Origin of the sequence: Brevibacillus brevis NBRC 100599 (assembly GCF_000010165.1) — a bacterium.
Taxonomy (GTDB): Bacteria; Bacillota; Bacilli; order Brevibacillales; family Brevibacillaceae; genus Brevibacillus; species Brevibacillus brevis_D.
The window spans coordinates 3330013-3445355 of the sequence record NC_012491.1; the positions used below are offsets into that span (position 1 = coordinate 3330013).

The window sequence follows — 115343 nt, forward strand, 5'->3', positions numbered from 1 at the left end:
AGCCATTGACCAGGCAACAAGCGGCATAAGTGCATGAAGAATCAACAAGTTGACAATTAAAGGGAGTGGTCTGGTCAGTACCTTTGCAAATTCTTTAAATCCTGAACCCAGACTGCCAGTAAATGTCATGAAGGCAAACACCCAAGGAGACAAAAAAGCAAACGGTTGCAAATGTGTCCCGGCTATTACGCCAATAGCAACACTACTCGGCGTTAGTATGGGCATGATTTTCTCAAGAAATCGATTCAGTTTGGCTAACCCATTCATTTAATACACCTCAAGTCTTGTCCTTTGATGCTAGTGATGTGAGGTATGTTATCATGAACGGATTATTGTTACAAGACCAAAGTTCATTATTAGATTGTATACACATCATTTTATTCGCATCTTCACCTTGCATACTTTCGCGCATGGGAGTAAAGCCTATGACGGAAAGGAGGTATTTTATGAACGGAATGGATTGGGTAGAATTTATCCGAAAAACCGAAGATAAGATGTATCACCTCCATCGAGCGATAGATGGAATCTGTAATGATCCCGACTATAAGGAATCCATTACGACCTTGACGGAAGTGGTAAGAGATTATCAAGTCCTTGTGGAAAAAGCCAAGGGTGAATTACGCGGCATTGATCTCCATCGAGATCGAGAGCGCGCTCATCATTACGATCGTGATCACTACTAGCTGATATAGACTCCCAGTCAGGGAGTCCTTCTTTGTTCATTGATCACAGAACCTTCCTTTTCTATTCATCATTCTGTCAAATCAAATGACAAAAACCTCACTCTACCCATGCAGTGTGTGAGGTTTGGGAAATGGACTAGCCCTTCATCTTCTTTTCAATTTCTTTTAAGGATTTCTTCTTCTGGCATGCCTCTTTTACATCGGTTGGCCACCGTTCGTCACTCAACCTTTGCAAATCTTTTAACAATCGCTTGTCAGCTGTCACATGAATATTGGCATCTGGGAAGGCCTCTTTTAATTTCTTTCCGACTTCTTTTTGAATCGATTCCAGCTTGAGCCGATTAAAATTCGTTACTTGAATAGCCACATCGAGCTCTTTATCGATTTGCACAACCACGATTTTGTCTATGCCCTTCACGCTAGCCGTAATCGATCTCGCTCGCTCTTCCCATTGATAATGTCTCACGGGAACAGGCATGCACAACGGCTCCGCTTCCGCTTTTTGCTTCGTTTCTGTACCAGATTTCTTCGTTTCCGTACCAGATTGCTTTGTACATCCCGTTACGGTTAAAGCAAAAGCAAGTGTCAGCACCACGAAAGTTGCGCGCACACAAAACACCTCCTGACCAAAATCACCTGTTACTAGCTTGACCTTGAACGGAGGAAGTATGTAAAAAAAAAGCGGTGACTCCTCTGCATAATTTGAGTCACCGCGGACCCCAAGAACATTTCAAGTCCTATGTACAAGGATATTAAAAATCGCATCGAAACGCGATAGGAGATAACTGGATATGAATCGGAACAAAAAAAATCCCAACCAACAAAAAGTGGTTGGGGCGTACGGGGTAGTACGCGTATGTCATACGTGAATGATATAATCATATAGGACTTGTTTTCTGTTGACAACGAACAATAATAGGTACATTTACCTATAGATGGAACAAAAAAATGGCGCCGACTTAGACTGCCTCAATTAGTCGGACGCGTAAAAAGAATCCCCAAGGTTGGATTATACTAGCTAGCTTGGATTACTTTTCTATTATCATGAAAATTCAGCGTTCACGCTATGCGAAAATAATGGTAACAGGTGAAAATCTTACCTATAAAGCTTGATCGACCATACAATCCCTCCGCTGAAGTGTGTTAATTGTTACAAAAAAGCCAGCCAGAAGTTGCTAATCGTGTTATGATATCCCTGTAAATTCTTGAGGAGTTGAGATCATGAATAGAGAGCAATGGACAGCGGTCGATCACTATTTTACGGATAAACTACTGGAAGCCGATTCCGTTCTAGACACAGTTCTTCAAGAGAACGCAGCTGCAGGTCTTCCAGCTATTGATGTAGCACCCAATCAAGGTAAATTCCTTCATCTGTTAGCACGGATTCAAGGCGCTCGTTCGATTTTGGAAATTGGCACTCTCGGTGGATACAGTACCATCTGGCTAGCCCGCGCACTTCCTGCGGACGGTCGTCTCATTACTCTTGAATATGATCCAAAGCATGCAGAAGTTGCACAATCGAACATTACCCGCGCAGGACTGGATCAGATCGTAGAAGTGAAGGTCGGACTTGCCCTTGATTCTCTCATCCAACTGCACAAAGAAAATCAGGGACCTTTTGATCTTATTTTTATCGATGCAGATAAAAAAGGAAACCCCGACTATTTCCAATGGGCATTAAAGCTCTCTCGCAAAGGTACTGTGATTATCACGGATAACGTTGTACGAAGTGGTCAAGTCGTGGACGAAACAAGCACGGATCCCAATATTGTCGGCGTACGTCAATTCACCGATTTGGTAGCTGAAGAAAAGCGTGTTAGTGGAACCGTTGTACAGACAGTTGGCAGCAAGGGCTATGATGGCTTTGCGATCATGCTTGTCACTGAGGAGAACTAGTTTTTTCACTTTCAAAGGTTGTAACGAGTAGGAGTGTGTACATCTTGTTTAGGCTTGATTTACCTAGCATTATGCTCATCGCTAATGTCATTTTGGTTCTCACGGTACTGTCGTTGATTATCAAAGTGTTGGTGAAGAGAGAGTAGCTGATGTAATTGGAGGTGCTTTTCCTTGGAGCCATTATGTGATCAGTCCCTTACTTTGCGAGAAGTAACAGAGGCAGATCTCCCTATATTTTTCACCCAGCAATTGGACAAATCCGCACATGAGATGGCTGCTTTTACTGTCAAGGACCCAGAAGATAGGGACGGTTTCATCGCTCATTGGACGAGGATTTTGAACAATGATTCGATTGTGAAAAGAGCTATTCTCTTGAATGGGCAGATTGTTGGTAATGTTTCGTGCTTTGAGCTGTTTGGCTTACCTACGATTGGATACTGGATAGACAAAAGCTTTTGGGGCAAAGGAATCGCGACAAATGCACTTACTCTCTTTTTAGAGGACCTCGGACTACGTCCTGTATATGCGCGTGTCGCCCATGACAACATCGGATCCATTCGTGTGTTAGAAAAAAACGGTTTTCAGCCTTTCGGTATCGATCGGGCATATTCGGAAGCACGAAGCGAAGAAGTGGAAGAACTCATTCTGATCAAACACACATGAGGTTCGAAGCGCTTACCGTGAGCGCTTCCCTTCTTTATATCCAGCGATCATTTCATAATCGAAAGGGACATCCTACCCTTTTGACCAGCCTTTTAAATATTCTGTGGCCATACGCGAAAAGGCTACTGGCAGATTCATTGGCTGGTGTGGTGTTGGCGTTCTCGATTTTCTTGCTCCGGAAAAAGAACTCTATTATTTAATCGGACGGGATCGATTGTACGTAAAAGCACACCCAGACAATAAAGCATCGTTGCGCATCATCGAGAGGCTCGGCTTCTCGTTTGAACGCGTCTTAGAAGGCTTGACTGGGGACGATGAAGAGTGCAATGGTGAGTGGTTGTATGTTTTGACGAAATAAACAAGAAAAATGGGGTTTGTTCCGTCTATGACTTCCCCGAACTTGGATGACCGATGATGGACCCGTCCGGAGCATCGTACAGTTCGAAACCAACTCGACTGTTTCGAAAAGCATTCGTCAAAATCTTCCTACATGTGCTATAATAGAAGTACAGTTTTTTTCTTACCGAATTTTTGAATCATCCACACAATTGAATGCGATAGTTCCTAAGATGATCTCCTGAATGAATGAGGATCATCTTTTTTGTTTTTTCTAGCAAACATCACATGACGAAAGGTTGTAGATGATATGAATACTTTGCCTTGCCAAGGCTGTAAAGGATTGTGCTGTGGGCCTGTTCCCCTAACAGAAAAGGAATTTAAAATGATACACAAGAAATTGAAAACGCTTCCAAATAAACTCCGTGACGATCTAAAAAATCAACCGAGAATGTTTGGGACTTGTATCTTCTACGACATGCAAAAAGATCAGTGTGGTATTCATAGCGTTCGACCGGAAGTGTGTCGCGCTTTTGGATATCACAAAGACCTTGTCTGTTTTCGCAAACCGGAATTGGCGACGAAAGAAGCACTGATCTTCAAGGAGAAACCGATTGGGTACTTGAGTATTGATTTTACTTGGAAGCATTTTTAAAGATATGGAGCAAATCATGGATCTCAACTGAATAATAATGTTATAGACTGCCTCATTGAACTTTATTCCTCTTTACCCTTTACACTTGATGCGCGATAAAAAATGCCGAGGAAGGCAGCATCCCTTCATCCGCCAAAGGTAGTGTATGAGAAGGAGGCTAATTATGTTGAGGAAGAGAACAAATGCAGGTAGAAGGTCTGCAATAATGACTGGGGTGTTATTACTAGCCGGATTGATTACAGGTATATGTAGTGTTGTACCTGTAATAGATGGAGCAGACTACCTTGTCATGGCTTCTCCAAATGAGAACCAGGTACTACTAGGAGCGTTTTTCCAATTGTTCATGATTGTTGCCTATGTTGGTATTCCTGTTTTGATGTATCCGTTGTTAAGTAAGCACCATAAAGGGTTAGCTCTAGGATCTGTTGCTTTTGGCATCATTGCGGGTGTGTTTATTATTCTAGGTGTAATCATTCTTCTATTACTTTTGACAGTAAGCCACGAGTTTGCAAAAATCGGAACTTTGCATGTATCGTATTTTCAGACCCTGGGTGGATTGTTGCGGGAAGGACGTGATTTGGTGAACCATGTGGCAACGACACTGGCATTCGCGTTGGCGATGCTCTTGTTCACCTGTGTATTTTATCAAACACAATTAGTTCCACGTTGGTTGTCAGTCTGGGGTATTATCGGAGCTACATTGTCTATATTGGCAAGCTTATTATTTATGATTCGCTTCATCGGTCTAGATGCAACCTATATGATGTTGAACATTCCAATAGCCTTTCAACAATTGGTTTTGGCTATATGGCTAATCATAAAAGGATTCACCCCATCGGTACGGGATTCTGTATCCTAATAAAAATGAAATCAATTTCCCAAAAAACAGCCGCGGTGTAGAACACGTTGATATGTTCTACACCGCGGCTGCCGTATCTATTTTTGTCAGTTGAACTTTTGCTCTACTATCCGTTCCAACTGATTAAGCTTGAAATGCTTTTTTCAATGCTTCCAGACCATCTGAATAGATTCCGTGGAACAGCTTGATAGCCTCATCGTCGCTAACCCCTACCGGTGTAAATTCGCCAGACCATTCCACCAGCGTTCCTTTGTCACCATTCTCGCGAACGTGGATCGTCGATTCATAATTGGTAACTGGAAAGGGTGCTTGCATAATGGAGTAGGTGTAATGGCGCTCTTTTTCATTGAAGCCCACCAGGCGCTCTATAATCACATCACCATCCGGATTTTCCAACCGACGCACCCGTCCCCCTTCGCTCATTTCGCTGCTTGGGATATATGGAAGCCAGTCTGGTAGTGAGTTAAATCCACCGATCAATTTCCATACTTGATCAGGAGAAGCAGAGATTTCGATGGTTGCCATTGTGTTTGCCATGTTGATTACCCCTTTTGTCGTTAGATTGGTAGTGGAGCGTCTTGCGCCACCAGTTTCTGTTCACGCATTTCTTGCCAGAAGGCTGCAGGAATCACTTCGTTCATCGCAGCTACATCCTCCGTGATTCGATCCGGGCGACTCGCACCTGGGATGACGGCAGCAACTGCTGGGTTTGCAAGCACAAATTGCAGCGCAGCAGCCTTGACGCTAATGTTGTGACGATTGGCTATCGCTTTGATGCGATCGACTTTTGCCATGATTTCAGGCGATGCTTTCTGATACTCGAAGTGGGTACCTCCAGCCAATACACCTGAGCTGTACGGCCCTCCAGCAATAATCTTGGCATTCATTTTTGCGGCATTTGGCATCACGCGTTGCAAAGCTCGGTCATGATCCAGCAGGGAGTAGCGACCAGCCATCAAGAAGGCATCCGGTTGTGCTTCATCCAATGCCATCGCGATCTCGATTGGCTCTACACGGTTTACCCCGAGGCCCCACGACGTAATGACACCTTCCTCACGTAAACGAGTCAGGGCACGAAAGGCACCTTTTCGTGCACTTTCAAAGTGGGAAAGCCACTCGTCGCCATAGAAGTCCTGTGCGATATCATGCACGTAGACGATGTCCAGTCGATCGGTCTGCAACCGTTTCAGGCTGTCCTCAATCGAGCGAAGCGTACCGTCTTCACTGTAGTCCACGTGGAGCTTATTTTTGCGACCATATTCGAACAGTCCGCCTTTTTCACCCAAGTCACGCAAGGTTGGATCTTCCAGTTCATCCAGGATGATACGCCCAACTTTTGTGCTCAAGACATACTCGTCACGCGGACGTTTCGCGAGGGCTTCCCCCAGGCGAAGCTCAGCCAAGCCGGCACCATAAAATGGGGCAGAATCAAAGTAACGGACACCATTCTCCCAAGCTGCATCGACGGTAGCCAGTGCTTCTTCTTCCGGGATGTTGCGGAACATATTACCCAGAGGAGCCGTACCAAAACCAAGTTGTTTCTTCTGCAGAATGTTCTTCATCTATGAATTCCTCCTAAAGAAGTGAGTATATTTCGTATCGACGACATCCTTTGAACGATACAATCGTCTTCTTCAAAGGTGATGATCATCTTGAGACTCATTATGTGGTATAGTCTCATTAAATAAAAGAACGCACTTTTTAGTACAGTAGGAACCTGGAAGTAACCATTTTCTACGGTGGTTGAGGTTCGAATGAGACGAAATCTCTGATGATAACCATGTTTTAGTCTGATCCAATAAAAGAAAAAGCGTCAGTGTAAGACCTAATAAAGTCTTACACTGACGCTGATTGCATTACCTATTGTCGTTCCCCTTTACTCCACACTTACCAAAACGCGCTCCAACGCATCCAACGCCTGTTCTGCATCGGCACCATCCGCAGTCAAGACGACTGATTGTCCTTTCGACACAGCGAGGGACATGACGCCGATAATACTCTTGGCATTCACCTTCTTCTCCTCCTTGTTCAATCCGATTTCACTGGAAAAAGATGCTGCTACTTTCACAAACAAACTAGCCGGACGCGCGTGTAATCCCTGTGCCAACTGGACGATGACCTGTCTCTCTCTCATCTGATTCACTCCTATCCCTTTCTCGTAAAATAGCTACAGGCCTTCTATAGCCGTTAGCAGTTCTTCTACCTGATCCAAACGAGTCAATCCCGTTTCCTTGTCAACGATCGATGTATAAATGTGTGGAATGACCTGCTTGGCACCAGCTGCGAGGCATACCTCCACAATCGGCCGAATCGAAGCAGCATCGATCCCGCCAGTCGGCTCAAAAACGGGAATCCCGTAACGTACGGCTGCTTCTGCCATCGCCTTGATTTCATTCAGCCTTTCCAACCCATCGACTGGATAAAATTTGACCGAGTGTACGCCAATATCCGCCAGCATCGCGGCGGCTGCATCACAAGAGAGCAATTCTGGCACTTTGTTGCTCATTGGTCCCGTGGTGACTTGAACCTTTCCTGGTTGCCCACCGGGGGCAATCAATGCATTCACGATGGTATGAGAGTTGCCGACTGCCTGTAGCCCGCCGAGCGTATAGCCTGCCGCCGGAAATACCTGATTGACGTGATCCGGTTGTGTCTGCACCGCGACTTCAGCGACCTTCTTCCATTGCGTAGGATCACCTGCGCCCAGCCCTACAGACACGGGTACACCTGCTTGCTGGTATTGTTCAACAGCGGTTATTGCTGCTTCTACGGACGCAAATCCTTTGACCAAGATTCCGATCAGAGCGCGGCCATCAGCCACGGCACATATTTGTTTTGCGTTTTCTACATCCCGTGCCAAAATGTTTAAACGAATTTTTTGTGTGCCCACTTTTGTTATTCTCCTTCTCCCTGTTTTTGCAGCAGTTCCTTCATTCGTGCTGCAATGATGTGTTCTTGCCCTTCATGAAACGGTCGTGGATCAAAGGCGATCACACCCGTATTCACATAATGGTTACGGGTAAAAATAGCTGGATTTCCTTGCTCCAGTTGCCGTGTAAGCTCGTGAGCCGTCATTCCCGTCACTCGTTTGTCAAGCTGAACTTGCACACGATAGATCTCCCTGCCAGCCTCATCCTGTGCGATCCTTGCTTTCACACCGGGCAATCTGTCCAGTTCTCCTGCCAGCCACTCCACTCGCCTGCGCTGCTCGGTAACATTTTGCTTTTCGGGATCGTACTGTCCAAGCGCTGCAAGTAAACCCGCAATGGCTTCCTTTCCTACCTTCATGGCGCGACCAACACCTTTATATTGCGCGCGACATGCGGCAACCAGATCGGCACGACCTGCGATAAACCCAGACGTGGGTCCACCAATTGCTTTTCCGCCACTGTAAATGACCAGATCGGCCCCCATCGCCACGTAACGCCGCAAATCCTCCTCCGCCGCTGCGTCTACAATGACAGGAAGTCCAAACTCCCGACCGAGTTGAATCATCGTGTCTAACGACTGCATCCCTTTTTGAATCGCATGGTGAGATTTGACATAGAGCAGTGCTGCGGTCTGATCATCAATGGCTTCTCGCAAATGGTCTGCTTCTACGTGATTGGCATGCCCGACCTCTACGACTTTCCCTCCGCCCAGTGCAATCATCTGTTGAACGGAAGCACCGAAATGCACCGCGTGTCCTTTTTGGATGATGATCTTGTTCTTCATCCCTTCGGAAAAAGGAAGCCGCTCGATCAAGCTCAGATGGCAACCAGCTATGACAGCTGCTACACTAATGGCAATGCCCGCAGCTGCTCCAGAGGTAGGACAACCGTCTTCTGCCCCGGTCGCCTCTGCGATATGACGACCTGCCACAATCATCAGCTCGCTGATTTCTACATAATCCATAGCGGCTTCGCCCATGGCCTTTGCGATAGAAGGATGGACGGCACTCGCACCCAATGCCGTCATCTTACCGCTTGCGTTAATGACTTGCTTCAACCCTAGCTGCTGATAGATTCCCATGGTTTGCCCATCCCTCCTGTGAAAACGCTTCGCTCTTCCCTCATTGTGTCGGGATCGGGAAAATGGCGCCGAGGAGCATGGCCCCGATAATCGCACCACCCGCAATTGGTTTGTTGTAATAATAGAAAATCGCTGCTCCAACTGTTGCACCAAGTCCAACTGGAATCGAAGCCATAATCGCTGAAATGATGATCAATGGACCTAAGTAACGCCCTGCTGCGTTTCCGGCTCCCATCATGACATCGGCACCAAAGGTGGAGTTCGATGCGTTGATCGTATACTTCCGAATCAAAATAATCACGGTACCAATGATAAAGCCCAAGAGCGCACCTGTCGCGAGCGCCAAAGGAAAAGAAGTCAACGGAGCTGTAAAGCCCGCTCCCAGCATCAACGCTGGAACGCCAATCCCAATACCTGTTTGCAACGAACCTCCAATATCGAGAATCCCAACCAACGGTCCCTCCAAAATACGAGCAAACAAAAAGCTCGCACCAAACGCGGCAGCCGCACCATATCCGCCACCCTTGATCCCCGCCTCGAGCATCGCAACAATGGCGATATCGTTAAAGGCCCCGACATGATACACATAGTAAAGATGAGTACCCGCAAAGATTCCTGAAGCCAAGCACGCCACAAAGAGGGGAAATGCCCATTCTGAATACCAAAACCCTTTTGCCTGCAATTCACCCATTACTTTTTCACCACCGATCCGAATGTTTCGTGTAGCTCTATCAACCACTGTGGAATTTCCACGTACATACTCTTCAAGAGTGCGACATCAAAACCGCGGAAGAAGCCACTGAATACAAACAAGAGAATGACTGCAATAAACATGGATTTGGTAATTTTGTTCCAACCACTGTCATCCAAACCTTTACCGATCAAAATACCCAAGACGATTCCAGGCACTGCATTCCCCATGACCAAGTGCGACAAACCGCCCAAGACCGTTCCCCAAATCCCGGTCCGTTTGCCTGCATCCATCGCCGCCATCCAGAACACAATCGGCATAATCGGGTTGATCAACCAGTTCGCAGCCGGGACCAGTACCTTCGTCGCTACAAGCTGCATCGATTCAGGAATTGCCGTTGCAGTGGAATTCAACACAGTGACCACAACGACACCGACTGCTGCTCCGGCAATCGCCATTTGTTTCGGATTGTGCAACGTTTCTGCGACATTCTTGTTGCGCCAGAGCAACAATGCCGCCGCCCAGTTCGGGATGACGCGATGATCGACATCTTGCGTCAATGCACCAGCACCAACAACAGACGCCCATGCGTTAAACAAAAAACCAAGACCAAATGAGAAGTGGGAAATGGGATCCCCTGCACATGCGTTCAGCTCTCCAAAAGTCCGGAATGCTCCCATCCCCTGAACATTGGGTGCATGGAACATCCTCGCTGCCCCCGCACCAACCCCGAAGCCGACCAATGCCCCGATGACGATCGACTTCAACACAATCATCAATGTAACCATAAAGCTCCCCCCTGTCTGCTTCTATCGCTGACGAACCAACTGCCCCATACCCGCAGTCGTCTCGGTCTGCTGCTGAAACGTTATGTTTTCTACCTGGACCAGACCCAGCCTCACTTGAATATCTACGGTGATGTCATACCGCGTCCGTTTACGGGGGAAAAACAGACCCAAAAATCGCTCATGCTTCACTATTTCTGTCGCAGACACAATGGAAACCCCTACAGGTTCGATTCGCACGACCAAATCATTCGTTTGTCTGGCCACTACATGCTTGATTTGGGAAAAAATCTTGTTAAAGGCTCCTTCTTTCGTATCGCCACTGCCGGATAATCGCAAGGTCTGCGTCGTCTCTGTGTACATGGATTACTTCCCTCCCAGCTTGATGTATTCTTCCGCCATGCGTCTGCCCAGCTCTTCTGTATCCATGAAGCCAAAGCCAATCACTTTGTTGCCGCTACGCAAAGCAGTAATACCAGCATCTACTGAGCGCAAGCCATACTCGACTGGAAAACCATACTTGGTCTTGGCTGTCAGTGCCCCAGCCCCACCACTTCCGCAAAAGGACAGCCCGAGGTCTGCGCTCTCACTGACCATGACATCCCCTACCTTCATATCCGCGCCAACACCTGGAATGACGATCGCGGTCCCGCCAGCTGCTTCGATTCCTTTTGCGATGTTCTGTCCTTTTCCGAGACGATCACCAATCACGATTTTTACCTTAGACATATGCAAAACCTCCCTATATTCACAGCAATGTTTTAAGTTGGCCCCATCTGCATGGCACGGATCGCTTCAAAATGAACAGCCAATAGAAACGCTTCTGTATCATCTACCTGCCACGGACCCTTTTCTTCCGCGAGGACTTTGTGCGAGAGCATAACCATATCGGGATGAATTTCAGCGAATAACTCCGCTTCAATTACGGGTAGCCGTTCACCGTTTGTCATCCGACGCACAAATGCCAGTACATGAGCACCGATGGCCAGCCAGCGATCTCGCGGTATATGAATCTCCATGTGGCGAAACTCCTCCTCAATTTTCTGGAGAATCCGTTTACATTCAGAAATTTCAGATATATATTCCGGTTTTGTCTCAGCCAGTTCCTTGAGAATGTCATCAATCATTTGCATGTCAGTACCCTTCCTGAAGTAATCGCTTGATAAGCCACTACTCTTTCCTTTGTCTCTACCGTTTCTTGTTCACTGTCCGTCAAAATTGTCCGCTCTTTTTTGAGCTGCAAAATGGATACGTCCGCGCATGCCCCTACTTTCAACGTCCCGATCTCGTTTTCCAGCCCGAGAATTCGTGCTGGCGCATACGTACTCGCCGCTATCACCTCATCGAGCGCATAGCCCATGGCGAGAAACTTCGTGAGTGTGTGCGTCAAGCTGTGCACAGGACCATCGATGTTACGCTGGTGAACATCCGTGCTAATGACATGTGGCGTAATACCCTGGGCCTGCGCATGACGCAATGTTTGGAAGCTAAAGCTCGCTTCGCCGTGCCCGATGTCGAGTAAGACTCCCCGCTCCAATGCGTCTTGAGCCTCTGGAATCAACTCGCCTCGTTCGTCGAACATCCCTCCTTTTTTCCCATGAAACGCATGTGTCACCACGTCTCCTTGGTCTAGCAGAGGCAATATTTCCGTGAGTTTTGGCGGAGCGTTTCCAATGTGCACCATCATGGGTACGCCCGCTTCCCTCGCCGCTTCCTTGGCTACGAGCAAGGGTTGAAGCCCGTTTTGCTTGACGACAGAACCGCTCATGCGGGCTTTTATTCCTCGTACGATCGGCTGTTTTCTGATAAGGGCTACCGCTTCTCTCGGGGTTAACCTCGACATGTCTGCGAGCTCCCCACCACCTGTACACAAGCCATCCCCTGAAATGTTCAGAAATGCCAGAACACGAGTAACAGAAGGGTGGACTGCTTCTTCAAGAAAAGCATCAAACGACCATAGCCCGACACTGCCAGCATCTACTACGGTTGTCACTCCTTGCTCGACCCCGACCCGATCCGCGGCTACGCCCAAACTCGTCTTTGTCGGAAAAACGTGAGCGTGCAGATCGATCAAACCGGGCGTCACCACATATCCCTCTGCTTCGATCGTCTCCTGGCTTTCCAGATACATCCCTTGATCGTCGGTTGTCTTCCCTTTCTCATACAATCCAACGATTCGCCCTTCCCGAATAGCAAGATCATAGTGCCCGCTCAGGTTCTGGGAAGGATCAATGACCCGTCCGTTGCGTATGAGTAGATCCACTTTCACTTTCTACCGCCCCTTTTCCTGAAAAATAGCGCATAATGGCCGTCACCTCACTTGACGGAACTTGGAGGTTTGCCTCAGCCATCAATTGGTTCAGCTTTTCACGCCATGCCTTCCATTCTTTTGATTCTGCCTCACCCAACGATTCCCACTCCTCCTGATAGGGTGAGCCAAAAGCTAATCGATTCACCATCAGCAGTAGATGCAGCGTCAGTCCGCTTGCCGTCTGTTCCGTTACGTACTCACGAAAAGCAGTCACGATTTTTTGACTGATCTCATACCCTTTGCAGATGACATCCTGAGACAACCTCTCCACCACTGGCAAATCTGACGGATTGAGATCAGCAGTCATCGTGGGAAACCAAGCTTCCTTGCGAGCATTCACAGTCTGTTGTCGATTTCCTCCCTCCACTTGCAAGGCTTCCAGACAATTCTGAATCTGGTTGATATCTTGGCGCGTTGGAAGGGGACTGACAATCACAACAGGCACCTCGGCTTTGATCGGCAGAACACTGATGATGACATCCACGCGACGACTCGCCAAATACTTCTCTACCTCTGTACTGGAGCACAGGCCTACGACCCGAAGTGAACGCAATTCGCTTTCGAGGTACGTTTTCAAAAATCGAGAAGTCCCTCTTCCTGTTCCGCAAACGACGAGCGCATCTGCCTTTTTCTGCTCCAGCCAGCGATCATATCCCGCTTGGAAATGCAGGACAAAATAAGCAATGTCTGCATCGAGCCAATAGACCCCGCGCTGCCAAAACACTTCTTCGCAAGAGCGTTTGACTGCATCAAACATGCGTGCGTATGAACGGCGAATTTCCTCTGTCAGTGGATTCGCAAAAAGAACTCCCTGGCGATAACGGTTCAAACTGTCATCCAGGTGAGCAAAAAGCAGTCTCATCAGCTCCTGATCCTCGTGCAACGGTGCCAGCATCCGGTTACTAACCGCTTCCGTCAGTTCTTTGGTTGCCTGGAAAACGTCCAAAACAATCCTCCCTGCTCGCGCCTCTCTTGGCACCTGTTCGGTCCCTAACAGCGGAAGGCACGCATACGCAATCTCGTGTTCGGGAATATCGACGTGCAATCGCTGACATAATGCTCGAACCTCGTGTGAGAACAGCTCGTACCCGCTCCAATGCCTCGCTTCCCCCAGCTCGGCATCATCCGCCGTGACCAATTGGCCTCGCTGTACACGATGGAAGACAATGCATAAGCGAATCAGTAAACTAATCAGTGCTCGGTCTGCCAGCGTCTCCGCAGCAGCATTCATCCATGCTTTGATGCTGTGAATAATCTCCCCTAATTCTGCACGGCTGATCAGCCACTTCTCCAATAACGGACCCGTTCTCGCTTCTTGTCCATTTTCCAAAAACATCCCCTGTACCATCCGATACATGTCGATTCCATCCAACAGATCGTGAATCAAGTTTTCGAGGGCATACCGCTTGTGCCGCTCACTCCCGTCTACGCGCACACCATACCTTTGTTTCGTGACGAGCTCGAGACGCCAGCCATCGAGCAGCTTTTCCGCGTCCTTCACATCGGCAACGACGGTATTGCGACTAACACCCATATGGTCGGCTAAATCGTTCATTCGCTGATACCCTTCCGACAGCAGAAGAATGAACAAAAAATGCTTGACCCGATCCTTTTGCGGCAAAATGAGCGTCTTGCTGTCATCAATTTGCAAATTTTCCTTCAAAGCATTTCGATGCTCTTGTTCTTCCGTGATCCACAGCCCTTTATTCGGTTGAGAATGGAGGATGACATTTCGTTCCTTTAGCCATTGCCTGACGTTATCCAGATCGTACTTGACTGTGCGTTCGCTTACCTGGAAATCGCGCGCGACGTCCTTAATTTTCAGCGGATAGTAGCTGTCGAGTATCACCTTCAGTAATGCATGGGAACGTGTGGTTAAAAAGACCATTCCTTTCTCCTTTCCATAAAAAGCTGTGTCCTTGCTTGAGATTCATTATAGAAAACGCTTTCTCGGTGGTAAAGAACGATTCCTTTCCCCATCAATCGTGCAATTTTTGCAATTATCAGTTCGATTCGACAGCAATGAAAAAGATGGCCCCGGTTAAAACTGGGAGCCATCCTCTCTTTATAACCTATTTGACATAGATTGTCGTTTTTGCAGTTGCCTTTGTATCCGTTTCGATGTTTTTCACAGTTGCCTCAAACTTATGTGTCTTTTTTTGCTCCGGATTGAACTTTAGCAGTACTTTGTGCGTTTTATTTTCTTCGTCATATTCTTCATTGATTTCGGCCACGTCATAATTATACTCTCTGCTAAATTTTGCTGAATCCATTCCGGTTGCTTGATAGGTTAGCAGCAAGTAAATTTCATCACCAAATTTAATTGTAGCGGTTTCTGGGCTAAGAGAAGTTTCGATTTTGGGATTCGCGATCACGTCAAACTTTACCACTCCACTTCCACTTATCTCCTCATCTTTTTCTTTATCATACATTTCCAAGAAAAAGAAAGGGGTATAGGTTCCTTCTTTACGTGGGGTAAAGTAACCTGTTGTTACGTACATCCCCTTCTTGCGATCAAGTGTGGTTCTTACTTTTTCTACCTTTTGAGTCGTATCTACTGAATTAGACGAGAAAAATAAAAACTTCGCGTCTTCGCGAATCATTCCCTTATACGGAGTATGTACAGTGAACTTTATTTTTTCACCAACTTTAAGTGTTTGTTCAGGATAAATAAAAAATTCTGAATCTACAACAGGCTCCGTTCCCGGCATGTTGTCTACAAAGAGCCTTTTATTCGCTCTTCCTACCCATACTTTATCTGTATCACTCATCATGATCTCAAACTCGATACCCAAACTTCCCACTCTGTCGCCGATAATATCCTCCGGTGTAAATGTCGCCTTTGACACATAGTTCTTTCCCTTTATTTTCGTGTCTGGCTCAATGGTTATCGTCTGCTCTTTATCCATTTTTGCCTTAATCACGATTTTCGCTTCGAATGATTTTCCCTCTTTTTTCGTAACTGCCTCCATCTGTATCTTCGTTCTGGGAGAATACCTGTCTTTTTCTGGACTTATTTTTAGTTCAACCGGTATCGACTCTTCTATTTTTTCGGATGCCAAAGTGACTGCGGGTGACCACGTGACAAGCAAGGCTACTGCTATAATCCAACTCATGAGGAAATAAATCCTCGAAGACTGCTTTCGCTTCATGAAAAGCATTCCGTACCCCTCCAACCATTTTTTGGTGAAACCTCCATCCAAATAGTACCATCACATGGAAAAGGTCCGCAACGAAAGGTTACGGACCTCTACTTTCAGGCGAAGCTTACAGGATTCCTCCCAAGCTCGCACCTTTGACAAACAATCGTTCGATATTCTTCTCGACAGTTGGATCTGGTACCAATGGCGGTGCTTGATGGGGCTTGGTACGGGCATCGATAATCAGATTATCGCAGCCCCAATGCTTGTTCTCGTAGTAGCTGTTCACGCCATAAATGTCGTGGGATGGATTGCTTCGTGTGAAGGTTGCCCACATAAAGTTTTGTAGCGACGCGCTCATGAAGGTACTGTCATCACAAAGGATAATCATCGGGCAAGACGGGATCGGCCCTCTTGCTTGAATCGCGTCACACAGATTCTGCAATTGCTGCTGGGCGTTTGCGTAATCGGTAAAAGCAGCGCCTTGAATTGACACCACACCTGGCATAATCAGGCGGGCATTCTCAAACTCTCGCAAATCCTTCAGTTCATCCGGCACATCTTTGCACAGCTCTCGTTTTTGATCGCCGTAAGCTGCGAGGACTACCTTACTGCCGCTGTTTAAGCCCGTTCCCGAATAATCCAGCGTATCAATGGTCGTGTTCGTATAAAAATGAACATCGCGATGCAGATCGATTCTCTCCAAAATATAGGTCATAAAATCAACTTCATCATGCGTCGTCAATGGTCGGTTTTCTTCGGCGGTAATGAATAAATACTTGGCTAAGCTCAATTGTCCCGTCCCTAAAATGCGGTTGGCAATGGTGAGCATCTCCGTCGGCTGTTTGACTTCTTGATATGGCGTATAGCGCTCGCTTCCGATGGCAAACAACAGCGGATGTACACCAGCCGCATCGACTGCGTGGACTTCTTTTACACCCGGGATTTCTTGTTTGATCGCATCACCCGTTAACTCGTGGATCAACTGACCGAACGATGTATCTTCTTGTGGCGGACGGCCCACAACTGTGAATGGCCAGATGGCATTCGGCTTGGCGTACACTTTCTTTACCTTCATCACAGGGAATGGATGGATCAGACTGTAATAACCCAGATGGTCACCGAATGGTCCTTCTGGTTTCGTATCTCCAGGATAAATATCTCCTGTGATGACAAAATCCGCATCATTGCTTATGCAGTAACCATCGATATAGCTGTAGTGAAAACGGCGCCCAGATAGCAAACCTGCAAAAGTAATTTCGCTCAAGCCTTCTGGCAACGGCATTACAGCCGATAAAGTATGGGCAGGCGGCCCGCCAACGAAACAGCTTACTTTCAGCGGCATCCCCATTTTGGTCGCTTTGGCTTGGTGGACACCGATTCCACGATGGATTTGATAGTGCAAGCCAATTTCTTTGTTTACTTCATACTCATTACCAGTCAACTGCACACGGTACATACCCAAATTGGAATTCATGATTCCAGGCTTGTCCGGATCTTCCGAATAGATTTGGGGCAGCGTGACAAAAGCTCCGCCATCCATCGGCCAGCTTTGGATGAGTGGAAGGTCCGTTATGCTGATTTCCTGTGCAGTTACCGGCATGCTAGTGGATTTTTTTGCAGGCAATGCTTTCAGAGCTGCAAAGCCGTTCTCGATATTTTTAAATGGCTGCTTTAGCGCTTTCATCGGATCATTGCGCATAGCGATGATATTTTCAGCGGCTTGCCAGGTGCTTCTGAAAATAAACTTACTGCGCTCGATTGTGCCAAATAGATTGGATACCGCGCGAAATTTTGAGCCTTTTACATTTTCAAACAGCAATGCTGGTCCGCCCGCTTCGTAGACCTTCAAGTGAATCGCGGCCATTTCTAAATAGGGATCTACTTCTTCGCGAATACGGACCAAATGTCCGTGCCTTTCCAAGTCAAGGATGCACTCTTCTAAATTCTGATACATATCTATAGGGCTCCAATCACTAGATTCTAGATTTACCTGTAGATCAATACCTTCTCATCATACAGGAAAGATCCTACAAATTCACGATACCCTTCCGCACAATTTCTTGAAGCTCGCTCAATTCTCTGATTTCGTACGTCGGCTGAATGCTCGTCTGATTTTCCTTGCCCTGCGGATTGAACCAGCACGTATCAATCCCGTATTGGGCTCCCCCTTGTATATCAGACGTCAGGGAATCTCCTACCATCAATACGTTCGCCTTCTCCGTCCATTGCAATTTGGAAAACGCGTAGTCAAAAATTTCTCGATCGGGCTTTTTGTAGCCGACCTCTTCGGAAATAATCAGATGCTCAAAAGAGTTGCAAAGCGGTGAAGCGGCGATTCTTGATGTTTGCACAGAGGCGAACCCATTCGTAATGATCGCCAAACGGCAATCCTCCAAACTGTTGCACAATTCAACCGCTCCCGGTACCAAATGCACTTCTTTGCCCAAGGATTCGAGATAGGCACTGCCGAACGCCTCAGCATCGACGTCTAGCTGAGCAGCTTTGAAAAGTCTTCGAAATCTTTCTACGCCCAGCTCTGCTAGAGTGATCCGGCCCTTTTCTAAATCCTCCCACAATCCTTTACTGATCTCTTTGTAAGTCGCTCCATATTCAGACGATCCCGTAGCAAGTCCAAACTGAGAAAACGTCTTTTGCAGAGCATTTGCTTCTGTCTTTTTGAAATCAAGAAGTGTATCATCTACATCGAATAATATGACTTGATAGCGCATGGCAACCTCCAGAAATCTTTATTGATCAAGTATTCGTACAAACTAGACCTTTCTATCATATCAAAAACAGAAGGCTAAACTGCATACAAAAAGCCTCGAACTGTACTAGTCGAGGCCGTGAAGGCGAGCTGGTCATCAGCAAGACGGAAACCGTTCCCATTTCCGGTATTTCACTCGTGGAAGAAGAGCCTTGTGTGGCTAAATTGGGAAACACGGATGAAGTACTTGAATTTCCTTCATTATCTCATGGTATTTACTTTGCAGGAAGTACACGCTTTCCTACCGAATGATTTATCTACTTGATAGAAGGAAGGTGAAGCAATGAACGCACTCTTAGTCATTGATGTGCAAAGCGGAATTGTGAATGGTGGGGATTACAAAGAGGAACTTTTTTTGATGGAACAAGTAATTACGGATTTTAAAGAGAGCAATCGTCCTGTCATTTTTATCAGACATATCGATGCTACAGAAGAAAGTCCACTGAATAGAAGCTCTATCGGTTCTGAAATACACCCTCCATTTAAAGACTATTCCGACTACTCGATCGAGAAGCAAACCCCTAGTTCCTTCTTCCAAACAGAGCTCAGACAAACTTTAGAAAACTTAGGGGTCGAGCATCTTTTTATAATCGGTTTTGAGACGGAATTTTGTTGTATGTTTACGGCGATCGCTGCCTATGATCGCGGATATAAGGTGACGTTCATTAAGGACGCAACTGGAACAACAAATACGGCCGAATCATACGACATGCAAGGTTTAGACATTAAACGGTTTGTAGGAACCGTTCTTCGTTGGTCTAGTGTCATCGAAGTAGTAAACTACGCCGAGTACGCTGAAAAATACAAGTGATGAGTAGTGCATATCTGTTATACAAGGGCTTGCCATCGATATTCCATTGTGGATGAAATGGCGGGTTTTTCCTATGTATCATTTTATTTATGAATACGCGCTTCGCCCCACTCGCACATCAGATTCAAGATCGTCCGCAAGCTCTCTCCTTGCTCCGTAAGTGAATATTCCACTTTTAAAGGAACCTGATGATAGACGGATCGGTTGACCAATCCATCTTCTTCGAGCTCACGTAGCTGTTGGGTCAGCATCTTTTTCGATGCGCTTGGCATATATCGATGCAGCTCACCGAATCTTTTCGTACCTTCTTTTAACAAACAAAGAATAACAACCTTCCACTTCCCACCAATTACTTCCAATGTCGCTTCAACGGGTACGTTATATTGTTTCGTTTGAATATCGCATTCCTCCATGCTTTTTTCCCGATGGTTTGGTACCTTTGTGTACACCTGGTTCCAGAAATTATCTACTTTTCGGCTATATCTCCATCCTATTATACTCAAATCAGCTTACGAAATGGAGGAATTACCTTCAACTACGATCCAAAACGTTCAGTCATTGCTATATGACAAAAGATGTCATGATGGACGGCTTATACTGAATTCAACAACGAAACGATTGGAGGATTTCAGTGTGAAAAGTCTGCGTACGTTTGCAAAATGGGTAATGATTGTAGGATTGTGCTTGATGTTCGTTTCCTCTGGTATTTACAAGCTGATTGGTCATCCAGAGGCCACACTCGCTTTCCAAGGATTCGGGTTTCCCCCTTGGTTCCAAGTTGTAATCGGGTTGGGAGAAGTGCTCGGCGGACTGGGTTTATTGATGAAAAAGTCTTCGCGTTACGCCGCCTATACACTCGCAGTCATTATGCTTGGTGCTACAGTCACTCTGCTTTTACATGGTGACACATCTACTGTAGTGATTCCGCTTGTCTTACTCTTTGTTTTCTTGCTGATCGGTCTACGCCGATTTAATCCTTCTGCTCGCTAACAAGGCCACCAGTTCCCACCTGTAACCAGGTGAGGAGCTGACGGCCTCTCGCTTTTTTTTCAAGCTCACTCGTTTACAAATGCTTCTTTATAAAGTGTAGGAGGGTCTGACTCTAAGTCATCCATTGAAATCGTCATGAGACAAAACCCTTTCCCTGCTAAAAATAACCGTACCTTGTCCTGATTTCAACACCAATTTGCATGGTTCCACCAGCAAGTTCACTATCGCTGTGACAGGCTCTTCCCATGTAGAGAATAATTATTTACCACATACCCTTCTGCCCGAAATCATAGTAGGTAAAGATAGTAAAAAAGGAGGGATGACATGTGGATCAAGAAAAAGTAACAATCAAGATTAACGACAATGGATCAATTCGTGTTACCGGTGCAGTTGAGTTACTGGATGGAGCAGGTGACAACTATGAAGTCGGTTCATCTTTTTCGCTCTGTCGATGCGGTCAATCCGAGAAAAAACCGTTCTGTGATGGAACGCATAAAAAAGTAGGCTTTGAAAGTGCACCACGAGCAAAAGAATGATCCGAAAGAGCGCAGATGCGCTCTTTTTCTTTTATCAATCGCTTTTTATGTCAAATTGTTTCCTCATAGAAGTACTGGTATAATTTTGAAAAGCACTCCGATCACGTATCTGTTCTTTTTTGTATTCTCGTTTTGATTGACGGGGGTTATTTTTTATACCTAAGATAAAGACATTCCGATCCCATATACGCAATGACGAAACACTTTCCTTCGTCAGTTATGGCTGACAAAGTTAGGAGTACACAAACATGTATGCACAAACAGTACGATACGATCAATTTGGTGAGCCCCATAAAGTATTGAAGGTTGAACAACGGCTAATTGAACCGCTGAAGCAAGATGAAATTTTGGTGAAAATGAGCGCACGTCCTATTAACCCTTCTGACATCATCCCGATTCGTGGTGCTTACAAGCATCGCATCAACCTCCCCGCTATTCCTGGGTATGAGGGGGTTGGTACCGTTATTGATACAGGTCCTTCTGCTCCCCGCTCTCTTATCGGGAACCGTGTTCTGCCATTGCGCGGTGAGGGCACATGGCAAGATTACGTCAAAACGACAGCCGAGCTAGCCATTGAGGTTCCTGATTCGATCCCAGATGATATCGCCAGTCGGTTGTACATCAACCCCATTACTGCGTGGGTCATCTGCAAGGAGACCCTTCAACTGTCTTCTCAGCAGGTTTTGTTAGTCAATGCAGCCAACTCAGCCATTGGCCGCTTGTTTATTCAGCTATCCGCTCTTTTTGGTTTTCGGGTAATCGCCATCGTCCGAAACGCAAGATATACCGAGGAGTTGATGGAACTCGGGGCATGGCATGTCATCGACAGTTCACATGTGTCTATCTATGATGCCATCATGAGTGTCACAAACGGACAAGGTGCACATGCGTCTATTGATTCCATTGGCGGACCTGACGGTTTAGAGCTGGCGAAGTCTACACGTGCTGGCGGGATTTTCTTGTCGTTAGGCCTTTTATCGGGAGTTCAAGTGGATTGGTCGATCATCTCGAAAGAGCTTGGCGTTCTCCCACAATTGTTTTTATTGCGCCACTGGAATCAACGGGTTTCCGTTTCTACCTGGCACGAGACGTTTGAGAAAGTCATCGAGCTCGTTCAGAATGGGAAGCTCCTTATAGCTGTGCCTGGAGAAAAATTTGCTTTGCAGGATGTAAAAGAGGCCGTGCAATTTGCGGAGAGCCGTCATCGTACGGGGAAAGTCATCTTGGTGTAAACACCAGAAAAAGACGCTGGGAAAGATCCATCATGCAGCACCTCAAGGATTATAAGCTGTTTCAAAAACACCGAAGCCAAAAATGACCGTGTTCTCGCCCTTTTTGGCTTCAACGAAACATAGGGGGCACTATGGCTAAACATGAAAAGACGTTTCTTAAAAATTATGAATCCAAAGCCTCTGAATATCTGAACGATAAAGAAAAAGCTTCTCATCTCCTAAAAAAAGCAATGAAAAAAGCTGATAAAAAAGCGATCGGTGATGTTTGGGAGAATTTACAGCTACTCTTTAGTATTTTCGGTGATTGGACGAGTGGTAAATACCGAACAATCCCGGTTAAATCCATCTTGATGATTATTGGCGGGATTTTGTACTTTGTTTCACCCGTAGACGCCATCACAGATTTTATTCCCGTTGTTGGTTTACTAGATGACGCGACAATCATTGGACTGGTGTTTCGACAAGTGAGCAGCGACCTTACTCTATACAAAGAGTGGAAACAAAAAGAATTTTTACAGGAATAGGTAAAATCCAATCTAGTAGAGCGAGGGGTGCTTCGATGACGTTTCACGAGTATTTACACTATACATTTCCAACGTTATTGCTTTGACCACCATTGTTTTTTATAGCTGGGATATTGGAAGCCGTTATGGCAACACATTTCCGGCAGCACGATAGATGTCATACCACTCTTCTCGCGTCAAACGAATATGGGCGGCTTTCACGCAATCTTTCATTCGGTCGATATTCGTCGTGCCAATGACAGGTTGCATGTTCGCCGGGTGCCGTAGCAGCCAAGCGATGGCGATTGTCGTGTTGGATACCTCATATCTAGCTGCAATTTCGTCGACTTTTTTGTTCAACTCATGAAATTTCTCGTTTCCAAGAAAAGACCCCTCGAAGAATCCATGCTGGAACGGCGACCAAGGCTGAATCGTTATATCATGCAGCCTGCAGAAGTCTAGTACACTGCCGTCGCGGTTCACAGCCGAGTTGCTCTCCATATTGACGTTGAATCCTTGTGAGATCATCGTCGCGTTCATAATACTGAGCTGCAACTGGTTGGCGACGATTGGTTGCTTCACATACTTGTGTAACAGCTGGATCTGCATCGGATTCTGATTGGAAACGCCAAAGTGGCGTACTTTACCCGTGCTTTCCAGAAGATCGAATGCTTCCGCTACTTCTTCTGGTTCGACAAGCGTGTCAGGACGGTGCAACAGCAAAACATCCAAATATTCAGTTTTTAGACGCTTTAGAATACCAACTACTGCATGCAAAATATGCTCTTTGGAAAAGTCGAACATGCCGGGCCGAATACCACATTTCGATTGCAACAGGATACGCTCGCGAACGCTAGGGCTCATCTGAATCGCTTCTGCAAATACTTCCTCACAACTGCCTTTTCCATAAATATCTGCATGGTCGAAGAAGTTCGCCCCTTCTTCAAGCGCCGTTTGTACGAAGCGCTCCGCTTGCAGCTTGTCTAGTGAGCCTATTCTCATGCAACCGATTGCGATAACAGGGACTTCTAACTTGCTCGTGCCGAGTGGTATGGTTCTCATGTCAATCCTCCGATTCTATTTTTTCAACTGGTACCATAAAGAAAGGCTGGCTTGTTAAAGCGGATTATCATGCGAGCTCATTGGTTTATTCAACTCACACGACGGAGAATCCTGCGGGAATGGAAATCGGGATAGATAAGGTGAATGTACAAGTAAAAAGTCCTTCCCAAATTACCATGGAAGGACTTTGTTTGGTGTAACTTCCCTGTACACACGTGTTTCTTCTGTTCAGAGAAAATAAAGTATTTCACCCCACAGAAAGCGAATTTACCTTTCCTTTCATTCTTCTCTATTTTTCCTCATCAGTTCCGTTTAGGATTCCAATTTTCCCCATCTCTCTATACTTTTCATATCGCTGTTGTGTAAGCTCTTCTGGAGACATTCGTACCAATTCTTTTAGAGATGATTCGATTGCAGATTCAACCATTTCCGCCTGCCATTTTATATCATTTTGTGCTCCACCTTTCACTTCAGGAATGATTTGATCAATAATCCCTAAGTCCTTCAATTCTTTTGCTGTAATTTTCATGTATTCAGCTGCTTTTGGAGCATACTTAGCATCTTTCCATAATATCGATGCCGCTCCTTCCGGAGAAATAACCGAGTACCACGAGTTATCTAGCATATGAATATGATTGCCGATACTAATACCAAGGGCTCCACCACTTGATGCTTCTCCTATTACAATACAAATAATCGGTACTCTAAGTGTTACCATTTCAAATAAATTACGAGCTATTGCCTCAGAAATTCCACGTTCTTCAGATTCTCTCCCCGGATAAGCACCTGAAGTATCAATGAATGTAATAATAGGGCGATTAAACTTTTCAGCTTGCTTCATAAGGCGTAAAGCTTTTCTATAACCTTCTGGGTGTGCCATTCCAAAATTTCTTTCTATGCTTTCCTTTGTGTTCCTACCTCTTTGGTGGCCAATAATCGTAACAGGCATGCCTTTATATTTCGCAATTCCACCGATTATTGCTTTATCATCTCCATATAGTCGATCGCCATGAAGTTCGATAAAATCTGTAAACAATAACGGAATATAGTCCAATGTTGTAGGCCGGTTACGAAGCCGAGCAATTTGAACTCGTTGAAATGGTGAAATATTCGTATAAATTTCAGATTGCATTACTTTTAATCGTTCTCTTAATGCATGAATTTCTGAAGATAAATCGAGATCATTTTTTTCCATATACTTCTGTAATTCATCGATTTTTTCTTTTAATTCTATAATTGGCCCTTCAAAATCTAAACTCATTCACGGCCTCCTTCTATTACGATTTTCCATTCCTTTTTAAGGAAGCGGATTTAGCTATCGAGTTGATTAAGAGTTCAAAGCCATTGACAACTGTTTTCCGTTCAGCTTCTGATAAATCATTGAGAATTCCTTGATAAAAATGAATCGATTGTTCCCGTAAAGAAGCAACCGTTATTTTACCTTTTTCTGTGAGATGTAGATAAACCTCCCTTCTGTTATTTTCATTTACTTCACGGAAAATAAGCTCATTTTTTACCAACTTGTCTACTAATCTACTTACCGATGATTGTTCTAATTTAAGCTTGTTAGCTAATTCCCAAATAGTTAATTTCTTGAGCTCTAGTTCTTCTAACGCCATCATTTGGGAAACCGATAAAGGTTTTTCAAACAGATCTTTTGGAATTCTTTCTGGTTCGAGAATTCCAGTCATTCTAATAAATTTTTTAATATCTGTTCTTAGTTTCAAGGCATCTTCTCGATTCATAAGAAATGAATTACCCCCTCAACTAGTGTCTTGTGCATAATATGTATCATGCATTAATTGCATTATACATGAAATTGATGTAATAACAAGTTACCGCCTTATTTCACATCCAAAGAAAACCATTTTGGATTACCAGTCGACCGTCTCTTACCCCTGTCAAGTAGACGCAACTAAAAAAGCCTAAGCAGCCAGTGTGTTTCGGTTGAAGTGCATCCATTAATGTAGACATTGGAAAAACCCCTGCGATAAACACGGCTGTTGTATTATCCTGCCTGTTAGTTGAATAAATCCAAAAACGAAATAATAAGCGGTCATTATTGACTATGAAAGACTTGTAGGGTATTTGATAATAAATAAACACAACAGCTTATTAATGCTAACTGTTGTGTTTATTGAACCATTTACCCGGATCATTTGCTAAAAACGGCAAAAAGTCGGTTCGTTTTTCATGATCACTTTCTTTAGCTAGATATTCCCTAAAAGTGTGGACATATTTTTATGATTGTTAGCGAGCCAAATCATTTCCTTTGCAAAACGAGCCGGAGGTACACTATGTTGGTCCATGTTAGAATGAATCCACCATGGGCTTTCCATATACCACAACAACTGCAATGAATTTGTTAAGTAACCATCCATAACGGTACGTTCCTCACTGTATCCCTCAATAAACGCTGAAGCCAGGGAAACGTCAAAATAATCACCTAAGGCACATGACATAACTGCCCGTGCAACATCAAGTTGAGGATAATCATATTTCAGTCGATCAAAATCTAGTATTGCAGTTAATCGATTATGATCAAATAAAATATTATCGACCCAAAGGTCACGATGTGCCCACCCAGTAGAAAGTATTTCCAGGTTTTCAATATTCATTTCTTCAGTTGCTTTAAGTTGTGTCTCTATATCATCAAGCAATTCGATCTTCCCAGCTTCCCTCGCCTTTTTCAAAACTGATTTCCAATGTGCTAAACGCTCTTCACGGCTTGGAGGAACAAATTGGGGAGTATCTTTAGAACCAAGTGTCCCGTCGTTTAACAATCGATGCATTTTTCCAGTTGCTCGACCTAGATTGTATACTTGATGTGCATTAGCTTTACCTGGCGAGATTAGTTTGCCCTGGCAATATTCCATGACAATAAAGAGTTCTCCTTTATCTGATTCAAGCAGGATACTTTCATCGTGTGATAAAAGATTAGGACATGCAAGGCCTTGATTATTTAATCTAACCTGTTGAGAGAAGGCAAACTTTAGATCCTCAGGATTATACAGCTTAAATCGTTCTTTATTGTATTGTTTAAGTAAGAATTGCCCTGATTCAGTCGTGACTCTCCATTTCAGGTTTAACCAACCACGTTTTATTGGACTGGATTCAATTACTTCCAATCCAAAAAAATGATGGGAAGCTCTAATTAAGTCTTCCAATATCAATTCCTCTGTCAATATGGACTCCATTTGACCACCTCTACTTACAGTTTAATTGTATGAACTACTTAAAAGTTTCGCTTCCAATCGTGTTTTTCTGCAAACATTGCTGCAAAAACAAGAAAAGCCCTTGTAATCAAAGGCTTTTCTACCATTTCGTATGGAGCGGGTGATGGGAATCGAACCCACGCCGCAGGCTTGGGAAGCCGGAGTTCTACCATTGAACTACACCCGCATGATGTCAACGTCTTCTATTCCAACTGCTTCCAATTATAAACCTGTCTGAATTATTTGTCTAGTGTCTCCAATCGAAGGGTGCCGTGCCACTCATGCAAGAAAAGACCGCCGGGTATCGTCCCCGTCCGGTCTTCTCTGCTTTTTTTCCATCAGGCATGCGCAAACGTTTGCTGCGAAATAATTCGTCCACTCTCCATTTTCACTACCTGATCAGCAAGATGGAAGTAGCGATCGTCGTGTGTGATCGCGATGACACATTTCCCCTGTCTTTTCATTTCTGGCAGCAAGGATTCATAAAAGAATTGACGATACTCAGGATCTTGGTCTGCTGCCCACTCGTCAAAGAGGAAAATAGGTCGGTTTCTTACCAGACTGAGCATTAAGGCAAGACGTTTACGCTGACCCGTAGACAGCTTTGTCGTGCTAAACGTTCCCGTTTCATCCACTTCTACTTTGTCAGCGATGCGAAGCACCTCTAAATATTTGTTCACTTCTTCTTGCTTCTCTTGATAATCGATGCCGTACATCTTCTCAAATAGGTAGAAATCACTGAAGATCGCAGAGAAGAATTCGCAGCGTTGATCAGCATTTACTTTTTGGCCATTCATGAAAAACTCGCCCTCATCCTGCTCATACAATCCGGTGATTAGCTTGGCAAACGTTGACTTCCCGCTGCCGTTCCCACCTACAATGAAGACGATTTCCCCTTTTTGGCAGGAGAAGTCCAGCGGCCCTACGGAAAACTCTTCTCCCTCCTTGTTTTTGTATCGGAAACGCACCTGTTCCGTTGAAAACGACTCAAAATCTTGCACGTTCCGCTCAGCTAAGCTCTTCTCTTCTCTTCTCGTTTCCACTGATAAGGAATCAAGCAACGCATTCAGTCGCTGCCAGCTGATCTTAATCCGAATCAGCTCCGGTACTGCATTCAAAATACCGTGAACAGGCCCTGTCATATACAGAAAGACAAACACATAACTAATCAGCATCTCTTTTTGAAGCGAAGGGAATAGGACCGGGAATAAAAAAGCAACCGTGCCAATTACCACGACAAAAAGCAATTCCCCAATCAAATACACGTTCACAAATTTAAATTGGCCCGCTGATTTCTTATGTCGATAGTCAGAGCAGCTTTTTTCCATATCTGCTTCGAATTCTTTTCGTTGCGCCTGCGTCAAATACAGCTCCTTGAAGCCTCCGATCATATCAGTAATATAGGAGAAAAACACATTTTGGATGTCTCTCGTTTCCTCCCATACTTTGTTTGCAAAGCGTCCTGCCAACGTATACAAGCCTACTGCCACAAAAATGACCGCCAAACAAAACAAAAATCCGTATAGATCCAGCGAGCCCAGATAAATGAAGCAAAACACGAGTGTAACCGCACTCGTCAGTGCCACAACGACACTATTGGCGAACGTACTAATCGTTTCCGTATCGTTATTTAACCCCGCATATATTTCACCGTTATCAAGTGTCTCGTACTTTTGATAAGGGGTCCGAAAAATTCTGCGGATCAGTTCCATTCTTTTTTCGTATACGATTTCATTTGTGATGACAATCAGCCGGCTACGCATCATTTTCTCCCCAACGATATACAACAAGATACCCAGGAGAAAATACAGGAAAATGGATGCGTGAAACTTGTTCGTAGAAGTAAGCGCCAGATTGATCATAAAAATAATCAACGCATTTCCAAATCCGCTGATAAGCCCCTGTATGACAATAGACGTCATGGAGTTTTCTTGCGATTTCGGGAACAAGCGGATGAGTGTGATGTAGACATTAAACAGAGCGAGTCCTGTCACCAATGCGTACATGGCGTAAAAAATGGTGATGGGAAGCCAGACCTCAATGAATCTCCACGGTAAGCCCATAAAAAAAACGTCCGGCAAATAGTATAGGGCGGCTGTCAAAACACTGCCCATGACAACAAATGCAACAAAGGATGCAAAACAGATTCGCCCCGCATTCGCGGCGAGTTTTCGTTCGCCTCGGTAAACTTGTACGAAAATCTGCACGATCCCCCCAACAAGTAGCAACAAAAGGATGCCAAGGATCACAAGAGAAATGCTTGCTAGACGATCCGCTTGAAGATTGGTGTCGGACACGACTACGGGAGCTTCTTTGCCTAGTACGAGATTGACGGCCCCTTCGGCGATAACAGATGCGTTCAACGAATTGAGATTGGTCAAAACGACGGCGCCCAGCTTTTCTTCAGGACGAAATACCATATACGAAGAAAATGCTGGGTTATTTCCGCCGTGCGAAATTTGTCCTCCACCATCCTGATAAATCATCCAGCCTGACGCATACGAGAAACCGTCTGCAGCAGGAGCTACCGAACGATCAGGAAGCTGGGAAGCACGCACCAACTCGGGACGAAACGCAGATGCCTCCAACCCCAGCTGAATCTGCAACCATCGTTCCATATCGTTTACATTGGAAACGACATAACCCGCTGGCGTATTTCCACGATAATCAGGCGCATCATACACTTTTGGGGAAAAGAACTCGATTTTGTGCCCTCTTGCCATCCCCTCCACGGGTGCTTGCGCCTTCAAAAAGGTTTGGGTTAGTCCTAATTTGGCAATGACCTGTTGCTGCACATATTGCTCATACGTTTCTCCGGTGACTTTCTCAACAATATAGCCCAGGATATCGTAGTTAATGGTGGCGTATTCATACTCGGTCCCCGGTTTGCGTACCAGTTCAGAATGATTGATGGCTCGCACAGTTTCTTCGATCGCATTTTCGCTAGAAGAAATAGGGATGGAGCCAATGCTTTCAAACGGAATCCCGCTGGTATGGTACAGCAAATGCTTAATCAGGATCGTTTCCTGTTGTCCTTTATATGTAACACTGAACCACGGAATATAGTTCTGAACCGGGTCGTCCAGCGAAAGTCGTTTTTGCTCGACAAGCTGGTGAACGGCTAACGCTGTAAATGCTTTGGAGTTCGATCCGATTTCAAACAATGTGTCAGAAGTCACCGGCTCTTGCTTTTCGGTGTCAGAGAAACCAAACGATTGCTTGTAAATGGTTTTCCCCTCTTTGACGACCACAACGGCTGCACCCGGGATTTTTTCCGACTCCATGGTCTGATTGACCAGCTGTTCGATTGCCGTTCCGATTTCCGTATCCTGTCGAACGCTTGTTTCGGCGTACACGGGCATACTGCCAGATAGTACGAGAACCAAGCACATCAACAAAAACGCTAATTTTCGTCTCGACTCCTCTATGATCTTTTGCAGAATGATCCACTCCTTTTTAGGCACTGCGTCTGTGGGAAAGACCGTAACCGCAAGAAAACGAGCACATGATGTCAATTGGGATTGGATAGAAACCGTGGCGAATCAAACTCGCCACGGTTTCTTATTACGCATCGCACATATACACGGGTTTCGAGTAGAGGCGCAAGGTTTCTCTCCATTTTTTAACCAATCGCTCCCACTGTTCTTGCTCGATTTGCTCTTGTTTCAATAGGCTAATCGGAATACATAAGTTTAATAGACGCCCGTCTATTTCAAAACGGGTAACACCGGCAGGCAAAACATGCCCTTCCGATACGATACGCTCCAATTCAGCCAGACTGGTTGGTGGGAACCGTATCAAGGCGGTTCCTGTGTCCGGCCATTCGAGCATCCCTGTGGGCAGCCGATGCACCGGATGGCTATAGTTGTAACTGTTAACCAGTTGACGCCATAGCTTCATTCGCCACTCATCATCCTGCCGATTCTCATTTGGATACAGATAGAAACGTTCGTTGTTCCCTATCTTTATTTCTGCCACAGGTGTTTCTCGTAAACGCTCTGTTTCCCATCGAAACACAGAATCTTGCTCCACTGATTGCAACCATGCAGCGACTGGCACAATATGATCCCACATATCCAAGTAAAAATCCTCATGCTCCACTACCTGCACGGGGATATGTTTGCACCCAAGCGCTTGCAGAGCAAAGGTCCGATGTGCACCATCAATGATCAAATACTGGCCGTTTTGCATGAGAATCGCCAGCGGAGGATGTCGCAAAATTCCTTCCTCCTCAATGATCTGTCTGGTCTTGTGTAGTCGCTTGTTTTCATGTGACTCGTGCAAACAAATACGAGATGACTCTACCAGTTTTAGATTTGCTAGCACATCGTACAAAATGGTAACCTCCAGTTAGTCTTGCAAGTGAGTTCCGATCCCCTGCGAGAGCGCTTGTTTGTAGTAGTAGGCAGCAATGGCGATATCAAAAATCGCCATCCCCATCGGATTAAACATGATGGGCTCATCTTGTGGAAATTCCTTCATCTGGTTCAGGCAGACGATATCTGTGATGGATTTGGTATCTTCTTTTTGCAATCCTCTTTCCAGATGCATAATCTCGATGTCTGTGTTCTCACGGCAAACTTCAGTCCAGTCATCTACGATAATGGAGCGGGTATAGTCGAGAATTTTTGGTGTAAAATCGCGTAACGACACATTTAACAACAAAGAGTGACGTTTGGGTTGCTTGTCAATAAAACCATGCGGTGATACCGTGCATGTAATGAACACATCTGCATCGCAGTATGCCTCTTCCCACGTTTGCGCGATAACCGTTTTCTCTTTGATCTCAGCCGGAATATGCTCCTGCTGGATACCCGCAATGTCATAGAGAACCACCTTGTCGATTTTCTCACCTAACATGGCCGTTACCATTTGAAGATGAAGTCTGCCAATCGGACCAAATCCGATAATTCCGACCGTTACATTTTGCAGGGGACGTACTTGTTCGTAATGCTTGAGGAGAAGACCGGAAACAGAAGCCGTTCGAATCCCGCTCACCAGGGCCGTATTAATCGTTGCCACAGGCTTACCCGTTCTGGCTTCGTTGAGGATCGTAATCGAATGCGCGCGTTGGATGCCCTCTTGGAGATTTTTCGGGAAACTGGCAATCCACTTGATTCCCGCCATGTAAGTATCTCCGCCTACAAATGCTGGCATGGCAATAATGCGGTTTGCCATGTCGTGATATCGCAAGTAAGGTTTAACTGGCTGTGCATAATCTTCCTTGTATAAGGAATGCACAGCATGTTCAATGACATCAATGGTTTCCTTCCAATTCTTGCCGACCTTTTCAATATCACTCGTGTTTAGATATAACATTGTACATCCCACCCTGCTTATCGTAGTAGATTTATTGGACACTGCTTAATTGCCAACGAAAGAATGCTTTTGCTGATGCAACCACTGAACCCATTCCTGGTTGTATACGGTATTGACATATGGCATACCACCGTCTGGACATAAAAAGACGACATTCGGCTTGACTACATGCTTTTGATCTTTGAAATAGTTTTTAATCGCCCAGTAGGAAGTCCCAGAAGATCCTCCAGCAAAAATGCCATGCTCAGTGTAAAGCTGATAGCAAGCCTCGACTGTGTCCTCCTCCGAAACATGAACGACCTCATCAATGATCGCGCCCTTGAGTATGTCAGGTCGCATGCTTGATCCGATTCCCGGGATGTATCGTTTTTGTGGCTCTTGTCCGAAAATCACGGATCCTGCCGTATCGACCGCAATGATTTTTATGTTTGGATATCGTTCTTTCAATCGCTGCGAGATTCCAGTAATCGTGCCGCCAGAGCTGACGCCGATAAACGCATAATCCAACGTCTCGAAGCTGTCTGCGATCTCGGCTCCCAGTCCGAAGTAATGGGCGCGAGCGCTATCCGGATTTCCATACTGGTTGGTCCAAAACGAGTTCTTCGTCTCATTGAGAAGGCGATTGACCGTTTGGATGCGCGTTAGGAGAAATCCCCCTGTCTCATCACGGTCCGTTACTTTTACGACCTCATGAGAAAATACCCTGAGCAAATTCTCATAGACAGGATTAATATTGGGGTCAATGACTGGAATAAATTTAATTCCGATTTGCTTGCACAAAGTCGCTAAAGCGATAGCAAAGTTTCCCGAAGATGACTCGATTACGGTAGTTTCCTGCGTAATCTCTCCTCTTTTGATCGCCTCCTGTAATATATAAAAGGCGGGCCTCACTTTTACACTTCCCATGAGGTTGTTGTACTCCAGCTTGCAAAACAGATTGATGTGCTCATGCTCAAGTTTGATTAAAGGCGTATTGCCAATCATGTGACTAATGGCCATCATTTTCGTTAGCATGGTGAGCCCTCTCTCCCGTTTTTTCCCGTCTTCGTCCGATCGATTGAATCTATCTCGGCCCTTGATCAGGCAGATTTTGCATCCATTTTTTGCTGAATGTAACCTGCCAACGTTTTCATATCTTGAAAGTTTTCCAAATGAAGCATGTCATCATCGAATTCAATACCAAACTCTTTTTCAACCTTTACGACCGACTTGATAAAGGTCAATGAATCAATGTACTCCGTAAGTTCTCCGCTTTCGTTCACGTACTCAGAAAACAACTGTAGGAGCGTCTCGTATACTTCGTTTTCCTTTTCCATAGGAGTACCTCCATGTGCTAGATGCTTACACAACAACGCCGACTCGTTCCAGTACTTCTCTTGTGCTTGTGACCGCCTCAAATTCCTGCGTTTTTATGCTGCTGATTTTTTGCAGAACGCGATGAACCATGTCACTGCGATTACTATCAAAAGCCTTTAAAATCATATTGGTCGTAATTTTCCATTGATGTCCGATACTACGATACTGCTCAGCAAGATCTGCAAAGCTTTCGTACTTCTCACTGATCACCTGCAAGACATCGGCATACATCGCTCGTGTTTGTGCCATGCTGATCAAGCTATGGTTAAGGATATCGAGATGATCGTCAGTAATCTCCACTCCACTAGCGAGAAAAGTCTCTACGTCTTTCATAAAAGGATCAAGGGATTTCAGCCCTACCTCGATGTTGACATCATCGGGTACATCCAACTCCCGCTTGATTTGATTGATGTCGCAACGACCCTCAAGTACGCTGAGATTGCTCCTGACCGCTTCCAGCAACTGATCGTGAGTCGGATGCAGGGAATCTGAAAGTACCAATTCAAATGAACGATTGTGGAGTGGATACCATTCACCTGTACCTGCATCCCGATAGGAAGAGTTGCTCGCCAGTAAGAATTGCTCGATGGGCAACAGACCTTTATAGCGGTAGTAATCATCGACGATCAGCAGCTGGTTACCCTCTCTACCGGTGACAATGATGCTATGCATTTCAGGCAGGTCCTGATAATAAGGGTTATACGGGAGTTCTGCCATATTGCAGAGGACGATTGTCGGTATGTCCCGTTCCAAACGTTCTTGAATATTTGCCAAAAACAGGTCGTTTTCCGGTTCAGCCTGTCCTTCTACGCGGATATTGTGAATCCACGTCAGTTCTGCAACTGTTCTCATGTATTGACCGTTTACATCTCCATAAGGAGAATCTTGCGTTTTAAGATAGATGGCACCGCACTGCTTCCAAGCTGTTTCCAAAGCGGAAAAGTTCAAGTATTTCAGAACCGTGTAGATAGAAGCGCCGATGCAATCCAGGTTCGGATGCTTGCTCGGTTGAATCTCGGTGAGTGACATGAGCACTCTCCTTCCTGTCTATCGTAATGGTAAACACATGCGACTATCGGATATCCGAATCACGTTCTCGCAAGGCAAATACTTGTTGCAGAAATTGACTAGTAAGTGACTTCAACTTGTCGATAGCAGCTTCCACATCGGATCGCTTCAACATTTTTTCTTTGTATAAGCTAAGGGCATAACGATTCACCGCGTTATTGGATATCTGCAAAATCTCCTCCGCCAGTTCGCGTACAGACTGATCCGCCTGTGGAATGTACCAGTCCAATAATGTTTCCATCCACAGTTCTTTCCCGCCTAATTGAACGTAGAGCTCGTTTAGATTAGCTTCATGAAAATAGGTGTCTGGCTGCTCCGTAAGTGACAGCAACAGCGTAAGCTCACGGCCAACTTGCTGTTTAGTCTCGACCGCTGTTAGTAATCGCAGCAACTCCTCATCCGCGCTCGCACGCAAGCTTGCCTCGTCATCTGTAACGCGATCGAGAACCATGATCAGCCGGGAATGCGGATCTACATTTGCATAAATCTCCTCAAGCGTTTGGTACGTTGTGGAAAATTTATCGTATTGGATTCGCTGCGCTTGCCCGCGAGTCAAATGATTGTGATTGATGATCGTATAGACCTGCTTTTCATGATCATAGCCAGTAATGACGGTGAGATGATCGGTATGTTCCTTCTGGTATTGCGGTGTGTAAAAGGTATAGTACTCGTCAAACGCAACCATGACGGGCTTGCCATGATCCAGTTGGCGAATGATCGACTCATGCAATTCATCCAGATGTGTGACAGGCACGAGCTTGATCCGATAGCCAAATTTATAAAGCATCTCCTCATCCGACAAATATCCCATAACCTCAGCATGTTCCCGATACGAATAGGGGTACCCCTCAGTATCAAGCTGATAGCCGCGCTTCAACCCGAGAAAAAGCTTAAAATAAGGGATCAGATGAGCATCCTGCTCCTCCATTAATAAAGCGAGACCGCGATCATAACAATTCCATTGACGCCAGGATAAATGACTGACATCGGCATACGAGCTGCGTTTGATTTGCGTACCCTGCCTTGATTTTGCGTTTCGTTGTTGAATAGCTTGGACTGTAGTAGCAGCTGCCTCTGCTTTCGCAACCTGTTCTTCTACATGCCCAGCCGCATCAAGAAAGGCAGCAAAATCAGAAATCGTCAAATGGGTAAGCAGGTCTTGTACTTCTACTTCTCGGTTCAGCCGCTTGGAGATTTCGCTGATCATTTTAATCGCAATGATCGAGTCCCCGCCTAGCTCGTAAAAATTGTCGTGGACATCTACTTCTTCAAGCCCCAGAACATATCCCCAAATGTGAGCCAGCTCTTGCTCTAAAACGGTGTAGGTATCATGTTTTCTCCCACGTACAACCACGTTTGGCAGCTTCGCTTCTCCAGATTTTTGCGGTGCGACCTTGTCTTTTTCTCTCCCGGCAACCTTGTCAAGAGAATGAAGAGAAGAGATGTCCAGCCAACAACGCTTACGCTCAAACGGATAAACAGGGAGGTGCACGCGGCGCGGCTTTTTAAACGTATACATGGCACTCCAGCGTACATCTGCCCCGCTCACATACAATTCTCCAAGCTCTTTCAGATCAGATAACTCTTTGCTTTGCGCCAACAAAAGCTTTTGCAAAAGAGCATTAGCCGCCTTATTCATCGCTTGTTGTTCGGCCTCGGTCAGTATTCCAGGCTCTCTATCCGCTTTTTCCTGGGAGATAACCTTGTGCCAGCCAAAGAAAATATCTGGATCAGAAAGTGTTGACCAGTCGCTTGCGCACAACTTGGAGATTTTTGCGGCAAAATCGTCCATGTCCCTGCAAATCAGTAACAATCGGTAGCCGTAATGACTACGCCCCGTATTTGCCGTAAAGCTGAGACTTTCCAATGTCGGCAGTTCCTCCACTGGCTTGCTGGTCCACTTCTGAAAGCGGAGCAACAGGTTGAGCAAGCTCTCCTTGCTTTTCGCGGATAACGCAATAGCCTGAGTCCCTTCTTCTTGCTTGGGAGGTGGTATGAATCCTGGTGCTTCCTCTACTACGAGGTGCACATTCGTTCCACTCATCCCAAACGAACTGATTCCAGCCCGTCGCACGCTTTTCTCAGGTTCCCACTCTGTCAACGTGTCATGGATGTAAATGGGAGATTGTTCAAAAGGAATCATCCGATTCGCACGTTGAAAGTGCAAATGCGGAGGTATTTGTTTTTGTTTAAGAGACAGGATCACTTTGAAAAGACCAGCCATCCCTGCTACGTGGTCGGTGTGACCTATGTTCGTCTTTACCGAGCCGATCCCGCAAAATTGGCGCCGATTTGTGTATGGGCGAAACGCTCTCTCCAGCCCGTCCATCTCCATAGGATCACCCAGCTTGGTACCTATACTGTGCACCTCGATATAGGAAAGGGTTTCGGGATCAATCTGCGCGTCTTTCCATGCCTGCTGGATTACTTCGGCTTGTGCCAGTGAATTTGGCGCTGTAAGCCCGAACGAATGGCCGTCTTGATTGGCGGCGCTTCCCTTGATCACCACATAAATCGAATCCCCGTCTGCAAGAGCCTTTGCCAACGGTTTCAGCAAAACGGCGCCAACGCCTTCACCGACACCCGTACCGTCTGAATCATTGTCAAAAGGGCGAGTACGACCAGATTGCGATAAAATTCCCAAATCATTGCTTCCATCTTGTAAAGACAGCAAGATGAGCTTGACACCGCCGGCCAGCGCCATCTCGCATTCTCCTCGACGAATCGCTTGGCATGCCAGATGAACTGCCATCAGCGACGAGGAGCAGGATGTATCTACAAGCATGCTCGGACCTTTGAGATCCAACAGGTAGGAGACGCGAGAAGCGATCACCGATTTCATATTGCCAATGATTGAGGTGGACAACGCTTCTGGCTCCAGCTCTCGAATCATTCGTCTATACTCTTCACCAAAATCACTGCTAAATCCCAGATATACTCCTGTACGGCTGCCCGCGAGCATTGTTCCACCATATCCTGCGTCCTCAATCGCCTCCCAGCATGTCAGCAAAAATAAGCGCTGGTTCGGATCCATCTGGCTGGCTTCCTTAGGAGAAAGACCGAAGAGCTGCGGATCGAATTTATCAATTTCATTCAGGTAGGCAGCCTCTCGAAATTGAATTTGCTCCATCGTCAACCCTTTGGCGAGTAACAATGGAATCAAATCGTTCTGGCGCTCCTTGGGAAGCTCTCGGACGCAATCTTGACCAGCTTGTAACAGACGCCAAAAGTCTTCCGGGTTTTCTGCGCTTCCGAATCGGCAAGCAGCACCAATCACCGCAATATCATGTTGATTGGCGTTGCTGTCAGTTGAATGAGCATCCGTCTGCTGTTTATTCAGTTTGACTCGGTTCAGTCCTAATGGCTTGCTCACTGCATTCTTCCTCCTTGGGTCCTCTGCTTACCTGGTTCGGCTTAGCTTGCTTGCCATTTGTTGCTGATCTCGGGAAATCGCTGTAGCAGTTCTGGTTTGCTGGTCAGCTGTTCAAAGCGCATGGCTTGTTCCGTGTCAGGAGCTTTTTTGGTTTGCAAGATCAAACGAAGCAGAGAAAAAGCTTCGCGTACATCCCCATAGCCCCCCTCTTTTTCCCCTTGTTCCAGCTGTTGTCTCAGTTGTTGAAGTGCTTGATAGGGCGTAATCACCCCTTGCTGGTACGCTTCTTCATCGAGACCGCGGTTTTTCGTGCAAACGGCAATCGCAATGCAAGAATCGACGAATTGGGCAATTGCAGCTTGATTACGCGTTTTAGCATCTTGAAGCTCTTGCTGATAACGATCGATCTCCCCCTGCTTGTCAAAGGCAAAGGCGCGAAGCGGATATTTTTTGGCCAAATTTGTCAGCACACTTTTTGGTCCAAGCTCAATTACGGTATTCGCTCCCTGTTTTACCAAGTAATCCATCGTAGCTTGCCAGCGAACAGGGCTGGTTGTCTGGGCTGTGAGCAAATCGACAAGCTGATCAGCATGGACATATGGTTGTGCTGTCACATTGGAAATGACAGGCCATTTGGGATCGCAGTACGTGTACCGCTTCAGTTCTTCATTTAATTGTTCGGCTGCTTGCACCATGAGAGGCGAATGGAAAGGTGCACTCACCTTGAGGGTGACAACGGAAGTAGAGCCTTGCTGCTTGCACGCTTCTTCTACTTGCCGCACCGCATGTGCATGTCCAGAGATGACGATCTGATCAGCGGAGTTATGGTTGGCGACCACAACGATCGCACCGTCACGAGAATGTTCCCGACAAATCATCTCGACAAGTTGAGCATCCAACCCGAAGATTGCTGACATGGCTCCGACACCCTGCGGCGTAGCCGCCTGCATGAACTGACCTCGCCGATAGACAAGGCGGACGGCATCTGCAAACTGGATGGCACCGGCACAAGTCAGGGCCGTAAACTCGCCCAGACTGTGACCCGCCACCCACTTCGGTTCGATGTCCATTTCCTGTGAATAAACGCGGAAGGCTGCGACACTTGCTGTCAGGATTGCTGGCTGTGCGTGCTCTGTTTTGGTCAATTCTTGTGCATCCCCTGCAAAACAAAGTGTTTGCAGGTTAAATCCAAGTGCATCACTTGCTTCTTCAAAGGTGCGCGCCGCAATGGGATGGGCCTCACATAATGCTTGGCCCATTCCAACATATTGCGAACCTTGTCCCGGGAATAAGAGTGCGATTTTGTCCATGTTTGATCACCCTTCTCTATGTCATGTATTCATTCACTAGCATCTTGAGCAATTGCTGGTAATCCTGGGTCATCTCCGTGACTTTTTCTGCCCGGAGGCATTTAGGGTCGAACGCACACACGATATCAATCACGTTGTTTCCTTCCTTGATCCAGAAGGCAAGCTCATGTTCATGGTGTGTAAACGATGCATCTGTAAACGCATTGACACCGCCAAATAATGGAATAATCGTTCCGTCGTTGCGTTCTATCCGCAATTTTTCAAGCCACAACGAGGCGTCTCCCGTCAATTTCTCGATGAACTGTCGTTTGTGCTGCACCTGCTTAAATAGATCGAAGAAGGTATTGACCTCTGACATGTTCACCCGGAATGGATAGACATTCATCTGCAGCTCCCTGGCGACAGCCACTTCCATATAAAGATCCTGCTGTCCTGTCAATTCCGCCATGAGGTATAGGTACATCGAAAGCAGAACGTCTCGTACCTCAACTGCTTCCATTTGACTTACCTGCTGAACATTTTCAAACAGATCATCAATAAGTGAGAATTGGACCCAGCTTGTGTCCACATTCGCTTCTCCACTAGCCCAATACTCAGGCGACAACTCTATCAGCGAGACACGATCCAGCTCCTTCAACCAATAGGTAGCCGTATCAGATTCCCCTTGTTCATCTGCCAGGTCTAAAGCGGTATTCTTCAAAAAGTTGGTCAGGCTAGACAGCGTAGGATGAGCGAACAAATCGGCAATTCGAACCCGTCCAGGGTAAAGCTGTTCAAGCTTGGCATGAACTTGTACCAGTAAAAGCGAATTACCGCCTATTTGGAAGAAGTTATCCTGCATACCGACCATTTCACGTTTAAGCACTTCCTGCCAGATGCCCGCCACCTGTTCTTCCAGTCTGGTAGCCGGGGCTTGATATTCGATGTGCTTGTCTTGGAGTGAATCAGGCTCTGGCAATGATTTGCGATCCAACTTTCCGTTTGGTGTCAGCGGCCACATATTCATATGCGTATAGAAATGTGGAATCATGTAATCGGGTAAACTTTTGCTCAGCATCGCACGCAATTCATCACTGTCCAACGTTCGCTTCGCCATATAGTAGGCAGCCAGGTAAGGATTGCTGGCGGTATCTCGCACACTGACCACTGCTTCCGTAATATCCGGATGCTGAGAGAGGGCAGTTTCTATCTCACCCAATTCGATGCGATAACCGCGCACTTTGCACTGAAAGTCAGATCGTCCCACGTATTCAATACGCCCGTCTGGCATCCATCTCGCGAGATCACCTGTTTTGTACATGCGTTGACCAGGTTGAAACGGATTAGGAATATAGCGCTCAGCCGTCAGCGTTGGCTGGCCAAAGTACCCTCTCGTTACCCCATCTCCTGCAATATAAAGATCGCCATTGATCTTCATCGGCTGCACTTGGAGATGCTCATCGAGGATGTAGACTTGTGTATTGGGCAACGGCGCACCAATCGTTACTTCCTCTGCGTCGGTCAAGTCCTGCACCGTAGACCAAATCGTTGTTTCAGTCGGACCGTACAGATTGTAAAGTCTCGCCTTCGTTTGTGTGCGAAGCCTTTGGAACAAAGACTTTGAAAGCGCCTCTCCTCCAATCAGGATCGCTTTCAGGCTGTCAAGTGCATGCAAGTTGCTCTTCTCTTCCAGCATGAGCTGCAGCCGGGATGGAGTCAGTTGAAGGAATGTGATTTCTTCCTGCAAAATCAACTCCTTGAGCACCTGCGGGTCTGCTTGCTGCTGCTCGGTTGCAATGACTACAGTCATCCCTTTCGTCAGCGGCACAATCGTTTCAAGCAGAAAAATATCAAACGAAATCGTTGTCACAGCCAGCATTTTGTCTGCGCTGGCAAAATCGATGTGTTCTCCGATCCCTGAGCAGAAGCTCATCAAATTGCCGTGCTCAACCATGACGCCTTTAGGCTTGCCTGTAGAACCCGATGTGTAAATGACATAGGCGAGATCACCAGGTGTAGCCTGTGGCGGAAGATTGGAGTCGTCTTCCGTCTCTATCCGGGGATCGTTTACGTCCACCCGGACAACACTTCCCCACTGCTTCTCTGCCAGAGAATCGTGGGTTAACACAAGGGGAGTCATGCTGTTTTCCAAAACATAGGAGATGCGTTCTTCTGGATAGTGCGGATCAATCGGAACAAACGCAGCCCCCGCTTTCAAGATCGCCATGAGCCCGACCATCATTTCCACGGAGCGATTCGTCAGAAGGCCCACGCAAGTATCAGCAGTGACGCCGTGTTGCTTCATCAAACGGGCAACTTGATTGGCTCGCTTATTTAATTCCGCATAAGTAACTTTCTCATCTCCGCATGAAACTGCTAACGCGTTCGGGTGTTTTTCCGCTACTTCTTCAAAGAGCTGGACGACCGTTTTTTCACGAGAGTATTCCAAACTCGTGTCATTCCATTGGTCAATCAGCAGCATGCGTTCTTCTGCTGCCAGCATGGACATCTTGCCGATCAACTGTTCAGGATCCTCCACCATTTGCTCCAGAATCTTCTGGAAGTGTGTGGACATTGACGCGATCGTCTCTTTGCTGAATAGCTTGTTGCTGTACTCGATATCGACAATCAGGCGCTGTTCTCGTTCAATGATGTCAAAGGTCAGATCAAACTGGGCAGAGCGCTGTTCAAAAGGATAAGGTGAGAGCGTCAGCCCATTTGCACTCATGCTACCCTTCGCGTCGCCGGTATTTTGCAAAATGAACATCACATCAAACAATGGGTTACGCGCTGTATCTTTGGGCAGTGTCAGACGATCCACCAGCATTTCGAACGGATAGTCGGCATGAGAGAGCGCCGCCAGTGCCCGTTCTTTTACTTCCTGAAGGAAATCCGCCACGGTTCGATCGCTTCGCGGGAAATTTCTCATCGCCAGTGTGTTCAGAAAGACACCCACAATGTTTTCCAGGTCTGCATGATGACGGCCAGCCACTGGCGATCCGATGATAATGTCTTCTTCGCCAGCGTATTTCGACAACATAATGCTGAGCGCGCCCAATAGCGTCATGTACAAGGTTGCCCCATTGTTTTTTGCCAGTGCCAGTATCTTCTGGGTCATTTCTTGAGGAATCTCAAAGGTTAGGACATCTCCGTCAAAGCTCTGGACAGACGGTCGAGGGTAGTCCGTAGGCAGATTAAGCACAGGAAGTTCTCCATCCAACTCTCCCTGCCAGAATTTCTCCTGAGCGGCCAATACCCCATTTCCAAGTTGTTCGGTTTGCCACACGCTATAGTCTTTATATTGAATTCGCAGCTCAGGCAACTCGAGTCCCTGATACAATTGGAAGAACTCACGGATCAAAATGTTGATGGATACACCATCGGAAATAATGTGATGCATGTCGAACAGTAACAAGTGTTTGTTGACATCTATGCGAATGAGCATCCCGCGAACAAGCGGCGCTTTTGACAAATCAAATGGTCGAATGAATTGTTCGACCGTTCTCTTGGCATCGTTCTCGTCGACTTCACTATACGCCAACGTAAAATCTACGCTCGGTTGAACGGTTTGCATCAATGCTCCATCCACGATGGAAAACGAGGTGCGCAACGACTCATGACGCTGTACCAGCGAGATAAATGCACGTTCGAAAGCCTCTTTGTCCAGCTCTCCTTCAAGCATCATGACTGTAGGGATGTTGTAGGCGACTGCCCCTTCCTGCATTTGTTCCAGCACATAAATTCTCTGCTGAGACGAGGTGGCGGGGTAAGCTTCCCGATACTCCGCTACAGGAATCGCTGACACGGCTGTTTCTTCATTCGGAGCCATCAACACAGCCAATTGACGGATCGTCGGTGTCTGAAACAGGTTGGTGATCGTTATCTCTTTTTGCATCTGCTTGGAGACACGGGAAACGATCCCAATTGCCAAAAGAGAATCGCCACCCAGTCTGAAGAAGTCGTCGTCGATGCTCAATTCGGTGTAACCCAGAACATCAGACCAAATCTGGCCTAAGGCAAGCTCCAGCGAAGTGTAGTGATCGCCTTCCTCCCTACCAGACAAAACAACACGGTTTTGCATGGTCACTTCTGTAGGTACTTCGCGTTCTTTACGAGACTTTTCGCTTGCAAATATCGAATCTCCGAGCTTTACTTTCAGAGACGGTGCCCATTCCTTCAGCACTTGCAAATCAAACTGCCCAATGATCAGGTGCTCAGCTTGGCAAGACAGCGAAGCAGCGAAGGCTTGGATTGCGCCATCCATCGGCATGTATCCGATAAAACCAGGACCTGTTATCCCTTCAAACGCATACCAGTTCAAAGCTATCGTTGGTCTTCCTGTTCGACTGCGAGCTGCACTATAGGCATCCAAGAAGCAGTTGGACGAGACATAGTCACTTCCAGTCGCCCCACCCCAAATCGAAGCAAGTGATGAGAAGATCACAAAGAAATCCAAATGCTCCGGTTCAGCTATCTGATCGAGTATGACTGTGCCCGCCAACTTCGCTTTCAAACCATTTTGAAAATCGGAAAACTTCTTCTTCTGAATCGTCTCAAAGGTGATATGCGCCGCGGATTGGATAATGCCGTTGATCGGTCCGTAACGAGCACGGACTTGCTCGGAAATATCCTCCATTTGCTGACGGTCTGACACGTCGGCTGCGTAGCAGACTACCTGCGCTCCCATTTCCTCTAGCTCCAGCAGGGCTTTCAGCTTTCGTGCCTCAGCAGCACTGCAGTCTGGGTGTTGTAAACGCGCTTGCCACTCGTGGTTAGGTGGAAGTGGCGAACGATTAATCAGCACGAGCGTCACATTTTTTTGAGCGGCCAGATACTTACTAAATGCCAGGCCCAGTTTTCCGGTACCTCCGGCGATCAAGTAAACACCATTTTCACGTATCTCTACAGGCCGTTTCGGAACTTTATCGATATCGCAGCGATTCATTTCAGGTACGATGCGATTTCCTCTATAGGCAACCAATGTGTCATCTCGATTGCAGCGAATTTCCGCTAGAAGCTGGCCTACCAATTGCGATGTTGAACGCCCCTCTGTTGCGAGATCCAGGCTAAAGCACTGCAGTTTTGGATTTTCCTGCGAAATCACCTTGGCTAGACCGAACAAGGGAGCTTTTTCTGGAAAAACAGGTCCGTTTTCATCTACTGCTTGTGCGTAGTTCGAAACGATCCGTAAATCAAGCACCTGCTTCAGATCCAGCTCAAGCAACGCTTGTGTCAAATGATACAGACTGTAAACTCCCAGAGGTTGCGCAGACTCAAGAGCTTCAAGCTGTCTGAGATCATTTGGCTGTTGGACGCCCGAGGTCAAGCTCCATAAATGGATAATCCCAGTCAGCCTTTCCTTTTTGTCCCCGAGGCTCTCGAACACACGCCGCAAATCTGCCGGCTGGCTAGGGTCTAGGATAAACTCGTGGGAAGAAACAGAGGCAAAAGCCTCACCGCTGCGAAGTCTGAACACTTCATGTCCGTCCGATGACATCGCGTCAGCCAGTGTTTCTCCTACACCGCCTTCATCTTGAAGTACGAGCCAGATCCCGGGACGCTGGGTCTGCTGATTGGTTATCAGCTCTTTCGTTTGCCAATGGATCTGGTAGAGCCACTCCCGATACTCTTGTGGCGTATACGCTGAATGTCCGATCAATAGCGCTGAATCAGACAGATCACCCATCGCTGTTGACGACGGATAAATGGCAACCGATTGATAGTTCGTATCTCGAAGCGCCTTTTCCCAACGTAAGGGATCCATCAGTCTGCCTTGCGGTCGCAGCTCGGTGTCTTCGTGCTGCCACCAGTCTGCGGCAAGCCCCCCGATCACATTTGCCGTTGAGCGATTTTTCACGAGCTCGATTGCAAACAGCACACCTTGCTCTGCAAGCAACTGATGCACAATCGATAAGGATGCCCGAACATCCTTCGTCCTGTGTATAGCGTTATTCGCGATAATCACATCGTAAGCATGCAGATCGAAGCCTTGTTCGGCTGGGGTCTGCTCCATGTTGAACAGGCGGAACTGCACAAACGGGTATACTTCTTGGAACTCTTTTTCTGCATCTGCGAGAGACGATTGCTCACCGTCCGTAAACAGATAGGTGACATCTTGTTTCTCAATTTTCGGCAGCAATAAGCGAGTAAGACCGCTGGAACCGCCTCCGAGCTCCAGAATTCGAACGGGACGGCTAAACGAATGGATGTATTGAGCAATGGTTTCCACTGCCATAAGTCCAGAAGGGTTTCCAAGAGTAATGCGATCCGCATACGACTTATATAAGTCAGAAGAACCGTCGTTCGTCACGAATACGTCTTGCCCCGTCATGCTCGTTGAGTAATGGGCAAAACACGCTTTCAATTGAGAGAACGTATCATGCTCATTTGGATAGCGATCCAGACAATCCTGATAAAACGCTTCCGCATCAAGACCCTCTGCATGTGCAGTTAGACGGTATGTCCCTTCAACGGGTTCAACCAGGGAGGCTTTAACGACAAGTTCAAGCATGACTTGGAAGAAGTGTTCATTTTTTCCATCGAACCTTACAGCTTCACCCAATTCTTCCAGCGAATACGTTTGCGTCTGCTTGTGGAAAGCGCCTAGTTGCTTGAAGCATTCAAGCGATAACAAGCCGGAATAAAAAGTTTCATCCTCTTCCAAACTCGTTTGCTTTTGGACATTCACCTGAGTCAGTAACATTTCTCCAAAAGTAAAGAAGGTGGAAGCAATTTTATGCACATCAGCAGTTTCGTTCTCTTGAGCCGCTACAGATGCTACAGCATTGGACTGCTCAACCATGTTGTTTGCGGGTTGATCCGTTTGCACCCAGTGACGGGTTTTGGCAAAGCTATAGGTTGGTAAAGGTACCTTTTTCCATTTGACTGGACGGTAGTATTCAAGCCAATTGATTGGCACTCCTCGTACGTACTGTTTTGCCATTTCTACAGGGTCAGAGCTGTCTATTTGCATGCTGATCGGCGATGAACTTTCCCCACGGGAATTCAGTACTCCGTAGAACACCTGGTTCCCATCAACAAGCGGAGCACCGTCCTCCATCCGTTCTCCCGCGCACAGGCAATGGATCTTCTGCAAAAAGTCCTCTTTGCTGTTGATAACGAAGGCAAGGCGATACCGATAGTGTCCGCGCCCCATATTAGCAGTAGCGCACATATCCAAAAGGGAATGCTCAGAAGGTCCTGATAAAAATGTTTGGTATTTCTCGAGCAAATCCCAGAGCGACTCACTTGTTTTGGCAGATAACGTAATGAGGTAATTGCCAGATTCTGAACCGGCTATCGCCTCGCGCCCAGGAGGCTCTTCCAAGATGACGTGGGCGTTTGTCCCGCTCAGGCCGAATGCGCTTATCCCGGCTCTCCTCACAGGCTGGTCAGCCTCTACATCCCAAGCCTTTAACACATCATTTATATAAACAGGCGAATCAATAAAAGGAATTAAGGTATTCGGCCGTTTCACATGCAGCGTCGGCGGAATCTGGCGATGCTTCATCATCAGAACTGTTTTAATGATCCCAGCCACACCTGATGCCGCTATCGTATGCCCGATATTACTTTTAACCGAGCCTATTGCGCAAAATTGCTTGCGTTTTGAAACTTTCTGAAAGGCATGCATGATCCCCTCAATCTCGACAGGGTCGCCTAATCTAGTCCCGGTCCCATGTGCCTCAATATAGGAGATGCTCTCTGGATTGATTCGCGCCCGCTCCCATGTTGTTCGCAACAAAGCAGACTGAGAAATCGCATTGGGCGCAGTAATGCTGGTAGAACGGCCATCACAATTGACCGCTGTGCTTTTGATCACGGCATGGATATAGTCATTGTCTCTAACTGCTTGATCGTATGACTTCAAAAGAACAGCCCCAAGACCTTCTCCCCACACGGTTCCATCAGCAAAGTCATCAAAAGCTTTGGTTTTGCGATCTACGGAAACGATGCCAAAGTCCGTATCTTGTTGAATCGGAAACAGGGAAAGGTTAACTCCACCTACGAGAGCCATTCGACAATCGTTATTTCCAATGGCCTGACATGCTTGGTGCAGAGCGACCAAGGAGGAAGAGCAAGATGTATTAATCAGTTGGCTCGGACCTGATAAATTCAGCAAATAGGAAATCCGGGAAGCGATAATTGCTGCAACGTTGCCAGCCAGCGAGGACGAATCAACGTTTTTCAGCACACGCTGGTATTGTGATTCATTGTCACAATATCCTAGAAATACGCCGGTAGGAGAACCGCTGATCATCTTCTCGCTATACCCGGCATGTTCAAATGTTTCCCAAGCCAACTCGAGAAACATCCGTTGATAAGGATCCATGGTTCGAGCCTCAGCAGGTGATATCTCGAAAAACGCGTGATCAAATAAATCCACATGTTCGAGATAACCCATCCGCTCATACTGAAAATCTGTGTCGTTAAAAAATTCTCTCGCGACCCTCTCGACATCTGGACGCCTAGCAGCCGGGATATCACTGATCGAATCGTGCCCCTGTTTCAAATTGTTCCAGTATTCTTCGAGGCTGTTGGCTCCAGGAAAACGACAAGCCATACCGATGATTGCGATATCTTGGCGCGTATTTACGTTGGCAGAGGACAATTCTTTCAGCAAAGGAAGTGCTTCCTTTTCATGCAATCGATGAGCTGCCACTTGCTCCAAGATGTATTTTTTTAGCAAACTCATCTTAATTCCCCTTCCTTTTATCGATCAGCTCGGCACCCATGTCTACGGAGAGAACTCCCTCCTTGACCTCCCTCAGCAATTCCAGAAGGGATTCATCATCATCGCTTTGATCTTCCATCGATGCAAACTGATCCTGTTTTCTTTGTTCGAGAAAATCCACAAACATGGCAATCGTATAGTAGGAAAACAAATGCGCGACGCTAATCTCGCTATCCACTAGTTTTACAATTTGTGCATGCATTTTAAGCAACAGCAAGGAATTTCCTCCCAGCTGGAAGAAGCTGTCGTGTACCCCCACTTTTTCGATTCCCAAGATTTCTTTCCAGATCGTAACCAGCTGTTCTTCCTTCTCGTTTCGTGGGGCTACATATTCAGCATCGGACGCCTGTTGTTCATCCACTTCAGGCAATAGCTTGCGATTGATCTTGCCCCCTGCTGTCAAAGGCATTTTTTCAATGCTGACAAAAAAGGATGGGATCATGTGATCGGGAAGCCGTTCGCTGAGATAACCGCGCAGGTCACTTGCGGTCAATTCCTCGGCATTTGCCACGTAGTACGCGCACAATCGAGCCTTCTCTTCTTGAAAAAGCACGGCACACTCTTTTACTAGCGGGTGGGACAATAGCACCTCATCAATCTCGCCCAGCTCAATTCTGTGCCCGCGTACTTTTACTTGATGATCGATGCGACCGCAGAACTTGATATTGCCATTCGGCAGATAACGCCCAAGGTCTCCTGTCCGATAAAGCTCTTGATAACCAATTTCCGGATAAGGGTTGTCAACAAAGCTGGCTGCTGTTTTCTCGGGATCGTGCAAGTAACCGTGCCCCAAGCACAAGCCTGTTATATATATCTCCCCTTGATGTCCGGCCGGAACAAGTTTGCGATTTGAATCCAGCAGCAAAATTTTCGTATTGGCTATCGGTTTTCCAATCGGGATCGGTCCCTCATGGGTATGATCGATCTCAAAGTAGATGACACCAATAGACGTCTCCGTCGGACCGTACAGATTCGTGATACGAACGTGGGAAAACCGCTGAAGAAACAGATGCACAGTGTGAGCGGTGATTTCCTCTCCCCCCAAGATCAGGTGGCGAATCGAAGAAAGTGAATCGTGTATGTCCATCCGTGTTTCCATTTGATCCACCAGCAGATTGAACACCGACGGCACAAAGTCCGTAATTGTAATCTGATAGGTTGAAATGGCTTGCAACACTTGATCGAGCGTCATCTCGAATTCAGGAATCGGCAATACCGTACGGCCACCATGCAAGAGCGGCCAGAAGAGTTGCCAGACCGAACTGTCGTAGTGATGGGGAGTCGTCTGGAAAATGGCGTCCTGCTCTGTACAACCGTAGTGTTCATCCATCCAGCGAAACCGATTGAAAATACCGATATGAGGAACGACTGCCCCTTTTGGTTTACCAGTAGAACCAGATGTATAGATCACGTAGATCGGATCGTCCATATCTACCTGGACATTCAAGTCCCCTTCTTCCCGGATATCATCCGCATCAACGATTACAGCACGTGTCCATTGCACGAATGACGGCTCCTGGCGTATTTCTGGTCCGATCAGCGTCACGGGACAATTCAATTCATCCAGTAGCTGCTTTTTCCGTTCGCTTGGACTTTGCACGTCTAGCGGGACAAATGCCGCACCTGTTTTCATCACAGCTAGCAAGGAAATGACCAAATTCAAGCTACGATTCATCAAGACCGGAACATAGCTTCCTCTTCCAATGCCACTTTCCTTCAACATACGTGCAAGGCAATTGGCTTTGCCATTAAGTTGAGCGTAGGTAAGAGTTTTGTTGCCAAACACAGCAGCTGTTAGATGAGGCGTCCGTGCTGCCTGCTCCTCGATCAGTTGATGGATCGGCTTTGGAGTAGGATGAGCAACATCCGTCTGGTTGCGGGTGTACAACAGATCTGTCCGCTCTGCTTCTGTCAACATTTCGATTGTGTGAACGAAGCGTTTAGGATCGACGACGACTTCACGAAGAATTTGTTGATAATGGCTGATCATTCGTTCGATGACAGCCTCTTTGAACTGCTCGCCCTTATACCGTACGCGTCCGGTAATTCCAGCTTCTGTTTGCTTGCATGCGAATACTATTTGTAGGGACAGGCCTTCTAAAGCAGTAATATCTTGCATGTTTTCTAGTACGAAGGCTGTATCCAGCAGTGCCATCCGATCCGTGTCGGGTAGATCAAGCCATTGCATCATTTGCGAAAACGGATAGTTCTGATGCTCCATTGCCTCTTTGACTAGCTGCTTACCCTCTTTCGCCACTTCTGCAAAAGTAGCTTCTTGATGCATCCGTACACGCAGCGGCAGCACCCGATTCCAAGCGTTAGGGGGAAGCGGATTCTGAAAAACGGGCGTGAGAATGATCATGTCGTCTGTCTGCTTATACCGATTCAGCATGATTTGAAACGTCGACAGAAGGAACAGGTAGAGCTTCATCGGATGATGATCGCAATGGGCCGCAACGGCAGCGTTCAAATCATCTGGAAAGACAAACGATATTTCTTTTGTCTCCTCCTCCCCATCGCCTTCCTTCTCCGTTCCTTCGGTTGGAAGGAGGGAGAGCGTCCACTCCCCCTGTAACTTCTCTTGCCAGTACTGCTCCTCCCGGCTAAATTTCCGACTGGTTAGCAGAATGTTTTGCGAAATAGTAGTCTCCATATGCCCTCCCCCTCTTACTCACCGCTTGCTCTAAAATTCAAAATCCCAATCGACGCCCTGTGCTTGAATAAGGGCTACCTCACGGGTCAATTCAAAGTCTTGCAGGAGGCGCTGCGGATCTTCCATCACCTGCTGCAACAAGCTTTTGAAGTCACTGACAAACTGTTCCATCGTATCTCTTCGGAACAGATCACTGCGGTAATCCAGCTTACATATAAGTCTGTCGAAAACGGGATAAGCCGCCAGATGAAGATCAAGTTTAGCCGTATTGTTTTGCAGTGGATAGTTTTTGACGATCATGTCCTCAAGCTCTAGTTCCCCTTCCGGATTGTCCATGTTTTGCAGGACGAAAATCGTATCAAAAAGGGGTTGACGACCTGTATTTGGCTCAAGACCAAGAGTCTTGACAAACAGATCAATCGGGTAATCCGCTTGTTCAAAAGAGGCTAGCGTATGCTCGCGGACCTCCGCAAGAAACTCGCGATAGGTTTTCTCGCCTTTTGGATAATTGCGGAGGGGAATGGTATTGATAAACATCCCAATGACTTCATCAAACTCTGCAAATTTACGCCCAGCTACAGGAGTGCCGACAACGATATCCTCCTGGCCGCTGTATTTTGCAAGCAATATGTTGTAAACCGACAACAACACCATGTAAAGTGTCGCATGTTCCTGCGTTGCCAGCTCCTGCAACCGCTGCCTCTCCTCTGCCGATACCTCGAACTCAATCGTTGCACCAGGATACGTAAGAGATTCTGGTCTTTCGTAATCAGTCGGAATCGATAGAAGTGGAGCGGGGCTGGTGAACAAGTCTGCCCAATAGTCAGCTTGAAGCTCCCCTGACTCAAGTGCAGATTCCTGCCAAACAGCAAACTCTTTTTGCTGAACTTCCAACGCAGGAAGTGTCACGCCTGCATAGAGACGAACAAAGTCCTCTACGAGAATATCCATGGATACACCGTCTGAAATGATATGATGCATATCGAACAACAATAGATGCTTTTCTGGTGCAATCCTGATTAGCCCCACGCGCAGCAAAGGTGCTTGACGCAAGTCGAATGGCCGTACAAACGTTGCCAGACTGGCCTCCAACTGCTCTTCACTTGCTTCGCTCACTTCCAAACGGAAGACTAACGAATCATGTACAATTTGAACGACTTGCCCATCTCTATAATCAAACGAGGTACGAAGAGATTCATGGCGGTCAAGTAATCCTTGAAACGCATGTTCTACCTTTTCCCGGCTCAACTCGCCCTCGATGAAGCGAGCAGCCGTAATGTGAAGGCTTGTGTCAGCCGGGTTTAACTGCTGAAGAATAAAGAACTTTCGCTGGGCAGCCGTAACAGGATAGTACGATCTGGCTTCGACTGAGAATCGTCTTTTCATAATCGTCTTGTCTGATCCATCAATCACGTTTCCAAGCTCCTGAATCGTTGGGTGATTAAACATGGTTCGCAGTGGAAGCTGTACGCCAAACTGCTGTGCAACCTGCGCAGCCACCGCGTTGATTTTTAACGAGTGCCCCCCGAGAGCGAAGAAATTGTCCCGAGTGCTGATTGTGTTTGGATCGAGCTGTAACACATGCGCCCAGATGTGCGTGAGAGCTTTTTCCGTCTCGGTTGTCGCTGACACCAAAATAGATGTGTCTATGCGATCCTGTATGCCAGGCTTCGGCAAAGCTCCTCTATCCACTTTTCCGTTAGGGGTAAGCGGCAATACGTTTTGTTTTACATAGTGCATCGGCACCATGTATTCAGGGAGCACAGTAAACAGATAATCACGCACATCTCGTGCGGAAAATTCCTCTTGGGGAACGACATAGGCACATAAGTACTTTGCACCCGTTTCCTCTGAAAGCGCCAAGACCACTGCATCCTTAACCGCTGGATGTCTGCGCATCACCTGTTCGATCTCACTCAATTCGATTCGGTAACCCCGAATCTTGACTTGATTGTCCATTCTCCCGAAGTACTCAATATATCCGTCCTCCGTGATCCGGCCTACATCACCCGTTCGGTAGAGGACTTGGTAGTCTGGGTCATCTATCCAACTGGCATACGGATTTGCTACAAAGACTTTTTGTGTCCGTTCGTCATCTTTGTAGTAGCCGTAACCAACCCCCGGACCGGCCACACCTATTTCTCCTTTTACGCCTCGCGGGCAGATACACTGATTTTGATCGAGTATGTAAATATGAGTATTCTGGATCGGTATGCCGATGGGAACCACAATCTGCTGATCACTGGGCATTTCCCGAATAATGTGGTGCGTAATATCATCAGATGCTTCCGTTGGCCCGTACATATTCACCAAAGGAATTTCCGAATAGCAGGCAAACCAGCGTCGTACCAGAGGAGCGGGCAACTCCTCTCCTGTGACTGCCATCCACCGCAGATCAGGCAAGCTACGTTCGGAGTCGGGCCATTCTTGAACGAGATCAAGCAGTACGGAGAGCAGAGACGGTACCACCTCCGCGACGGTGACGTGGTTGGAACGGAGTACGTTATGAAGAGCCTGCGTATCCATTACCGTCTCTGTATCGATCACCAGTACAGAGCCACCCACCAGCAGAACAGCCAGATATTGCCAAACAGATATGTCGAAGCAAAGAGAAGCTGTTTGTGTGACAAGATCATCCTCGCAGAGCGATAGATCGTTGATTTTAGCAAAAATGTGGTTTATCATTCCGCGATGGTGCACCATTACGCCTTTCGGTTGTCCAGTCGTACCCGATGTGAAGATGATATATGCCAAGTCTGTTCCTGCACTCTCCCGATCGATGTCCTCTCCCGAAAGTGACTCTATTAATTGATCAGATTGACCAAAAACATAGAAATACTTCAGTTCAGGTGAGGATGCTCGAATCGGCTCCAACCCATCTAGCAAGTCAGGCTGAGTGATTAACCCTGCAATCTCGCTCTTCTGCACGATATACAGGATCCGATGCTGCGGATAGTCTGGATCAATCGGTACGTAGGCTCCTCCTGCCTTGAACACGGCAAGAATCGCAACAAGCGTATCCACGTTACGCTTCATATAGATACCGATTTTCGTGCCAGTTCGTAATCCTTGCTGGATAAAATGGCGCGCAAGTCGGTTGGATCGCTCGTTTAATTCCTGATAGGTTAACGTTGATTTTCCGTCCGTCACCGCTTTGCGATGAGGCGTCTTTTTTACCTGCTCCTCAAAGAGGCGATCAAAGCTCTGATCGCGTGGAAAATCAATCCGGTTGTCGTTAAATGAAAGAACTAGCTCCCGTACCTCTGCCTCAGATAAGAACGCTATCTCCGCGATTTTCTGATCTGATTGGGTTACGATAACCTGATAGATTCGGACCAAATGCTCTATCATCCGTTCCATCATGGGGAGTTGGTATCTTTGCCCGACATAACGCACAAGTAATTCGAGCGAGTTCCCCTTTTTAGAAAAGAGGAGCTGCAACTCACTCGAGACCTGTTCCAGGCTGTCCTGATCATGAAGAACGTCCAACAAGCAAGTCGCCTCAAAGAACGGTGTGCTGTTCCCCTGCTGTGGTACTTGCAGTTCCTCGATCAACCGCAAGATTGGGTAGTTCTGATGTTCCACAGCGGTTTTTAAGGTCTGCCGAACTTCTTGCAGTAGCTCCTTAATGCTCCATTCCGGGAGTACCTGATGACGCAAAGGCAGCACTTTATTCAAGAACTCACCCGGCTCTGTTTGACGAAAGATAGCCGTTCCAACGCATATGTCCTGATGTCCCGTGTATTTGGACAACAGGATGCCAAATCCACTCAGCAAAGCCATGAACAAACGTTGATCCGAGCCATTGCTCAAATGAATCAGCGCCTTGCTCAGCTCGTCCGGAAACACGATGGTCAGCTCACGAAGCTCAGACTGACGCTGAAACGAGGCCCGAGAGTCTGTTGGAAGGTCGAGTGAATGAAACTCTCGAGAGAGGTTCTCCATCCAATAGTCTTTTTCACGATCAAACTGCCCACTGGCCAGCAAGATGTTTTGTGCCGTTATCGTTGTCAAGCCAATCCCTCTTTTCTGTCCGTCATGTATTTCTTAAAAAGCAAAGTCATCGTCGTCCACTTGTCCCTGTGCTACTTGTACTACTCCATGACCGATCTGAAGTTGTCCGATAGTTCGGTTCGGGTGGGCTACCATTTGCTCCAGAAGAATGACAAAGTCTTGAGCCATCCTCTCGATTGTTCTTCTGTGATACAAGTTCGTGTTATATTGCCAATGCATGCATAGGTGATCCTCAGCTTTAACCACTTCCAAAGCTAGATCGAGCATGGCAGCTTTGCGTCTGAACTCGTACGGTGCAAACTCGATTTGATCGAGGCTGACTTTTTGCTGCTCCGCTGCATGATGCAGGGTCAGCATGGCGTCAAACAACGGGTTCCTTGCTGGATCCCGAGTCAATTGAATCTGACTTACGAGTTGATCGAATGGATAGTCTCCATGCTCAAAACCGCTAAGCACGTTTTGGCGTACCTGCCCGATATACTCTTCGACGGTCAATTCTTTCTTCGGCCAGTTTCGCAAGGCCAAGGTGTTAACAAACATTCCGACAACAGGGGCAAACTCCGCACGTTGTCTACCATCCATATCGCAGCCGACGACGATGTCTTCCTGATTGCTGTATTTCGATAACAAAACAGAATAGACAGCCAACAGAAGCATGTAGAGCGTCGTAGAACTCTGACGGGTAAACGCGTCGAGCTTTTCCACCCAATCTCTAGACAGCTCAGTCAACAACTCGTCTCCATCAAATGTCATGGTTTGTGGGCGAGGATAATCGGTCGGGATTGCCAGCGGTTGCGGCTGCTTGGAAAATGCCTCCAACCAGTAGGCTTCATGCTCGGCCCAACCGATCTCGGCAGCTTGTTCTGATTGCCACCAAGCGAACTCCTTGGCCTGTACCGACAATTCCGGCAACACCTGTCCTTGGTAGAGATAACAAAATTCCTCAAGCAAGATGGACTTGGAAATGCCATCTGAAATGATATGATGCATGTCGAAAATCAACAGATGGTCTTCTGATGAGAGCTTAATTAAGCCGATACGAAGTAAAGGAGCTTGCTTTAAATCGAATGGCTTGAAAAAGCTTTCGATTGTCTTTTCCACAGCTTCCTCGTCTGCTTGCCATGTCTCGATCTCTATAGACAGGTCACTGTGTACTTTTTGCTTCACCTGACCTTCCATCAGATGAAACGAGGTGCGTAGGGCCTCATGTCGTGCGACGAGTTGTTCTGCAACCTCTTGGAGACGCCCTGAATCAAGGGAACCGGTGATCCGCATAACTCCCGGTGTATGATAGCTGGTAGCATCTTCTTCCAACTGCCACAACAGGTAAAGCCGCTCTTGGGCACGTGTGACAGGGTAATATTCCTGTTTAGAAAGCATGACAATCGGTTTTTGCTCCATCTCTTGGAGATTGCCTGTGATCCGATTCGCCAAACCACGAATCGTTGGAGCATCAAACAGGTCACGCATGGAAAGCTTCACTTGAAAGTCACTTTCAATCCTGGATAAAAGCTGAATGGCCTTGAGCGAATGTCCTCCCTGACCGACAAAGTGATCAAGTACACCAGGGGATGGAAGCTGTAAGACATCCGCCCACAACTCAGCCAGCTTTTGTTCGATAGGATTTGCTGGAGGTACGTATTCACTGTTGGCACTTGGCTTTACAGCAGGCAAAGCTTTACGATCGATTTTTCCATGCGGGGTAAGCGGCATCTCCGACAATTCCATAAAGTAACTCGGGATCATATATTCAGGGAGCCACTCCTGCAGGTGCGCGCGAAGCTCATCCGGCTGAACACCGTCCATTTGCACAACATAGTAGCAAGCCAGCTCGGTTAGCCCCATTTGATCAGCCATAGCCAAAACAGCTACTTGATTTACAGCGGGATGCTGAAGGACGGCGCGTTCAACTTCTTTTAGTTCCACACGATAGCCGCGCACTTGAACCTGATCGTCCATCCGCCCCAGATATTCAAAAACTCCCGTTTCACTGAGCAAGCCGACATCTCCAGTACGGTACAGGCGCTCGCCGGTAATGGGATGATACGTAAAAGCTTTCTCAGTCAAATCAGGCTTGCCCAAATATCCATCGGTGATGCCAATTCCTCCGATACAAATCTCGCCCTTGACATCAGGGGGACAAATTTCCCCCGTCTGACCAAGGATGAACATATGCGTATTGGCAATAGGAACACCAATAGGGATTCTGAGCGTTTCTTCAGCAGGCTGTTCTGTGCAAAGAAAGACGGAAGCGTATATCGCTGATTCTGTCATCCCGTAAATATTCGCGATTCGCGCAACACGGAACAGTCGATTCCATTCGCGAACCAGATTAGCGGTCAGAGCTTCTCCTCCATTAAATACCCACTTCAAATTGGGCAATGGATCTGGTTCTTTACGAGAATGCACATGCGCCAGAAACACATTCATCATCGCTGGAACGAACTGCGTGACTGTGATGCGTTGCTCCCGGAGCCAGTCATACAACGCTCCCGGATCTTTTCCGTCTTCCTCTTTCAAAATAGACAGCTTTGATCCAACCATCAGCGGCCAAAACAATTCCCACACCGAATCCGTAAAAGAAATCGAGGTTTTTTGGGCAACAACGTCTGTTTCGCTTAACGGAAAAGTCTCCTCCAGCCAAAACAACGTATTCAAGACCTGTTTGTGCGTAATCATGACGCCCTTCGGTGCACCGGTCGAACCAGATGTGTAGATGACATACGCAACATCATCCTCTGAACCTGCCGGAGCTATCGCCTCATCCTTTTGGCGGCGAATGTCGGACGCTGTATAGACCTTGTATCCTTCGTGCTGGAAGGAAGTCTCGTCCATACAAATGATCGTTTCGATGCTGTCAGGTAGATCCGGGATAATTTCATCCAGATAGATGGATTCTGTTACAAGCACCTTGCAGCGGCTATCCTGCAAAAGATACCGAATTCTAGCTCGGGGATAATGCGGATCAACCGGGACGTATCCCCCACCCGCTTGCAGGATGGCAAGAACTCCCGCTACCATACGGGAGCTCCTGTCTGCGAGAATTCCTACGAGTTGCGAAGGAACCACACCCGCATCTTTTAGGATACGGGCTAGCTGGTTTGCTTCCGCGTGTAGTTCTGCGTATGTTCTTTCTCGATCCGCCTCTACCACAGCGACTCTATCAGGCGTTTTTTCTGCTTGCCGGGCGAACAGTTCAGCGATTGTCACTTTGTTGCGATAAGGTTTGTCTGTCTGATTGACTCGAGTTAACAAGTTCGCTTCATCATCAGTGAGCAGGTTAAACTCATTCAGATCCAGATCGAGCTGCATACGTCCATTCATTGCGACTCTTCCCCTTTTTAGGTGGTGGTGAAAAATTCCCGCAAACGGTTAATTCCCTCGTTATACTTCGCGGCAGAGTACGAGAGGCGCAGTGTGTTCGGGATACCAAAGTCAGAACCCGGTACAGTCGCCACATGTGTAGCTTCGAAAATTTGTGTAGCCAACTCAAGCGAGGTGCTAATGCCTTTTCTCTTCATAAAGGCTTCGCAATCAAGCGTGAAGTAGAAGCTGCCTCTCGCTGGCAGAGCACGGACATCGGGTACATTTTGGAAAGCGTCTATCGTGTAGTCCCGACGACCTTTATACAGTTGGACTAAATGATCAACTTCATGCTGGTAATCAAGCGCAGCCATTGCCCCGAATTGTACGACCGGGTCAGCTGTGAGCAGTGTGTGGTGCTGAATGACCGTCAGTGGTTGCACCAGCTCATCTGGTACGATCGCGTATCCGACACGTCTGCTATACATCCGATACGCTTTGGAAAACGCATCCGTTGTGATGAAGGTAGACTTGGTATTTTTCAGCTGCATCACGGATTCGCACTCGTCATCGAAGTAAGTGTTCGCATAAATCTCGTCATTGATAATAGCCGCACGGCCGTCTACGATGCTGTCGATCGTATACAATTCCTCTCTTGTAAGAATATTTCCCAACGGGTTACCTGGCGTGTTGATCACGACCACTTTCGTCTTGTCTGTGAAATTCTCTTTGAAAGAATCCACATCAAGTCTCAATGTATCCATATCAATTTTGTAGTAACGAACTTTCGCACCGACTAAGAGCGCGCAGAAATGGTAAAGCGAGTAGTACGGAAGTGGCAGCAACACTTCATCACCCTCTTTAAGCAAGAGGTAGAACAGGTTTCGGAAGAGTGTGCTCGTACCGACACTGATCACGAAATTTTCCGGCTTGATTGTCACATCGTATTTTGTTTGATAGTGGGTCGCGAGCTTATCTTTCAGCTCAGGCAGACCACCTGGATATACGAGCGAATATTTTTCAAAGCTGTTCAACGCCTGTTGCATGGAATTGATAATTTCTGGATGCAGCGGCATTTCTGACTTTCCGAGAGTCATGCGGATCGCTTCTCCACCGTTTCTCTCAAGCTCATTTGCCATCTGGTCCAGTACAAACATCAAAAAGCGCTCGTCGTGAAAATTAATTGAGGATCTGATTTCCATATTCTCCTACCCCTTTTACTTTATTTTGGATTTTTCTGCTAACATTTTTAGGATTTTCACATAGCGATCCGAAAGCGATTCAACATATGCCGTCTGAAGCATGGCTGGATCAAAGGTAAAAACGACATGGATACCTTCCGAAGTTTCTGCTACTTGGAGAACTAATGGGCTTCCGGCCATCTCTGGCTCGACTGAGCGTTTGACTTCACGTTTCCAAACAGTTGGCTGAGCTTTGAACGGAATCGTCTGGTTGACAAAAAGTGTCGGCCATTCCATGTTCGTCGTCGCTTGCCAGTGCTCTGACGGATACAACGCGAGCCCTTGCATCCGGGCACGTACTTGCTTCGTTTGATCCAATAATTGTGAAAACGAACTGATCGTCTGCATATCGATCGTGAGCGGTACGATGTTGTCAAAGTTGCCAAACGAATGTTCCAGCACATCTTGTGTCCGATTCGTCGTCACTACCCCAAGCGTCAAACTAGACAATTGGGTGACCTGTCGAAGCAACAGCAGGTAGGAAGCAAGTAAGATGTCTCCCAGCTCCTGATTGGACTGAGCAGCTACATGCAGTAAATCAGCGTGACTTGTCGGGTCGATATACTGCTCGACTTGTCGCTTCGCTACCCCTCCTGTACCAAAGGGTTGAGCAGAATGTAGATTTGCTGCTGCCAACCACTCGTGGCGCTCGGCCTCGAGATGTCCGTAATAAAGCATTTTTTTCTGCCAAACAGCGAATGCTTCTTCGTAGTGAGGCTGTTCTTCCGTAGAAGGTTCATGCCCTTCTGCGATCATCTGATACAGAGCCTCCCATTCCTCTAGGAGGAGTCCGATACCTCTCCAATCACTAATGGAGCTGTGAAGACTTCCAATCAACCGATAGTGATCAGCAGCCAGCTTTACCAGTTCAAATCGAGCCAAACTTCCTGCATGATGTTCAAACGGTCTCTTCTGCTCGGCAATCAATCGATCCCGCAACCATACCGTTGCCTCTGCCTCGCTTTTCTCCTGTAAATCCCAAAACGCAAGTGGAATCGGTTTGGATAAGCCTTGTGGCAACAGCTGTGGAAAACGTCGCACGAGTGCTTGCCACGCTTGCTTCATATATGACGGTTCGATTCTGCTTCGAAGCTCGATGTCAAAACATCTGACAGCCACAATCCCCTCTTCTTGTTCCTGCTTCAGCAAACGTTCCTGAACGAAGGAATAGATGGGCGTAGCTTCCGAATGAAACTCGCCTAGAATCGGCTTAGGTCTTTCGGCGGCTGATTTCCCGTCGGTTAAAAGTAGGTAGGGGGCATCTGTCAGGAGCAGATTACGTCCTACCCGGTCTGCAAAAGAAACGGGGATATCACACGCAATCAGTGTATCGATCCGTTCAGTCAGATTCGCTACCCTGTCCTCTATTTGGTAAACACCACAACCATTTTTCATGAGCGCCCGTTGTTCTTGCAAGTGTTCCATAAGAGGCTCGACTAATTGGATACTGCTCTCACTCGCTTTGCCCAGTGTGATGATACTCGCTTGCGATTGCCGATCCAGATATTTCTCGTGAACACGGTAGCCTAGGAACATAAAGAACGACAGTGCCTGATCAGCATCTGGCGTAAGCAAACGGACAACAGACCGCTGATCGCTGCTTTGCCATTCGTCAAGCTTCATATCCTCGCTCTCTACAAGTTCAATCAAGCCTACCGATTCCAGAAAGAGAAAGGCAACGAGTCTATGATTGAAAAGCACCGCTGGCTTAGGAGCGCTGACCAAATCGTATTTGAATCCAAAATCGACTAACCTTTTCAAAAAATGATTAATATTGGAAATAGAATAACATAGATGGTATGGTCCCGTCCCCTTCTCTTCCAACAAACGAACGCAAGGTGAGGTTTCATCGACTGGCGCAATCAGCTCGATTGGTACACTTCCCGGTTTCATGCACATCGAGAGATACACGTTCTGTTCTGGATCTTGCAGGGAATCGCTCGCATCAAACCCTAGAGTGCCATACATGATTTGAGCCGGACCCAGTTCTGGAACGGCAACTCCGACATGATGAAGGCGGTTCATCATGCCCTCTTTTTCGGTTTGGTGATGTACGATGTCAACATCATCCAATCGCTGCTGCGGATGCTTCAGAAGCGCTGCGAGTACACGCAAATAGTTGTCAGCAAAGCCTTCCATAGTCTCCGCTTTAAACAACTGGGTATCGTATTCCAGCACGCATCTGAATTGATCAGTGAGTGGTGTAATATCCAGCTTAAAGTCAAGCTTCGATGTTTTGGATTCATGCGGAACCTCTTCAAACTGCACGTCACCCAATGTAAACCTGACTTCTTGCTCCCGTTGGTTATGGAAGATCAGCATCGTATCAAACAATGGATTTTGCGTTTGCTGGATGCCTGTAGCGCTACGAGCAACGATTTCTTCAAACGGATACTCCTGATGTTCATAAGCCAGGAACAGACTGCGCTGAACCTCTTGTACAAAATCGGTATACACGAGTTCGGCACGAGGACGATTGCGAATCGGAAGGAAGTTGATAAAGACACCGACAATTCGCTCCAAATCGGGATGGTTTCGTCCAGCTACCAGTGAACCGACAACGAAATCTTCCTGAGACGTGTATTTCATCAACAACACGTAATATGCCGACATCAAAACAGCATGGACAGTCACTTCGTTCTGCTTGGCAAACGCGTGCAAATCACCGTACGTAGAATCAGTAATGAAGAACGTATGGTGATCGCCCTGGAATGTCTTAACAGCGGGACGCGGGTAATCCAGTGGAAAAGCCATAAGCGGGACTCGGTCGCTAAAGGTGTCCACCCAATATTTTTCCTGCTGATTCCACTGCTCGCTCCCCCGCTTCTGCCACTGCCAGTCGGAGTAGTCCTTGTATTGAATAGGCAGTGCAGGCAGCTCTTCACCCACGTACACTCTAGCGAAGTCTTCCATTAATACATTCAGTGAAATGCCATCCAAAATAATATGATGAGAGTTGAACAGCAGGTAATGCTGAGTGGCTGTGACCTCGACTAGGCAAACCTGAAGGAGAGGGGCTTTCGTCAAATCAAAAGATTGCCGGAAGTCCTCCATTACTTCGTCCAATGTCCTGCCATCGCTATGCATCGTTTGAATCTCAAATGGCACATGGTCGCTGATGTACTGATACACTTCCCCATCCTGTACTGTAAACGAAGTACGGAATGCTTCATGCCTTTGGATGATTTCCTTAAATACACGTTTCACTCGACTTACATCCAAATGACCGTTTACCGCGATGACACCCGACATGTTGTAGCTGGTGCTTTCCCCTTCTATTCCATGCATCACGAAAATTCGTTTTTGGGAAGAAGAAGCCCTGTATCTCTCAGCTTGACTGACCCGATCAATCGGCGTGTAAGATATCGCCTGTCTACCTCTGATGCGATCAGCCAATTGTCGAATGGTCGGGTTCTGGAATACATCCTTGATTGTGATGTCCGTTTTTCTCTCTTTTTGCAATCTGGTCACTAGTTGAGCAGCCTTCAGCGAGTGGCCTCCTAGCGAGAAAAAATGATCGTGCACGCTTACTTTTTCGACTGCCAAAAGTTCTCGCCATATCTGTGCCAATTGCTGCTCAAGTTCATCTGCCGGGGCCTCTTCCTTTCCCGAGCGATACTGCGTGTAATCCAGACGTTGCAAGGCAGTCTTGTCTACTTTTCCACTCTGAGTCCGAGGCAAGGCATCAAGATGGACGAAAAAGGCAGGTAGCATGTAGTCAGGCAGATAAGTCAGCACTGCTTCTCTCAGAACGTGTTCCTCAATCGGATGCATCGCGGCCAAGCATGCAACCAGATAAGGATCGCGCTTTGACTCCTGAATAGCCACTACCGCTGCTTCCCGGACACCAGGCTGACGGCGCAGGACAGCTTCAATTTCCTCCAATTCAACGCGGTTGCCACGAATCTTGATTTGGAAATCCTTGCGGCCAAAATATTGCAGATGTCCTTCATCCGTCCAGCAAGCCAAGTCTCCTGTACGATAAAGCCTGCCATACGGGGTCAGGATATAGGACGCTCTGGTTTTTTCCTCGTCAGCGATGTAACCTTCCGTTACTCCCATCCCGCCAACGTACATTTCCCCTATTACCCCTTTGGGCAACAGGTGAAAATCTTGGTCCAGAAGAAAAACACGAACGTTGTAACTCGGATGTCCAATCGGAAGCGGGTTTTCAAAAGGCCCTTGTCGCGGTACACAATACCCGGATGCCGAGATACTATTTTCCGTCGGACCATACAAGTTGTACATCTGCGCTTGAGGTAAAAGGGCTGTATGTCGTTCCACTAACGAAGAAGATAACATCTCTCCTGTACACAACACTTTTTGAATCGAATCCAGCGATCCATCAGCCGCGTGGTCAAGCAAAGCGTGATACATCGTAGGGACAACGAGTATCGCGTTTGCTTGTTGGCTCTCGATGGCAGCCGCAAGCTTTTGCGGGGATTTGTTTTCATGTCGCTGCAACAAGCAAAGGGTCCCACCGCTGATGAGTGTGCAGAAAATCTCGACAACCGATGCGTCAAAAGTCAATGTGGCGATCTGCAACGTTCTCGTCTGCTCTCCGAACCCAACAAATTCAATGTGCCACCAAAGAGCGTTGATTAATTGATCATGCTTTACACGCACACCTTTTGGCGTACCTGTTGAACCAGAAGTAAAGATGGCGTATGCGGTACTCGAAGGCGTCGCTTTTCGCTGTGGTATTTGCGTTAATTCCTGTGCCCAGCAAGCTGGTTCATCCAGACGAAACACCCTTGTTTGCAAGTCAGCAACGAGTTCCAGATAGCTGCCCTCTGTCACGATCAGACTAGGCTGAATCTGGCTTACGATCTGTTCCATTCGCGCTTTTGGCAAGTCTGGATCAAGTGGGACATAGTAACACCCAGCTTTGAGGATAGCTAGCAGTGCAGTAATCATTTCAGGGGAACGATCACACATGATAACTATCGGTCTACCTGCATCTGTCACCTCCTTTTGCAGAGCGCAAGACAGGCGATTGGCTTGCTCTTGTAGCTCCTTGTAGGTCACTGTCCGCTTTCCTTGTACAAGCGCAACTGCATCCGGTGTTTTTTCTGCCGCTTGATCAATCAACTCGTGCACGCAGTAGTTACTCGGAACTGGTACGACTTTCATCTGTTCCTCAATCATCTCGTGCCGCTCATAATCACTGAGCAAGGTAAGGTCACGAATTTCTTGATCTGGATCAGCCGCAATCTGCTCGAGAAGGCTCTGATAGTGAAGCGCCAGGCGTTCGATTTCCTTTGCTTGAAACTTCCATGCCTGGTAGTTGACATGGACTGTCCATTCATCACCTGGTGTTACTTCCAGCACCAATGGATAGTCGGTTGTTTCATGCGAGGTAATATTTTCCAGCTCGAAATCAAGTTCCAATCCGGCCAGCGTCTTGTCGATCGGATAGTTTTGGAAAACGAACAAACTATGCGCCAAAGGGGTTTGTACGTCCATCTCTGAGCAGTTTTTCAACTCAACTGCTGGCACGTACAAGTGCGGGGCCATCTGGTGCTGCTCTTCCATCATGACACCCAGCAGATCTTTGACTGTTGTCGTTTCTGTCCGTTTGACCCGGAACGGATACGTCTTGATGAAGAGGCCGACGATTTCCTCTACTCCGGTGAGATGGGCAGGACGTCCGGCGTAGGCAACTTCAAAAAGAGCATCCCGCGTATCGCTGTATTTTTGCAGCAAAATACCCCATGCGGCTTGCAACAATGTGCTGATTGTCACGCGGTAACGCTTGGATGTTTCCTCTAGTGTCTCCGTCAGCGTTCGACTAAGCCGAAGATGATAAGAAGAATACTTCCGCTCTTCGTTACGATCCCGCATATAGGGAAGCGGTGTAGGCGAGCTAATTCCTTGTAAGGAATCTTTCCAATACGATAAGGAATGTTCTTTCGATGCTTCTTTGAGAAAACGCAGATACTCCTTATATTTCGCCTTTTGTTTGATTGCAGGGGACAGCCCCGAGCACAATTGTCCATATGCCGTAAATATCTCTCTTAGGAGAATGCCAGAGCTCCATCCATCCATGAGAATGTGATGAAATGACCATATGACTTCATAACGATACAACTCCATCCTTACTACTTGGATGCGAATGGTATTGCCCAACTCAAGCGTAAAAGGTGTTTGCTTGTCCTGTGACAGCAAGGCAGACAGTTTTCTTTCACGCGCTCCGGACGGTAACTCGCTCCAATCGAAATAAGGAATCTCCAATGTCTTTTGCTTGAGAATGAGCTGGACAGGGGCTTGAAGCCCCTCCCAGCGAAAAACCGTACGAAGCATTTCATTGGCCTCAAACGCCATCGAAACAGCCTGCGTAAACAACTCCAGCTGAAACTTGCCACGAAGGGTTAGTCGATGCTGTTCGAAATACAGATTGGAATCCTTTTGGAGTCGATAGTAAAACAGCATACCCTCCTGCGTTGGACTTAACGGCAAAATGTCAGCTATATTGTTTTTGTCGATCTTGTTCATCACAATTTTTCTCTCCTGACTCCCTTACCGAACAGCTTCACTCGGCAGGTTTTCCACGATCTCCCCATCTGCATTCACGTACGGCAAGCCATTATGTTCGAAAACATGGTCGAGGCAGTACATCTCTCCCTGTTTGTAGTCCAAAATCATCAGGTCTTCTGAACGGGTTGGGATTAATTCCTTCAACCGCTCTGGAAGATAGTCTGGTCCGACCGCTTGATGCCATTTCAAAACAATTTTTTCAGGGCGCTCGGCTGTCGGATAAAAGCCACAAATCTCTAGTTTTCCAAAGTCGTGCGAAGTAAGAAGCACCCCTTTTTTCTCCAAGCCACCCAGATTGCGTTTGGACTCGGCCACATTCCGGAACGCCTCGTCCAGTGGAATGGCATACTGCTCGACTCCCCTAACTGGCATAAACACCGTCAAATAATACGAAATGATTCGATTATCCAAAAACTTGCGCTGCAAGTCGATCAAGGTCTCGACAGAATCGTTCACGCCACGAATGATAGCAGGCTGTCCGCGAATCTGGACACCGACGGATAGCAGTGCTTGCGTTGCTTGGATCGAAACGTCACTGATTTCCCCAGGATGGTTGAACTGGGAAATCACACTTACCTGCTTACCAGGCGTCTGTCTTACTTGGTCAAAAAACGCCAGCAGCTCTCCATCAAGAAAACGAGCAGGGTCATAGGCCAAAGCCTTGGTTGCAAAGCGAACGAGTCGAATACTCTTCACACTCAATAGCGTGCTGATCAGCTTGATTAAGTCAGAAGTTTTACGGAAAGAAGCAGGGTCTCCACCAGTAAAGAGGACATTATCAATGTACGGATGGGCTTCCAAATACTGCACTGCCCTTTCTGCCTTGTCCATAATATTGGTGTATCCAATATCTTCATGGCGGATTTCGTTCACTTTGTAGCAGAACTGGCAGTTGGCAATACAAAAGTCGTCGATGTGAAGCAATAATGTCTTTTTGTACTTGTGTTGCAGGAATGCTGTTTCATCCTGACGGTACGACTTGTTTCCATACGGATCAAAACGGCCTTTATAGGGTTTCACTCCCGGTGGAGGAAGCACGATATTGATCATCTGGGTACGATAAGGCTCTGATTGACTCGCAATCAACTCGGCATAATAGCGAGTCACCTTGAATGGCATATAAGACTGCTCCAGCAATGCACCGCGTTCTTCCTTTTCTGCTTCTGTAAAGCCGACAATTGTTGCAAACTCCTCAAACCCCTTTTTTCCCATTAGTACCTTGACACTCAATGTAATCCCTCCTGTCATTCATTAAACACTCGTCATTTTTGGCTTCTCGGAAAACTTGGTCAAGCATGAGATTCGCTTCTTAACCAAACAGCAAATCCAGCTCTTTTTGCGTCAATTCCACCTCTTCAAAATCCGATGGCGTAAATTCAGGGACCTCCTGATGGCAGCAATGATCAATGAGCTGCTCCAATTCATTGATAAACAACGTAAGTAACTTCTCCATGGTCTCCTCGCTATACTTGCGCAAGCTGTACGTAACAGAAACCTGAAGTTCTCCTTGGCGAATGAGAGCAGCCACGTCAAGCAGTGCTGTCAAATGATTACCCACTCCGGCATCAACCGCCAAGTTTCCTCCCATGAGAACCAGCTCATCACTCAGTTGATTATCCACGGATCCCAGATAATTGAATCGAACATGGGATTTGTCCACTGCCGCGAGCAGATCAGGCTTTAGCCAGCCAAACCCAAGCCCGCCCATCGGAATCTGGCGCAACTTCTCCTTTACCCCTTTTAGGTGATCGGTCCGATTGGATGGATTCGTTTCAAACAAAACAGGATACATGCTGGTAAACCATCCTACTGTTCTGGTTACGTTCATCGTGTGAATAGAAGACTCACGCCCATGCGACTCCATTACCAGCAAGAGACGCTCCCTATCAAACACATCACTCAGTGTCCGAGTAAGTGCTGCAACCAATAGGTCTTGGGGACCCGTATTAAACATTCGGTTGGCCGTTGTCAACAGTCGCGACGTCATCTCGGCTGAAAGTGTGCGAGTAGATGTAGCACTGTATTCTACCAAGTCTTCTCCAAAATCGAAGTCAGTCGGTAGCTGGTCTTCCGGGATGGAAAACATGTCCCAATATGCTTTTTCTTTGCTTGCTTGAGTCGACTGGTAATAGGCGGAGACTTCCTTGATCCACGCTTGCATCGAATGCGTTTTATCTGGCAAATTAATCGGCTCATTACGTTTCAGACTGGCCAAGGCGCTCATCAAATCTTCCAGGAGAATCCTCCAGGAGACACCGTCCACAACAAGATGATGGGCCGTCAGAAACAATCGCTGAGGTCGATCCGGTCCCAATTCAAAGAGACAACCGGTAAACAGTATTGATTCTTCCAACTTGAAGCTAACAGCACAATCTCTCATCGCCTCAAGCATTCTTCTCTCCTGTTCTTCTTGCGGTACGGAAGAAAGGTCGACGTAAGATACTGACACTCGATTGGTTAGGTGGCGCTCATTGTAAAAGAGCTTCCCCTCTTTTGCCGAGTAATTGAGTCGCAAACAATCGTGATGACTAACCAGTGCTGACAGACTCGCCTCAAACTCCTCCAGCGTTACTTTTTCCTTGCTTTCGAGGAGCAACGACTGGTTCCAATGATCAGCATTGCGGAACTGTTGTGACAAAAACCAAGAAACAATGGGAGATGAAGGCAACTCGCCCGTACACGGCTCTTGTGGGATCTGTTCCACTCCCCAACTCCAGTCACTTCTCGCTTTTAGTTCTGCAATCGTGTCATAAATCAAGATGTCTCTAACCGGAATCTTGATTCCCCGCTGATGCAATCGATAAGAAACCTGAATCGCTTTGATCGAGTCCCCCCCTAGCTGGGAAAACGGGTCCTGTAAACCAAATGGCGAATGACCGAGCACGTCCTCATACACTTCAACCAATAGCTTGTCAAACTCGTCACGAGGACTGGTTTCATCCTCCGCACCTTTTCGCTCCATGACAGGTTCGGGAAGCTGTTTTCGATCAACTTTGCCATTTGAGGTCAGCGGAAATTGTTCAAGCTGCACGATTTGCGAAGGGATCATGTAAGCGGGCAATCGACTTGCCAGTTCTTCGCGGAGCTCTTTTTCCCGGAAAGATGTTTCCGTGATCAAATAAGCACAAAGGTACTTACGCCCCCACGTATCCATGCGATCAATCACCACTGCCTCACGCACAGAAGCATGACCAAGTAGCTGCTGTTCAATTTCACCCAACTCAATGCGGTATCCATGAATCTTCACCTGATAGTCAGCTCGCCCCAAATACTCCATGACTCCATTGGGACGATAGCGAACCAGATCGCCTGTCTTGTACATCACTTTCCCTGGCTGAAACGGATCGGGTAGGAAGCGCTCTTGCGTCAATTCCTCGCGGTTAAGATACCCCCGTGCCACACTATCTCCCGAGATGAATAGCTCTCCAGTCGATCCGATTGGGATTGGCTTCCCATATGAATCCAAAATATAGAGCTGCACGTTACTGATCGGATGTCCAATCGGTACAGATCCTTCGCCATCGGTCACTGGATCGTATTGATAGATCATGCATCCGACTACTGTCTCAGTAGGGCCATACTCATTGAGAATTTCGATTTGTCCGTTCCATTTCGCATGAATGGCCTCAGCCAGACTCACCTTCAAGTCCTCGCCGCCCACTATCACTCTCTTTACCGTAGTAGAAGGCAGAGCGATCTCTTGCAGCAAAAACAGATGGGCAGGTGTCAACTTTACAACATGAGAGCGTCCGTCACTAAAGATGCGCGATAACACAAACTCTGAATCGGAGTGAGGATAAATAACCATCCGATTTCCCTTTACCAGCGGGCAGAAAATGGACGTAACCGTCAAATCAAATGCCAGTGAGGAATACAGAGCAAACGCTTCTTCAGGACAAGAGAGATAGCGGTCTTTCGCCCACGAAATATAGTTGACTAGCCCTCGATGAGTAACCATGACTCCCTTCGGATTTCCAGTAGAGCCTGATGTATAAATGACATAGGCCAAATCATCTGGCTGATTGACCGATTCCAGGATTGCCCCATCATTTCGATACAAGGACGAATCACCGAGCTCCAGAATTGATTTAGACCACGAAATATCCTCTGATCGCGAAGTGTGACGAAGCAACAGGTCCGCTCTCGAATCAGACAGCAGGTATTCAATACGCTGTGAAGGGAGCTGAGGATCAATCGGAAGGTATGCCCCGCCAGCTTTTAGAACAGCCAACAGTCCGATGATCATCTCTGGCGAATGATCTGCTAGCAACGCCACAATTACGCCAGGACCAACTCCTCGGTTTCGCAACGACTGAGCGAGTCGATTCACTTGATCCTGCAGTTCCTGGAATGTCAGCGTGCGCCCCTCTGACTCCAATGCAATTCCTTGTGGCGAGCGCATTACTTGCTCTTCAAACAACTGGACAACCGTCTTCTCGCTGGGATAGGAAGCTGCAGTATCGTTCCATGTATTGAGCTGTAGCGCCAGCTCTTCGTCAGCAAGGAAGTTCAGATTGGATAGCGGTCCTTCTGGATTCGATATCATCTGATTGAGTAGCCGCACGAGATGATCAGCTATTCGGTCAATATCTTCTTCCGTGTACTCGGCGATCTTATAATCCAATTCCAGCGTCAATTGTTCATCTGTATCCCACTCCCTAATAATGACCTGGAGCGAATACAACTGGTGACCGTTGTAAAACTCTTCATTCGTCACGGAGTACCCACCAAGGGTGAAGGGCAGCTGCGTGCTGTAATAATTCACACAAATCTGAAACAGGCTGTCATAGCCATGTTTCTTCAATTCCAACTCTTGAGCCAGCAAATCGTACGGATATTTCTGATGAAAAAAACAAGAAGTCAATTCCCTGTTGACATATTTAACATAATCGAAGGCATCCATTTCCATCGGAACTGCCAGACGAAAAGGCATGGTGCTGGTAAACATCCCGAATATTTTGCGCTCCACTTTGCCTGAACGGTTTAACAGCGGCGTACCAATCACGATTTCTTCTTGCCTCGTACAACGCTGAAGGTAAAGACTGACGAGAGCTACAAACACGGAATTTAGCGAGCATTTCATCTGTTCCGCAAACTGGCGTATTCTTGTCGAATCTTCCTGGTTAAATGCATAGACTTTGCGCTTGCCTTCGGTAGTCTCTGTTGCCTTTTGTAATGTCGTGATTACGGGCAAGCTCTGAAACTTGTCCCGCCAGTAGCGCTTGTCCTTTTCAAATCTCTCAGACTGAGCATAGGCATGCTCCCTGTCGACAAAAGCTTGATAAGCGTGTTCATCTCCTACATGAACGGTACCGCCTGCCAACAACGTGTCATAATAGTGAGCAATTTGTTCTGTCATGATTGAGATGGACCAGCCATCAGCAATCAAATGGTGTAGCTTTACAAAATACCCTGCTTCCTCGTCACTCAGTTGGATCAGACAAAAGTAGAACAGAGGCTCTTGTCCGATTGAAAACGGCTTTGTAAACAAAGCTTGCAGGACTTGTCTGCACCGATCAGGGGCATTCGGTTCCTGACTGAAATCAAACACCTGCAATGGCTGCGGTTCGTACTCTCCAACAAACTGAAGGACTGTCTCTTCCTCCTGATAGTTGAGTCGCAAGGTATCGTTCTTTTGAATGAACAGGTGAATGGCCGCTTCCAGTACATCCAGCTTCACCTTTCCTTGAACTCGCACCATCCCCCCTAACGTATGGATAGGAAGCTGTGGATGTAATTTTTCCGTATACCAGATACGCTTTTGTGGATGACTTAAAGGATAACCGACCTTCCATTGCTTCTTATCCTGGCGCAAAGAATATCCCCCTTTCTGAATTGTGTAGATGTAATCACAACTCAGACATGGTAAAAAATCAATTCAGTTACAAATACTTCCAGTTTCAACTATATAGATGACTCTTCTATAGTGTCAAATGAATTTTCCATAAATTGTTATTTCTGAAAATTGGGCTAATTCTTTCCCTCTTTCCCTTCCTCTGGTGCTGCATAGATTTAGAAAAAAATTTGTGCACTCTATTGATTTTGACTTTCTTTTCACGTAGGATAAAATGTAATATATTGACAAAACAATAAATCCCCGGAAGGATGAATGTGATTAGATGCCTGTGACACTTCGTGAAGTAACTTTGGAAAACTGGGAAGAGTGTATTGAACTGGAACCTACTCCCGAACAGAGCGAGTTTGTTGCCCCAAACCTTTACTCCATCGCTGAATCAAAGTTTCAAACTACATTTGTTCCTTTGGCCATATACCATGATGACACGATGGTTGGCTTTGTCATGTATGGGCTTGACCCCGACGACGGAAATTACTGGATTTACAGACTCTTAATTGATGCGAAGTACCAACGACTAGGCTATGGACGTACTGCCATTTCACAAGTCATTGATATCCTGAAAGCAAAGGAAGATTGTCAAAAAATTGTCATTGGCTATGCCCCAGCCAATGTCGCAGCCGAAAACCTTTACGCTTCGCTCGGATTTCAAAAGAATGGAATGGTTTTGTTCGGCGAGACGATTGCAGAATTGAACTTTTAAGCGAGTTTTCATTACCCAAAAATGAAACAGCGGCGACCTAAGACCTGAAAACCAAGTCTTAGACTCGCCGCTGTTTGAATTGTTTCCCGTATAGTAAAAAGCACACCATCCATGTGTCTGTAAACATCATGGTTAGTGTGCATTCGTTTTTGATATGGTGCCGGTGAAGGGACTTGAACCCCCACGGTTTCCCTCACGATTTTGAGTCGCGCGCGTCTGCCATTCCGCCACACCGGCAAGTGAACTATGAATAAATTAGCACATCATCGATAGAAAATCAATGGTGGGGAGAGACGGATTCGAACCGCCGAACCCAGAGGGAGCAGATTTACAGTCTGCCGTGTTTAGCCACTTCACTATCTCCCCACAATACGTGCTGTCTATCTTCTGCTATTCTCTTCAACCAGAAGCGACATTTATTAATTTATCATGAACTTTGTTTGACGTCAACATATTATTTTGATTAACTCTCTTTTTTCGCCAAGATCTCTTGTGCCCACTCGTGAAAGACGCGCAGTGCTTCATCTACTTCTTGAAAGGTTGCTTCTCCCTCACAGGAGTATTCCGGGAAGTCAAGTATACGGTTTTTGCGAATCTTCACTTGCCCTTCTTCACATTTTATCTCCAAGAAGTAGGGAACAGCTTCATCTATTCCATAACTGTTTTCTAAAAACTCGTAGGTACGTACCCACTCCAAAATTCGAACTTCCGATGCTTTTAAGCGTAGCACCTGCTCCAAGGACATAATCGTTTCATTCCCGTAGTAATACATGTTATTCAGCCCTTCTGCATGAAAATGGACGGAGCCGTGACTCCGCCCTGTTATCGATGTGATAGATTAAATCGAGGAAAGTAGCTCTCTCAGTTCTTTGACAATCACTTGCTGGTAGCCAGTTCCTTCTCCATACTGCTCGAGCATTTCGGCACGCGCTACTTTAATCTTGTCTTCATAATCCGAGGCGTTTCGGTCCGGGTTTTGTTGTTTGAATGTCGTCATGACAGCTTGGACATGCTTCGGTCGTGGTCCCCATTTTGCCAGAACATGTCCACCCGTGTCTGCGAAAATAACAACAGGGATCGCCCGACCGCCCATCGTAAGAAACTCATCCATGAGATCGAGGTGTTCTTCCATCACCATAATTTCCACTGGCATGTCTGTTTCTTTTAAGGCATGCAAGACGACTGGCAAGTTGCGAACGACGTCGCCACACCATTCCGCAGCCAAAATCAAGCATCTGAGGTCATCACGATGCTGGAGAGAAGCAAAAAACGCACGGTCTTGTTCATCCTCCCATGAAAATGCATCCGACCAGTTTTGGTATGTATCCTGATTTTTCGTCATGCTTTCCACAAACGCTTGTGGCTTGAGCCCCGTACGGAATTTATGTGCTACATTTGCCCCCATCTTTTCTCCTCCTTTTGTATCGCTCGCCTATTCTTGGTTTTTATTCGCTGCTTCGTTTGCTTCCTTTTCTTGATTAGCCAGCTCCATCATTTTTTGCAACAAAATATGCTGCGGCATGTGCATGAGGCGTTCCAAGGGTACCTGAAGTGCTTCCGCCAGTTTGACTGCCGTCTCCGGTGATATTTGTAATGGACGCATGTCAATTTTGCTCCTTTCCCTTACTTTCATGAGTCCCTTCAGTATAATACACGGTTGTTAAACCTGCCAGCTTGGTATCTTGTGGCTCATCCGCTAACTTGTGTTCAAAGAAAATAAAGTATTAGACTGATGTTGTTGATTTGGTGCTATTACTGTCTAAGAAAGCTCTTTACCTTAGAAAAATAGGTATTAGACTATTCAATCCTTCCATACAAAAAGGCCGGTCAAAACACAAAAATAAAGTGTTAGACTGGCCTGGTTTATTGAGCTATCGACCCCGTTAGCTTAAACCAGAAATTAGAGTATACATCTAAAATCTCAATTGCTGTCCTACAAGTTTCTAGGCTCAATATATATAATAATTGGACCAAGCCTTCCATCGTCTTTAGTTTTGAAGGTAACTGCAACAAATTTATCTTTATCTAATTTAAACATTTCTTTTTTATCCATCTGGCATTTCGTTCATCCTCAATTCCAAACAGTACAACAGCTGCTTGCTCCACTAGATGTAACACTATTTTCGTACTTCTTCTGTAAGGCTATTTCAGGCTATTTAACTTTTTGATGACATTCTGAAGTCCCAATTCTGTTGACTTCTTGAAATAGAAACTTTCAAATTACTACTCCCAGTTTTGAGAGAACCCGATCCATTTCATCAAAATGTTCTTTGTCGCTTGAAGCATAGATCAAATCAAAACTATCGTTATTTTTCATCACTGTTATTATGCTGTCATCGTAATTCCCATAAAATTCGATGCCAATCCAATGCCGAAAGGAAATAACTTTATTATTAAAATTTTCACGAATAAAATCCAAGTCGGTTTGTTCAATGGAATAGAACGATTCACAGCCGTATTCAAGAGCGAATACGGTTTGCAAATAGGCCATCGCATGAAAAAAATCGGTCAATGTTTCAAAATCCTTTTTCCATACCTTTTCATCGTAACTCATATAGACAGGTGGATTGGACCTGGATAAATCGTTCTTATGGATTCCCCAAACACAGACACGTTGATTCTCGCAATAAAAAATTAAATATTCGTTATGTTTGAAGTGTTGGAGTTGCTCGGGTTTGATCAAACTATCTTGCGTATGATTCAGCCGCTCGTCTTTACCGAGTTCCAAATAATAATCTATAAACACCTGGGGCAATTCACCAAAATTATTTTTAATGGTTTGTATCTCGTCATGACTAAACCCATTTCGTTTTGTAATACGAAACAGCTTTTTAATCATTGTAAAATCAGTCATCCACATCACACCTTATCCTTTGTATAATACTCCATCGTTTGACTTAAGGATATCTCAAGTCGGTCTCCTTAACCATCAAGAGAGCATATTATACACCCAATTTACCATATATTTACTTCACTATTCTGCCTGTTAGTTGAATAACTGGCGCCAGTCTAACACTTTATTTCTCAGTCTAGTACTTTATTTTTCGGTCTAATACTTTATTTTTACGGAACAACTTGTTGATGCTCCGGGAAAAGCAAATCCAGCAGACGATGAAAATGGGCCTACAACTCCCCTATCGCCTTTGCTTCACGAAATGGCAATTCTCCTAGATGATGGCTGCCCCCCTCGATCCATTTATTTGCTTGGTACGTCTCTCCTTGGTTATGGGCAAGCCATTCCTGATGTAGAAGTACAAGCAAACGCGGTGCTGAGAAGCCTTTCTCTTCTACATGCAAATCCGCTTTTCCTCGATTTTCACACTAAAAGGATAGTCCCTCTTGAATGTAAGTGAAGGGACTATCCCCCGTGAACCGTACACTTGCACATAGAAAAAGACAAGCTATTGCTTTTGCTTAGTGAGGATGCATGGTACACCAAAGCCGATCGCGCCGGGCTGGGACATCTGTTCCAGATATGCCAACCCTCGTGCACATTGCTGTTTGCATACTTGACATGTATGGGACGTTACGATTCTTAGCTGTACTTGATTGGGATGCTGTCGTGTATTCTTCTTCTTTACCTTTTTGCCCTTGGCCATCCGTTTTCCTCCCTTTGCCCTAGATCACTCCAGTCTATGAAGGAGAACACCACCGCTCTTTAGGCAAGCATACAAAATCAGGATATTCACCTGCAAAATGGGCCTTGTCATACGTGTCACAAATAGAAAAAGCCGCCGGAGAATTCTCCCCCAGCGACTTATGTGCCTTCCTTATGGCTTTGGACTTAACAACTGGCGCAGTTCCAGCTCCAGTGTAGGAGCATCAACCATACCGATGATCTTTTTTCGTACGATTCCATCCGCGTCAATCAAGTAAGTCGTTGGGAATGCCATCACCTTGTAACGGTTCGACACAGTTCCAGCGACGTCCATCGGTATCGGAAATGTCAGCTTATAGTTGGTGACGAAGGCCATGGCTGCTTCCGGGCTGTCATTGCTCGTGACGTTCACACCATACAGATCAACCTGTCCGCCGTATTTTTCATAGACTTTTTGTAAATCAGGCGCTTCCAGCTTGCATGGTCCACACCAGGAAGCCCAAAAATTCAAGACCAATGGTTTCGCCCTTTTGCCTTCTACCTTGTACGTCTGCTGATCCAATCCTGTCAGTGTAAAATGAGGAGCCGCAAAGCCAACTTCCGGTTTTTGAACCTCTGCTACGATTGCGGCTGTTTCTTGAGGCTTTTCCCAAACAGCAAGTCCGCCCCCCAATAATACGATCACCGCGAGCAACAGCTTTTTCATTTTGTCACCTCTGCCCTACTGAGTTAGAATCCCGTAAAGCCTCCGTACATTTGAATGAGAACGCGTGTAATATCCGTCAGTTTATCTGTATACAGAAGAATACCGAACAAAATCATAATGGCTCCTCCGATTTTCATAAACAGGTCGGAATACTTCACAATCGCTTTCACCTTACTGATGAAGAATGTCATGACAAAAAACGGAATGGCGAAACCAAGTGTATACGCCAATGTGTAAGCCAAGGCGCTTGAAGGATTGGATACACCCATGACGATAATGCCTGAAAGAATGGGTCCCACACAAGGTGTCCAGCCAGCTGCATACGTCATTCCCACCAGTATGGACCCAGTATACCCCAATGGCCTCGATTTTAAATCGATTTTAAAAGAACGCATCATCCAATCCATTTTAAACACGCCAAGCATAACAAAGCCAATAACAGCAAGCAAAATACCGCCCAATTGACGAATCAAGTCCTGCTGGTCGGTGAATAAGCTTCCGATCCAAGATGTAGACAGCCCAAGCGCAACGAAAATGATCGAAAACCCGACAATGAAGAAAAAGGTATGCAAGAAGGCTTCCTTGCGAAAAACCGCTCTCCCTTTCTTTACCTCATCAATCGTTACTCCAGTTATGTAAGACAAAAAGGACGGATAAAGCGGCAGGCAGCAAGGAGAAATAAACGAGAGAAAACCTGCTGCAAAAGCCACAAACACAGTAATATCGCCAGTCATATGTACCTCCGCTGGGTATTTTATCCACTATCTTCTCATTGTATCGAATCTTTGCCCCCTTCAAAAGTAGCAATGACACTTTGTCTTAAATCCGTGACAATTTCATGGCCGAGTACTTCCATTGTACACAAAAAAGAGACGGATGTACCCCGTCCCCTTCTTGCTACTCTTTTTCTTACTGAATCGTAACTTTGCCGCCATCTTGGAGCAATGTTTGCCCTTTTACCACGATCTTATCGCCGGCAGACAAGCCTGTCAAAATTTCGATCTGATCACTGGAGGATTTGCCTGTAGTGACCTCGACTTGTTTGGCAATGTCACCTTCCAGCTTGAATACATACTGTTTGCCATCGCGATCAAAAACTGCACCGCGCGTTACAACGATCGATTTTGCTCCGCTTTCCCCAACCGATGGGAAGGTCACATTCACAACCATATCGGACTTCAGCTCATTGGATGGGTTTGGAATCGTAATCTCCACTGGGTATGCCTTGAGCTGCGAATCCATGATTGGACTCATCGCCGTTACTTTGGCATCAATCGTTTTTCCTGTAGATTGTACGTTTACTTTTACGGTTGTTCCTACTTTTACTTTTGTGATATCAGCTTCTGACAGATTTGCTTTTACCAGAAGAGGGTTCGTGTTAACGACAACCACAACCGGCTGCTGACCTGCCATTTGACCAACTGCACCGCTTACGCTGGAAATATATCCGTTGATCGGAGACGTCACAGTCGCATTCGCCAATTGCTCACGAGCATTTTGTAGACTTACTTGTGCTTGCTGCACAGATGCTTCAGAAACTTGTACGCTCGTTTTTTGCCCAGCTGATTGTAAAGTCTGCTGTGCGTTATCATAAGAAGTCTGTGCTGTTGTCAGTTGGGAGTTTGCCTGTTCCATCTGCTGTGCGGAAATCGCTCCTTGTGAAAAGAGCTGTTGCATCCGCTGCTGGTTTACTTTTGCATCCTGAAGGGCAGTTTCTGCCTGCTTCAAGCTATTTTTTGCTTGCACCAAGCCTTGATCTGAACTGCTGCCTGCTTGGTTTAAGCTGGCTTTTGATACATTGTAGGCTGCTTCTGCTTGCTTGACACCGTTCACCAGATCTTTTTCATCGAGCTTGAACAATACTTGACCTTTTGTCACGTATTGTCCCAGTTTCACTGGCAGGGAAGAAATTTTCCCGCCCATTTTCGGGGAAACTTGCACTTCCTCACTCGGCGCCAGCTTTGCCGTGAGACCAGAATCTGATACTACTGAGCCTGTAGCGACCGTTTCAACCTGTACAGGGGTTGCGGCGGCTTCCACCGTTTCCGTAGGCGGCGTTTCCGCTTGCGGGCTGGAGCACCCTGCCACTAGAGTGATGGCCAGCAATGCCAAAATGACGGGTTTTTTACTTCGTTTCATGTATGTCCCTCCTCTTCCCACAAACGTCTTACGATTCCAAAGCGGGATTGATTTTCTTTTGTTTCTTAGCAAGTTTCTTTTCTAGTTTCAATTGGCGCTTCAAGCGTCTCTTTTTCCCTGCATCATCAAACCAAGAAGCGACGACAGGAACCAGAACCAGTGTAATCAAGGTAGAGAATCCAAGACCGAAAATAACCGTCACGGCCATTGGTGCGTTCGTCTCAGATCCGGCGCCACCAGAGAACGCAAGTGGTCCAATCGCCAGAATCGTGGTGAGTGTCGTCATCAAAATCGGACGAAGACGGATCGGCCCAGCGTGCAGGATCGCATCAAACAGCTCCATACCTTTTGCACGTAGTTGGTTCACGTAGTCGATCAATACAATCGCGTTGTTCACGACCAGACCGATCAACAAAATGTATCCGATCAAAACCCCAACGCTGATCGTCGTGCCTGTCACCAATAGTCCAAGCAGAACGCCTGTAACGGTTGGTGGCACGGAGAACATGATGATAAATGGGGTGTATAGCGATTCAAACTGCGCAGCCATTACCATATAGAGCAACACGACTGACAGGACAATCGCGAGAGCAAGGCTACTGAATGATTCCATCATTTCTTCGCTTTGCCCGCCAAAATCGACTGTGTAGCCATCCGGGAGATTCAGCTTCGAAATTTTCTCTTGCACTTCCCGTGTGACAGAGCTTAGGTCACGCCCTGCCAAATCACTTGTTACTTGAACTTCACGGCTGGAGTTGGCACGGTTAATCGATACCGGCACATCTATCTTATTGATAGTCGCAACCGAGGTCAATGCGATCTGTGCCCCACCAGGAGCGGAAATTCGCAAATTGTTCAAGAAGTTGATATCTTCCTGATACGATTTCGGCAGCTTGAGGTTGACGTCAATCTCATCATCACCCGTGCGATAGTGCGTTACCGTTTGACCTTGGAAGGAAGTTCGAACACTGGAGAGAATTTGTCCTGTCGTCAATCCATACAAGCTCGCCTTCTCAGCATTGATTTTCACTTCCAGCTCTTGTCTTGATTCTTCCAAGCTGGTTGTTACGTTACTCGTACCAGGTACCTTCTCAATCTCGCCTTTAATAATACCACTGATGTCTTTCAGTACAGCCAAGTCATCCCCGCTCACCTTCAACTGAATGGGGGAACCTGTAGACATACCGGCTGGTGCACTTACCTTAATTTCTGGTCCGGCAATATGCTTCAGCTTTTCCTGGAGATCCATCACAATTTCATTGGAGGAACGTTTGCGCTGGTCGAGATCTACCAGCATCAGGGTGATCGTTCCCTGATTGGATGACAATGTGCTCGCTATCGGTGATGCATTGCTACCAACCGAAGTCGCTACAATTTTCTTCTCCGGAACCGTGTTGACAATTTCTTCTACTTGTCTGGTTACTTTCTCGGTTTCAGCCAGAACTGTACCATTCGGCATTTTGATGGAGATATTTACTTGACCTTGGTCCATGGCCGGGATAAACTCTGCCCCGATCATCGGAGTTAATGCGAGAGAGCCCACCATCAGGACAACCGAAGAAATCATGACTGTTTTACGATGGCCCAATGACCATCTTAACAATCCTTGGTAGCCTTTTTCTACTTTGCTAAATCCAATGTTGAACCAAGTAACCGGATTAATTCCACGATAGTTCTCATGATGCGTATGCGACGGAATTTTTTTCAAAATTCTCGAACTCAGCATCGGCACCAGCAAAATGGAGAAGACAAGCGCCGCAATATGTGAGTAAACAACCGTCAATGCAAGTGGTCCAAACAACTCAGAAGCAATACCTTCCGTGAGGGCAATCGGCAAGAATACGCAAATTTGCGCCAAAGCCGAAGCCATAACTGCCGTACCTACTTCTTTGGAACCATCCAAGGCCGCTTCCATCATACCTTTTCCCTGTTCTCGATGACGGAAAACATTCTCGAGCATAACAACCGCAAAGTCAATCAATGATCCTAATCCCAATGTCAAACCGGAGAGGGAAATCAGGTTGATCGTCTGTCCTGACATGTACATCAGCAAGAACGTAGCGACGATCGATACAGGAAGTACAATGACCGCAATTACCATGGATCGCAAGCTGCCCAAGAAGAAGAACAGCAAGATCATACCGATACCGCCACCCAACAGAGCATGTTCAGCGGTCGTGTAAACGGAATCCTTAATGTAGGTGGATGTGTCTAGAGTTGTAATGATTTGAACGCCTTCTGGCAGCTCGCTTTTGATTTTCTCCAGCTCAGCTTTTACATCATCTGCTACCTCAATGGTGTTTCCGCCAGAAGCTTTTGTCACTCTAATACCCAAGCTAGGTGTTCCATTCACGTAACTCATTTGCGTTACATCTTGATGCGTGTCCTTTACCTGGGCAATATCGCTGAGCCTGATGGAGTTTCCTCCGACAGAAATTGGTGTCAGCGCGATTTGATCGACATCAGCAAACTCACCTTGTACACGGATGTTGAGCTTGGCATCACCCTCACGTACCGCTCCACCGGAACCTGACAAGTTGCTACCCTGTAGAGCCTGCTGGACTTGGTCAAGTGACAAACCATACGCCGCCAGTTTGGCTGGGTCGACGGTAACATCGATGATCCGGCTTTGTCCACCGCTGATGGAAGCAGATGCGACCCCATCAATACGCTCCAGGCGTGATTGGATCATATCCTCTGCCATCTTTTTCAATTTGTTGATATCTTGCTCACCCGTCACCGCAAACTCAATGATCGGTGTACTGTTCGGGTCAATACGCAGTACGCGTGGCGCTCTGGCTGAGTCAGGCAAAGAACCACGAACCTGATCTACCTTCTCCCGCATGTCGAGAGTCGCCTGATCAAGGTCTGTCCCCCAGTTAAACATGAGGATAACCTGCGAGGCGCCTTCCATCGATACCGATTGTATACTATCTAAATCGGATACCGTTGCAAGTGCGTCCTCAACCGGCTTCGTAACTAGTTTTTCTACCTCACTTGGAGATCCGCCGTCTACGGATGTAACCACGACAGCAACCGGGAAGTTCAGATCCGGCATGAGATCAATCGCCAAGCGAGGCAGAGAGACGAAACCAAAAATCAGCATGGCCAGAGTCAACATAATCATGGTGACCGGGCGTTTAATCGATAGTTCAGAAAGATTCAATCCACTCACCTCTTTTTTATATATCTGCTAATTTTTTGTGAGAAATAATTCGCATAACGAAATGAACAAGGTAAATCTCACATAACATTTCGTTTAACGAAATATAAAGGGGTGAAACCATTTTTAAACGGTTTGTGAATTTCCCCATTTCACGTCTCGCTGTTGGTACACACGCTCTGTCAGTGACACCCACACAACTCGTCGATCTGCTTGGTCCCGGAATCTGCGGACCAGGTTTTCCTGCTCCAATCGGTTAATAAGACCGGAAGTTGTGCTGTATGAAAGACCGACAGTCTTACTTATGTCCCCCATCGTTTTTGGCCCGTTTCCAAGCTGCTCCAGAATCAAGACCTGTTGCCAGGTTACATCACTTGTATCCAGCTCTTGCTCAGAAATCGTGGTAAACAAAACACTGGCTTCTTGCAGGAGTTTTGCCAACTGAATCAGTTCTTTCATGAGAACCTCCCTTGCCATCCTTACTTAACCACTCCACACCCATAACTAGTCGTTTATTTCCCAAAAATAATTCTACTGAAAAGTATATGTAGTGAAGTCTACCCAGGGGTAGATTTCTGACAAGGATTTATCTATCTGGAGATAGACGACAACGCATGCTAGAATGAAGTTAAGTGATTATCCGGCAGAGAAAGAAGGACTTTTCATTGTTAAAGATAATGATGAAAGCCATACAAAAACGTTTGCTGATCATGTGGTTTTCCATCTTACTTGTATTAGCTTTGCTTCCTGATTCATTTAAACGGGAAACTCCGTTGCAATTTTCCCTTACCATTGTACTATTTATTTGTTACCTTGTGGTATTTTGGATTTCCAAGAAAAAATGGAAGCCTTTCCAATTCGAATTAGTAGCAGTCGTGCTTGGAATCGTTTCCTTAGTAAAGTCTCTCACCTTGGGGGGAGAGGGCTTCGGCTTGATGCTCCCACTCGCTGTTTTTATCGGTTTTCACATTCATGGACGCCGAGCGTTGGCCTATGCTACTTTTTTTGGTACGTGCAGTACGCTTTTTTTATATTTTGAAGAAAACCTGAGATTCACGCACATCATCTCTTATATTCTAACGTATGTGGGTTGCTATATCGGTGCACGTGGCTATCGGATTCAAAGAGAAGCATACGAAACCAACCAACAGCACCTGGAGCAGTTGCAAAAAGCACATACAGAGTTGCAGGAGGCACACTTACAACTTCAAGAAGCAGCGCTTCATTCCCTGCAAGTAGCGGTTCTGGAGGAACGAACGAGAATTGCCCGTGATATTCACGATGCTTTGGGTCATAGTTTGACTTCACTCATTGTCCAGCTACATGCCTTGAAGTATATGTTGCAGGATGGACCTGACAATGCACAAGAAGCCGTGCGCAACATGCTTGGTGTTGCGAAGCAAAGTCTGGAGGATATTCGCACATCTGTCCATACACTGGCTCTGGATAAAACCTCCTTGGGACTTACGCCTCTGCGAGCTCTTTTGTCGCAGGCTCAAAAGCATACAGGAATAAAGATGGAGCTGATATGCTCCGACCTGGACATCCCGCTCTCTCAGGAAATGACGATAACGTTTTATCGAATCTTGCAAGAAGCGATCACCAATTCCTTACGTCATTCTGACGCAAAAGAAATTCTCGTCATCATTGAACAAAAGAATGACATCCTTTTGTTGTCCATCCGAGACGATGGAAGCATCACGAGCGACCAAAAAATCAAACCTGGCTTTGGCCTAACTGGCATATTTGAACGGATTCAACTATTGAACGGAACTCTCGCGTACCGCATTCGAGAGCCCCACGGATTCCAACTCGATTTCAGCTTTCCGATTCACCAGACTGAACAAGAAAGGAGCATGCGAACATGACCGTTAAACAAAAAGAAGGAGCCATTCGCGTGGTCCTAGTAGATGACCAAACCATGATTCGCCAAGGTTTAGGTTATGTCATACAAATGCAAGCCGATATGGAAGTAATTGGGGAAGCATCCGATGGTGTAGAAGCAGTAGAGCTGATTGGCTCCCTCGCACCTGATGTCGTTTTGATGGATGTTCAGATGCCCAACAAGTCGGGTATTGAGGCCACAAAAGAAATCATGCTACAGCATCCTCGCACGAAGGTATTGATCCTCACCACCTTTGACAATCACAATTACGTGGTGGAAGGGATTCGCGCGGGAGCGGTTGGCTATATGCTAAAAGATGCCGACTCTCAGGAAATGCTTGATCTGATTCGCAGAGCCCATCAGGGAGAAGCCCTCTTCCACACCGTAACAGCCGCAAAAGCCCTTGCCGAAGCTCTGCAAGGTCAACGTGAGACACCTGATTCGACAACCACCTCCCAATCAGTCTTGCTAGATGAACTCACGGATCGGGAGTTAGATGTACTTCAACAGATCGCAGATGGCTATCGAAATGATCAGATTGCGCAAAACTTGTTTATATCTGAAGGCACTGTCAAAACACACGTGCATCGCATCTTGCAAAAAATGGGTGTTGAGGATCGTACACAGGCAGTGGCAAAAGCTCTGCGGCATAAAATCGTGAAATAAATCAGACAGTTTTAGGCAGGAGGATGAAGTGGAATCAAGTTTCCATCCTCCTGCTTTATGCTGATGGAAACCCCTTCGCCCAGCTTTGCACAAGACATCGCTTCAAATACGGCAGCAGCCGCTTTCTTCGTATCGATCACCCGGCAAATCACTGCCAACGTCCTCTCACTGTCTTCCCCACCGTCACTGTGACCATTCCCTGTCTTTCCCAAGCATTCGTCCAACAGCTGTTCGATCAAATAGCGCATTTCAATCTCTGACTCACATAAATGGGGAAAGCGAATGATCATTGGATGGAAATCGTGCTCTTTCATAACCTGATATCCTTGTTCTTTCATCTCTTCTGTCCAGCTCTGCAAAACCTCATCAGGTCTTCCCTCGATCTGTTCCGCTACTACAGCAAAATACTCGCCAATTTCCCCGACATTTCCGTAATGAACGGTATAAAGATGCTCTGATTCCTCATACCAAACCTCCCAGTAGCTCCACCTCATTTCGTTTTTTTTCAGCATCCGAATCACAGTTGTTCAACTCCGTTCAAATTGTAACCGTTTTGTAAATTATTCCACTGATCGACAGACCTTGACAACAACTTACAAAAAGATTGATTCGAAAGACTTGCAACTTTTTCTCGAATAGGACTATTCGATCATTTTAACATAAAAAAAGACGGATATTCGATCCGTCTACAGTCACAATGCTATTTTGTTTTTTTAGGAAATGGAAAGAGGTAAACGTATCTCAAAGCGGGCTCCTTTCCATTTCGGAGAGTTTTCCGCATAGAGTTCGCCACCGTGATCCGCGATGATGCGTTGTGTCGTAGACAAACCTAACCCCGTTCCCTCTTGTTTGGTCGTATAAAAAGGAACGAATAAATTTTGCAGGCAAGAATCTGATAGACCAGGTCCGTTGTCTTCCACAACAATGATTACTTGATTGAGAGAGGAGTATACCTTCACATGAACGAGGTTGCCTTGGGTCATCAATGCTTCCAGCGCATTTTTCAAGATGTTTAAGATGGCTTGCTTGATTCGTGAACGATGACCAAACACATGCCACTCGCCTTGTGCAATGTCCAGCTCTAGCTTGATTCCTCTTCGATTGGCTTCTGGCTCCAGTAAACGAATGACGCCATATAATTCGTCCATCACTAAGAAACGTTCCGATACGATTTTATCATCCCTGTACCGTGCCAAAACAAGGACATCATTCAATAGCCCATCAATGCGTTCAATTTCCGTTAAGATAACAGAAAAATAGGATTCACTACGATTTGCTTCCCCTTGCTCCCGCAATAACTGAATGAAGCCCTTGATGGCTGTCAGTGGATTCCGAATCTCATGTGCCATCCCGGCAGCCAATTGCCCCACTGCTGCCAGCGCTTCACGCTTGTTCAATTCTTCTTCGTACTTTTTGCTTTCCGTAACATTCCGAAGAACGGCGATCGCTCCCCACATCTCTCCACTGTAATAAATGGGGCTCGTACTCACTGTCGTCCATTTGCCTCTGTATTCCGCAACATAATGACCGGACTGCCCGCGTTCAATCACCCACTGGACAAAACGCTCGCTTACATGAGGGCGAAGGGCATGATCAATGTTTTCACCAATGAGTTGATTCCGATCCACGCCATATAAATGACAGACCGCGTAATTCGCCTCAATGACTCTTAGCTGGCGGTCAATCATCAAAACGGCAATATCACTGGACTGTAGAACCAATTGGACAAGCTCCTGTTCAGCGAGCATGGTTACATTTTCTCCTTTGGTGTCACTTGTAGGAGAAGTTGGTGTTTTTTCAATTGGAAATTGATGCGAATTTTTGTTGAAAACATCGTCCATTTGTTGCAATATGTAGTCCATCGATTGATAGAGACGAAGCTGTGCTTGCAAAAGCTCTACTCGCTCCATTTCCGTCGTGGCAAGAGAAAATGCGTTGTTATTCATTTCTTCGAAAATAACGTCTCGACACTTGCGCAAAAATTGCTGTAAATACGTAAGATTCATTCCGAGCAACGAAAATTGGTACGCCATTTCACGCCATTTCGCTCCATTCTCGCTCGAATGCACACGTGTCGACTGCATTTACTACTTCAATCCATTTCGTGATTTGCTGAACAAACAAAGCCTCTGTATTTTCGCGGTCTTCTAGAAGCAAAGCAGAGTAATGATGATCTGAAAGAAAGGAAAACGTCTTGGCCACCGCCGCAGGGACCAAATGAGTAAGATACTTACTTATTCGATTTTTCAAAACACTCTGGCTCCTTTTCTCCGTGCTTCATTGAGGCTATTTTCCCAAGTATGTATAGGCTCTATTATGGACGCAAATGAGACAAGATGTAAAGCGGCTTGATGATATCCTGGTGCAGAGAATGACACCATCCAATCAGGTTCTCTTCTTATCCTTACAGACAAACAATCTCGGCTAGCATCCTATTATCGCGCGCTTTTATTGCCGCTTTCGGAGACCCTCACCTCCTAACCGTGTTTGACTGAAACCGCTTTCCCAACATTTTCTATCATATCACGATCGAGCATAAAAAGGTCAAGGATGTTTATTCGTCAACCAATCCAAAAAGCATCTGCCCCCATAGAGACAAATGCTTTCGCTTTATGAATGGGACTTGACAGCGTAATTGCGCAAATCCGATTTTACCGGGCTATTTGGATTGGTTCCTGTATGTGCGCGCTTGAAAGCCTCGCTTTCCGTCCAATTTTTAAACGATTCTTCATCTGTCCATTTCGTAAACACGATGTATTCGTCACCTTCCGTAGGTGCCAGGAAAAGGAACTCCAAAAAACCAGGAACCTCCTTCATCCGTTCTCCTCCATTACCAAATGCACGCTCCAAATGGGATTGGTAGTCTGCTGGTACAGTCAGTCTGTTCATAGATACATACATGATGGGTCACACGTCCTTTTCATTGGGTTCATCTACCAATTTCCATTATACTACTCCTTTGGCGAAAAACCTAAAAACCGCAAACGCTATTCGCGCCTGCGGTTGATTTGTTGCTCGAGCATGATATCCATCAAGAGTGTATCCTGCAACGGATCTTTCGGGTCTGCCGTCAGCAAGGCAGCAACAGCGGCCATCGAACATCGAACGGATTGGTAGGAATAAAAAGCATCTCGCTCCGATTCACTGAACAAAGATATATCCGATCGCTCTTGGGGCGGATATGGGAAGTCAGTCTCGACACCAGCACGATCGAGAACAATGAGTGCCTGTTTAATCGCAATCAATGCTGCACTGACACTAATTCCGTATTCTTGGCGTAGATCTTCCCACACCTGAAAAGCAGATTTTTCTACCCTTTCCTGATTGGAGCGCGTAATGATTCCTGTTTTGCGCCCTTCTTTCAATAACCAATCCACAAAAATATCGTTACGTGGAGGAAAAGCGTATACTTGCAGCTTCATTTCCAATTCTGTCGGGTTATCCTTGGCAAATCGAGCGTGAGCCAACGACATTTCGTAACGTCTGGACGGATGCCCAGGAACCGTGACAAATACCGTATCTTGTCGAACAGCTGCGATTTGCAGCTTGGTTCGCGCTGGTATCCTGCCTTGAGGTGCCTTTTCCCTACGAATATTACCAGGAATCAATTCTACGCCGAATTGATGATACTCCAGCGGTGAATCTATCCAGGGAATGGGCTCTCTCGTCTGTATTTCGTATAGCCCGTTAAACGTCACCCATTCGCCGGGGCGGCGCTGACTGCGAACTAAAACAGCATGAGTTTCTTTTTCTGGTGGCAATTCTGTATCTTGATCCTCCGGTGGGGGATGAATTCGCTTGTGTTCGATAAGAATGCAGTCGGTCATGAACAATCGCTCGAGCAATTCCCGCTTGCTCACCCATTCATATCCGATGCGGTAAATCCGATTTTTCATCGGCTTCACCTCCTTTTGATCGCCATGATTGCATCATCCTGGTTTGTTTCTATTACCCTACCTTATGTAATCGTCGCTTTGTCCGTGCTAACGAGTTCGTACAATCCGCTGAAGCGCTTGGGCTGCTTTTTCAGGTGATTCTGCCCGGCTGATCGCACTGATAATCGCGACGCCATCGGCCCCCGCAGCAAGCACTTCAGTGGCATTTTCCAGTGTGATACCACCAATCCCGACGATAGGCAAGTCATGACCGACAGCCTTGCGGATCTCCTCTAGCCCAACTGGTCCGATGGGCTCACCAGCATCTGCCTTGGAACGTGTAGCGAACATCGCTCCTACACCAATACAATCGACGCCACCGTTTTGGGCAGCAAGTGCCTCTTCGACTGTACCTGCCGAAACACCAATGTACATCTCAGAGCCAACTTTGGCTCGTACTTCTGACAACGTCATGTCATCTTGCCCAACATGAACGCCGTCTGCCTGTAAGCGAATCGCCAGATCTACATCGTCATTCACAAAAAATACGGTATCATGTTCACGGCATAGCTGTTGCAACTGAATGCCCAACTCATATTGTTCCTGAGCAGTTAGCTTGCTTCCTTTATCGCGTAGCTGAAGCGTGCCCACTCCACCGCGTAATGCTGCTTCCACAGTTTGCACGGTCTTTTCACTGGAATACCCGCAATCCTGCGTGCCAATGACAAAATATACACCCATCTTTTCTCGAAGTCTTTGTCTATCACGCATGCTTTATTTCCCCTCCCAACGATCCAATGCCTCTCGATAAGCGCTGGCTGCTGACTTGGCATCCGTTGCATCTGTGATCCCCGATAAGACAGCAATGCCCGCACAACCCGCTTCCAAAACATGCGTCGTCCGATCTGGTGTGATACCACCGAGTCCGATGATCGGCACATGCCATCTTGCCGTCATTTGCGCGAGTTCGTTTGTTCCTCTTGGCGCAAGACCCGGCTTCGAACCACTCGCAAAAATATGCCCGTAGAGCAAGTAATCGACTTTTGCAGCAATGGCTTCCTGTGCTTCCACAACGGAATGGACAGAACGCCCTATTTTTTGACCAGTCTTCAGTACCATTCTCGCTTCCGCAGGAGACAGACTATGGTATGCCAGGTGAGCACCAGCACAACCAGACGCAGCTGCCACATCCACCCGATCATTCATGATCAAGGACGAAAGGGGGATAACATTCGACAATGCCTTTACCCAGTTCATGCATTCCTTTGCGGTACGCTGTTTTTCCCGTATGTGTAAAAAGTTCATACCACCTGCATAAGCAGCTTCTGCCATTCGCATTGCGTCATCAAGCGAATGTCGACCGCTCGTAATCACATGCAGCTCACGAGTGCTTGACATTAGGTTGGACACCGCCTCCAGCGAGTGCTGTCACACATTCCTGTAGCCATTGTGTCGTTCGGTCTTCTTTGTCCGTAGGCGACTGAGCCAACAACTCAATCACGAGACGACGCAAGAAAAATGCTTGTTGCACGGTAAGTGGAAAGGTAATATTTTTGGGCTTGGTTTCTTGTTTCTCCAATGTCTCTACACCCGCCAACAAAATATCCCCGATGGACTCCACAAGTTCGCGAATCTGCTCATTTTGATTTAATTCGTCATAGCAGCCATCATATAGTCTGCACAAAAGTAAAAACGCCTGTGACGACAAGGTCACCGGCTGTACATTCTGCATCGGTTCCGTCATACGTTTCCCTCCACTCGCTAGAAAAACAAAATCTATTATATCACATCATGACCTGTATCAATGAAGAAAACCGCTGATTGCTCAGCGGTCTTTTGCAGTTCCTTCATTTCGATCATTATGATTCGATTGTCGCAAATTTGTGTTGCGATCATTTTCATCCAGCGTTTTACCACGATTTTTCCCGAGGTCTTTGCTGTTGTTGTTCTTTCCCAATTGATTCACCTCCTACGTCGTTCATAGGATAGCGTAACCAATTCGGGTCACTTTATTAGCTGGTTGCCAGTACTCTCTTGCGTTTGTAGATCGCGTAGCCGATGGCGAACGGTACGCGCCATCCAAACAAAAACGCCAGCGTGATGAAATAAGTCACACCTGCAAAAATAAGCGTAGTCGGTACATCTGTCCACCAGGAGCGTATCAGTAAGCCAATGGGTGCCGCTACTGTCCAAGTAATCAGTACCGATAATAATTGTCGGCCCGCAGATTCATACGTTCGGTGTCCGTAGCTCTTGAAAAGCAGAATCGCAATGATCCATCCTACGAGGAAAGGCGCTAATGTTTCGATCATTCCCATGACCGTGACTGGGTAGTTATGAATGATTTTTCCGTAATAAACAAAAAGCACAAAGGCGATCAGATCCCCGAGCAACAATAAATAGCCCGGTGTCGACAAACGCAGTCTCATGTATACCCTCTTTTCCGGGTCTTGTCAGAGTAAACCCTCTTGGTTCACCCCTATTGTACACATGCTCTGAACGCCCTTCAATCAATCCAAGTCTTTATTCACCAAACAGCAACAATTGCAGCTTTTGCTTGACCTCTGGCCATTCACGATCGAGTATGCTGAAGTATACCGAGTCGCGAATATATCCATCTGGCATCACCATATGATTACGCAGGACACCTTCTCGAATGCCACCGATTCGGGCAATGGCACGTTGCGAATTCAAATTGCGCGAATCTGTCTTGAGCTGTACGCGAATACACCCCAGTTGTTCGAAGCAATGGCGCAGAAGCAGCCATTTACATTCCGTATTGACACCCGTTTTCCAGACGGATGGGGTCAGCCATGTAAACCCGATTTCCAGCCCACGATCTTTTTTCGCTATCCCTAAGAATCTCGTGCTCCCGATGATCTGCTCATCTGCTCGGCGAATGATGACGAATGGCAATTCTGATTGGGCTTGTTCATTTTTTAAAGCCTGCAGGATAAAAGCCTGAGCATCTTCTCTCGTTCGAATGGCTATGGACATATGCGGCCAAATCTCTTCGTATGCACCTGCTTCCCTGATTCCGTCCACATGAGCCATTCTGAGCGGCTCCAATCGGACCTGTTTGCCTTCCAAGATAACAGGTTCAATGTTTAACATGTCTGTCTCTCCTCTACTGTTCTGCTTCAATCATCAGGCAGAACAGTTCCTCGAAATTTTTCCAATGATACGGGCTTGCGAGGAAGCTGTCAAGACAAAAAAGATGAGGTTACGCTTCTTCACTGATAATGACCTGCTTCCCTCTGCGTTTTAAGAGTAGAGGGATCAGCAACCACAGAACCGCACAAACCAGAAAAGCAGCGGAAAGCGGCTTCGTGAAGAAGATTGAGAAGTCGCCATTCGAGGTGGTCAACGCTCTTCTCATGTTATTTTCGATCATCGGTCCCAAAACAAGGCCGAGGACAAGTGGTGCCAGTGGAAAGTCGTTTTTCGTCAGGTAATAGCCAGCTACCCCACAAATCACAAGCAAAATCAGGTCAAACGTACTGATTTGCACAGCGTACACACCGAAAACGGAAATCGCGATAATGAGCGGAAGCAGGAAATGGGACGGTGTTTCAATAATTTTGGCAAACACTTTTACCAAAGGCATATTCAAAACCAGCAACATGACATTTCCAATAAACATACTAGCAATCAAGCCCCAAGCAATCTGTGGATGATCACTAAACAATAGTGGCCCCGGCTGTACGTTATACATCAATAAGGCACCCATCAAAATCGCAGTGGTACCAGAGCCGGGAATGCCCAACGTCAACAGTGGAATCATCGCACCGCCAGAAGCAGCATTGTTTGCAGACTCCGGTGCTGCTACACCTGCGATCGCTCCTTTTCCAAAGCGGCTAGGATCTTTGCTCAGCTTTTTCTCAAAAATATACGAGAAGAAGGATGCGAGGGTAGCGCCAGCACCAGGCAAAACACCAATGAAAAAGCCGAGCAACGACCCGCGTGTAATCGGTCCGGCACTTTCTTTCAAGTCCTGCTTGGAAGGCAGTACCCTCCCTACTTTAATGATTTCCTTTGAGGATTGATCGTCTTCGATTATCGTCTTGAACACTTCTCCAAGGGCAAACAAACCAACTGCTATCGTGAGAAACTCCAAGCCTTGGTACAAATCGGGAATATCGTAAGTAAATCGCGCCACACCCGAAACGGTATCCATCCCAATTGTCGCAAGCAACAGTCCCATGACTGTCATAATGAGGGCTTTCGTCATCGACTTACCCCCCAGTCCGCTGACCGCACACAAACCGAGAAGCATGAGGGAGAAATATTCAGCGGGGCCGAATTTCAAAGCGAGATCGGATAATGGATCAGCTAAAAACACAAGCGCTATCAACGCTACTAGCCCCGCGACAAAAGAACCGATCGCTGCAATCGACAGCGCTGCGCCAGCACGTCCCTGTTTGGCCATCTGATAGCCATCCAATGTCGTGACGACAGAGGAGGATTCACCCGGTGTATTTAACAAAATGGATGTCGTAGAGCCACCGTACATCGCACCATAGTAAACGCCTGCCAACAAAATCAGTGCGCTAGCCGCCGCACTCTCAGGAGGCAAGCCAGAGGTCAAGGAAGCCGTAACGGGCATCAGTAACGCGACGCCGCTCATCGGACCGATGCCGGGAAGGACCCCTACCGCAGTACCGATCAGGACGCCAATAAAGGCAAAGACCAGATTATGCCACTGTAAGGCAACGAGAAAACCATCCGCCAAAAATTGCAAGGCACTCATGCTAATCTATCCCCTCCCTATACGCCTAGCCAGGCAGGTAGTCCTGGAAGCGTACCTTTTAGCAAATGCACATAGATGACATAAACGCCTACTGAAAACAGTAAGGAAACGATTGCCGATTTAAGTACGCTTTTACTGCCCATCATGGTGAAGGCATACAGAAGGAATGCGAAGCTCGCGATAACATAACCGAGTTGCTCCAGCAACAAAACATACAAAACTGTCGCTGCCAAAATGAATAAAAACCGCTTATAACGCAGTGGACTCTGCGGCTCGGATGTGGAAGCAACCACGCCTTTCTTATAGGTCTCCCACAACAGTCGCAAGCTCAACAAGATCAGGATGACGCCAAGTCCGAATGGAAACATATTCGGTCCGACCTGACTTCCATACGCACTAGACGAAATATTTTGACTTTCAGCAATAAAGAGTGCACCTACAAGCGCAAAGAACAGGCTACCGATCCGATCAAACATCAGGTTCATGTATACCTCCTAAGGTGTGGAAAAAGGAGGGGATGCCCCTCCTCTCCCTACTTCGACATTCCCAGTGATGTCAACAGTTCTTTGACCTGCTTATCTTGTTCGTCCAGGAATGCTGAGAAAGCAGCAGCGTCCTTGTACTCGCTTTCCCAACCGTTTGCCGCCAATTCTTTGGCCCATGCCTCATGCTTGGAAAGCTCTTTCAGCTTGGCATCCCAGTAAGCTTTTGCGTCTGCTGGCATATTAGCCGGACCGAAAACACCGCGCCAAATCGTGAACGTCGCATCAATGCCTTGCTCTTTTAATGTCGGGATCTCTTTCAAATTGCCGCCGAGACGTTCATCAGAAGTAACGCCCAGCACGCGAATTTTCCCTGCTTTCAAATATTCACCCACACTGGAAGCATCCGTTGCAATGATGTCTGCATTCCCGCCCAACAAGGCTGCCATTGCTTCTCCACCGCCATCATACGAGACGTATTTGACGCTTTTCGGATCAATTCCATATTTAGCTGCTGGTAATACGCCGATCAGATGGTCCATCGATCCAGGAGCAGAGCCCCCTGCCAGAGTAATTTTGCTAGGGTCAGCCTTGATCGCATCCAGCACACTCTTGATGTCCTTATGAGGTGAATCCGCTTTTACAACAAGAGTACCGAAATCTTTCGTCATTTGCGCCAATGGTGTGACCTCTTTGTAGCCAAATGGGCTGTTCCCCTCTTTTTTGTTATGGTTAATCAAGATAGGAGGAGAGCTCACGAATAATTTATAAGGATTGCCTTTGTCTTTGCTTACATACTCAGCCAAGAACACGGTTCCCCCGCCGCCCGGCTTGTTTTCTACCGTGATGGTTTCTGTCACCAGCTTGCTTTCTACTAACACCTTTGCTACCGAGCGAGCTGTCTTATCCCAGCCCCCACCTGCACCGGATGGAGCTACATACACGATCGGCTTTTCCGGGTATTTGGATGCCTCTGGGGCAGGCTGCGCTCCGGGAGTTGCTGTTCCCGTATTTCCGGTACCTCCACCACAAGCAGCCAAAACTAGTGTAAGAAAAGTGGACAATGTGATTAGCACTTTTTTTCTTTTTATCAAGCAAATATCCCCCTTAACCCGCTTATTTGTAAGCGCTATCACGCTTGAACATAATGTACCACCGCGGTAGCCAGGGGAATAGTTTTCGTGCATAAGGTCTATTTTGAAAATTAATCACTTTTTGTTCATATTGTTCATGGAACATGACGGAAGATAGCGATATTTTCTCTCCGGTCTGCCAACTGTGCCATAAATCAAGTCAGCACGCGCCTTTTTTTCCAGGACCAAGTATTCTAAATACCGTCGCGCCGTTGTTCGACTGGTTCCAATCTCGCGGCCAATTTCCTCCGCCGAGACCCCCTTGTCTCCCGTCTGTCTGATCGCTTCGATCACCTTTTCCAACGTTAAGAGATCAATTCCTTTTGGAGCAAGCACATCTCGATTTTTCGGGGCGACCAGTCTTCTGGTCAGCATTTGGTCAATGACTTCCTGGTCTACCTCGACGGCTTCTCTCGTCCGAATGACATGCTTGCGATAGCTTTCCAGCCGTTCACGAAAACGCTCGAAAACCAGCGGCTTGACGATGTAATCATACACTCCGCCGCGCAGTGCTTCCTGTACCATTTCCATTTCCTTGGCTGCGGTGATCATGATCACGTCAACTTCGCGGTAATGTTGCCGAATATGCCAGACCAGCTCCGTTCCCAGCATGTCAGGCAGATACACATCCAACAAAACGAGCTGGGGGCGCGTACAAGACAGTAATTCTTTGGCATCCGTCCCATTCGTTGCTGTAGCAATGACTTCAAAGCCTTCAATCTTGCTGACAAATCGCTTGTTGATATCGATAATCCGCATATCGTCCTCAACGATGAGAACCTCCAGTTTTCTCAAGATGCCACCTCCATTTTTTTGCGTAGAGATACTGTGAAAAGTGCGCCTCCTAGCTCGCTTTTGCCGACGAGAATATAGCCATCCCATTCATTAATGATTCCATGCGCCTTGGCCAGACCAATTCCACGATCTTCGCCTTTTTTCGTTGAGAAGCCGTGTTCGAATATTTTTTCTCGCAGTTCTTCCCCAACTCCCGGTCCTGAGTCCTCGATTTCAAACATGATCTCATCGCCTGTGTCAGACAAATAACACTCCACTCGTTTGTGCTCGACACATGGCTCGTTGACAGCTTCCATCGCATTTTGGATCAGTGTCCCCAATAAAACCACGATCTGTTGTCGGTTAATCGTCGGCGGGAGCTCCTTCAAGTGGCTGTCGTGATGGATGACGAATTGAATTTTCAGCTCCTTGGCTCGATTGTGCATGCCTAACAGCAACGCGCCTATTAATGGGTCAGGAATTTGCTTCGCCAAAAATAAAATCATCTCTTGTTGTGCGGACGTTTCACTCGTAATCAGCTCGACCGCTTCCTGAATCGAACCAAGCTGCAACAAGCCGGAAATGGTATACAACAAATTGTGAAATTCGTGTGTTTGGGCGCGAAGTACGTCCGCATAACGCCTCGCTTGGGACAATTCAGAAGCTAGCTGGTCAATTTCCGATTTGGGTCGAAAGCTGCTGACCACTCCTACGACCTTCCCCCCGAACTTGATCGGAAGTCGATTCACAATGATTTCTTTTCCGCTCATGATCGTTTCGCGATCGAATTGATGCTCGCCTGATTCCAGAACTTCTGGCATACGACTGTCTGGTAGCACTTCCACTATTTCTTTGCGATGAAACTCGTCTTCCGGTAAGTTCAAAATACGAATGGCAGCCTTGTTCATCATTGTAATGCGTTTATTGCGGTCAATCGCCACGATGCCTTCGCGGACTGACTCCAGTACAGCATTTCTCTCTACGTACAACGATGCGATCTCCTCCGGCTCCAATCCCAAAATTAAGCGCTTTAAATAGCGACTGAGTGCAATGGCACCAGCAACACCGCACAACAAAGCGAGAAGAGTCAGAATCAAGATACGGTCTTGGTAGAGGTCAATGGCCTCCTCGATATCCTCTAGCAGAAACCCAACGGAAACGATTCCGATAATGTCCCCTTCTTCATTTTTGATCGGCACCTTCCCTCGCAATGATGGTCCCATGCTGCCAACCGCCTTCGATATGTAAGATTGACCATGCGAGAGTCCAGGCTCGTTATCTCCTCCCACCATTTCCTTTCCAATCCGATCCGCAATCGGATGCGCATACCGAATTCCCTCATGGTTTCCCACGACCACAAACTCTGCTCCGGTTTGAACACGGACGTTTTCAGCGATAGGTTGAATGAGCGCAGGAGGATCATTGCTTGAAAAAGCACTACGCAACTCAGGATCGCTGGCAACGATCTTCGCCACACTTAATGCTTTTTTGCCCACCTGCTCTTCGATCGAAGACGCAACAAGGGAAGAAAATACCATTCCAATTGACGAAACAATCAGAATAATAACGATAGTAATTAATAAGATCATTCTGGTTTGCAAAGACATATGGATTTTTCTTGTCGTCACAGCTTGCTCACCCCTTGCTTCATCTTACCACCCTCATTAGGTAAAAAGGTAGAATCATTCCCATTGTCAATGGCGAAGCTTGTCGTTGCAGGCTATCTTTTTACGACGAAAATTCAGGTATTAGGCCTTCTTTCCCCCAATATAATGTTACAACTTGTATTCAAGACAAACTGGGGAGCTTGTCCGAATACGAGACATCTTGAAAAGCAAAGGAGGGAAAGAAGTGAAGACGCAAACGGTATCAAATGGAATTGTTACCCTGACGAAGGAAGGCGAAGAGGCAATCAAGAACAGTCCGCTTTATAATGAAGGTCTTCGACCGACGAGAACAGCAGAGCACACCTGGACATCTTACAACTTCGCCAGCTTGTGGATTGGTATGTCGATCTGTTTGCCAACGTATGCAATGGCGGCAGGGTTAATTTCCTTGGGTATGAACTGGTGGCAGGCCATTTTGACGATCATTCTCGGTAATTGTATTGTCCTTATTCCCATTCTCCTTAACTCTCATGCCGGGACGAAATTTGGCATTCCGTATCCAGTTTTTGCGCGCCTCTGGTTTGGCTCCAAAGGAGCGCACATCCCTGCTGTCGCTCGCGGTTTGATTGGTGCAGGCTGGTTTGGCATCAACTGTTGGTTCGGAGGTGCTGCCATCGATACACTCCTCATGTCGATGACAGGCTGGGCAAATGTTCCCGGACATCTCTGGATATCCTTCTTTGGCTTTTGGCTGTTAAACGTATGGGTCGCTTATCGCGGTCCCGAAGCGATCAAAAAAATGGAGGCTTGGGCTGCTCCCATCCTGATCATTATGAGTTTGGCTCTTCTCGTCTGGGCGCTAACGAAAGCAGGCGGATGGGGACCGATGCTCTCTGCACCTTCGAAATTCACTACCACTGCTGAATTTCTGAAGGTTTTCTTCCCAGCATTGACGGGAGCCATTGCTTTTTGGGCAACGATGGCCCTCAACATTCCGGATTTCTGTCGGTATGCCAAAAGTCAAAAAGCCCAAGTCATTGGACAATCCTCTTCGTTACCGACCACGATGGGTTTCTTCTCATTCATCGGAGTTGCAGTCGCTTCTGCTACTGTCGTAATTTACGGAGAAGCGTTGTGGGACCCTGCTGCCGTGTTGGCTAAATTCTCGCCTTTCGCCATTTTCCTTGGAACGATTGGAATTATTCTTGCCACATTGACGACCAACGTAGCGGCCAATATCGTCGCTCCTGCCCGGGCAGTGGAAAATCTAGCCCCTCGCCGTCTCTCCTATAAAGCCGGCGCCCTCATCGCTGGGGTCGTGTCGCTCTTGTTGCAGCCTTGGTACATTTTAGAGAACTTCGGCAACTACATCTTTTTATGGCTCGGCACATATGGAGCCTTGTTAGGTCCGATTGACGGAATAGCCATCGCCGACTATTGGCTTGTGCGCAAGCGGCGTATTCATTTAACAGAGTTGTACAAAACAAATGGAATCTACACCTACAAAACGGGTTTTAATGGCAGAGCCATCTGGGCGATGCTCATCGGGATTGCGATTCCTTTTATTAGTAAATACATTCCGGGCTTATCCATTATTTGGGACAATGCCTGGACTGTCGGATTACTAATTTCCCTTGTGATTTACACATGGATGATGAAAAATGATGGTTCGATCTTGAGTGCCAACGATTATGAGAAAATCACGGCAAACAACAAACAAACAATTGCTTCCTAATCGCAAGCTACCGAAAAAGACTGGCTGCCCCGTTGGGCTTGCCAGTCTTTCGTTTACTCACTTACTCTATTTTAAATGGACTGACATCGAGCACAGATAGTATCGCAATCTCTTCGATTTGAACGTCAGGCTCATAGCAAATATAATACGTTAGCTCCGGGCTGATTCGATACCGAATCCCCCGGTATCCACAGGCAATCAAATACGCACGCACCTTGTCCCCTGTCCATTGCAGCCACTCTTCATAGCCCATTCCGTTTTGTCTTTGTTCGAGTTCCTCTTCTGAAAAAGCAGCACGCAATGCATCGATGCGCAGTTCATTTTCCCCATAGCGCTCGTCCAAACAAACGAGACCCTGCAAATGAAGCTGCTGACTCAGCACCACTGCCTTCTCTCCATTGGTTTCTGCATGACAAATCGCATACTGTGCGGCGATTTCCGGATTGCTCACCAAGTAAACACCAGCGCCAAACACTGCCTTTGCACTCGCACCGTTTGTAAAATGACGCCTTTCTGCTCTCTCATACTTTTGCGCTTTCACGACACGAAGTCCCTCACCGTATTCGACCCCTCGATATACAATCTGCCTCATCCCTGAACGCTCCTTTTGACTCTGATGGAATCCTTCCAATGATGTGAAAAGGAGGAAGGCGCGTAACCGGCACCTCCCTCACTCTTTTCTTAAGGTAATAGCTTTACCATATTTTCGTAGGTCTCCGGTCTGCGATCCCGATAAAATTGCCACGTATCTCGCACCTCATGAATTGTGTTGCGGTCCATTTCAGCGAGAATGACCTCATCCTGATCCCGGCTCCCCATGGCGACAAATTGTCCGCGCGGATCGACCAAGTACGATTGTCCGTAAAACTCTCCCATGTTCCACGGCGCTTCTGTCCCTACCCGATTGATCGCTGCCACATAGTAACCATTGGCTACAGCATGAGCAGGCTGCTCGAGCTTCCACAAGTATTCGGATAAGCCCGCTACCGTCGCAGACGGATTAAATACAATTTCGGCTCCGTTCAAGCCAAGCAATCGTGCGCCCTCTGGAAAATGTCGGTCATAGCATATATACACCCCAACCTTGGCAAAAACGGTTTCAAAAACGGGATACCCGAGATTGCCGGGCTTAAAGTAATATTTCTCCCAGAATCCGCAGCCGCTGCTTCCCACTCCGACATGCGGAATATGCTGCTTGCGATATTTGCCCAAATACGTGCCATCCGCATCAATCACAGCGGCGGTATTGTAATACGTTCCGATCCCTACGCGTTCATACACAGGTAAAATGAGTACGGTTCCTAATTCACGGGCAAGGGAAGAGAAATGTTGCACGGTCGGTCCATTTGGGACTTCTTCCGCTGACTCATACCATTTCGGTTGCTGTTCTGCACAAAAATAGGGGCCATAGAAGATTTCTTGCAGACAGATGATTTGTGCCCCTTTGGCTGCCGCCTCCCGCACCATCCTCTCATGCTTCTCTATGGCTTTTTCTTTGTGCAAATGAACCGGTTCGTCTCCGTGGACATCGTTTTTTGCCTGAATCAAGCCGATGCGAATGATATCTGCCATATGCGCCCTCCTCGCCTTTTTACGCTCTCCCTTATTACGGTCTTGCAAAGGTCGATCGTTTTACAAAGCGTCCAGTCCCGGCTTGACCGACGAATTGCTGATCACGAATGACAAATGAGCCGCGCGAAAGCACAGAAATGATATCGCCGTTCACCACCATCCCTTCAAATGGATTGTAGTCGACATTCATATGGTGTGTTTCAACAGAGATCGTGCGCTTCACCGTTGGATCAAACAATACAATATCCGCGTCCGAACCTACCGCAATCGTTCCTTTTTGCGGGAACATCCCGAACAATTTGGCTACTTTTGTAGAGGTCATATCGACGAACTGATTGAGACTGATCTTGTCCTTTGCTACGCCTTCCGAGAAGAGGAGGCGCATGCGGTCCTCAATGATTGGTCCACCATTCGGGATTTTTGTGAAATCCCCCAGCCCCAGTTCTTTTTGTCCGGAGAAATTAAAGGAGCAATGATCGGAACCAACCGTTTGCAAGATGCCGTTTTTCAACGCGTTCCACAAGACGTCCTGATTCCACTTTTCCCGGAGTGGGGGGGACCAGACGTACTTCGCCCCTTCAAAACCCGGCTTCTGTAGATCCGTAATGTCGAGTACCAAATATTGCGGGCATGTCTCCCCGTACACATTCCATCCTTTTTCCCGAGCCTCTGCGATCCGGCGCACTGCCTCTGCACAAGATACATGCACAACATAAAGCTGGGCATCTGCCAGTGCAGTCAATGCGATTGCACGTCCTGTCGCCTCTCCTTCCGCTTCAGGAGGGCGGGTGTAGGCGTGGTACACGGGGTCTGTCTGCCCTTTTGCAATTGCCTGCTTGATCAAATAATCCAAAACGTCTCCATTCTCTGCATGGACCTGTACCAGCGCACCTAGTTCCTTAGCGCGAACCAATGTTTTAAATAACGTCTCATCATCGGCCATCAGTACATTTTTGTAAGCCATGAATACTTTGAGCGAAGTAATCCCTTCATTTCGTACGACTGCTCCCAATTCCTCGAGCACTTGATCGTTCGCATCTGAAACCATCAGGTGAAAGCCGTAGTCAATGACCGCTTTCCCTCTTGCTTTTTCGTGCCAGGTCGAAATGGATGAATGCAATGGCTCCCCTTTATTTGTCAGGCAAAAATCGATGATGCTCGTCGTCCCGCCAAAGGCTGCTGCCTTCGTGCCTGTATAAAAGTTATCGGAAGTAACCGTTCCGCCAAAAGGCATATCGAGATGGGTATGTGGGTCAATCCCTCCTGGGAAAACGTAGTACCCGGTAGCATCGATCATTTCGGCATCTTTCCCATCCAGTTTGGAGCCAATTGCGACTACCTTTTCCCCTTCGATCAAAATGTCCGCCTGATACGTGTCTGACGCTGTCACGACTGTGCCATTTCGAATCCATTTTTTCATCCGATGATCATCTCCCCTTCAACCCGTCGCTGAGTAGACATGCTTTCCCTTGTACACGCTATGCATCCCACGCCGAAAACATGATTGCTTTACAGCTCGCAGCTACCACCCGCAGCCAACGCAGCCTGCCGCTGATTCCAGCTGAGAGGGGCTTTGTCGCTCGGGATCTCGACCATCTCGATCGCTCCTTCCACTGGACAAACGATGGAGCACAAATTACAGCCCACACAATCTTCTTCTCGTACGACCAAGCGCTCTTTGCCTGTTACTGCATCAGGAACAATGTCAATGCATTGATGCGAGGTGTCCTCACAAGCGATATGACACTTGTTGCAATTGATACAGGTCTCTTCATGGATGCGTGCCACGACCTTGTAATTAAGATTCAAGTAGCCCCAATCCGAGTACGTATGCACGGCTTTTCCGACAATGTCCATCACGGAGGCAATTCCGCGCTGATCCAGGTAATTAGTAAGCCCATCAATCATGTCTTCGACGATCCGGAATCCATGATGCATGGCAGCTGTACATACTTGAACACCTGTTGCACCCATCAGCAGAAATTCAACGGTATCGCGCCAATCAGAGATTCCTCCAATACCAGAGATCGGAATACCAACCTTGGGATCGCGTGCACATTCTGCGACCATGTTCAGAGCGATTGGTTTGACTGCTGGTCCACAATAGCCGCCGTGCGCCCCTTTTCCATCCACGTGTGGGATCGGCAGCCATTTGTCGAGGTCAACCCCCATCAAGCTGTTAATCGTGTTGATCATGCTGATGGCATCTGCCCCTCCCAGGCTTGCGGCTCGTGCAGTAAAGCGAATGTCCGTAATGTTTGGGGTGAGCTTGACGATGACAGGAGTTTGGGCGACTTCTTTTACCCATTCGACCTGTTGCCGGATTAAATCTGGATGCTGACCAACCGCAGAGCCCATCCCGCGTTCTGCCATGCCGTGCGGACAGCCAAAATTCAATTCCAGACCGTCTACGCCGATTGCCTCTACCTTTTTGACAATCTCGTGCCATGCTTCCCGTTTATGTTCAACCATTAACGACGCAATCAACGTGTGCTTCGGAAAACGCCGCTTCGTTTCATCCATTTCCTTCAAATTGACCTCAAGCGGTTTGTCCGTAATCAGTTCAATGTTGTTGAAACCAAAGACGCGCTGACCCCCGAAGTTCAGACCGGCAAAGCGAGAGGTGACGTTGATAATCGGCTCTCCGAGTGTCTTCCAGACCGCGCCACCCCAGCCCGCTTCAAAGGCTCGCTGTACTTGGTAGCCTGAATTGGTCGGCGGCGCAGAGGCCAACCAGAATGGATTCGGGGATTGGATTCCCGCCAGATTAATGCTGAGATCTGCCATGATCGTTCTCCTCCTTTATACTGGCTGTATTTGATCATTGAGCGATTGGTGGATGGCATGAGCCGCTCGTTTCCCATGATTGGCTGCATCGACGACCATCGCATCTGTTTTGCCTCCACCAAAAATGACATCGCCCGCCGCGTAAACTTTGACATGGGAGGTTCGATAGGTGCCTTCCTCGACCTCGACAATCCCATTGCGATGTTGGAGCCCAAATGCTTCTAGTAAGGACAGATGTCTGTTTTGTCCGATCGCTTTGACGACATAATCTACTTCGATGACAAAATGACTGCCTGGAATTGCTACTGGACGCTTTCTTCCTTTCTCATCTGGCTCACCCAGCTCCATGCGCACCAGTTCTAATCCTTTTACTCGGCCATTTTCCTCGAGCACACGCGTTGGGGCAACGAGCCAGCGGAATTCTACGCCATCCTGCTTGGCGAATTCGTACTCAAACTGATAACAGGACATCTCCTGAACGGTCCGCCGGTACAGAATCTGGACATTGTCTGCACCCAGCCGTTTCGAACAGGTGGCAGCGTCAATTGCCGTATTCCCCGCACCGATGATCACGACTTTTTTGCCTAGCATCTCGTCTGATAGTGGCTTGGTCTTGGTCTCCTCCACAAGTGCGATGGCATCGAGAACACCTTCCAGTTCTTCTCCCGGGATATTCAGCTGAGGGACATTGCCCATACCGACTGCCAACAGGATGGAGTCATACTGGTCAAGTAGCTCATCTGGCGACACATCCTCGCCGATTCGTGTATGGGTACGTATCTCTACCCCCAATGCCTCTACTTGCTCTACTTCCCATAGCGAAATTTCCTGTGGCAGACGGAACGACACGATGCCGTACGTGTTCAATCCCCCCGCTTTTTCCTTTGCTTCAAATACCGTAACCGCGTAGCCGAGGCGCGCAAGCTCACGCGCTGCTGATAATCCCGCAGGGCCCGCTCCGACGATGGCTACCCGTTTTCCATTTGCTTCGCCTTTTGAAAAAAGCGTGGCCTGATTTTGGATTGCCCAGTCTGTCGCGTGACGCTGGAGCAGGCCGATCATGATGGGCTTGGAGGCTGAATTAAGTACACAGGCACCCTCACACAGCTCCTCGGTTGGACATACGCGCGCGCAGCTCGCCCCGACGGGATTCGATTCCATGATCGTCCGGGCTGATCCGAACAAATTCCCGGTCGCAATTTTTTTGATGAAGGAAGGGATGTCAATCGACGTGGGACAAGCCTTAATACAGGGTGCGTCGTAGCAATACAAGCAACGATTCGCTTCATGGATGGCTTCCATCGGTTTTAGGGCAGGCACGACTTCCGAGAAATTTTTTGCAAGCTCATTGGGAATGCTCATCGGTCCACAACCTCCTCACCAGATCTAAACATGCTTGCTATTAATCAATGTGCGAATTCGCTTTTTTATGATTGTTACATTTCGTATTTGCCTAGTAATGAAACGAAATCAATCTGCTTGAATTGACATGAATGATTTCATGTTTGAATAGGATAAAAACAAACAAGGTAGAAAGGGCCATTCCGTATGAAGGATTACGACCTGGAGATCAGGATAGTGAAACAAAAAATCGCGGAAGCACATGCGCTTCTCAGCCAATTGGAAGCCGAGCGCAAAAACTACCTGACGCAACTCGAAAAGCGCAAAGCGTTTCTCTCTTCGCGCGAAATACTCGACATCCTGGAGTCAAAAGCCGGTCGTGCTGGCAGTATGGCTACCGTCAAACGCTGGGCAGATCAAGGCTATTTAGGAGATTGTATAGACGAACGGGAGTCCTTCCCCCTTTTGGTCAGTAAACAAGGAAACAAACGATTTCTTTTTCCTCGAGAATCCGTACTCACTTATCTATATAAAAAAGGGTATCTTCGCCCGAGCTACGAGGTTTTGGATCGTGTCCAACTCACAAGAAAGAGCGATTGCTGCTGGGGAATCATCACATCCATCGAGCGAAGCGATCAGCACTTCACCTACCAAGTCCAATTGGAAAAAACGGGAGAAGTATTGTTGTCGGTACCAGAAGAAGAACTGCTCATCCCGTAAGGAGGCACTATGGAACTGGCCGTACTCACGCTGGAAAATACAGTTGCCAATCAAGAGAGATCACGACAAATCCGCGACTTGCATAAAAAAAAGGGCCAGACCCTCGCTATACGCTTTAGCGAAGAACTGACCCATATTATTTTAGAAGCACCATGCTTGTATATCCCTGTCCATGAATGGTTGGACGAAGCTCTTGTCATCGAAGGAATCGTAAAAAAATCAACGGATTACTACGAGCTGCACCCACGGACCAAAGGGAAGACTGTCAACCTTCACCTTGATTCAGAATTGGTAGCTGAGCTAGAGCTCATTCGCTCTCTTGTCAGCAGCAAAACGCAGCAGGAGGTCCTTCGTGAGTTGTTTGTTCGAGGCATGCGCTCGTATCTGGCCGAGAAGGAAGCAGCCAGCTCGCCCATCAGCGCCAAAAAAGAGCACTAGTTCCTACTCTTTACTTGGAGAACGTGATTTTGTTACCCGTGATTTGATAGCGCACCGTGTAAGTCTGTTTCTTCTCTTTCATGCTAACTTCAAACACAATTGCTTTTTTCGTCAGATCCGGCTTGACTGAAAGGACATCCAGCATATCAAACGGCTCGTTTGCCTTTTTCTCCATCCCTACAATTTCTATCTTTTCATGGGTAGCGACATGATAAACTCCCACACCCATCATGGTCTGATACATGACCCAGTTGTTGTCCAGCCATGTTACTTCATCGATAAAATAACCTGGAAACAGTTGAGCTTGCGGTGTGTAATCTGGCTGGTAGAAACGTAGATTCGCGGTATTGTACAAATTGTCTGAATCTATCACGGCAATTTTTTTCTTGTCTGGTGAAGGAATTCCGGCTTTTTTTGCCAATTCGATTTTTTCTTTTTCATTTTCGATTCTCAGTTTTTCGATCAGGAACAGGGAATCTTCTTTCGAAAAGACGATGTTCTTTACGTTTTTCAAATCCGCGAGCTTGTCTTTGCTCGGAAAATTACTGTAGATGGTTAGCGTTGCATCATCTGGCATACCATCGTAGGCGATGCCTCTGGAAGGATACTCCCAGGCGTATGTGCCGATTCCTCTAAGGTGATACGAAAAATCCGGCTTACCCCAAGCACCAAAGATAGAAAAATCAGCATATTCTGCGGGTGCCCCTAATTTTTCACCATAGTCTTGCAAGTTTTTAGCCATATCAACAAGCGCTTTTGTATCGGCGATCTGATCACGACGATAAATAGAAATGGCTTTTACTTTATCCTGCGTGAACGTGAAGAACAAGTGATAGCCCTGTTCCGCATAACCAATCAACGCAAGCTTTTCATCTGAAAAATGTGGTTTACCCAAGATTCGGATGATCTCGTCTTTTCTTTTAGAGGTCGTAATCCCTTTTAGAACTTCGCCTTTATAGGAAGGTTCAACGAGAACGGCAAACGCTTGCTTGTTTTCGTCCCACTTCATGCTGATTCCTTGTGGATAATACACATAATCATCAAATTCTTTTACGGATTTCCCCAGAAGCTTTGTGAGCGAATCTTGTTTCCACTGATGGGAAGTGAAGGTATTCACGAGCAGCCCTTTTGACAAATCTGCTGGTGCCTGCACGGATGTTCCAGTACCGCTTTGCGTTGAGGTTGGCATTGTCGTTGATGCGTTTGCTGCAAATGCTGTCGAAGCGAACAAACAGCAGGACAACAGTAGCCTTATCGCTTTCTTTTCCACTTCATTCCCTCCCAAACTATCAGCATGACTATACAACTATCGTCATAAAACAACGGTTATCCCTAAATTATACCAGAAATAGACAAAATCCGCTAAACGGAATTTTTCATTCATGATCCATGTTAGAAAATAAAGCGTCCTTTCCCCGATATTGTGAAGGGAAGGACGCTTTTCGATGCACGGTTTTTACTTCGATTCGCCGTTGAGATAATGAAAGAACGGTTGATCCACCCAAAACTTGTATGTCTCTACCTTTACCTTGGCATTCAGCTTCTGGAAGCCTTCTACGACTTTTGGTGATTCTTCATTCAGGGAGAAAGACTGCACGACATAACGGCCGTCTTTTAACACGTTGTTCGTAATGACAGCATAATCTGCCAGCTCCGTACGAGAATGATAAAGCGGCTGCCACCAAGAAGCCTTGAGCAATCCGGTCATGTCCTCTTGATCCCGTTTGGCATATTTCAAAACAAGTGGCTGGAACTTCTTCTTCGCCTCTACGCTGTCGAATTCCAGGCTGAGATCGTACTCCTTGGCATACGCAATGTAGTTGCCGTTTTCAATCTGAACCACCTGATAATCGGCTGTTTGAACGGGCTCTCCCCATTCTTTCAGATAAATGAAGGCAGATGTTTTTGGCTCAAATTGGACCTTAGCATCGACGCCTTCACTTTTTAAGAGGGCGATTAATTGAATAGCGTGAGCAATATCACTATGCCCATACGTAATCGTGCGCTGTGGATCAAAATGAGGATCGAATGCAGCATCCTTCAGATTGTAGCCAGTAATCAGGTTTTGCTTCAAGCCTTTGTCTACGAGCTCTTGCAATTCACCAGCTTTGATGATTTGCGATTCATTCCATGCTTGAGCGAGCTTGCCAAAAATCTCTTCATCGGCGATTGTTCCCAAATAGTTTTTGGCTGAGCCATGGAATTCTGCTACTTTTGCTAGCAATTGACTCGCAAGCTCTGCGGTTACTGCCCCTTCTACCGAAGCTGACTTCAAGGCATTGGCGGACACAAGCCCCGTGTCAACGGCCACAGCCAGCTCTTGTGCAGCCTGCAAGGTAAGCGTGCCGCCTTTTTTATACGAAATCCCTGCTTTTTTCAAGGCAGTCGCTACTTTTTCCTCGCTATATGTATACCCGAGCTCTTTTAACTCTGCCGCTTTTGCAGCAGCACTGACCGCTTCCCATACAAGCAGCTTGGAGGAATCTTTGGATGCAGGCAAGAAAGTTTTGGCTGACAAGTCTTTTTCCGATATACTTGTAGTAGCAGATACGATCTTGAGCAACGCTTTCTCAAATTGCTCGCGAGTCACTGTCTTGTCAAAAGTCACACCGTATTGCTGCTGTAAAAAGCTGTTCCACTCTGCATGTGCTTCAACCGTTGTTTTCGTTGCTGCACCGACTGCCGTTGGAAAAACGAGCGCCGCTGAGAGTACGGCTGCCGAAGTGGAGAGTTGTAGCCATTTCGCTGATCTGTTCATGAAGAATCCTCCTGACGTATGAAGACGAATCATATTAATATTATTCCTATGTATTTACTAGGGATATAATCAACTACATTAACACTCCTGCATTCATCCTGTCAATAACTAGCATAACCCGAAATCCTCCCACAATCGGAGGGCTTCGGGTTATTTTTTACGTTCTTATTTATCCAACTCTGACCACTTGTTTACTTTCACTGGTGGTGTGTACTCTCTCATCCGATCTAGCAAAACAGCAGGATCACTCTCACACAGGATCAATTCGCCCTGCATAGCAGGAATAAATCCGGCTTCAGTCGCATGCTCTACCATTTGCATCAACGGCGTATAGTAACCATCCACGTTCAACAATCCGATTGGCTTTTGGTGAATACCAATTTGCCCCCAGCTCACCACTTCAAAAATCTCTTCAAAGGTACCCAATCCGCCTGGCAAAGCAATGAAGCCATCAGACAGATCGATCATTTTCGCTTTGCGCTCGTGCATCGTCAGGACTTCATGCAATTCTGTCAGCCCTTTATGTACGATTTCTCCGCGGAACAGTCCTGTAGGCATGACGCCGATCGCTTTTCCATCGCCTTCCAGTACTGCATTTGCAACGCGCCCCATCAGTCCCATGCTAGAGCCACCATAGACCAATTCAAGACCACGAGAGACCAGTTCTTTACCCAACTCCTGGGCGTAACGCTCAAAAAGTGGATTTACACCAGGATTGGAACCTGCATAAACACAAATACGTTTCATGTCATCCTCCCAAAACTTGTTGAAGTAGAATGGCTTTTCCTAAATTTCTTTGCGTGTAATATAATTATACTAAAATCAGGAAGGGACAGATATATGAATATAACTGAGTTCCAAAAATGGGTTGGAGATTTTTATCAAGAACGAGGTTGGACTGGGTACGGTCCGTTTATTCGTGTAGGTTTTCTGATGGAAGAGGCTGGCGAGCTGGCAAGAGCTGTACGCGCCATTGAAATCGGTCGAGATCGTCCTGATGAAGGGGAAAAGCCCGCAGCGGAAGCACGACAGGAGCTGGTGGAAGAGCTAGGCGATGTACTTGGGAATTTAATCTTGCTGGCAAACCAATACGAGGTTCCTTTTGAGGAAATTTTGGACGCACATCGAGCGAAGCTGCAAAAGCGCTATCAGCTCCATCGTTGAATAACAACAGCGGCAGACTAGGATTTTCGCATCTCCTGGCCTGCCGCTGCTTTCATCTATTCGTCTTTTCGTCCAAGCTCGTCTAAGCCAATGTATCAAAGGCTTCCTTCATCACCTGCGAAATAAAATCGATATCATCACTCGTCGTGGTAAACGGTGGCGAGAGTGTTAGCACATTGTTGAAGCTCGGGATGGTGTCGCCATTGCGCCCGATGATTAACCCCCGCTTCTTGCACTCGGTAATCACCTGCGTCAATTTCGCTGGTGCCGCAGGCTCCTTCGTATTACGATCCTCTACCATCTCGATCCCCATCAGGAAGCCGAAGCTGCGAATGTCTCCAACGTATGGATGATCTGCGAGAAACGCCAGCTTGGCACGCAATTCTGCACCGAGTTCCTCGGCTCTCTCCACCAGTTTTTCCTCTTCTAAAATTTCGAGATTTTTCAGGGCAAGTGCACATGCTGCCGGATTGCCGCCGAATGTATTGACATGACGGAAATGCAGATTATTCCCCTGCTCATTGAATTTGTCTGCGATTTCTGCCCGCACAGCCGTTGCGGAAAGTGGCAAGTAGGCGCTCGTAATACCTTTGGCCATAGTCACGATGTCTGGCTTGATTCCGAAATTTTGGTGCCCGAATTTTTGACCGGAGCGACCAAATCCGCAGATGACCTCATCCACGATCATCAACACACCGTACTTATCGCAGATTTCCCGAACTTTTGGCATGTATTCCGGCGAAGGAACGAGGACGCCTCCCCCAGTAATGGTCGGCTCCATGATGACAGCAGCCACTGTCTTCTCGCCTTCCCAATTGATCACTTGATCGTAATATTGGGCGCACTCCAGATTGCATTTGCCGTACGATTTTCCAGCCGGACAGCGATAGCAGTAAGGCGGTGGCACATGAAGGAAGCCAGGCGCTAAAGGCTCGTATTTTTCCTTGCGTATGGATTGACCAGTTGCAGCGAGAGCCCCCATCGTATTCCCGTGGTAAGCGCGATGGCGCGAAATGAATTTGTAGCGGCCAGGCTCCCCGTTCTGGTGATGATATTGACGGGCAATCTTGAATGCGACTTCGTTCGCTTCCGAGCCGCTGTTGGAAAAAAATACGCGATACTCCTCCCCAAGCCATTCGCTGATCTTCTCGGATAGACGAATAGCAGGGACATGGCTTTGTGTGAGTGGAAAATAGGCCAATTGCTTCAACTGCTCGTAAGCGGCGTCTGCAAGCTCCTGTCGGCCATAGCCAACGTTGACGCACCACAAGCCAGACATCCCATCCAGGTATCGATTCCCATCGATATCGGTGATCCACGATCCGCTCGCTTCCGTTACGATCATCGGATTTGGGTTGTAGGGGGACATATGGTGCCACATATGCGAACGGTCTGCATCCAGCAAGCTTTCTTTATCAAAATCTTTCGTCACCTGTCCTTGCTCCATCGCACAATCCTCCTTCTTTTTCGCAAGCAGTTATTTTACAAAAACTTTTTGCGAGCCTATGCTGGTATCGCCATCTTCGAACCATCTGGATGTGACCGTTTTTTTCTTCGTGAAAAAGAGAACCCCATCTTTTCCATTTGCATGCAAATCACCGTAAAAGGACTGTTTCCAGCCCGAGAAAGCAAAGAAGCCCATCGGAGCAGGCACCCCTACATTGACACCGACCATCCCCGCTTCCACTTGTTGAACGAATTCTCTTCCCCATTTTCCGTTGTTCGTATAGATGGTCGCGCCATTGCCAAAACGGGAGCGACTGATCGTCTCCAAGCCCTCTTCAAAGTCCTTTACACGCATGACACTCAAGACAGGCGCGAAAATCTCGTCGCGGACAATGACCATTTCGGCATCTGCCTTGTCAAAAATCGTTGGCCCGAGGAAGTAGCCATCCGGCAACTTTTGCGCTTCCTCACGACCATCGCGAACCAGAGCGGCACCAGACGCGACACCTTTTTCGATATAGTCATGTACTTTAGACAAGTGCGAATCACGGATGACAGGACCGAGGTCGATGCCCTCCTCCAAACCATTCCCCATCGCGAGAGCATTCGCTTCCTCGATCAGATGCGCGATCAGCTCGTCGGCAATCTCCTCGACAGCTACTACAGCGCTGGCTGCCATACACCGCTCTCCTGCACAGCCGAATGCGGAGCTCGTAATTGTTTTTGCCGCCCGCTTCAAATCCGTGTCTGGCATGACCAAATGATGATTTTTCGCCCCTGCCAATGCTTGCACGCGCTTCCCGTTCGTCGCTGCTGTCTTGTACACGTATTCTGCAACCGGTTGCGAGCCGACAAATGAGATCGCTTTTACGTCCGGATGCTCCAACAGACCATTGACGACATCATGCGCTCCGTTTACCACATTGAATACACCGTCTGGCAGCCCTGCTTCCTTTAGCAGTTCGGCAATTCGAATCGAAGACAGCGGCGTTCGCTCCGAAGGCTTCAGGATAAACGTATTTCCTGCGGTAATCGCAATCGGGTACATCCACATCGGGACCATCACAGGGAAGTTAAACGGTGTAATCCCGCCGACTACCCCCAATGGAAAGCGGATCACCTGACTGTCGATGCTGTTTGCGATATTAGGCAATGTTTCTCCCATCATCAGCGTCGGCATCCCACAAGCGAACTCTACCATTTCCAGCCCACGCAATAGCTCTGCTTGTGCCTCAGGGAGATTTTTGCCGTTCTCCATGGTGATCATCCGGGCCAGTTCATCCTCGTGCTTGACGAGAAGACTATGAAAACGAAACATAATGCGCGCGCGATCCACGACAGGGGTAGCACTCCAGCTCACAAATGCTTCCTTTGCAGCAGCAACAGCCTTGTCCACATCTTCTCTCGTCGACAGTGGTACGCGTGACAACAATTCTCCTGTTGCCGGATTCGGTACATCCTCAAAACGTGTCGTCAGTGAATCTACCCACTGGCCCCCGATGTAGTTTTTCAACGGATTTCCAACGATAGCTGTGTTCATCCCTTCAACTCCTCACGATCAATTAATTGACAATTTCATTTTATCCAAAAATAACGCCTGTCAGCACTAGACAAAACGTAACGCATTCCGTAGGGTTAATCTTACATAGTGCAAATGAAGAGGTGATCCTGATGAGCAACGATTTGCGTCTGACCATTGCAGAAATCATCAAGCGTCCTTTGTTTCAACATGCCCAAGTGGTGGCGGGGCATCGTGGTCTGTCCCGTCCTGTTCGCTGGGTTCACGTCTTGGAGACTGCTGATACGGGACAGTTTTTAAATGGCGGTGAGCTGATCCTGTCAACCGGACTAGGATTTGGCGAAGAAAAGGAAAAGCGACTTGCCTATTTAACAGAGCTGATTCGGCGAAAAGCAGTCGGGCTGTGCATCGAGCTGGGACGTTACATCCCGTCCATCCCTGAAGATATGCTCGAGCTGGCGAACCACCACCAGTTTCCGTTGCTCGTCTTTCAACGGCCTGTCCGCTTTGTGGACATCACGCAAGATTTGCACGAGCATTTGATCCATGCGCAGATGCAAGCACTCCGCAATCTCGAAGCCTACTCTCGCAGTTTGCAACAGCTCAGCCTGCAGGCAGCGGGCATACTCAAGCTATTGCAGCATTTTCAGGTGGCGGTTCAGACGCAGGTCTTCTATTACGCCCCAGATGGCTCGACACAATTTGCTCCGGTGGTTCCGCATGATGTTGCAGTGGAAATGAGCGATTTAATGCGGTCCCATTTTTCCGAACTGGATAGTAGTGAAGCTGGCGTCCGCTTTCTTTCTCTATCTACGACCAGGCAGCTTGCCTATCAACCCGTGATGGCAATGGGGCACGTGCTCGCTTATGTCGGCATTGTTTTGTATGAACGCAGTCCAGATGAGTATTTGCTCTTGACCTTAGACAATACGGTCAGTGCGATGGCCCAAATTTTAATGCGGAAAATGTTTGTGGAGGAACAGGCACTTGCTACGGAAAACCGTCTGTTTGATGATTTGATTGCCAATCGCTCCATACCAGAGGAACAAATGCGTTCCTTGCTCGGTATCACAGGCAACAGTAAAGCAACTGGCTATCACATGATTATTTTATCGTTTGAGAAGCCGAAGAACCTGGCCGAGGATTCCCTTCCACCGCACGATCTGACGGCTATCTTCCGTTCACTATTGACTCGTCATCACTTTCGTCCTTTCATACGCTGCATGGGCCATCGGTTTTACTTTTTGCTGATCGAACAACGACCGCTTGCAGATTCCCGTCGCACCCTGGAAAAAGCCTTTCGCGAGGTCAAAAGGATCATGACGCAAATGCTAGGCGCGGATGTTCCCATACGAATGGGCGTCAGTCGAGCCGGAAAACGGTTGTCAGACGCTGGGCGGCACCTCGCGGAGGCGGAACAGGCACTGGCTTTTTGTCAGGAATCATCCAGTCCGTTTTTCGCTGATCTAGGATTGTTCCGACTCCTGTTCCACGTACCTAGTGAGCCTGTGCTAAAGACCTTCATCAGCGATTACCTCGGCCCGCTGTTAGCCCATGACCAAGCACATGGCTCCTCGCTCGTTCATACGCTGCGTGTCTATTTGGATAGTAACCTGTCCAAGCAGGAAGCTGCGGAAAAACTGTTCATTCATCGTCAAACGCTCTATCATCGCTTGGAAAAAATCGAAGAAATTCTCGGTGAGGATTACACGGCAACCCAAAACAGAATTTGCCTGGAAATCGCCATGCGTGCACAGGAGTGGTTAAGCAAAGAAGAACAACACTAAAAAGACACAACCTATCATCTGTTCAGAAGACGAAGGTTGTGTCTTTGATTTATTTTCCCGGCTTATTCATATACATGCGATAATTCGCTTCTTTGCCTTCCGTTAGCACAACCCGGATTTTGTACAGACCAGTTTGTTCGATATTCACCGTTAGTTGCTCAGGATTGCTGGACGTTGTGGCAGAAGCAAGCTCTTTTGAACGACTGTTATACACGTACAAATCGACATCTGCATCCTCATTCCAGTCTACGGACAATTCCAAATCCCCAGGCTTATTGACACGAATGGAATAATCCATGTATTTCTGCTTCTTCGTCAGCTTTCCTGTTCGGAAAGGCTTCTGTTCAACCGGTGGCTTTTCCTTTTCCTCTTCCTCTCCCTCTTCATCGGCCTTTTGCCATTTTCCCGTAGTTGCGAGCGCATACGGCTGAGGTCCTTTCGGGATGTTATAACCTTCGACCGTCACGGTGTAGGTTCCCTGTTCCGGCTCGGTAATCCATACTTGCTCGACGTTGTTGAGGTTGTCCACTTCGTCGTTGTACGGTGCCTCAAAAAAGTCGTTGCCGTTCAGCTTTTCTCCACTCGGTGTCGTCACTTTCAGATTCAAATCGTTGACGAGTGCACGCTTTGCGACAATGGCAGCGGGATAATCCGTCCACGCAAGCGTAATTGCTAACGGCTTGGAATCATCTGAGACCTTGACCT

95 protein-coding genes and 3 tRNA genes (2 of these 98 only partly in view) are annotated in these 115343 nt (G+C 47.0%); 19 read left to right on the forward strand and 79 right to left on the reverse strand.

The features are described from left to right. Positions 1 to 267 carry the 5' end (the start) of a bile acid:sodium symporter family protein gene (locus BBR47_RS15905; RefSeq protein WP_015891443.1) on the reverse strand. It extends 708 nt beyond the left edge of the window, so only the first 267 of its 975 coding nucleotides appear in the window; the start codon lies at positions 265 to 267; its stop codon lies off the left edge, out of view. 179 nt (positions 268 to 446) lie between these two features. Here BBR47_RS15905 and BBR47_RS15910 point away from each other — a divergent pair, with 179 nt between their 5' ends. Further along, positions 447 to 683, forward strand: coding sequence for a hypothetical protein (locus BBR47_RS15910; RefSeq protein ID WP_016743588.1), 237 nt, complete (start codon positions 447 to 449; stop codon positions 681 to 683). 136 nt (positions 684 to 819) lie between these two features. Here the strand turns inward: BBR47_RS15910 and BBR47_RS15915 are convergent, their stop codons facing one another. Then, positions 820 to 1293: a YhcN/YlaJ family sporulation lipoprotein gene (locus tag BBR47_RS15915; RefSeq protein ID WP_015891445.1), complete on the reverse strand. Its 474-nt coding sequence runs from the start codon at positions 1291 to 1293 to the stop codon at positions 820 to 822. Positions 1294 to 1904: 611 nt separating this feature from the next. Here BBR47_RS15915 and BBR47_RS15920 point away from each other — a divergent pair. From BBR47_RS15920 to BBR47_RS15940, 5 genes are all read left to right on the forward strand, one after another. Continuing rightward, positions 1905 to 2579, forward strand: a complete 675-nt coding sequence (locus BBR47_RS15920; RefSeq protein ID WP_015891446.1) for an O-methyltransferase — start codon at positions 1905 to 1907, stop codon at positions 2577 to 2579. Positions 2580 to 2750: 171 nt separating this feature from the next. Then, positions 2751 to 3242: a GNAT family N-acetyltransferase gene (locus tag BBR47_RS15925; protein WP_015891448.1), complete on the forward strand. Its 492-nt coding sequence runs from the start codon at positions 2751 to 2753 to the stop codon at positions 3240 to 3242. 103 nt (positions 3243 to 3345) lie between these two features. Continuing rightward, a complete protein-coding gene (locus BBR47_RS15930) occupies positions 3346 to 3600 on the forward strand; it encodes a GNAT family N-acetyltransferase (protein WP_015891449.1) in 255 nt (84 codons plus the stop codon). Positions 3601 to 3888: 288 nt separating this feature from the next. Then, positions 3889 to 4233, forward strand: a complete 345-nt coding sequence (locus tag BBR47_RS15935; RefSeq protein ID WP_015891450.1) for a YkgJ family cysteine cluster protein — start codon at positions 3889 to 3891, stop codon at positions 4231 to 4233. A 163-nt stretch (positions 4234 to 4396) separates the two neighbouring features. After that, positions 4397 to 5092, forward strand: a complete 696-nt coding sequence (locus BBR47_RS15940; RefSeq protein WP_015891451.1) for a DUF4386 domain-containing protein — start codon at positions 4397 to 4399, stop codon at positions 5090 to 5092. 123 nt (positions 5093 to 5215) lie between these two features. Here BBR47_RS15940 and BBR47_RS15945 read toward each other — a convergent pair whose 3' ends face one another. The 15 genes from BBR47_RS15945 to BBR47_RS16015 form a co-directional block, all read right to left on the reverse strand. Next, positions 5216 to 5629 (reverse strand): SRPBCC family protein, encoded by a 414-nt coding sequence (locus BBR47_RS15945; protein WP_015891452.1) that lies wholly within the window; start codon positions 5627 to 5629, stop codon positions 5216 to 5218. A gap of 20 nt (positions 5630 to 5649) precedes the next feature. Beyond that, a complete protein-coding gene (locus BBR47_RS15950; protein ID WP_015891453.1) occupies positions 5650 to 6654 on the reverse strand; it encodes an aldo/keto reductase in 1005 nt (334 codons plus the stop codon). Between the two features lie 314 nt (positions 6655 to 6968). Continuing rightward, positions 6969 to 7226 (reverse strand): HPr family phosphocarrier protein, encoded by a 258-nt coding sequence (locus BBR47_RS15955; RefSeq protein ID WP_015891454.1) that lies wholly within the window; start codon positions 7224 to 7226, stop codon positions 6969 to 6971. A 33-nt stretch (positions 7227 to 7259) separates the two neighbouring features. Next, complete coding sequence (locus BBR47_RS15960; protein WP_015891455.1) at positions 7260 to 7982, reverse strand: KDGP aldolase; 723 nt, start codon at positions 7980 to 7982, stop codon at positions 7260 to 7262. A 5-nt stretch (positions 7983 to 7987) separates the two neighbouring features. After that, positions 7988 to 9103: a DgaE family pyridoxal phosphate-dependent ammonia lyase gene (locus BBR47_RS15965; RefSeq protein ID WP_015891456.1), complete on the reverse strand. Its 1116-nt coding sequence runs from the start codon at positions 9101 to 9103 to the stop codon at positions 7988 to 7990. A gap of 40 nt (positions 9104 to 9143) precedes the next feature. After that, the gene (locus tag BBR47_RS15970) at positions 9144 to 9794 is read right to left on the reverse strand and encodes a DUF4310 family protein (protein WP_041749462.1); all 651 of its coding nucleotides are present in this window, start codon (positions 9792 to 9794) and stop codon (positions 9144 to 9146) included. Next, on the reverse strand, positions 9794 to 10582 hold the full coding sequence (locus tag BBR47_RS15975; RefSeq protein ID WP_015891458.1) for a DUF4311 domain-containing protein: 789 nt from the start codon (positions 10580 to 10582) through the stop codon (positions 9794 to 9796). Before BBR47_RS15975 ends, BBR47_RS15970 begins: the two co-directional genes overlap by 1 nt. Positions 10583 to 10603: 21 nt before the next feature. Continuing rightward, positions 10604 to 10942: a DUF4312 family protein gene (locus tag BBR47_RS15980; RefSeq protein WP_015891459.1), complete on the reverse strand. Its 339-nt coding sequence runs from the start codon at positions 10940 to 10942 to the stop codon at positions 10604 to 10606. A 3-nt stretch (positions 10943 to 10945) separates the two neighbouring features. Further along, on the reverse strand, positions 10946 to 11308 hold the full coding sequence (locus BBR47_RS15985) for a glycine-rich SFCGS family protein (RefSeq protein WP_015891460.1): 363 nt from the start codon (positions 11306 to 11308) through the stop codon (positions 10946 to 10948). Positions 11309 to 11340: 32 nt separating this feature from the next. After that, positions 11341 to 11712: a hypothetical protein gene (locus BBR47_RS15990; protein WP_041749463.1), complete on the reverse strand. Its 372-nt coding sequence runs from the start codon at positions 11710 to 11712 to the stop codon at positions 11341 to 11343. Further along, a complete protein-coding gene (locus BBR47_RS15995) occupies positions 11703 to 12848 on the reverse strand; it encodes an amidohydrolase/deacetylase family metallohydrolase (RefSeq protein WP_015891462.1) in 1146 nt (381 codons plus the stop codon). Before BBR47_RS15995 ends, BBR47_RS15990 begins: the two co-directional genes overlap by 10 nt. Continuing rightward, the gene (locus BBR47_RS16000) at positions 12808 to 14778 is read right to left on the reverse strand and encodes a BglG family transcription antiterminator (protein WP_015891463.1); all 1971 of its coding nucleotides are present in this window, start codon (positions 14776 to 14778) and stop codon (positions 12808 to 12810) included. The genes BBR47_RS15995 and BBR47_RS16000 overlap by 41 nt, the downstream gene beginning before the upstream one ends. A 184-nt stretch (positions 14779 to 14962) precedes the next feature. Beyond that, positions 14963 to 16006, reverse strand: coding sequence for a hypothetical protein (locus BBR47_RS16005; RefSeq protein WP_231850486.1), 1044 nt, complete (start codon positions 16004 to 16006; stop codon positions 14963 to 14965). A gap of 151 nt (positions 16007 to 16157) precedes the next feature. Next, positions 16158 to 17987 carry a UbiD family decarboxylase gene (locus BBR47_RS16010; protein ID WP_015891465.1) on the reverse strand — a complete coding sequence of 610 codons (1830 nt, stop codon included), beginning with the start codon at positions 17985 to 17987 and terminating at the stop codon, positions 16158 to 16160. A gap of 73 nt (positions 17988 to 18060) precedes the next feature. Continuing rightward, positions 18061 to 18762: a YjjG family noncanonical pyrimidine nucleotidase gene (locus tag BBR47_RS16015; protein ID WP_015891466.1), complete on the reverse strand. Its 702-nt coding sequence runs from the start codon at positions 18760 to 18762 to the stop codon at positions 18061 to 18063. A gap of 321 nt (positions 18763 to 19083) precedes the next feature. Between BBR47_RS16015 and BBR47_RS16020 the strand changes: the two genes are divergently transcribed. Then, positions 19084 to 19611 (forward strand): isochorismatase family protein, encoded by a 528-nt coding sequence (locus tag BBR47_RS16020; RefSeq protein WP_015891468.1) that lies wholly within the window; start codon positions 19084 to 19086, stop codon positions 19609 to 19611. Between the two features lie 83 nt (positions 19612 to 19694). On the opposite strand, the gene BBR47_RS16025 is transcribed toward BBR47_RS16020, so the two are convergent. Then, entirely contained in the window at positions 19695 to 20024 is a 330-nt protein-coding gene (locus BBR47_RS16025; protein ID WP_015891469.1) for a winged helix-turn-helix transcriptional regulator, read from the reverse strand. A gap of 220 nt (positions 20025 to 20244) precedes the next feature. On the opposite strand from BBR47_RS16025, the gene BBR47_RS16030 reads away from it, so the two are divergent. The 4 genes from BBR47_RS16030 (at position 20245) to BBR47_RS16045 (ending at position 22893) form a co-directional block, all read left to right on the forward strand. Next, positions 20245 to 20601, forward strand: a complete 357-nt coding sequence (locus tag BBR47_RS16030; protein ID WP_041749464.1) for a DoxX family protein — start codon at positions 20245 to 20247, stop codon at positions 20599 to 20601. Between the two features lie 326 nt (positions 20602 to 20927). Next, positions 20928 to 21137 (forward strand): CDGSH iron-sulfur domain-containing protein, encoded by a 210-nt coding sequence (locus BBR47_RS16035; RefSeq protein ID WP_015891472.1) that lies wholly within the window; start codon positions 20928 to 20930, stop codon positions 21135 to 21137. 248 nt (positions 21138 to 21385) lie between these two features. Then, entirely contained in the window at positions 21386 to 22369 is a 984-nt protein-coding gene (locus tag BBR47_RS16040; RefSeq protein ID WP_015891473.1) for a zinc-dependent alcohol dehydrogenase family protein, read from the forward strand. A 131-nt stretch (positions 22370 to 22500) separates the two neighbouring features. Further along, positions 22501 to 22893, forward strand: a complete 393-nt coding sequence (locus BBR47_RS16045; RefSeq protein WP_015891474.1) for a YkvA family protein — start codon at positions 22501 to 22503, stop codon at positions 22891 to 22893. A gap of 123 nt (positions 22894 to 23016) precedes the next feature. Here BBR47_RS16045 and BBR47_RS16050 read toward each other — a convergent pair whose 3' ends face one another. The 21 genes from BBR47_RS16050 to edeP form a co-directional block, all read right to left on the reverse strand. After that, positions 23017 to 23934 carry an aldo/keto reductase gene (locus BBR47_RS16050; RefSeq protein ID WP_015891475.1) on the reverse strand — a complete coding sequence of 306 codons (918 nt, stop codon included), beginning with the start codon at positions 23932 to 23934 and terminating at the stop codon, positions 23017 to 23019. Positions 23935 to 24223: 289 nt separating this feature from the next. Then, positions 24224 to 25195, reverse strand: a complete 972-nt coding sequence (locus tag BBR47_RS16055; RefSeq protein ID WP_015891476.1) for an acetyl-CoA carboxylase carboxyltransferase subunit alpha — start codon at positions 25193 to 25195, stop codon at positions 24224 to 24226. Positions 25196 to 25211: 16 nt separating this feature from the next. Continuing rightward, on the reverse strand, positions 25212 to 25679 hold the full coding sequence (locus tag BBR47_RS16060) for a MarR family winged helix-turn-helix transcriptional regulator (RefSeq protein ID WP_015891477.1): 468 nt from the start codon (positions 25677 to 25679) through the stop codon (positions 25212 to 25214). A gap of 465 nt (positions 25680 to 26144) precedes the next feature. Beyond that, complete coding sequence (locus BBR47_RS16065) at positions 26145 to 27131, reverse strand: phosphotransferase (RefSeq protein ID WP_015891478.1); 987 nt, start codon at positions 27129 to 27131, stop codon at positions 26145 to 26147. Positions 27132 to 27262: 131 nt separating this feature from the next. Beyond that, positions 27263 to 27336: transfer RNA gene (locus tag BBR47_RS16070), tRNA-Gly, on the reverse strand. A 151-nt stretch (positions 27337 to 27487) separates the two neighbouring features. Continuing rightward, the gene (gene edeA, locus BBR47_RS16075; RefSeq protein WP_155801125.1) at positions 27488 to 30547 is read right to left on the reverse strand and encodes a cyclic peptide edeine export ABC transporter EdeA; all 3060 of its coding nucleotides are present in this window, start codon (positions 30545 to 30547) and stop codon (positions 27488 to 27490) included. Positions 30548 to 30713: 166 nt separating this feature from the next. Continuing rightward, positions 30714 to 31475, reverse strand: a complete 762-nt coding sequence (locus BBR47_RS16080) for a ParB N-terminal domain-containing protein (protein WP_231850619.1) — start codon at positions 31473 to 31475, stop codon at positions 30714 to 30716. 24 nt (positions 31476 to 31499) lie between these two features. Continuing rightward, positions 31500 to 32468 carry a 2,3-diaminopropionate biosynthesis protein SbnB gene (gene sbnB, locus BBR47_RS16085; RefSeq protein WP_015891481.1) on the reverse strand — a complete coding sequence of 323 codons (969 nt, stop codon included), beginning with the start codon at positions 32466 to 32468 and terminating at the stop codon, positions 31500 to 31502. A 45-nt stretch (positions 32469 to 32513) separates the two neighbouring features. Further along, entirely contained in the window at positions 32514 to 33482 is a 969-nt protein-coding gene (gene sbnA, locus BBR47_RS16090; RefSeq protein ID WP_015891482.1) for a 2,3-diaminopropionate biosynthesis protein SbnA, read from the reverse strand. Positions 33483 to 33547: 65 nt separating this feature from the next. Next, positions 33548 to 33784: a phosphopantetheine-binding protein gene (locus BBR47_RS16095; RefSeq protein WP_041749465.1), complete on the reverse strand. Its 237-nt coding sequence runs from the start codon at positions 33782 to 33784 to the stop codon at positions 33548 to 33550. Between the two features lie 25 nt (positions 33785 to 33809). Beyond that, a complete protein-coding gene (locus BBR47_RS16100; protein WP_015891484.1) occupies positions 33810 to 34853 on the reverse strand; it encodes a BtrH N-terminal domain-containing protein in 1044 nt (347 codons plus the stop codon). 43 nt (positions 34854 to 34896) lie between these two features. Further along, positions 34897 to 38265, reverse strand: a complete 3369-nt coding sequence (gene edeG, locus BBR47_RS16105; RefSeq protein ID WP_015891485.1) for an edeine polyketide synthase EdeG — start codon at positions 38263 to 38265, stop codon at positions 34897 to 34899. 41 nt (positions 38266 to 38306) lie between these two features. Then, entirely contained in the window at positions 38307 to 39575 is a 1269-nt protein-coding gene (gene fabD, locus BBR47_RS16110; RefSeq protein ID WP_015891486.1) for an ACP S-malonyltransferase, read from the reverse strand. 16 nt (positions 39576 to 39591) lie between these two features. Then, on the reverse strand, positions 39592 to 48249 hold the full coding sequence (edeI, locus tag BBR47_RS16115; protein ID WP_015891487.1) for an edeine biosynthesis hybrid PKS-NRPS EdeI: 8658 nt from the start codon (positions 48247 to 48249) through the stop codon (positions 39592 to 39594). Between the two features lies 1 nt (position 48250). Then, complete coding sequence (gene edeJ, locus BBR47_RS16120) at positions 48251 to 50941, reverse strand: edeine non-ribosomal peptide synthetase EdeJ (protein WP_015891488.1); 2691 nt, start codon at positions 50939 to 50941, stop codon at positions 48251 to 48253. A gap of 30 nt (positions 50942 to 50971) precedes the next feature. After that, entirely contained in the window at positions 50972 to 54955 is a 3984-nt protein-coding gene (edeK, locus tag BBR47_RS16125; RefSeq protein WP_015891489.1) for an edeine non-ribosomal peptide synthetase EdeK, read from the reverse strand. A 33-nt stretch (positions 54956 to 54988) separates the two neighbouring features. Next, the gene (gene edeL / locus BBR47_RS16130; protein ID WP_015891490.1) at positions 54989 to 58279 is read right to left on the reverse strand and encodes an edeine non-ribosomal peptide synthetase EdeL; all 3291 of its coding nucleotides are present in this window, start codon (positions 58277 to 58279) and stop codon (positions 54989 to 54991) included. Between the two features lie 17 nt (positions 58280 to 58296). After that, on the reverse strand, positions 58297 to 59460 hold the full coding sequence (locus tag BBR47_RS16135) for a pyridoxal phosphate-dependent aminotransferase (protein ID WP_015891491.1): 1164 nt from the start codon (positions 59458 to 59460) through the stop codon (positions 58297 to 58299). A 15-nt stretch (positions 59461 to 59475) separates the two neighbouring features. Continuing rightward, positions 59476 to 65994, reverse strand: coding sequence for an edeine non-ribosomal peptide synthetase EdeN (gene edeN, locus BBR47_RS16140; RefSeq protein ID WP_041749466.1), 6519 nt, complete (start codon positions 65992 to 65994; stop codon positions 59476 to 59478). Between the two features lie 24 nt (positions 65995 to 66018). Then, on the reverse strand, positions 66019 to 67266 hold the full coding sequence (locus tag BBR47_RS16145) for a lysine 2,3-aminomutase (RefSeq protein ID WP_041749467.1): 1248 nt from the start codon (positions 67264 to 67266) through the stop codon (positions 66019 to 66021). Between the two features lie 79 nt (positions 67267 to 67345). Continuing rightward, a complete protein-coding gene (gene edeP, locus BBR47_RS16150) occupies positions 67346 to 71851 on the reverse strand; it encodes an edeine non-ribosomal peptide synthetase EdeP (RefSeq protein ID WP_041749468.1) in 4506 nt (1501 codons plus the stop codon). Positions 71852 to 72155: 304 nt separating this feature from the next. On the opposite strand from edeP, the gene edeQ reads away from it, so the two are divergent. After that, positions 72156 to 72593, forward strand: coding sequence for an edeine self-resistance N-acetyltransferase EdeQ (gene edeQ, locus BBR47_RS16155; protein ID WP_015891495.1), 438 nt, complete (start codon positions 72156 to 72158; stop codon positions 72591 to 72593). Between the two features lie 155 nt (positions 72594 to 72748). Here edeQ and BBR47_RS16160 read toward each other — a convergent pair. The 13 genes from BBR47_RS16160 to BBR47_RS16210 form a co-directional block, all read right to left on the reverse strand. Continuing rightward, positions 72749 to 72830 (reverse strand) — tRNA-Leu (locus BBR47_RS16160). 44 nt (positions 72831 to 72874) lie between these two features. After that, a tRNA-Tyr gene (locus tag BBR47_RS16165) sits at positions 72875 to 72959 on the reverse strand. Between the two features lie 97 nt (positions 72960 to 73056). Beyond that, the gene (locus BBR47_RS16170) at positions 73057 to 73365 is read right to left on the reverse strand and encodes a hypothetical protein (RefSeq protein ID WP_015891496.1); all 309 of its coding nucleotides are present in this window, start codon (positions 73363 to 73365) and stop codon (positions 73057 to 73059) included. 66 nt (positions 73366 to 73431) lie between these two features. Beyond that, entirely contained in the window at positions 73432 to 73998 is a 567-nt protein-coding gene (locus BBR47_RS16175; RefSeq protein WP_015891497.1) for a thioredoxin family protein, read from the reverse strand. Between the two features lie 27 nt (positions 73999 to 74025). Beyond that, on the reverse strand, positions 74026 to 74196 hold the full coding sequence (locus BBR47_RS29920; protein WP_015891498.1) for a YycC family protein: 171 nt from the start codon (positions 74194 to 74196) through the stop codon (positions 74026 to 74028). A 612-nt stretch (positions 74197 to 74808) separates the two neighbouring features. Continuing rightward, positions 74809 to 75447, reverse strand: a complete 639-nt coding sequence (locus tag BBR47_RS16180; RefSeq protein WP_015891499.1) for a hypothetical protein — start codon at positions 75445 to 75447, stop codon at positions 74809 to 74811. Between the two features lie 269 nt (positions 75448 to 75716). Continuing rightward, complete coding sequence (locus BBR47_RS30925; protein WP_015891500.1) at positions 75717 to 75890, reverse strand: hypothetical protein; 174 nt, start codon at positions 75888 to 75890, stop codon at positions 75717 to 75719. Between the two features lie 104 nt (positions 75891 to 75994). Then, positions 75995 to 76192, reverse strand: a complete 198-nt coding sequence (locus BBR47_RS16185; RefSeq protein WP_015891501.1) for a hypothetical protein — start codon at positions 76190 to 76192, stop codon at positions 75995 to 75997. A 171-nt stretch (positions 76193 to 76363) separates the two neighbouring features. After that, complete coding sequence (locus BBR47_RS16190; protein WP_015891502.1) at positions 76364 to 76897, reverse strand: TlpA family protein disulfide reductase; 534 nt, start codon at positions 76895 to 76897, stop codon at positions 76364 to 76366. Between the two features lie 23 nt (positions 76898 to 76920). Further along, on the reverse strand, positions 76921 to 77631 hold the full coding sequence (locus BBR47_RS16195; protein ID WP_015891503.1) for a cytochrome c biogenesis CcdA family protein: 711 nt from the start codon (positions 77629 to 77631) through the stop codon (positions 76921 to 76923). A gap of 175 nt (positions 77632 to 77806) precedes the next feature. Beyond that, the gene (locus BBR47_RS16200; RefSeq protein ID WP_015891504.1) at positions 77807 to 79036 is read right to left on the reverse strand and encodes an efflux RND transporter periplasmic adaptor subunit; all 1230 of its coding nucleotides are present in this window, start codon (positions 79034 to 79036) and stop codon (positions 77807 to 77809) included. Between the two features lie 28 nt (positions 79037 to 79064). Then, on the reverse strand, positions 79065 to 82202 hold the full coding sequence (locus tag BBR47_RS16205; RefSeq protein ID WP_015891505.1) for an efflux RND transporter permease subunit: 3138 nt from the start codon (positions 82200 to 82202) through the stop codon (positions 79065 to 79067). Positions 82203 to 82325: 123 nt separating this feature from the next. Then, on the reverse strand, positions 82326 to 82658 hold the full coding sequence (locus BBR47_RS16210; RefSeq protein WP_035985616.1) for a MarR family winged helix-turn-helix transcriptional regulator: 333 nt from the start codon (positions 82656 to 82658) through the stop codon (positions 82326 to 82328). A gap of 173 nt (positions 82659 to 82831) precedes the next feature. On the opposite strand from BBR47_RS16210, the gene BBR47_RS16215 reads away from it, so the two are divergent. After that, on the forward strand, positions 82832 to 84067 hold the full coding sequence (locus BBR47_RS16215; RefSeq protein ID WP_015891507.1) for a sensor histidine kinase: 1236 nt from the start codon (positions 82832 to 82834) through the stop codon (positions 84065 to 84067). Beyond that, the gene (locus BBR47_RS16220; protein ID WP_015891508.1) at positions 84064 to 84750 is read left to right on the forward strand and encodes a response regulator; all 687 of its coding nucleotides are present in this window, start codon (positions 84064 to 84066) and stop codon (positions 84748 to 84750) included. The genes BBR47_RS16215 and BBR47_RS16220 overlap by 4 nt, the downstream gene beginning before the upstream one ends. Positions 84751 to 84761: 11 nt before the next feature. On the opposite strand, the gene BBR47_RS16225 is transcribed toward BBR47_RS16220, so the two are convergent. The 16 genes from BBR47_RS16225 to BBR47_RS16290 form a co-directional block, all read right to left on the reverse strand. Beyond that, positions 84762 to 85271 carry a hypothetical protein gene (locus BBR47_RS16225; RefSeq protein ID WP_015891509.1) on the reverse strand — a complete coding sequence of 170 codons (510 nt, stop codon included), beginning with the start codon at positions 85269 to 85271 and terminating at the stop codon, positions 84762 to 84764. A 192-nt stretch (positions 85272 to 85463) separates the two neighbouring features. Further along, complete coding sequence (locus BBR47_RS16230; protein ID WP_015891510.1) at positions 85464 to 86783, reverse strand: two-component system sensor histidine kinase NtrB; 1320 nt, start codon at positions 86781 to 86783, stop codon at positions 85464 to 85466. Between the two features lies 1 nt (position 86784). Then, a complete protein-coding gene (locus BBR47_RS31600) occupies positions 86785 to 87000 on the reverse strand; it encodes a hypothetical protein (protein ID WP_015891511.1) in 216 nt (71 codons plus the stop codon). A 360-nt stretch (positions 87001 to 87360) separates the two neighbouring features. Continuing rightward, positions 87361 to 87651 carry an antibiotic biosynthesis monooxygenase family protein gene (locus BBR47_RS16235; RefSeq protein WP_007727197.1) on the reverse strand — a complete coding sequence of 97 codons (291 nt, stop codon included), beginning with the start codon at positions 87649 to 87651 and terminating at the stop codon, positions 87361 to 87363. Positions 87652 to 87737: 86 nt separating this feature from the next. Then, entirely contained in the window at positions 87738 to 88646 is a 909-nt protein-coding gene (locus BBR47_RS16240; RefSeq protein WP_041749469.1) for a hypothetical protein, read from the reverse strand. A gap of 87 nt (positions 88647 to 88733) precedes the next feature. Continuing rightward, on the reverse strand, positions 88734 to 89396 hold the full coding sequence (gene thiE / locus BBR47_RS16245) for a thiamine phosphate synthase (RefSeq protein ID WP_015891513.1): 663 nt from the start codon (positions 89394 to 89396) through the stop codon (positions 88734 to 88736). A 3-nt stretch (positions 89397 to 89399) separates the two neighbouring features. Next, the gene (locus tag BBR47_RS16250; protein WP_015891514.1) at positions 89400 to 90023 is read right to left on the reverse strand and encodes a thiamine phosphate synthase; all 624 of its coding nucleotides are present in this window, start codon (positions 90021 to 90023) and stop codon (positions 89400 to 89402) included. Continuing rightward, entirely contained in the window at positions 90007 to 90369 is a 363-nt protein-coding gene (locus tag BBR47_RS16255) for a hypothetical protein (RefSeq protein ID WP_015891515.1), read from the reverse strand. Before BBR47_RS16255 ends, BBR47_RS16250 begins: the two co-directional genes overlap by 17 nt. Before the next feature lie 81 nt (positions 90370 to 90450). After that, positions 90451 to 90582 carry a hypothetical protein gene (locus BBR47_RS31810; protein ID WP_255413062.1) on the reverse strand — a complete coding sequence of 44 codons (132 nt, stop codon included), beginning with the start codon at positions 90580 to 90582 and terminating at the stop codon, positions 90451 to 90453. A 55-nt stretch (positions 90583 to 90637) separates the two neighbouring features. Further along, positions 90638 to 91054: a DUF3054 domain-containing protein gene (locus tag BBR47_RS16260; protein WP_015891517.1), complete on the reverse strand. Its 417-nt coding sequence runs from the start codon at positions 91052 to 91054 to the stop codon at positions 90638 to 90640. Between the two features lie 94 nt (positions 91055 to 91148). Then, positions 91149 to 91739 (reverse strand): GNAT family N-acetyltransferase, encoded by a 591-nt coding sequence (locus tag BBR47_RS16265; protein WP_015891518.1) that lies wholly within the window; start codon positions 91737 to 91739, stop codon positions 91149 to 91151. 109 nt (positions 91740 to 91848) lie between these two features. Beyond that, positions 91849 to 93375, reverse strand: a complete 1527-nt coding sequence (locus BBR47_RS16270; protein WP_015891519.1) for a tripartite tricarboxylate transporter permease — start codon at positions 93373 to 93375, stop codon at positions 91849 to 91851. Between the two features lie 17 nt (positions 93376 to 93392). Then, positions 93393 to 93860: a tripartite tricarboxylate transporter TctB family protein gene (locus tag BBR47_RS16275; RefSeq protein ID WP_015891520.1), complete on the reverse strand. Its 468-nt coding sequence runs from the start codon at positions 93858 to 93860 to the stop codon at positions 93393 to 93395. A 47-nt stretch (positions 93861 to 93907) separates the two neighbouring features. Next, entirely contained in the window at positions 93908 to 94948 is a 1041-nt protein-coding gene (locus BBR47_RS16280) for a tripartite tricarboxylate transporter substrate binding protein (RefSeq protein WP_041749875.1), read from the reverse strand. Positions 94949 to 95065: 117 nt separating this feature from the next. After that, a complete protein-coding gene (locus BBR47_RS16285; RefSeq protein WP_173362223.1) occupies positions 95066 to 95788 on the reverse strand; it encodes a response regulator in 723 nt (240 codons plus the stop codon). Then, on the reverse strand, positions 95782 to 97392 hold the full coding sequence (locus BBR47_RS16290; RefSeq protein ID WP_015891523.1) for an ATP-binding protein: 1611 nt from the start codon (positions 97390 to 97392) through the stop codon (positions 95782 to 95784). The genes BBR47_RS16285 and BBR47_RS16290 overlap by 7 nt, the downstream gene beginning before the upstream one ends. A gap of 223 nt (positions 97393 to 97615) precedes the next feature. Between BBR47_RS16290 and BBR47_RS16295 the strand changes: the two genes are divergently transcribed. After that, positions 97616 to 99106, forward strand: coding sequence for an NCS1 family nucleobase:cation symporter-1 (locus BBR47_RS16295; protein WP_015891524.1), 1491 nt, complete (start codon positions 97616 to 97618; stop codon positions 99104 to 99106). A 61-nt stretch (positions 99107 to 99167) separates the two neighbouring features. Here the strand turns inward: BBR47_RS16295 and BBR47_RS16300 are convergent, their stop codons facing one another. The 5 genes from BBR47_RS16300 to BBR47_RS16320 all read right to left on the reverse strand — a co-directional run bounded on the left by BBR47_RS16300 (position 99168) and on the right by BBR47_RS16320 (position 104827). Then, positions 99168 to 99698, reverse strand: a complete 531-nt coding sequence (locus tag BBR47_RS16300) for a hypothetical protein (protein WP_015891525.1) — start codon at positions 99696 to 99698, stop codon at positions 99168 to 99170. 89 nt (positions 99699 to 99787) lie between these two features. After that, positions 99788 to 100678, reverse strand: a complete 891-nt coding sequence (locus BBR47_RS16305; RefSeq protein ID WP_015891526.1) for a nitrilase-related carbon-nitrogen hydrolase — start codon at positions 100676 to 100678, stop codon at positions 99788 to 99790. A 34-nt stretch (positions 100679 to 100712) separates the two neighbouring features. Beyond that, on the reverse strand, positions 100713 to 102098 hold the full coding sequence (gene hydA / locus BBR47_RS16310) for a dihydropyrimidinase (protein WP_015891527.1): 1386 nt from the start codon (positions 102096 to 102098) through the stop codon (positions 100713 to 100715). A gap of 89 nt (positions 102099 to 102187) precedes the next feature. Then, positions 102188 to 103465, reverse strand: coding sequence for an NAD-dependent dihydropyrimidine dehydrogenase subunit PreA (preA, locus tag BBR47_RS16315; RefSeq protein ID WP_015891528.1), 1278 nt, complete (start codon positions 103463 to 103465; stop codon positions 102188 to 102190). A gap of 15 nt (positions 103466 to 103480) precedes the next feature. Further along, the gene (locus BBR47_RS16320) at positions 103481 to 104827 is read right to left on the reverse strand and encodes an NAD(P)-dependent oxidoreductase (RefSeq protein ID WP_015891529.1); all 1347 of its coding nucleotides are present in this window, start codon (positions 104825 to 104827) and stop codon (positions 103481 to 103483) included. Positions 104828 to 105043: 216 nt separating this feature from the next. Here BBR47_RS16320 and BBR47_RS16325 point away from each other — a divergent pair, with 216 nt between their 5' ends. Further along, entirely contained in the window at positions 105044 to 105526 is a 483-nt protein-coding gene (locus BBR47_RS16325) for a hypothetical protein (protein WP_231850487.1), read from the forward strand. Positions 105527 to 105535: 9 nt separating this feature from the next. Further along, positions 105536 to 105964, forward strand: a complete 429-nt coding sequence (locus BBR47_RS16330) for a hypothetical protein (protein WP_015891531.1) — start codon at positions 105536 to 105538, stop codon at positions 105962 to 105964. Between the two features lie 10 nt (positions 105965 to 105974). Here the strand turns inward: BBR47_RS16330 and BBR47_RS16335 are convergent, their stop codons facing one another. The 3 genes from BBR47_RS16335 to BBR47_RS16345 form a co-directional block, all read right to left on the reverse strand. Beyond that, positions 105975 to 107234 (reverse strand): hypothetical protein, encoded by a 1260-nt coding sequence (locus tag BBR47_RS16335; protein WP_015891532.1) that lies wholly within the window; start codon positions 107232 to 107234, stop codon positions 105975 to 105977. Positions 107235 to 107420: 186 nt separating this feature from the next. Continuing rightward, complete coding sequence (locus BBR47_RS16340) at positions 107421 to 108722, reverse strand: hypothetical protein (RefSeq protein WP_015891533.1); 1302 nt, start codon at positions 108720 to 108722, stop codon at positions 107421 to 107423. 165 nt (positions 108723 to 108887) lie between these two features. Further along, the gene (locus BBR47_RS16345) at positions 108888 to 109469 is read right to left on the reverse strand and encodes a TIGR00730 family Rossman fold protein (protein WP_015891534.1); all 582 of its coding nucleotides are present in this window, start codon (positions 109467 to 109469) and stop codon (positions 108888 to 108890) included. 93 nt (positions 109470 to 109562) lie between these two features. Between BBR47_RS16345 and BBR47_RS16350 the strand changes: the two genes are divergently transcribed. Next, positions 109563 to 109886, forward strand: coding sequence for a MazG nucleotide pyrophosphohydrolase domain-containing protein (locus BBR47_RS16350; protein WP_015891535.1), 324 nt, complete (start codon positions 109563 to 109565; stop codon positions 109884 to 109886). Positions 109887 to 109968: 82 nt separating this feature from the next. Here BBR47_RS16350 and BBR47_RS16355 read toward each other — a convergent pair whose 3' ends face one another. Together BBR47_RS16355 and BBR47_RS16360 are read right to left on the reverse strand one after the other, a co-directional pair. Next, positions 109969 to 111333 carry an aspartate aminotransferase family protein gene (locus BBR47_RS16355; RefSeq protein WP_015891536.1) on the reverse strand — a complete coding sequence of 455 codons (1365 nt, stop codon included), beginning with the start codon at positions 111331 to 111333 and terminating at the stop codon, positions 109969 to 109971. Between the two features lie 30 nt (positions 111334 to 111363). Further along, positions 111364 to 112872, reverse strand: coding sequence for a CoA-acylating methylmalonate-semialdehyde dehydrogenase (locus BBR47_RS16360; protein WP_015891537.1), 1509 nt, complete (start codon positions 112870 to 112872; stop codon positions 111364 to 111366). 131 nt (positions 112873 to 113003) lie between these two features. Between BBR47_RS16360 and BBR47_RS16365 the strand changes: the two genes are divergently transcribed. Further along, positions 113004 to 114638 carry a PucR family transcriptional regulator gene (locus BBR47_RS16365; protein ID WP_015891538.1) on the forward strand — a complete coding sequence of 545 codons (1635 nt, stop codon included), beginning with the start codon at positions 113004 to 113006 and terminating at the stop codon, positions 114636 to 114638. 49 nt (positions 114639 to 114687) lie between these two features. On the opposite strand, the gene BBR47_RS16370 is transcribed toward BBR47_RS16365, so the two are convergent. Beyond that, on the reverse strand, positions 114688 to 115343 hold the 3' end of the coding sequence (locus BBR47_RS16370) for a S8 family serine peptidase (RefSeq protein WP_015891539.1). The gene runs 1627 nt beyond the window's last position; 656 of the gene's 2283 nt are visible here — the last part of the coding sequence; its start codon lies beyond the right edge, outside the window — the gene reads right to left on this strand; the stop codon is at positions 114688 to 114690.

Excerpts from the sequence above, each read along its gene's own strand:
- BBR47_RS15910 (WP_016743588.1), top strand. The coding sequence starts at position 447 with ATGAACGGAATGGATTGGGTAGAATTTATCCGAAAAACCGAAGATAAG.
- BBR47_RS15920 (WP_015891446.1), top strand. The coding sequence starts at position 1,905 with ATGAATAGAGAGCAATGGACAGCGGTCGATCACTATTTTACGGATAAA.
- BBR47_RS15935 (WP_015891450.1), top strand. The coding sequence starts at position 3,889 with ATGAATACTTTGCCTTGCCAAGGCTGTAAAGGATTGTGCTGTGGGCCT.
- BBR47_RS15940 (WP_015891451.1), top strand. The coding sequence starts at position 4,397 with ATGTTGAGGAAGAGAACAAATGCAGGTAGAAGGTCTGCAATAATGACT.
- BBR47_RS15945 (WP_015891452.1), bottom strand. The coding sequence starts at position 5,629 with ATGGCAAACACAATGGCAACCATCGAAATCTCTGCTTCTCCTGATCAA.
- BBR47_RS15950 (WP_015891453.1), bottom strand. The coding sequence starts at position 6,654 with ATGAAGAACATTCTGCAGAAGAAACAACTTGGTTTTGGTACGGCTCCT.
- BBR47_RS15955 (WP_015891454.1), bottom strand. The coding sequence starts at position 7,226 with ATGAGAGAGAGACAGGTCATCGTCCAGTTGGCACAGGGATTACACGCG.
- BBR47_RS15965 (WP_015891456.1), bottom strand. The coding sequence starts at position 9,103 with ATGGGAATCTATCAGCAGCTAGGGTTGAAGCAAGTCATTAACGCAAGC.
- BBR47_RS15970 (WP_041749462.1), bottom strand. The coding sequence starts at position 9,794 with ATGGGTGAATTGCAGGCAAAAGGGTTTTGGTATTCAGAATGGGCATTT.
- BBR47_RS15975 (WP_015891458.1), bottom strand. The coding sequence starts at position 10,582 with ATGGTTACATTGATGATTGTGTTGAAGTCGATCGTCATCGGGGCATTG.
- BBR47_RS15980 (WP_015891459.1), bottom strand. The coding sequence starts at position 10,942 with ATGTACACAGAGACGACGCAGACCTTGCGATTATCCGGCAGTGGCGAT.
- BBR47_RS15985 (WP_015891460.1), bottom strand. The coding sequence starts at position 11,308 with ATGTCTAAGGTAAAAATCGTGATTGGTGATCGTCTCGGAAAAGGACAG.
- BBR47_RS15990 (WP_041749463.1), bottom strand. The coding sequence starts at position 11,712 with ATGCAAATGATTGATGACATTCTCAAGGAACTGGCTGAGACAAAACCG.
- BBR47_RS16000 (WP_015891463.1), bottom strand. The coding sequence starts at position 14,778 with ATGGTCTTTTTAACCACACGTTCCCATGCATTACTGAAGGTGATACTC.
- BBR47_RS16005 (WP_231850486.1), bottom strand. The coding sequence starts at position 16,006 with ATGAGTTGGATTATAGCAGTAGCCTTGCTTGTCACGTGGTCACCCGCA.
- BBR47_RS16010 (WP_015891465.1), bottom strand. The coding sequence starts at position 17,987 with ATGTATCAGAATTTAGAAGAGTGCATCCTTGACTTGGAAAGGCACGGA.
- BBR47_RS16015 (WP_015891466.1), bottom strand. The coding sequence starts at position 18,762 with ATGCGCTATCAAGTCATATTATTCGATGTAGATGATACACTTCTTGAT.
- BBR47_RS16020 (WP_015891468.1), top strand. The coding sequence starts at position 19,084 with ATGAACGCACTCTTAGTCATTGATGTGCAAAGCGGAATTGTGAATGGT.
- BBR47_RS16025 (WP_015891469.1), bottom strand. The coding sequence starts at position 20,024 with ATGGAGGAATGCGATATTCAAACGAAACAATATAACGTACCCGTTGAA.
- BBR47_RS16040 (WP_015891473.1), top strand. The coding sequence starts at position 21,386 with ATGTATGCACAAACAGTACGATACGATCAATTTGGTGAGCCCCATAAA.
- BBR47_RS16045 (WP_015891474.1), top strand. The coding sequence starts at position 22,501 with ATGGCTAAACATGAAAAGACGTTTCTTAAAAATTATGAATCCAAAGCC.
- BBR47_RS16050 (WP_015891475.1), bottom strand. The coding sequence starts at position 23,934 with ATGAGAACCATACCACTCGGCACGAGCAAGTTAGAAGTCCCTGTTATC.
- BBR47_RS16055 (WP_015891476.1), bottom strand. The coding sequence starts at position 25,195 with ATGAGTTTAGATTTTGAAGGGCCAATTATAGAATTAAAAGAAAAAATC.
- BBR47_RS16060 (WP_015891477.1), bottom strand. The coding sequence starts at position 25,679 with ATGAATCGAGAAGATGCCTTGAAACTAAGAACAGATATTAAAAAATTT.
- BBR47_RS16065 (WP_015891478.1), bottom strand. The coding sequence starts at position 27,131 with ATGGAGTCCATATTGACAGAGGAATTGATATTGGAAGACTTAATTAGA.
- sbnB (WP_015891481.1), bottom strand. The coding sequence starts at position 32,468 with ATGTTATATCTAAACACGAGTGATATTGAAAAGGTCGGCAAGAATTGG.
- sbnA (WP_015891482.1), bottom strand. The coding sequence starts at position 33,482 with ATGCTAACGAAAATGATGGCCATTAGTCACATGATTGGCAATACGCCT.
- BBR47_RS16095 (WP_041749465.1), bottom strand. The coding sequence starts at position 33,784 with ATGGAAAAGGAAAACGAAGTATACGAGACGCTCCTACAGTTGTTTTCT.
- BBR47_RS16100 (WP_015891484.1), bottom strand. The coding sequence starts at position 34,853 with ATGTCACTCACCGAGATTCAACCGAGCAAGCATCCGAACCTGGATTGC.
- fabD (WP_015891486.1), bottom strand. The coding sequence starts at position 39,575 with ATGGACAAAATCGCACTCTTATTCCCGGGACAAGGTTCGCAATATGTT.
- edeI (WP_015891487.1), bottom strand. The coding sequence starts at position 48,249 with ATGAGTTTGCTAAAAAAATACATCTTGGAGCAAGTGGCAGCTCATCGA.
- edeJ (WP_015891488.1), bottom strand. The coding sequence starts at position 50,941 with ATGGAGACTACTATTTCGCAAAACATTCTGCTAACCAGTCGGAAATTT.
- edeL (WP_015891490.1), bottom strand. The coding sequence starts at position 58,279 with ATGAATGGACGTATGCAGCTCGATCTGGATCTGAATGAGTTTAACCTG.
- BBR47_RS16135 (WP_015891491.1), bottom strand. The coding sequence starts at position 59,460 with ATGGAAATCAGATCCTCAATTAATTTTCACGACGAGCGCTTTTTGATG.
- edeN (WP_041749466.1), bottom strand. The coding sequence starts at position 65,994 with ATGAACAAGATCGACAAAAACAATATAGCTGACATTTTGCCGTTAAGT.
- edeQ (WP_015891495.1), top strand. The coding sequence starts at position 72,156 with ATGCCTGTGACACTTCGTGAAGTAACTTTGGAAAACTGGGAAGAGTGT.
- BBR47_RS16170 (WP_015891496.1), bottom strand. The coding sequence starts at position 73,365 with ATGTATTACTACGGGAATGAAACGATTATGTCCTTGGAGCAGGTGCTA.
- BBR47_RS16175 (WP_015891497.1), bottom strand. The coding sequence starts at position 73,998 with ATGGGGGCAAATGTAGCACATAAATTCCGTACGGGGCTCAAGCCACAA.
- BBR47_RS29920 (WP_015891498.1), bottom strand. The coding sequence starts at position 74,196 with ATGCGTCCATTACAAATATCACCGGAGACGGCAGTCAAACTGGCGGAA.
- BBR47_RS16180 (WP_015891499.1), bottom strand. The coding sequence starts at position 75,447 with ATGACTGATTTTACAATGATTAAAAAGCTGTTTCGTATTACAAAACGA.
- BBR47_RS16185 (WP_015891501.1), bottom strand. The coding sequence starts at position 76,192 with ATGGCCAAGGGCAAAAAGGTAAAGAAGAAGAATACACGACAGCATCCC.
- BBR47_RS16190 (WP_015891502.1), bottom strand. The coding sequence starts at position 76,897 with ATGAAAAAGCTGTTGCTCGCGGTGATCGTATTATTGGGGGGCGGACTT.
- BBR47_RS16195 (WP_015891503.1), bottom strand. The coding sequence starts at position 77,631 with ATGACTGGCGATATTACTGTGTTTGTGGCTTTTGCAGCAGGTTTTCTC.
- BBR47_RS16200 (WP_015891504.1), bottom strand. The coding sequence starts at position 79,036 with ATGAAACGAAGTAAAAAACCCGTCATTTTGGCATTGCTGGCCATCACT.
- BBR47_RS16210 (WP_035985616.1), bottom strand. The coding sequence starts at position 82,658 with ATGAAAGAACTGATTCAGTTGGCAAAACTCCTGCAAGAAGCCAGTGTT.
- BBR47_RS16220 (WP_015891508.1), top strand. The coding sequence starts at position 84,064 with ATGACCGTTAAACAAAAAGAAGGAGCCATTCGCGTGGTCCTAGTAGAT.
- BBR47_RS16230 (WP_015891510.1), bottom strand. The coding sequence starts at position 86,783 with ATGGCGTACCAATTTTCGTTGCTCGGAATGAATCTTACGTATTTACAG.
- BBR47_RS16235 (WP_007727197.1), bottom strand. The coding sequence starts at position 87,651 with ATGTATGTATCTATGAACAGACTGACTGTACCAGCAGACTACCAATCC.
- BBR47_RS16240 (WP_041749469.1), bottom strand. The coding sequence starts at position 88,646 with ATGAAAAATCGGATTTACCGCATCGGATATGAATGGGTGAGCAAGCGG.
- thiE (WP_015891513.1), bottom strand. The coding sequence starts at position 89,396 with ATGCGTGATAGACAAAGACTTCGAGAAAAGATGGGTGTATATTTTGTC.
- BBR47_RS16250 (WP_015891514.1), bottom strand. The coding sequence starts at position 90,023 with ATGTCAAGCACTCGTGAGCTGCATGTGATTACGAGCGGTCGACATTCG.
- BBR47_RS16255 (WP_015891515.1), bottom strand. The coding sequence starts at position 90,369 with ATGACGGAACCGATGCAGAATGTACAGCCGGTGACCTTGTCGTCACAG.
- BBR47_RS16260 (WP_015891517.1), bottom strand. The coding sequence starts at position 91,054 with ATGAGACTGCGTTTGTCGACACCGGGCTATTTATTGTTGCTCGGGGAT.
- BBR47_RS16265 (WP_015891518.1), bottom strand. The coding sequence starts at position 91,739 with ATGTTAAACATTGAACCTGTTATCTTGGAAGGCAAACAGGTCCGATTG.
- BBR47_RS16270 (WP_015891519.1), bottom strand. The coding sequence starts at position 93,375 with ATGAGTGCCTTGCAATTTTTGGCGGATGGTTTTCTCGTTGCCTTACAG.
- BBR47_RS16275 (WP_015891520.1), bottom strand. The coding sequence starts at position 93,860 with ATGAACCTGATGTTTGATCGGATCGGTAGCCTGTTCTTTGCGCTTGTA.
- BBR47_RS16300 (WP_015891525.1), bottom strand. The coding sequence starts at position 99,698 with ATGAGGCAGATTGTATATCGAGGGGTCGAATACGGTGAGGGACTTCGT.
- BBR47_RS16305 (WP_015891526.1), bottom strand. The coding sequence starts at position 100,678 with ATGGCAGATATCATTCGCATCGGCTTGATTCAGGCAAAAAACGATGTC.
- hydA (WP_015891527.1), bottom strand. The coding sequence starts at position 102,098 with ATGAAAAAATGGATTCGAAATGGCACAGTCGTGACAGCGTCAGACACG.
- preA (WP_015891528.1), bottom strand. The coding sequence starts at position 103,465 with ATGGCAGATCTCAGCATTAATCTGGCGGGAATCCAATCCCCGAATCCA.
- BBR47_RS16320 (WP_015891529.1), bottom strand. The coding sequence starts at position 104,827 with ATGAGCATTCCCAATGAGCTTGCAAAAAATTTCTCGGAAGTCGTGCCT.
- BBR47_RS16330 (WP_015891531.1), top strand. The coding sequence starts at position 105,536 with ATGGAACTGGCCGTACTCACGCTGGAAAATACAGTTGCCAATCAAGAG.
- BBR47_RS16340 (WP_015891533.1), bottom strand. The coding sequence starts at position 108,722 with ATGAACAGATCAGCGAAATGGCTACAACTCTCCACTTCGGCAGCCGTA.
- BBR47_RS16345 (WP_015891534.1), bottom strand. The coding sequence starts at position 109,469 with ATGAAACGTATTTGTGTTTATGCAGGTTCCAATCCTGGTGTAAATCCA.
- BBR47_RS16350 (WP_015891535.1), top strand. The coding sequence starts at position 109,563 with ATGAATATAACTGAGTTCCAAAAATGGGTTGGAGATTTTTATCAAGAA.
- BBR47_RS16355 (WP_015891536.1), bottom strand. The coding sequence starts at position 111,333 with ATGGAGCAAGGACAGGTGACGAAAGATTTTGATAAAGAAAGCTTGCTG.
- BBR47_RS16360 (WP_015891537.1), bottom strand. The coding sequence starts at position 112,872 with ATGAACACAGCTATCGTTGGAAATCCGTTGAAAAACTACATCGGGGGC.
- BBR47_RS16365 (WP_015891538.1), top strand. The coding sequence starts at position 113,004 with ATGAGCAACGATTTGCGTCTGACCATTGCAGAAATCATCAAGCGTCCT.